The following is a 113,143-nucleotide window of genomic DNA, read 5'->3' as shown; positions in this document are numbered from 1 at the left end:
CGATCAGCGGTAGCGCTGGCGCGCGATCAGTTCCTGGCCGTCAGCCAGGGGCGACACCCCGCAAACATGTCCAGCGACTGCTGGTACACCTCGGTATGCACCTGCAGCAGGCCGAGCATCGAGTGGAACAGGTTGTCCTGGCTCAGCGGCGTGTCACGCATCTTCGACAGGCAGTCGGTATCGACGGCGAAGTCCTGGCGGTAGCTGTCGGAGAACCAGGCCAGCAGCGGGATGTGTTTCTGCTGGTCCGGGGCGAGCATGTACGGGGTGCCATGCAGGAACAGGTTGTATTCGCCCAGCGACTCGCCATGGTCGGAGAGGTAGATCATGGCGGTGTCGACCTTGTCCTGGTGCTTGCGCAGGGTGTCGATCAGCGACGCCAGCACCTCGTCGGTGTAGACCAGCGTGTTGTCGTAGCTGTTGACGATGTCCTGCTGGCTGCACTGGTTCAGGGCGTTGCTGCGGCACACCGGAGTGAAGTGCTCGAAGCCTGCCGGGTAACGCTTGTAGTAGTCAGGGCCATGGCTGCCCATCTGGTGCAGCACCAGCACGGTATCCTTGTCGAGGCTGTCGAGCAGCGCATCGAGGTTCTGCAGCAGGATCTGGTCGTGGCACTCGCCATCGGCGCACAGGACCGGGTCCTTGGCGCTGGTGAGGTTGACGTAGTTGAAACGATCGCAGGTGCCTTTGCAGCCTGACTGGTTATCGCGCCACTGCACCTCGATGCCGGCACGCCCGAGGATATCGAGCAGGCCCTCGCGGCGGCTGGCCAGGCTCGGGTCGTAGTCCTTGCGTGCCATGCCGGAGAACATGCAAGGCACCGACACGGCCGTCTCGGTCCCGCACGAATGCACATCGGTAAAGCCCAGCAGGCCAGCCTCCTTCGACAGGCGTGGCGTGGTATCGCGGCCATAACCCAGCACACCGAAGTTCTCGGCGCGGGCACTTTCACCCACCACCAGCACGGTCAGCGACTTGCGCTCGTGCTTCTGCCAGGCGGCATCGCGATGGGCATCTTCGCCGTATTTCTGGAAGGGTTTGGCAGCGCTGCCGAGCTTTTCGCTGGCATAGCTGAACGACGCCCCGACGATATTGCTCGGGGTGAGCATCAAGTGCAGTTCGTGGTGATTGCGAAACAGCGACGACAGACCCTGGTAATTGACCAGCCCGATCGAGCCCAGGGCTGCGACGCAGGCGCCGCTGACGATGAGCTTGCCCAGCAGTTCGCGGTGCCAGGGGCGGTAGGCAATGCGCGCCTTCCAGAGCAACAACGACGGCACGACGCCCAACCCCAGCATATAAAGTGCGAACTTCAACGACAGCAAGTCACGCACTTCTTCGATGTTGGTTTCGGCGACATTGCGGAACATGCCGGCATCAATAAGTACGCCATATTGATTCATGAAGTAGGCGACACCGGCGCCACTCATGAACAGCACAATCAATACCGGTTTCAATACATACTTGAAGGCCAACAACGTCAATATCAGGTTGAAGGCGAACAACATCAGTACGGCAAACGCCAGGCCTAGCCACAGCCCAACCATGCCGGGGGGCAGGATGGTCTCCAGATGCTCCCAGAGGAACAGATTGAGGCCGATCAACAGGTAAAGGCTGGCCAGCAGCGTGACCCACTCGGTCCGCAGTGATTTGATTTTCAACATGGCGTTCGCAATCAGAGTTTAGAAGCGACCAGGCGTACCCGGGCGGGCACCTTGGGAAGTTGGCCGAACTGTAGAAAGCGTAGCATCAATTTTTTGTGAAAAAGACGCCAACAATCGGTTGTGATGCGTCTTTCATGATTAATTAAAGTTCATTCAGCTGCCATTCAGCAGCGTTGCGACGCTGCCGCCTCATCCGGCGAACCGCTCCCGCTGTCGGCAAAGGCAGCTATCCTGAAGGATCAGGATTCTTACCAACCCCTGAAACAGAGGTGAAGAGATGCCAGTCCCGCACGATCTGCTAGCCGACCTGCACATTACCGAAGACAAGTTCCAGGCCCTGATCGACAAGGATCAGGACCTGCACAAGCTGCACAAGGAATACAACGCCAAGGACAAGGAAGTGCTGGCCGCCGAAGGCAACGGCACCAACGACGAAGCGGTCAACCGCCTGCGCAAGGAACGTCTGCTGATCAAGGACAAGATCGAACGGATCATTCATCCGCCCAAGGGTTGAGGTCGTTCGTTGCAATGCCATCGCGGGACAAGTCGGAACGCCGAACCGCCGCTCCCACAGGAACCTCACGGTTTCAGCTACAACGCAGCACTTGTGGGAGCGGCGGTTCGGCGTTCCGACTTGTCCCGCGATGGCGTCAGCCGCCGTTACGCAGAGGCCGCCGCCTGCAACCCCGCCTCGAGGTCGTCGATCAGGTCGCGGTAATCCTCGATCCCCATCGACAAGCGCACCAGGTTCTCGCTGATGCCCATCACGCCCTTCTGCTGCGGGCTGAGCGAGTTGTGCGACATGGTCCAGGAATGGTTGATCATGCTCTCCACACCGCCCAGCGAGTCGGCCAGGACGAAGATCGACAGCGCCTCGACCAGACGATTGACCGCCGCCCGGTCACCCTTCACACGCAGCGCCACCACCGCCCCGCCAGTGCGCATCTGGCGCTGGCACAGCGCATGCTGCGGATGGCTCGCAAGCCCGGGGTAGAACACTTGCTCGACCTGCGGGTGCTGCTCCAGGTACTGCGCCACGCGCAGGGCGTTGGCGCTCTGGCGCTCCATGCGCACATCGAGGGTCTTCAGGCCGCGCAGGGCCAAGTAGCAGTCGAACGGGCCCTGGATCGCGCCCACTGCCATGCTGATCTTGCGCAGGCGCGCCAGCAGCTCATGATTGCCCGCCACCACCACCCCGCCGGTCAGGTCGGAATGGCCGCCGATGTACTTGCTCGCCGAGTGCATCACCAGGTCCACCCCCAGGTTGATCGGCTGCTGGTTCCACGGCGAGCAGAAGGTATTGTCGATGCAGGTGAGGATGCCGCGCTCGCGGGCCAGGTCGCACAGCAGCTTGATGTCCACCAGGTGCAGCAGCGGGTTGGTCGGCGACTCCAGCCAGATCATCTTCGTATTCGGACGGATCGCTGCGGCGACGGCGTCCAGGTCGTTGAGGTCGACGTAGGTGGTGGTCAGGCCGGAGGTGTGTGCCCGGTAGTCCTCCATCAGGCGGAAGGTGCCGCCATAGACCCCATTCATCACTACCACGTGGGCATCCTTGGGCAGCAGTTCGAGCACCGTGGCGGTGGCACTCACGCCCGACGCGCAGGCAACCGCACCGACACCCTCTTCCAGGGCTGCGACGCAGGTTTCATAGGCGTGGCGGGTAGGGTTGGAAACACGGCTGTAGGCGTATTCGGGATTATCGTCCAGGCCGCGCTTGATGAACGAGCTGGAGGTGACGATGGCCGGGAAGATAGCGTTGTCGGCGACGCTGGACTGCTCGCCGGCGTGAATGGTGCGGGTGGCGAAATTGCGCGGTTTTTCGGCCATGGTCGGATCCGTTGACTGAAGGGGGTCAGGTAGAAAACCGCCACTATCGCATATCCCGGTCCGACCCGCTGCAACGGCGCCGGGCGTAGCAAGCGATTCCCCGATTGGGCTACTCTCGAGAAACTTTTTCTGCAAAGCCGCCCCCTATCGCCATGGACAGTTTCGACCAGCACATCCTCACCCTGCTCCAGCGCGACGCCTCGATCTCCCTCAAGGACCTGGCCGAGGCGGTCAACCTGACCACCACGCCCTGCTGGAAACGGGTCAAGCGCCTGGAAGACGAAGGCTATATCCGCGGCCGCGTCGCCTTGCTCGACCCCGAGCGCATCAACCTCGGCCTGAGCGTGTTCGTCCAGCTCAAGACCCAGCGCCACGACAGCGCCTGGCTCGAACATTTCGCCAGGACCGTGACCAGCTTCGAGGAAGTGATGGAGTTCTATCGCATGTCCGGCGACTGGGACTACATGCTGCGGGTGGTGGTCAGCGACATCGCTGCCTACGACCGCTTCTACAAGAAGCTGATCACCAGCACCGACGGGCTATCGAACATCACCTCCAGCTTTGCCATGGAACAGATCAAGTACACCACGGCGTTTCCGGTGTATCGGTGAGAAGGTCGCAGTAGCGGTCTGATGCGCGCTCACTGATCGCTTGATAGACCAGACCTATCAAACAGTCGGGCAAAGCAATTTGACGCCCGTGCCTGCAGGTTATAGCGTGGACATTACCCCCATCCCACCCTTCCGAGCGCGAACGTGGAACACAGCAGCCAGGCCCTGATCGACGGTTTCAACCGGAAAATCGACTACCTGCGAATGTCGGTGACCGACCGCTGCGACTTCCGCTGCGTCTACTGCATGGCCGAAGACATGCAGTTCCTGCCCCGCCAGCAGATCCTCAGCCTCGAAGAGCTCTACCAGGTCGCCGAACGTTTCGTCGCACTGGGCACCCGCAAGATCCGCCTGACCGGCGGCGAGCCGCTGGTACGCCAGGGCATCGTCGACCTGTGCGGGCGCATCGCCGCCCTGCCCGGCCTGCGCGAGCTGTGCATGACCAGCAATGGCTCGCAGCTTGGCCGCCTGGCCCAGCCGCTGTTCGACGCCGGCGTCACACGCCTTAACATCAGCCTCGACAGCCTCGATGCCCAACGCTTCAAGGCCCTGACCCGCACCGGCGACCTGGCCCAGGTGATCGCCGGCATCGACGCTGCGCGCCAGGCAGGCTTCCGCCGCACCAAGCTCAACTGCGTGGTGCTCAAGGGTCGCAATGACGATGAAATCGTCGACCTGGTGCGCTTTGCCATCGACCGCGAACTGGACATCACCTTCATCGAGGAAATGCCCCTGGGCGTGATCAGCGAGCACGAGCGTGGCGAGTCGTTCTACTCCAGCGACGATGTGCGCGAGCGCCTGGAGCCGCACTTCACCCTGATCGAATCGGCCGAATCCTCCCAAGGCCCGGCCCGCTACTGGCGCCTGGCCGAAGCGCCGCAGACGCGGGTCGGCTTCATCTCGCCGCACAGCCACAACTTCTGCGCCACCTGCAATCGCGTGCGCCTGACCGTCGAAGGCCGCTTGCTGCTGTGCCTGGGCAACGAGCACTCGATGGACCTCAAGCAGGTCCTGCGCAGCCATCCCGGTGACAGCGAGCGCCTGGAGCAAGCGATTCGCGAGGCCGTGCACCTCAAGCCCTACCGCCATCACTTCGAGGTGGGTGGCGAGGTGCAGATCCTGCGTTTCATGAACATGACCGGCGGCTGATCGGCCGTCTCTGGAACCGCCTTGATCGTCCATTCCAACACCGACATGCTGCGCATGCTGTTCACCCTGCGCGGCTCGATCGTCAAGCGCATCGCCCTGCGCTGCCTGATGGTGACCTTGCTGGCAGCCCTGATCGTGCTGGTCGAGCGACGTTACCCGGCGCTGTTCTACCCGGTCAGCGCCACGCCCTTCACCCTGCTCGGGTTGTCGCTGTCGATCTTCATGAGCTTTCGCAACAACGCCTGCTACGACCGCTGGTGGGAGGGGCGCAAGGCCTGGGGACGGATGATCATCGAGACCCGCTCGTTCATCCGCGAAAGCGTGGTGATCGCAGATCCGGCCCTGCGACGTGAGCTGCTGCGCAGCCTGTGCGGCTTTGCCCATGCGCTGAACGCGCGCCTGCGCAACGAGGACGAATTGCACGCCGCAAGGCCCTGGCTAGCCGAGGGCGCAGTCGTCACCGAGCACAATGTCTGCGACGGCATCCTGCGCGTAATCGGCGCGCACTGTGCGCGACTGGCCGAACAGCAGCACATCAGCGAATTCCGCTACACCCTGCTCGAGCAACGTCTGCTGGGGCTATCCGAGGTGCAGGCGACCTGCGAGCGGATCAAGGGCACGCCGCTACCGTTCCCCTATACCCTGCTGCTGCACCGCACCATCTACATCTTCTGCCTGCTGCTGCCGTTCGCCCTGGCCCAACCGCTGGGCTGGCTGGCGCCGCTGTTCACCACCATCGTCAGCTACACCTTCCTTGGCCTGGATGCGATCGGCAACGAGCTGGAGGATCCGTTCGGCCGCGACGAGAACGACCTGCCCACCGACGCCATGGTGCGCACGCTGGAGCGCGATGTGCTGTCGGCGCTGGGCGAGCCGCTGCCACCGGTGCTGGAGCCGGTGAAGCATGTGTTGAGCTGAAGCAAGCCCTCTCCTGTAGGAGCGGGCTTGCCCGCGAAGAGGCCCGCCAGACCAACACACCGCTAACGATCAACCCCGACTCTCACACGCCCCCACCGCCTTCAGGTGCGGCACGAAGTTGCACGGCCGATGCCGCGCATCCAGTTGCTCCACCAGAATGCCCTCCCACGCGGTGCGGCAGGCGCCGGTCGAACCCGGCAAAAGTACGGGTATCGCTGACCGTCAGCACGGCGATATTGAGCGGTACGAATACCGCATCCGGTTTGACACTCACGGGGTTTGTCTCCAAGGGGGATTTTGCGTCACGCTAGAACCCTGGGGCGCATGCGTCCAATCGATACGACGTACCGTCCGATCAACACCCTCTATCGCCAGGCCGAACCATGGACATCAAGCAGCTCAAGTTCCTCATCGCCCTCGACCAGACCCGCCACTTCGGCCAGGCCGCCGCGCTGTGCCACATCACCCAGCCGACCCTGTCGATGCGCCTGCGCAACCTGGAGGACGAGCTCGACCTGGTGCTGGTCAAGCGCGGTCAACGTTTCGAGGGCTTCACCGAAGCCGGCGAGCGCATCCTGGCCTGGGCCAAGACCCTGCTCGCCGCCCACGACGGCCTGCAGGCCGAGGCCGCCAGTTGCCGCGGCCAGGTGGTCGGCAGCCTGCGCCTGGGCACCGTGCCGCTGGCCAGCTTCAACCCCATGGAACTGCTGCTGCCGCTGCGCGAGAAATACCCCGAACTGCACTTCCAGCTGAGCTCGTTGAGTTCAGAGCAGATCATCGACGGCCTGAGCCGCAACCAGCTCGACCTGGGCATCTGCTACCTGGACCAGGTCAATGTCAGCTTCTTCGACGTGATCGAGCTGGGCACCACCACCATGGGCCTGCTGCACGATACCCGGCACTTCCAGTTCGACACCGAGCAACTGCGCTGGGAAGACCTCGACGGCCTGCCGCTGGGCCTGCTGAGCAAAGGCATGCACTACCGCCAGTCGCTGGACCTGAGCTTTCGCAGCCGCGGCCTGGAGCCCCAGGCCGTGCTGGAAAGCGACTCGACCTTCCAACTGATCCAGGCACTGAACGCCGGCATCTGCTGCGCGGTGATGCCGCTGGACTGCGGCCTGGAAGATCTGAGCGAACACCTGCGCATCATCCCGGTGGCCGACGCCAGCATTCACAGCCCGGTGGGCCTTTTGCTGCGCCGCAGCGAACCGCGTTCGGCCATCGCCGAACAGTGCTTCGACGAAGCGCGGGCACTGTTCAGCGCAGGCTGAGGCTGCTCAGCGCTTGGCCAGGAAATCCAGCATCACCTTGTTGAACACCTCAGGCTTCTGCAGGAACGCAAAGTGGCTGGTGCCCTCGATGAACTGCAGCTTGGCGCCGGGAATGCTCTTGGAGATATAGCGGGTGTGATCGGGTTTGATCGCCTCGTCGTGATCGCCGTCGACGATCAGGGTCGGCGCCTTGATGGTCGCCAGTTGCGCCGGCGTCCAGTTCGGTTGCTGCTGGTACATCTGGGCCAGCGCGGCATTGAGCTTTTCGAAACCGTCCGGCGTTGGCGACAACTGCTTGTACTCGTCGGCGGCACGGGTGATGAAGGTGCCGAAGGCAGGCTTCTTGTCGGCATCCGGGAAGGCACCGGTCGGGTCGGTGTTGGCGCCGAAGGCGATGATCCGACCAACCTTGTCCGGGTAACGCATGGCCAGGTCCAGCGCGGTGATGCCACCGTCGCTCCAGCCCACCACATCGACCTTGTTCAGGCCCAGCTGTTTCATCAGCCCGACCACGTCATCGGCCATGGCGTCGTAGCTCAGCGGCAGGCCATTGGCATTGCTGCGACCATGGCCACGGGTGTCCACCGAAATGACCTGGTAATGCGCCGACAGCACCTTGGCCTGGCCGGCCAGGTAGTCGGCATTGGCCGGGCCGCCATGCAGCAGGAACACCGGCGTGCCCTTGCCTTCGATGTGGTAGGCGAGCTGCACGCCATTGACCTCGGCGGTCTTGAACGGCCCTGCAAGGTGTGGCGTGGGCGGCAGGACCTCCCAGGTTTCGGCAGCCTGGGCGGTAGCACCGAGCATGGCCAGGCCAAGGGTGCCGAGAAGCAGAGTGCCGCGGGCAAGGGTACGCAGGTGGGGCATGGTGACGACTCCGGTCGTTGGGGTTTCAGCTCGTAAACGCGCGCCACGCCGGTTTATTCCCTCAGCACCCGTCACCCGGTCAGCGACCTTGCCCCAACTGCGCCGCCAACCACTGCGAAAACACCCGCACCCGCGCCGACAGTTGTCGACTCTGTGGGTACACCACCGACACCGGCATCGGCGGTGGCGGGCAGTCCGGCAACAATTCGCGCAGGCTGCCGGCCGCCAGTTCATGGACAATCCGGTAGCGTGGTACCTGAACGATTCCCAGCCCCGAGAGCGCCGCGCCGGTGTACAGGTCAGCGCCGGTCACCGAAACCCTCGCAGGCAACAAACGCTCCACCACCTCACGACCGACCCTGAACTCCAGGGGCACCGCCCGCCCGGTGGCGCTGGACAGGTAATCCACCGCGAAATGCTGCTGCAAGTCGTCCAGCGTCGTGGGCGTGCCGTGCTGCGCGAGGTACTCGGGGCTTGCCACGGTCACCTGTTCAAGGCTGGCGACCTGTCGGCCGATCAATGACGAATCCTGCAGCAGGCCCGCCCGCAGCACGCAATCCACCCCTTCGCGCACCAGATCGACCAGTCGGTCGTCCTCACCGATGTGCAGGGTGATGTCCGGGTACTGCGCCAGGAACCCACCCAGCGCCGGCATGACGAAATGCTTGGCCAGGGTGCCCTGCAGGTTGACCCGCAGCAGGCCCTTGGGCGGGGCGTTGCGAAAGGCGCTTTCGGTCTCCTCGAGGTCCAGCAACAGGCGCACGCATCGGTGGAAGTAGGCCTCGCCATCGTGGGTCATGCGCACGTGCCGGGTGGTGCGCTCGAGCAGGCGCACGCCGAGGCGCTGCTCCAGGCGCTTGATCAGGTTGGTGACGGTGGCCCGCGGGATCTGCAGGTCCTCGGCAGCCTGGGAAAAACTGCCGCGCTCGGCGATACGCACGAACACCTGCATTTCCTGGAAGCGATCCATGGACGGGTTCTCCTGGAGGGTGGCGGCTACCCTTGCTTCGCAAGGGAAAGACGCCAAGTCGATAATTAAAGCAAATGGAACACTGATCGCACTTGCCGCGCAATTATCTTTTTTCGCCAACAGTCCACACTCCTTCCCACACCCACTCAGAAGGATGCCCAGCATGACCTCTTCCGTAGCCCTGATCACCGGTGCCTCGCGCGGCATCGGTGCCGCCATCGCCCGCCGCCTCAGCCGTGACGGCTTCGCCGTGGCGATCAACTACGCCAGCAACGATGCCGAAGCCGATGCACTGGTGGCCGAGATCCGCCAGGCCGGCGGCAAGGCCATCGCCCTCAAGGCCGATGTGTCCAGTGCAGGCCAGGTACAGACCCTGTTCGACACCATCGAGCGGCAACTGGGTCGCATCGATGTGCTGGTCAACAACGCCGGCATCCTCAAGGTCGCGCCCCTGGCGCAGACCAGCGACGAGCTGTACGCCCGCAACTTCGCGATCAACACCCAAGGCGTGTTCAACACCCTGCGCGCTGCCGCGACACGGCTGAACGACGGCGGGCGCATCATCAACCTGACCAGCACCACGCTGGCCCTGAAAATGCCAGGCTACGCCATCTACAACGGCACCAAGGCCGCGGTAGAGGCCTTCACCCAGGTGTTCGCCAAGGAACTGCGCGGTCGCAACATCACCGTCAATGCCGTGGCCCCGGGCCCGGTGGAAACCGAACTGTTCCTGGCCGACAAGACGCCCGAGCAGATCCAGGCCGCCACCCAGGCACCACCCCTGGGCCGCTTGGGCCAGCCAGAGGATATCGCCGGTGTCGTCGCCTTCCTCGCCGGCCCTGACAGCGGCTGGGTCAACGGCCAGATCCTGCGCGCCAACGGTGGCGTGGCCTGAACAGCCGATAACGCCGCCCCACGCCCCTGATCTTCCCGCCTTTTCTGCACCCCGGCCCCCGGGGTGCTGTCATGCGTGGCGGTTTATCGCCACGGCCTGTTGTGGTGCAAAAAAATGATGGCCCGCGCAATGTTTTCGAGCAATTACTCGAAACTTCCGAACTTTCCCAATAAAAACAGTCGATAACAAATTTCGTGCGCGTGACTGTATACGAAAGGCGACCGCAAACCCTACCGCAAACCCGCCATTTGTTTCATGACAAAGATGACAACTGCGAATGTGTTCACAAACTTCGCGATGGCGGATTACCGCCAACTAATAAACGACACAAAAGGATGTTCTAAATAGTCTCCACAGGAGGGTCAGTTTATCCCCACCCAACAATGAATCGCGCCGCGGCCGTGCATAGAGCACACACTTAATGTCCCTTGCCAGGTATGGCGGGGAACCGCCAGGCGCTGTTCGTTTTTTCTCAGCACACACCGTCATGAACCGTACAGCCCGCGATTTACAAAGCCTCCATGCGCCGTCTTCGTCCTGCAAAGCACGTCCACGGCCTCGCTCATTCGGCAACCCGAACGTCATACGAATGAAACATTCGGAATCCCGAATAAAACAACGACCGACCCCGGCAATGCGCATCGTTTCGCGAAAGTTCAAGGACGCCCGTTACCAGATGATCATTGGATCCATGGCACGGTACTTGCCAGAATTTGATCCGCTGCGGAGTCCTTCCGCGACGTGCCTTGCGAAAGATGAGCGAACAATGACAAGCGAATGGCCATTGGCTGTCGAAGTTCGCCCGTGCCACCGAGACAGACCTTACGTCGGATCGTGCTGTTTATCCTGAACATGTGAAACAACAAAGGCGCCCTTCAAGACCGCCAATAACTAACTCATTCATAAAGGTTTAATCATGCCCCTGACCAAGACCAAGCCCGGAAAGATTGTCGCCCTGGACGCTCTGGATACCCCTGATCCGGAAAACGCCCTGTGCTTTGGGTCCTTCGTGCTCTACCCCCAGCAGCATCTGCTGTTCAAGGACGGGGAACTGGTGCAGTTGGGCAGCCGTGCGCTGCAACTGCTGGTCACGCTGGCGAGCCGAACCGGCGAGCTGTTGGAGAAGAACGAGCTGCTGGCGCTGGTCTGGCCCAAGGTCATCGTCGAGGAATGCAACCTGCGCGCGCAAATGACCACCCTGCGCCGAGTGCTTGGCGAAGAAGGAGACTTCACCTACATCGTCACCGTACCGGGCCGCGGGTACCGCTTCGTGGCTCCGGTGACCATCCGTGAAATGGCGCCGCAACCTTTGCTTGCGACCAAACCCGGCAACGACCTGCCGAGCCTTGGCAGCAGCGTCATCGGCCGCGACGACATTTGCCAGACCCTGGCCGAAACCCTGCGCAGCCGCCGCCTGCTCACCCTCACCGGCACCGGCGGCATCGGCAAGACCACCCTGGCGCTGACACTCGCCCACGCCATGGCCGAAGACTTCAGCGAGGGGCGCACCTTCGTCGACCTCACGGAGGCTGACCAGCCTGCCTGCGTCGCCGACCTGGTGGCGGCGGCGCTGGGCATCGACAGCACCGCACAAGACGCCGTGGCGCTGATCGCCGCCCTGTTCGACGAAGCCCGCCACCTGCTGATCCTGGACAACTGCGACCACGTGCTCGAAGCCACCGCGACCCTGGTCGAAGCCCTGCTGCAACAGGCGCCGGGCTGCCATATCCTGGTCACCAGCCGCGAAGCCCTGCACGCCGAAGGCGAATGCGTGCACGAGGTCGCGCCGCTGCCCTGCCCCGCAAACGATCACGTACTGTGCGCCGCCCAGGCCCTGCTCAGCCCGGCCGTCCAGTTGTTCGCCGAGCGCGCCGCTGCGCACGACACGGACTTTGCCTTCAGCGATACCGACGTGCCGGCGGCGCTCGCACTGTGCCGTACCCTCGACGGCAATCCCCTGGCCATCGAGATCGCCGCCAGCCACGTACGCGCCTTTGGCCTGGCCTATCTGGTCGAGCTGCTCGATGGCGACTTCCGCCTGCAGATGGCCGGCCGGCGTACCGCCCTGCCCCGCCACCGCACCCTGCAAGCCTCGCTGGAGTGGAGCCACGCGCTGCTGTGCACGCAGGAGCAGGCGATGTTCCGTCAGCTGTCGGTGTTCACCGGCAGCTTCACCCTCGCCGCCGCCAAGGCGGTGGTCGAGGTCCAGCCAGGCCCTTTCCAGGACGCTGCCTGGCTGGTGGAAAGCCTGATGGACAAGTCGCTGCTGGTGGCCGCCGGGGCGCAACCGATCAAGCGCTACCGCCTGCACCACACGGCCCGCGTGTATGCGGCGCAGCAGCTGGCCCTGCATGACGAGACCGCCGCTATCGCCCAGCGCCACGCGCAGTACACCCTCCAGGAACAACGCCGCGCGGTGCAAGACCTTGAGCGCCTGGACAGCGACAGCTGGCTGGCCCTGCACAGCCCCGGCAGCGACAGCGTACGCAGCGCCTTGAGCTGGTGTTTCAGCGAACAGGGCGACGCCTGTCTCGGCGTCGAACTCACGCTGATGAGCGTGCCGCTGTGGCTGCGCCTGTCGCGGGTCGACGAATGCCACGCCTGGGTCGACCGCGGCCTGCGCTTCGAGGCCATCACACCCCGCCAGCGCATGCTCTTGCTGACCCTCTCGGCCAGCGTCATGGCCCTGACCCGCGGTGCCGGGCAGTCGATCCGTGACGCCTGGCAGCAGGTGATCGAAGACGCCCGCACCCTCGGCGACACCGAGCATGAACTACGCGGCCTGTGGGGCCTCTGGCACGACCACTGCTGCAGCAACCAGCACGCCGAGGCGCTGGACCTGGCCAACCAGTACATCCAGCTCAGCGAACGCACCGGCATCCTCGAACGGCGCATGCTCGGCCGGCGCATGCGGGCAACGCCGCTGTTCCAGATGGCCGACTTCGATGGCGCCCGCCAGGCGATCAGCGAAGCCCTGAGTTTCCCGATGATGCCCCGCGCCCACGTCATCGACAGCCACTTCGACCAAGGTATCGCCGCGCGCTCGCTCAAGGCCCAGGTGCAGTTGCTGCAAGGCCAGGTGGGTCAGGCCCTGCTGACCATCGAGGCCAACGTCGAAGCGGCGTTGACCCAGCACCACCCGGCCAGCCTCTGGTACACCCTGAGCCTGAGCGCCATCCCCATCACCCTGCTGGTCGGCCACGAAAAGCGCAGCCGCGAGTTTCTTGCCCGTCTCAAAGAGAGTCTGGGGGGCCACGAGATGCCGGTATGGCGCCTGTTCGTCCGGTGCTTCGAGCACATTCTGCTGATCCGCCAGGGCAGTGCCGAAGACGGCGTGCGCGGCCTGGGCGAAGCGCTTGACCAGCTCCATGCGATCGGCGACAGCCCGCTGTACAACCTGGTGCGCAGCGAGTACGCCCAAGGTCTGGCGCAGTTGGGGTTGGAACAGTTGGCCATCGAGATCCTCGACCAGACCCTGGCCGTGACCGCCGCTCGCCAGGAACGCTGGTTCCGCCCCGAGCTGTTGCGCATCAAGGCCCAACTGCTGGCCAGGCCCGATTCGCCCGAACGCCAGGCGCAAGCCCAGGAGCTGCTCAACCAGGCCATGCAGGAGGCCCAGGAACAGGGCGCGCGCTTCTGGGCCGGACGCATCACCGCCACCCTTTCGCAGTTGACCAGCCAACCGGAGGAAGCCCCCAGGCGCACCAGCCAGGCCTGGGATCAGCGTCGTCAGGAGCGCCAGTTCAACACCCAGTTTTCACACACGTGAAACCTTGCTGTAACTTGCCAAGGTTGTGCGTTTCAAAGGTCGAGGTCGCCTAGGATCAGACTTCCATGAACCTTTGATGTCGGTCGCGCAACCTGGTCGCCCAGCAACGGAATCGTCTCGGGCTGCGGGGCTGCGCTTGCCGCCGTCCTCGCCCCGGACCGTGCAATGATCAACAGACCCGAAGCCCCCTCCAGCAGCAGCCCTTCCTCCCCCTCCGACACCGCCGGCCTTTTCGACAGCGTCCTCGACAAGGCCCGCCTGCTGCTCAGCGATCCGGGCGCGGACAAGACCTTCAAGCCCAAGGTCCTGGCGGCCAACGACGGCGGCGGCAGCGTGCCGCACGACAAGCCCGCCGATGCCGACAGCTACAAGGACATCACCGAGCTGTCGGAAACCCTCGATATCGGCAAGCTGAAGATCGTCGCCCAGGACAAGGACAACGGCGTCATCTACTTCGAGCACGGCGGCAACAAGTACCAGATCAGCGAGAAGGCCGCGCAGGACAGCCAGCCAGGCTACGAGACCTTCGAGAACCTGCGCTTCGGCCATGCCGTGCCGACCCGTGAAGACCGCGGCCCCGACCACGGCACCCAGCTCTACAACCTGCTCGACACCTTGGCCGACACCCAGGGCACACCAGCCCACGACCTGATCGTCGCCGGCCTCACCGACCCGGGCCAGTCGCTGCTGCGCAAGGACGACAGCGGCTTCCTGCTGGACAACATCCAGTCGGTGGAGCAGGCCACCGACGGCGTGCTCAAGGTCAAGCTCACCAACGGCCGCGAAGTCATCATCGCCGAGGGCATCACGCCCGAGGCCTATGCTGCCTACAGCGGCGCCGGCAAGACCCGTGTCGCACTGGACGACGCCAAGGCCGCCGGCTACGAGCAGGTCACCGGCCTGCCCGCCGGCCTGGACGTGGACAAGCTCAAGGTGGTTTCCGAAGACAAGGACGCCCACGTCATCCTGTTCGAGCACGACGGCCACAAGTACGCGATCAGCCGCGACGACGCCAAGGCCCACGACCGCGGCTACGACTCGCTCGACAGCGTCCCCTCCGCCGCCGCCAACCAGCCCGCCCCGGAGAACCGCGGCAGCCAGCTGTACGACTTCCTGCACGCGCTGGACACGACCAAAGGCACGCCCGCCTTCGACTACATCGAGAACGCCCACAAGCTGCCCGACCAGCACCTGCAGACCCGTGCCGAGGGCACGCTGGGGATGAACGACATCAGCAAGGTCGATGCGCCCACCGACGGCATCCTGGTGGTCACCAAGGCCGACGGCAAACTGGTGGTGGTATCGCGCGACGTCTCCCCCGAAGCCTTCCTCGACTACAGCACCAAGGGCCAGACCCTCGCCGGTCTGGAAAAGGCCAAGGGCGACGGCTACACCAAGGCTGGCCCGGACGACTACCTGGCCTCGACCGAGGACATCATGAGCGTCGGCGGCATCGGCGACTACGGCCCGGGCCTGATCGCCTTCACCCAGCGCAAGCCCGGCGGCGAAGAGCAGAAGATCATCGTCTCGCAGTTCGACAACCCGCAAATGTTCGAACAGATCGCCGACTACCGCAGCAGCATCGCCGAGCAGGTCACCGACGTCGACAAGCTGCGCGCCGACCATGGCCTGCCGCCGCTCAAGGAAGTCTCGGTGGATGAGCTCGCCACCACCGAAAAGGACGAGGACGGCCAGCCGTTGTCGGTACGCGACCTGGCCATCCGCGACCTGGTCGATGGCTACCGCGCCGGGATCAAGGACGGCAGCATTGCCAAGGACGACCCACGGGCCAAGCTGGTTCGGGCGCTGGAAGCCAAGAGCATGGCCGACCATGGCATGTCGATCATCCCTGAGCATGGCTTTGGCAACCATGGCAACGCCAGCGACCCGATCACCGTGACCTCGCGCGATGTGCGCGACGAGATCTTCGATGCCAAGGCCATCGATGCCCAGCTCGGCGAACTGCTCGGCGACCCGACCATCGTCGCCGACCTCAAGAGCAAGCACGACGCGGCCCTGGGCAAGGTCGAAGGCGGCTCGGCGAAAGTCGACGAAACCCGCCAGAAGCTGCTCGACAGCACCTCGTCGGAGAACTTCGTCAAGTACATCAACGACCTGCAGGCCAACGGCCAGACCGAGCTTGCCACCCGTGAAATCCGCAGCGCCTACGCAGGGCTAGCCGACATCGATCCGGCCAAGGCCGACCAGTTCCTGCAGAACCTGCAGATCGACGGCTACACCCTGGAGCTGGACAAGCTGATCGCCGACCCCAGCAAGATCTCCGACGACAACACCGCGCTGGCCACCACCGACCAGACCCTGATCATCCTCCAGGCCCTCAAGGCCAGCGGCGACGGCATCCCGCGCAGGTCGCTGGCGACCTACGAGAAGTTCGTCGAGATGCTGCTCAAGGACAAGGACATGGCCACCGATTTCGGCAAGGTCATGAGCAACCTGGGCGACACCTGGCAGGCCAACGGCAAGATCACCCTCGACGACATCAACAAGGCGGTCAGCACCGAGTTGATGCCGAACCTGAGCGCGGAAAACCGCGGCGCCTTCGTCAAGACCTTGTCCTTCCTCAGCGACAATGGCGTGCTCGGCTCGATGGGCGGTGCGATCTCTCTGGGGCGGGCCATCTATCAGCTGGCCGGCAAGGGCGGCACGCTGGCCGACACCCCACGCGAGCGGGCCGGCATCGCCAACGACTTCATCGGCTTCCTCAGCACCGGTTCGCACTTCGCCACCCTCGGCACCAAGGCCTTCGACAAGGCGTTCGGCACCAACGCCTACAAGCTGATGGGCCTGGACCGCTCGGTGCCGACCATCTGGAGCAAGCCAGGCACTGCGGGGCCCGAGATCCCGCGCAGCGTGCAGGATGTGCAGAACCAGTACTACAACATCATCGACGACGCCATGGCCGACGGTAAGGATGTCGGCAAGGCGCTCAACGGCCAGCCGTTCGACGAAGCCACGATGAACAAGCTGCACCAGGGCATCGAGAGTGGTATCGAAAAGCGTGGCGGCGTGGTCGGCGCAGGCAAGATCGCACGCTTCGCCGGCAGTGCGATCAAGGTCATCGGCGCCGGTGCCGACGTGGTCGGTGGGGTGATCGGCGTGGTCATGGGTGGCCTGACCATCCGCGACGGCGTGCGTGAGAAAGACCCGATCAAGATCGCTTCCGGTTCCTTGTCGGTCGCAGGTGGCGTCAGCAGCCTGTTCGGTGCAGCCGGCAGCGTCGCCGGGGTGTTCGGTATCACCGGGCGCCTGGTGCCCCTGCTCGGGCCGGTGGGGTTCCTGTTCTCCGGAGTGTTCTCCTTCGTCGGTGCGATCCTCAACGACGTCAAGTCGCACAAGCTGCACAAGATCTCGCTGCAGAACTGGGACCAGATCCAGGACTTCAAGCAGGACGGCCTGCTCAAGCCCAACGGCGACGCGGCTTATGTGTGGCTGCAGACCTACCTTTCCGATTGGGGCCAGCGCGACGCGCCGGGCGATCGCAGCATCTTCGATTTCCGCAAGGAAGAGTGGGATGCACGCTCGAGCATCCGCGGCGACCATCGCGTCGATCATCCGGATTACATCGGCGACGGCAACAACCGTCGTTCGGAAGACTACAAGTACTCGCTCAAGCCCTCGGACTGGATCGACGACAACGGCAACATCATCTCGATGGTCGGTGATGGTTATGGCGGGCCGTACAAGCCGGTGGACAACGGCTGATCAACCCTTGCCTTGTGGAGCGGCGGTTCGCCGCTCCACAAGGGCCACACTGCCTCTGTAGGAGCGGGCTTGCCCGCGAACACCGGCATAGCCGGTGCCATGCATCGCGGTGTTCCTTTCGCGGGCAAGCCCGCTCCCACAGGGTGGCATGGCCTCGGCGGCTCCGGTGTTCGCGGTGACAATAGCCGAGCTATCTCTGCCGGGGCTTAGATCAACCGCGCAGCCACCAGCAGATCCGCTACCGCCTGGAAGGTGCTGTCCGGCACCGGATCCCCCGCCACGGTGCGCCGGGCAAGCTCGGCTGCCAGGCGGGCATCCATGGCATGGGCGATCCCCAGTTGCGCAGCTTCGCCAAGCATCCGCGCGCTCTCCTCAGGCTCGGCCTGGCACACCACCACCGGCACCGGCGTCTCCCCGCGCACATAACGCAAACCCACCACCCAGTCACCGGCCACACCCACCATCAACGACGCCCGGCCCAACCCCAGCTTGGTCGCCATGGCCTGCATCTCCTGGCGCTGGCGGCGCAGCTCGCGCTTGATCAACGGATCGCCATCGATATCCTTGCGCTCGCGCTTCTGCTCGCTGCGGGTCATGCGCATGTCGCGGCCGAACAGCCAGCGCTGCATCAGCACATCCGCCGCCCCCAGCACCAGAAACGCCGCCAGCACCGTGAACACCAGCGGCTTGAGCACCAGCAGGAAGGTCGACTGCAGGCACTCGGGCCCGCACCGCGACGACTCCATCAGCGCCTGCAGCGCATGGCGCCCGACCACGTAGAACGCCAGCCCCAGCAAGTGCACCTTGACCAGGCCCTTGAGGAACTCCACCACGTTGCGCATGGCGAAGATGCGCTTGAAACCCTCGGCCGGGTTGATGCGTTTGAAATCCGGCTTGAGCGGTTCGACCGAGAACACCACCCCGCGCATGGTCACCAGGTTGGTCAGCACCACCGCCGTCACCGTCACCGCCATCACCGGCAGGGTGATGCCGATCACCAGTTGCTCGGCCGTATCGAGCAGGCGCGGCCACACCGTGGCGAAGGGTTCGATGTAGATCTGCGCGGTCAGGTCCACCAGCGCCGTGACCTGGGCCTTGGCTCGTGGCGCCAGGATGGCGATGCACAGGGTGCAGAGCAGGATCACCACCCCCGACACCAGGTCCTGGCTCTTGGCGACCTGCCCCTTCTTGCGTGCGTCCTTGAGTTTCTTGTCCGTTGCCGGCTGCGACTTCTCTTCGCTGGTGTCAGCCATTACCCCCCTCCACCAGGCTCTGCAGCACCCCGACCGTACCGCGGAACTCCGCAAGCTGATCGAGCATCAGCGGTACCAGGAAGCCGATGTAGACCACCATCAGAATGGTGAAGAACAGGTTCTTCACCGGCAGCGACAGGTCGAAGATGTGCAGGCTCGGCGCCATGCGCGAGAGGTAGGCCAGCATCAGGTCGGTGATCAGCAACGAAATCAGCAACGGCGACACCATGAGTACCCCGATGCGCATCACCTGGTCGAGGATCGCCAGCACCGCCGTCAGCGCAGAGCTGGCGAACAGCGGGGTGAACTGGGTCACCGGCCATAGCTGGTAGCTGTGCAGGTAACCATCGACCATGAGGATGAAGCCACCCGACATGAAGTACAGCGCGATCAGCATCACCGTGAGCAAGGTCGCCATCACCCCGGACTCCCCCGACGACAGCGGATCCACCAGTTGCGCCATGGTCGAGCCCCGCTGCAGGTCGATCAGCTCCCCCGCCACTTCCGCGGCCCAGAACGGGATGCCGAACAACAAACCGACCACCAGCCCGACCAGAAACTCCTTGATCAACAAGCCCGCCAGCCAGAACCCGCCAAGCTCGGGGGTAGTGGTGAAGGCCGAGAACACCGGCAGGAACATCGGCACCGAGATCGCCACCGCGGCGCAGGTGCGGATCATCCCGGTCAGGCCCAGACGGTTGAAGGCCGGGGTGATCACCACCACGCCCATGGCACGGGCCGTGGAGAGCGCGGCCGAACTGATCACCGGGTAGGCGATCTCCAGGAAGGCATTGACGAAACCTGCGTCCATGCCCGGTCAGCGCGTCCACAGCGCGAAGTTGTCCAGCACCTGGTTGCCCAGCCCCATCACCTGCCCGGCCAGCAGCGGGCCGACGAAGACGATCAGCAGCAGCACCGCCACCAGCTTGACCACCTGCGGCAGGGTCTGGTCCTGGATCTGCGTCAGCGCCTGCAACAGGCCAACGCTCAGGCCGACGATGATCGCCACCCCCAGCGCTGGCGCCGACAGCAGCAACACCGTCATCAGCGCCTGCTTCATCAACGAAAGGAACACGTCCTGGCCCATCGGCTCAGCTCCCGTAGCTCAGAATCAGACCATGCATCAAGCGCGACCAGCCGCTCAGCGCAACGAAGAGGAACAGCTTCAGCGGTATCGATATCAAGGTCGGCGAGACCATCGACATGCCCATCGCCATCAGCACGTTGGACACCAGCAGGTCGACCACCAGGAAGGGGATGTACAGCAGGAATCCGATCTCGAACGCCCGCGTCAGCTCGGAGCTGACGAACGCCGGGATCAGCACCACCAGATCGTCGTCGCGCAGCTCGGCGCGGGCCTCTTCGGACCACACGTTCTGCGTGGCCTGCACGAAGAAACCGCGCTCGCTCTCGTTGGCGAAGCGCGACAGGTGCGCCTGCAACGGCGGCCTGATCGCCTCGCCCAACTCCTTCAACTGCTCGGCGTTCTCCAGTTGCAGGCCATGACTCTGCGCCGCGCGGTACATGTCGCCGATCACCGGCGTGGTGACGTACACCGACAGGATCAGGGCGATGCCATAGAGCACCAGGTTCGGCGGCGTCTGCTGCACACCCAGGGCGTTGCGGATCAGAAACAGCACCACGGAGATCTTCAGGAACCCGGTCAGGGTCACCACCGCCAGCGGAATCAAGCCGATGGAGGCGACGACCAGGATGATCTCGATCAGGTTTGGCTGGTAGCCACTCATGATGCGGCAAAGCTCAGCAGGCGCACGCCCAGGCCGTCGCCGATCTTCACCAGTTGGCCCTGGCCGACGCGGCGGCCGTTGATCATCAGGTCGACGCCTTCGTGCATGCGCGGCGCCAGCTCCAGCACGCTGCCCACGCCCAGCTCGCGCAGTTGCGCGAGGCTCAACTCGACGCTGCCGACCTGGCAGACCAGTTTCAATTGCAGCTCGTCAAGGCTGCTGTCCAGGCTCGGCCCGGTGCCCTGTTCGCTCATGTGTCGCTCCTTCAAGGCAAGCGCGGTGATAGGGGGTTCGATTAGCTGCAGGCGTTGTCCGTCGCGCTGCACACGGGCTTGCCACTGGTCGTCCAGGTGCAGGCGCAGATGATCGTCCGGCCAGGGATCGAGCATGACCACATCGCCCGGCAGCAGGCTGCGCAACTCGACCAGGCTGAGCCAGGCCTCGCCGCCGTCGACGCCCAGCGTCAGCGCCAGGCCACCGAGGTCGTGGGGCATGGGCGCGGCATGCTGCTCCAGCAACACGGCAATCTCGGCCCAGGTCGCGGCATCGCAGCGCAATTGCACCGCCAGCGCGCTGTCACCCAGGCGTACCTCCAGGCCAAGGCTCAGTGGCGCCAATTCGACGCACTGCGTGAGCGCGCGATCGAGCACGTGGATCGGCTGTGAGAACAGGTGCTCCAGCGGCGCGATCAGCGTCAGCAGCGCCTGCTCCAGCAACAGCGCCGCGGGCAGGCTCGGCAATAACAGCCCCTCGGGCAAGCCGAGCAGGTCGAGGGCACGGGCTGGCACGCGCAATTGCACGGGCGAGTCGCCCAGCGACAGCCACAACTCAAGCTGATGTTCATCCATCGCCGCACCACTCGACGCCCAGGCGACACTCAGCGGCGCCCCGCCCAACTGTCCCTGCCAGGGCTGGCGCGGCCGATGCAGGCGCTGGTGCAGGGCCTGCCACTGCGGATCAAGGCGCTCCAGGCTGTGCTCGAAGGCCAGCGCGTCGGCGGGCACCTCGGTGGTCTGGAGGGTCAAGGCGTGAGATCCAGCAAGGGGGCAAACAGGTCTTCGCCCTCATCCTGCGCTTCCCCGATACGGCGCTCGCCCAAGGCGTGGTCTTCGACCAGGGAGTCCCAGGCATCGGCCTGGCGCTGACGAGCGACATGGGCCTGACGCAGGCTCTCCTGGGTCTGCTCCTGCTGCTGGTGGTAGTCGTGGGCCTCGTCCAGGTTGCCCAGCAGCGTCTCCTGTTCGTCCTCCAGCTCCGACAGGTGCACCTGCGCAGCGAGCCAGGCCTTGACCGACAGCCCCTCGCTGAAGCGACCGTAGAGTTTTTCTGCCTCGAGCGCGGAGGTTTCCCGCGCCAGGCACAGCCGCTGGCGGGCATCGTCGAGGGCAGCATGGGTTTCGCGGCAGAGCTGGCGCTGCGCGGCCAGTTGCGCGGAGGCCCGTTGTTCACGCAATTGGCGCAGGGTCTGCAGGCTTTTCAATTCATGACTTTTCATGGGCGCTCCTCTCTCATGCCAGCACCTTGCGCATGTGTTCCAGGGTTTGTCGGGCGCCGCTCGGCTCCGCCGCCGACTGGCGCAGGAAAGCTTCGATAGCGGCGTGGCGGGCGATCGCTTCGTCCGCGAGTGGGTCGCTGCCGGCGGCGTATTCACCGATGCGGATCAGCATTTCGATATCGTTGCGCCGCGCCATCAGCTCGCGCATGCGCATGGCCAGCTGGCGTTGCTCAGGGCTGGCGACCTGCTCCATCAGGCGGCTGCGGCTGCGCAGCACATCGATGGCGGGAAAATGGTTGCGCTGGGCCAGCTCGGCGCTGAGCACCACATGGCCGTCGAGAATCGAGCGCGCCTCCTCGGCCACCGGATCGGTCGCGGCGTCACCTTCGGTGAGCACCGTGTACAGCGCGGTGATGCTGCCCCGGGCTGCGGGGCCGGCACGCTCCAGCAGGCGCGGCAGGGCCGAGAAGAACGACGGCGGGTAACCACGGCGGGTCGGCGGTTCGCCCACCGCCAGGCCGATCTCGCGCTGGGCGCGGGCAAAGCGGGTCAGGCTGTCCATCAGCAGCAGTACGTTGCGGCCCTGGTCGCGGTGATACTCGGCCAGCACCGTTGCCACGTAGGCAGCCCGGGCACGCTCGGCGGCCGGGCGATCGGAAGTGGCGACCACCGCCACGGTGCGCGCGCGGGCCTGGGCATCGAGCTGCACATCGAGCAACTCGCGCACCTCGCGGCCACGCTCGCCGATCAGGCCGATCACCACCACGTCGGCATCGGTGTTGCGCACCATGCTGGCGAGCAGCGACGACTTGCCCACCCCCGGCTCGCCGAACAGGCCCATGCGCTGGCCGCGGCCCAGGGTCAGCAGCCCGTCGATGGCGCGAACCCCCACCGACAGCGGATCGACGATCACTTGTCGGGCGAAGGGTTCGGGGGGCTCGGCCTGCAGCGGATAGCGGCGCATCGGCCCCAGCGGCGGCTGGCGATCACCGTCGAGGTAATCGCCCATGGGGCTGATGACCCGCCCCAACTGGCCATCACCCACACTCACCCCCAGCGCCTCGCCGGTAGCGGTGATTTCGGTGCGGGTCGACAAGCCTTCGAGCGAGCCGATCGGCGAGAGGATCGCCTCGTCGCCATCGAAACCGATGACCTCTGCCGCCAGGGCGCGACCACTGGAGGGGTCGTGCAGGCGGCACAGCTCGCCGATGCGCACGCCGGCGACGCTGGCGCGCAACAGCACACCACGAATGCTGCGAATGGTGCCCTTCATCGGCCGTGGCCGGGCATCGCCCAGGCGCGCGTGCAGGCGCGGCAACAACGCTTGCAGGCTCACGGTGTCACCTCGGCGAACGGCAACAGGCTGCGGCGCAGCGCCTGCAACTGGGCGTCCAGCCCCAGTTCCACCGAACCGACCGGGCTGCTCAGGCGAGCCTGACCAGGCTGCAATTGATCATCGGACTCCACGGCAATCGCCGCCAGGCCATCCGTTTCGCCGTGCATGCGGCGGCGCACGGCCTCCACTTCCAGGCGCGGCACGAACAGCGTCAGCGCCTGGTCCTGGCGAAACGCAACCAGCGCCTTGCGCGTGCACAGCACGATACGCTCGGCGTCACCCAAGCTCTCCAGCACTTCGCGGGCGATGCCCAGGGCCAGGTCAGCCAGGCTGTTTTCCAACCCTGCCAGATAGGCCTCGACCTTGGCGGCAGTGTCGGCCAGCAACTCGCTGACCGCCTCGGCGCCCTTGGCACGGCCGAGCTCGAAACCGTCGGCACGGGCCTGTTCCAGCCAGCGTGCGCTGTCTTCCCGGATACGTTCGGCCTCATCGCGGGCGGCCTGCAGGTAATCGCGTCCATCGGTCCAGGCCTGGACCTCGGCGGCACGCAGGATGCGCGATGCCGGACGGCTGGGCAGCTGACTCATTGCACGCTCTCCCGGTTCTCGGACAACGGCATCAGCAAGGCGGCGACCCGACGCACAATGCCAGGGTCGGCCAACGATGCCGAACCTTCCGCCACAGGCAGCGGCAGGCGCAGTTGCAGCCAATCGCGCAGGTCGGCGGGCTGCTCGTCGAGCCAGGCCTGCACGCAGCGCGCACCGTCGTGGTCGATGGCGGCCAGCAGATCGTCAGGCTGGCGCAACAGGTCCATTGCCCCGCCCCACTGGCGGTGAGCAATGGCCAGGCCGAAGACCTCATGCCCAAGCCCCTGGCGCAGGTGCTCGACCACCTCGCGACGGATTTCCCGGCCCAAGGTCGCACCGTGCCAGATGGCCCCACACAGGCGCGGCAAACGGGCGAAATCCTGCGGAGCCAGCAGCAACACCGGCAGGTCCTGTTCGGTCGGTTGCGACACCTGATCCAACGGCTGCAACTGGAAATGCGCCAGCATCAACGCCTGCAGGCGCGCCTGGAAACGCGGCGACTCGATCAATGCCTGGATCTGCGCACCGGCGACGTTCTCGGCGAAACAGCGGCGCAGGTGGCGCCGGTCGACAAAGGCCAGAGGCTGCCCCAGCAGGGCCTGCCATTGGGGCATCAGGCTCATGGCGCCTCCGACAGGCTGTACAGCGCACGACCACGACGCTGCTGCCAGTGCCGCCAGCCCAACAGCCCGGCCAGGGCCAGCACCACCAGCAGGCTGCCACCGAGCAGCAGACGCGCGCGGGACGCATCTTGTTCGAGCATCCAGATACCCATCACGCTGACCAGGCGCGGCTGCCCCTCGTCTTCGCTCCTGGGGGCTGCGGCCTTGATCGCGGTCACCGACACACCGTCATAGCTGAGCCCGGAAATGCCGTTGGCGACCAGGGTCTTGATCTGCGGGATCAGCGGATTGATGTCGGTGTTGGCGTCATAGCGCACCAGCACCGAGGCCGACGACGGGGAGATCACCCGCTTGAGCAAGTCGTTGTCCGGCAGCACCACATGTACCCGCGCCGACACGATGCCGTCGATCTGCGAGACGCTGTGCGACAGCTCTTCGCTCAGGGCGTAGACCATCTGCGCACGTTCCTGCACCGGCGAGGACACCAGGCCGTTGCTCTTGAACACTTCGCCCAGGTTGGAGAACGACTGCCCCGGCAACCCGGCCTCGTCGAGCCGAGCCATCGCGTCGGCGAAGCGACGCTCGTCCACCACGATCTTCATCTGGCCGTTGTCCTGGACCTTGCGCGAGGCCGGGATGCCGTCGCGCAGCAACACCGCGAGCATGGCATTGGCCTCGCGCTCGCTGAGGTTGCTGTACAAGTCCATGTCACAGGCCTGCAACAGACTGGCCAGGGCGACGACGATCAGCACACGCAGGGCTCGCCAACGACGGGTCATCGATTCATTGTCCTTTGAGCAGGGTGTTGGCGGAGCCGGAAACCTGGGTCGCGCCACGTACCACCATCTGGGTTTCGATGGAGTAGTCGAACATCCGCCCAAGCGACTGGACGATGTTCGCGACCTGGGTATCACCGACCTTGGGCGCGCCCTCGGCGCCGGTGGCCACGAACGGTGACGGGCCTGCGGCCGGGGTCGACGATGGCATCGCCGGGCTGCCGTGACTGAGTGACTCGGCCCGAGCGCTGAAGGTGCGCGAGCGGTCGATGAAGCCGTCCAGGCGCTGCATCAGGCTTTCACCGATCTGGTGAGGGCTGGCACCTTCAGGCATGCCCTTGGCACTGTTGGCCATGTTTTCGAAGAGGTTCTGGGAGGCACCGAGCCCCCCTTGTCCTCCTGACGGCGGCAGTGCCGCCGTGGTCGCGAGACTGGCTGTCATGGCCGTTTACTCGTCGTCGTCCGAAGACTGGGCTTCGTTCAGCATTTCCTGGGCCTTGGGCATGATGATGAACTGCCCGCCGATCAGCACGGCCTGGTTCACCAGCGCCTCCTGGAAGCTTGGATCGTCGGAGGCGTCCTGGGACTTGTCGAGCGCCGCATCGAAGCGCGCTTCGGCGCTGCTCGGGGTGCTGCCGGGGGTATCGATCGGGGTAACGGCCATGGGGCTTCTCCTGGGTGGTTTTTCAGTGATCGCTGACGCTGGCGCCGCGGAACACCCGGATACTCCGGGAGGCTGCGGACGTCGCGACGGGCTGGGGTCGGTTGTCGAGGTGCTGCTGGATCATGCTCAGGTAGGCGGGCGGTCCGGAAACCAGCAGTTCATCGCGCTCGGCGCCAGGGCGCAGCGACAACTGGCGGCCGTACACATCGAGGCTTTGCAGGTAGTCGCGCAACTGCTCCAGGTCCAACCCGGGCTGGCGACGGAACAGGCGCGTGGCCACTTCATCGTTGCTATTGATGTAGAGCACGTTGCCGTCGTAGTACCAACCCAGCGCGTTGCTGTCGCACAGCTGGGTGAGGAAGTCGCCGGCAGTGCTGCTGCGCAACGGGCTGCGGGCCTTGCCGCGGACCTTGTCGGACACCACCACGACCAGCTCCAGGTTCTGCCCGAACTCGCTCAGCGCGCCGCGCAGGTCCTGGTCGACCAGGGCATAGGCGTAGGGTTGGGCGAACCAGTCGGGCTCGTCCTTGCCCTCGTCGCTGCGCACCGGCAACGACAGCAGAACCAGCAGCAGGGTGGTGAGCCAGAGCAGGTTACGCATGGGCGATTACCTCCCTGGCGCGGCTCACAGCTGTGAAATCGTATGAAGCGCAGTCGAAATCACACATCAAGTCGCTAGAATGGCCACTCAGTCGTCCGCTCGAGTCCTGCCCATGCCCAAGCGTTTGCCGTCCACCCTGCTTCTGATCGCCAGCACCTTGCTCGGCGCCTGTACCAGCCAGCCGAACCGTAGCGATGATGGCTACGACCGCCTCATGCACCTGGCCGGCGATCTGCAGCAGCGCGGCGATGCCGCCTCGGCCGCTGCGCTCTACCAGAATGCCGCGCAGCAACCTGGGCGCCATCCCGAAGCCTGGCAGAAGCTGGGCGACACCACGCTGGCCGCAGGCGACGCGCGCGCGGCCGAGCGAGCCTACCAGCAGGCACTTGAACTGCAGCCGGACAACCTCGACGCCCTGCTGGGGCTGGGCAGCGCCCAACTGCGCCAGGGCAAGCTGGAGCGTGCGGTCACGTCCCTGACCCAGGCGGCCGAGCGTGGCAACAGCGCCGATGCCTGGAACCGCCTGGGTATCGCGCAGATCCTGCGCGGCCAGGCAGCGGCCGCCCAAGGGGCCTTCAGCAAGGGGTTGGCGCTGGCACCGGACAACCTCGACAGCCGCTGCAACCTGGCCCTGGCCTACGCCCTCGGCGGTCAGGCGCAACGGGCCCTGGACACCGTGCGCGTGGTCGGCCAGTCGCCGCGTGCCCTGCCCCGGCACCAGCGCAACGAACTGCTGGTCACCGTACTGGCCGGCCGCGAGCAGGATGTCGCCGGCCTGCCCCTGGACGATCTCTCCGCCAGCGAACGCCAGACGCTGCTGAACGAAGCCCGGCGCATCAAGGCGATCCCGGATGCCCAGGCCCAGGCCCGCGAGCTGGGCCTGGTGGACGGTCGCTAGCACCTGCACATGCGCGCGTTTCATTGCTTCTCCTGGCGATCGGCGCGCGCTTGCTGCTCATCCTGGCGTCGACGCAGCTCGGCGCGATCGTAACCCTCGATGTAGACCTGTGCGGCACGCCCCACGGGCGCCGCCATGGTCGGCCCGGTCGGCCGCCCCTGAGCCAGGTCGTCCGGCTGCTCGACCATGCGCATCAGCGTGAGGTTGTTGGCGCAGCCTGGCGGCAGCAGTGGCACGAAGTCCTCGTCCAGGCCGAAGTCATCCTTGCTCGCCGGTTTCAGGCATTCCACCGGCAGGATCTCGGTGCTGCCATTGGCCAGTGTCTTGTGCTGAAAATCAGGTGAGTAGGAGACCGGCTCCAGGTGTGTCTGGCAGCCAGCCAGCAGTGCCAATGGCAACAGCCAGCAGCGCCCGGCGGGGGCGCTGATCATCGACATGGAAAAGATCGATTTCATGGTCGCTCCCGGTCAGTTCATGTAGAAGCCGAACTTGCCGCCACTGCGTGGCCCCGCCGAAGCGGTCGCAGGGCCCGGCAGGGCATCGAGGGGCGTGGCCAGGTCGCGCTCGCGGGTCGGCTGCACCAGGTACGGGGTGATCAGGATCACCAGTTCAGTCTCGTTGCGCTGGAAACGCTTGGAGCGGAACAGGTTGCCCAGGATCGGCATGTCGCCGAGCATCGGCACCTTGTCCATGTCCTGGCTGCTTTCGCGCTGGAACAGGCCGGCAATGGCGAAGGTCTGGCCGCTGCCGACCTCGACCCGGGTATCGGCGCGTCGCACGCGGAACGACGGCACCCGGTAACCGTTGACGTCGGTGGTGTCCGAGCCCATCAGGCTGCTGACCTCGGGCCGCACCTGCAAGGCGATATGGCCGTTGGGCAGCAGCGTCGGGCTGAACAGCAGCGAGACACCGAAAGGCTTGTACTCGATGCCCACCAGGTCACGGTTGACCGGCACCGGCACGGGGATCTCGCCGCCCGCCAGGAAGCTTGCGGTCTGCCCGGTCATGGCGGTGATGTTCGGCTCGGCGAGGATCTGCAGCACGCCATTGCTCTGCAGGGCTTCAAGCATCGAGTCGATGTTGACGTTGCCCGAGCTGAGGCCGGCGCTGATGACATTCGATGCACCGCTGGCGGCGTCGGCGGCGAGGCGACCACCGGTGATCAAGCCAAAGGAAAAGGTGCCGTTGTTGAACAGTGCGTTCCAGCTCACCCCGTAGCGCAGCAGCTCGGAACGCGAGACTTCGGCAAAGCGCACACGGATGTTGACCTGGGCAGAACCGGCATAGGTCGCGGCGTTGACCGCTGGTACCGGGCTCTGGTTGTCGAGCAATGCATTGAGGTCACTGGCTTCGCCGACATCCCTGACCAAGCCCTTGGCCACCAGCTGGTTACCCACCGCGCTGACCTGCGCACCACTGGCCGGATGCAGGTCTTGCAGCGGACGGCTGACGCTCTGGGTCGCGTTGTTCACCGACAGGTTCAAGGCCGCCAATTGCTTGCCCGCATCGTCCAGGGCGATCAGGCTGGTCTGCCCCGGCGCCTTGCCGAACACGTAGATCACCCCGTCGGACACCACTTGCAGGTCGGCGATGCCCGGCTCGGCAACCAGCACCGAGGCCACCGGCGCCTTGAAATGCAGCACCCTGCCCTCGCCCGATGCCAGGTCGAGGCGACCGTGGCTGCCCACTGCGATCTCGTCGGCGCAGGCCAGCAACGACAGCAGCATGCCGGCCAGACCCAGCCACAAACGGTAATGAAACACAGCGCCGATGCGTGATGAACCGATCATGAAGCACTCGCCAGAGAAGTGACCGAAGCGCCGCTGGTGGAGCGGCGTTGAGAGGTGTCGCCAAGTTCGAGGGTGCCCACGGCCTGCAGGTTGTATTCACCGGCCAGCTCGCGGAACGACAGCACGGCCAGCTCCATGTCGCCACGCAGCACCAGGCGGCGCAGGTGGCGGCGCAGTTCCGGGTGCACCAGCAGCACGCTGGTGCGGTCTTCGGGCAGGCGCTCGCAGGCCTGGCGCAGTTGCAGCATCAAGGCGCGGCTGACCTGCTCGGGAATCGCCTCGCGGCCACCGTCCTGACGGCGCATGCCCGTGCGCAACTGCTGCTCCAAAGCCGGCGCCAGCACCAGGGCGCTGATCACCCGGTTGCGGTCGGCATATTGGTGGCTGATCTGTCGGGCCAGGGCGGCGCGCAGGTGCTCGGCCAGGTGCGCGGCGTCGGCATCGCGTCCACCCCAGTCGACCATGGCCTCAAGCAAGGCGCGCTGGTTGCGGATCGACACCCCCTCTGCAACCAGGTAGCGCAGGGCTTCGGCCATGCGCTGCAACGACAGGTTGCGCAGCACTTCCTTGATCAGTTCGCCATAGCTGCCCTCGATGCTTTCCAGCAGCGCACGGGTCTCCTGGATGCCGAGAAAATCGGCCGCGTAGCGGCGCAGGGTGCGCTCGACCGTCGCCCGTAGCACTTCCTCGGGGAGCATGAAGCCGATGCCCGCCTGTTCCAGACGCTCCTGGTACTCACGAGCGATCCAGTGGGCGCTGCGCGCAGCCAGGGGCGAGTCGGCTTCGATCATCGGGATGTCGAGCAACTGCACATTGACCGGGTCGTCCCTGAGCAGCAGGCAATCGGCGGGCAGTTCACCTTCGCTCACCGGCACGCCTTCAAGTTCGATGACGAAGCGCTGGGCGGCGCTCTTCGCGTCCACATGCACGGCGGCCAAGGGCACATCGATGCCGAGCTCGCCACGGATCTCGTGGCACAGCGCCTCGAAGCGCTGGCGCAACGGCTGCTCCGGCGCACTGGCCGCAAGGCCCGGCCCCATGACCAGGAGGATGCGACAGTTGAGCGGCTTGCTCGCCGACACGCTGGTCTCCACCGCTGGCACCTGGGGTTCATCCTCGGCCTCCTGTGCCTGCACCGGCTCAGCCTGCTCGGCCGCCTGGCGACGCTTGAGGTAGAACGCCGAGCCAGCCAGCACTGCGGCAAGCACGAAGAACACCGCCGCCGGGAAGCCCGGCAGCAGGCCGATGCCCAGCAGGATCAATGCCGTGAGGAACAAGGCACGGTGGCTGGCGCCCAACTGGCGAATGATCTCCGTCCCCAGGTCACCGCTGGCGCCGTCGCTGTTGACGCGGGTGACCACGGTGCCGGCCGCCACCGAAATCAGCAGCGCCGGAATCTGTGCGATCAGGCCATCACCGACGGTCAGCAGCGAATAGGTGTGCACTGCGGTGCCGAACGGCATGTCGCGCTCGACCATGCCGATCAGCATGCCGCCAAGAAGGTTCACCGCGAGGATCACCAGGCCGGCGATGGCGTCGCCCTTGACGAACTTCATCGCACCGTCCATGGCGCCGAACATCTGGCTTTCACGCTCCAGGCGCGAACGACGGCGACGGGCTTCAGCCTGGTCGATGTCGCCATTGCGCAGGTCGTTGTCGATGCTCATCTGCTTGCCGGGCATGGCATCGAGGGTGAAGCGCGCGGCCACCTCGGCAACCCGCTCGGCACCTTTGGTGATGACCACGAACTGCGCCACGGTGATGATCAGGAACACCACCAGGCCGACCACCACCTGGCCTGCGATGACGAAGTCACCGAACGCCTGGACGATATGGCCAGCATCGCCGTGCAGCAGGATCAACCGCGTGGTGGTGATCGACAGCGACAGGCGGAACAGGGTGCTCAGCAGGATCAGCGGCGGCAGCGCCGAGAACTCCACCGAGTGGTTGATATAGAAGGCGACGATCAGGATCAGCATGCTCAGGGCGATGTTCAGGCCGATCAGGCCGTCGACCAGGTAGGTCGGCAGCGGGATGATCATCATCGCGATGGCCATCAGCATGAACGACACGATGATCACGTCGGTGCGCTGGGACGCCGCACGCGCCAGGCCGTTGAGGCGATCGAGCGGGCTCATCGGGCGGCCCTGCGTGCACTGAGGTAGCGCTTGAAGCACTGGCGCGCCTCGTCCTTGCGCCCACCGCGCCACAGCGCATGGCTGCGCAGCAGCAACAGGCCGGGTGACTCGCCTTCCTGCTCGGTGAGGCGGTCGAGTGCGTTCAGGGCGCGACTGGCGTTGCCGCTGTCGGTGAAAGCCATGGCCAGGTAGCGCAGCAGCGTGCCGTCCTGGGGGGCCATCTGCGCGGCGATCAACAGCATCACCAGCGCGCGCTGGGGCTGACCGCTGCGGCGGTAAAGGTCGCCCAGGCCCTTGAGCAGTTCGATGCTGTCGTGTCGTTCGCGGGACATCATGGTTCCTGCACCTCGGCGCGTTGCTGCTCCAGGGACTGGCGCAGGTGGATCTCTTCACGAAGCAGGTCTTCGGCCAGCTCGCGGATCTCCGGTTCGGCATCCAGCGACGGCATGACTTCGTCCAGCAGGTACTGCAACAGGTCCAGCGCACGGGTGCCGCTGAACAGGTCCGGGTTGATCTCCTCGCCGGCACAGGCTTGCTCGAGCTCTGCGCGCAGCGAACGGCGGCCAGCCACTTCCCGCTTGCCCAGCAGCGCATCGAAGCGGGCGTTGGGGCGCGCCTGCAGCGGGCGTACGGCCTCGACGGAGGCGGTCTTTTCGGTGGAAGACGGCAACAATGGCCGCGGCTCGATCCTCATGCTCGGTCCTATAAGGTCAGGGTGAAGCGTTCTTCACCCCTGGCCAGGATCACCTGGTCGCTGTCGATACGTTCCAGCATCCAGCCGTCGGCCAAGGCCGCGCCGGGATAGAGGCGCTTGCCGCTTTCGCTGATCACATAGGGGTTGTTGCCGAACCACACCGCCTGGAAGCGCACCCGTGGACGGGCGACATCGGCCTGGGCGGTGACCGTGCTGTGCAGCATCACCTGCTGGCCGTAGCGCTGGTCGTAGTCCTGGCGTACGGCGAGCCAGCGCGCCTTCTGCGTCAGGTCCAGGCGCCCCTCGGCCACCAGTTGCCCGCCTGCTTCGCTGAGCCGTACGCCTTCCAGGCCGTTGGCCAGCAACTGCTGCCCCAGCCATTGATGGGCCTGCGCCAGCGAAGGCATCTGCGGCGCGCGCGGTACGGGGGTCACGCTGGCGGCCAGGGGCTTGGGTGGCTCGCCACGCATGGCGTAGGCGAAGGCGCAGATCAGCATCAGGCCCAGCGCCAGCGCAACGTGGGTGCGGGTGAATGCCGAGGCGTGCTGGGGCTGTGCGATTGCGGCAGCGGCGCGCGCGGGCTGTTCGTGCTCCAGGCTCAACTGCGCCTCGCCCAAGGCGATACGCAGCGGCAACTGAGCGCGATAACCGCTGCCGAGCGGAACGATGATCGCCCGCCCCTGCTGGTCTTCGACCCGCACTTCGCCGCCCACGGCCTCGACTGCGACCTTGCCGTCTGCCAGGCGCAATACCAGATGGCGGGGCTCGACGCCCGGGTCATTGAGAATGAAGTCGGCATCAGGTGTGCTGCCGAAGGTGTACTGGGTGCCGTCCAGACTGATCCGGCCACCCTGGTGCAGACCCTGGGTGACGCTGAGTACCGGCTTGGAGGCTGTCGCGCCACCGGTGACGGCGGCCAGAGCGGTAAGGGCTGTCATGGGCGGGGCACCACCGTGAATACCACGGGCAACGGCCATTCAGACCCTTGCCGAAAAATGCGTCGTTGCAAGACATGCGGGCGGAGCAACCCCCGCCCGCAAGGCACAACGTCAGTTCTGCGGACGCTGTTTGGTGGCGTCGAGCTCAGCCTTCTTGGCAGTGGTCAGCTCGGTGATCTGGGCCGACTTCTCGATAGCCATGTTGAAAGTGGCTTCCATCTTGGCGATTGCTGCATCTGCGCCGCCACCGCTGCTTGCTGGAGGTACGTTGCTCATGGTGATACTCCTTCAGGATAGGGATTCGTAAGAAGCCGCTTTGAGGCGGGTAGAAGTCCGTGCAAGACAGCGACCGAAGGGGATGTAGGCAGTCGCTCTCTAACACGGGGCCCATGTTAGGCAATGAATATTCGCCACTGCTGTGAAACGTTGTGAAAGGTTGGGAAAACTCTTGATACAAATCACCATGCAGCGTCTTTACACAGGCTACAAGCCAGGCACAGCAAGGCCTTCAGCTGGAAGGCCGAATACCTTTGATTGTCTCGGATTGGGTAAAACGCGCTGTTTTTCTGGTCGAAACAGCCGGCAGTGAAGTTCAGTTACCGAACAAACGTAGTCACCCAGGAGGCACTACAGGGCAAATATTACAAGGCGGCAGGATGAACGGATAAATAATGAATTCTGTGAACTCAATCAACTTTGCGCCTGCAGAAACAGCGAGAACAACTCGGACTGTGACTTGATGCCCAATTTGCTGTACATGTGCTTGCGGTGCACTTTCACGGTCTCGGCGGATATCGCCAGCTTGCGCGCTATTTCCTTGCTCGAACAACCACTGAGCATCAAGCGCCCGACTTCCAGTTCCCGTGCAGTCAGAGGTGTCTGCAGCGCCTCGACGGTTTCCTCCAGGCGACTCTGCCAGCGTGGCGCCGGTGGCGTAGCCTGCTCCAGTAATTCACGCTCGAACGTCATGCGCTGGCGCATCAGCCCGGCCACCCAGGGGCGCAGCAGGTCGAGCAGGGTGATCTGCTCGGCGCTGAAACGCCCCTTGGTCCCCAGCGACAGGCACAAGGTGCGCTCCTTCTCGAGCTGGACATTGAACTGCACCTCGTCGGCCACCACATTCAGGCGAAAGTAGCGCTGGTAGTAGTCGGTCTGCTCGAAGCACTCCGGCGCCACGTCCGCCAGCTGGAACAGGCCGCTGCCCGGCGCCTCGCGGCTGGCGATGTAGAACGGGTCGAGCAGGTACAGGCCCTTGAGGTAGTCCTGGAACAGCGGGTCGGGCCCGCCATCCTCGCCTGGACATTCGGCGAACACTTGCGGTCTACCATTGCTGAAGAGCAAGGCCACCCAGCTGTCGAACGGCACATACTGATCGAGCAGGCGCACCAGGGCGAGCCAGAAGCCGGGCTTGTCGAGCGTCTCGACCAGGTGACCGACCGAGCGGTGCCAGGCCAGGTCCTGCAGCGTAAGGTTCATGCCTCTACCCCTGTTGGGTTACCACGTGGGCGTAATTACCCCTGATACGGTGCCCGACGCATACTCGGGCAAGCCTTGCCTCGGTCCGATGCGCATTCTGACCGTTTTTCACCGGGCGGTCATGTCACCGCCATGGCTCGGGCATTTCAATAAAAGATTGGGTCTATGAGAACAGCAATGAAGGTCGAACTCGTGCAACTGGTGGGCCGCGACGGTGACACCGCCTACAACCTGAGCCGCACCCTGGAGGCGATCCACGCCTGCCCTGCCGGCACCGACCTGGTGGTATTCCCTGAAACCCAGCTGATGGGGTTCCCCAGCGAAGACAACATCGCAACCCTCGCCGAACCCCTTGACGGCCCAAGCGTACGCGCCGTGCAACAGGCAGCGCGCGAACGTGACGTCGGCGTGGTGGTCGGCATGGCCGAAGCGGGTGAAGACGGCCGCTTCTACAACACCACCCTGCTGATCACCGCTGAAGGCATCGCCCTGAAATACCGCAAGACCCACCTGTGGGCGTCGGACCGCGGCATCTTCACTCCGGGCGACCGCTACGCCACCACGCTGTTCAAGGGGGTGCGGGTCGGCTTGCTGATCTGTTTCGACATCGAGTTCCCCGAAAGCGCCCGCGCCCTCGGCCAACTGGGCGTCGAGCTGATCCTGGTGACCAACGGCAACATGGACCCCTACGGGCCGACCCACCGCACCGCGATCAGTGGCCGCGCCATGGAAAACCAGGCATTCGCGGTGATGGTCAACCGCGTCGGCGAGGGTGATGGCGCCCTGGTGTTCGCCGGCGGCAGCGCGGTGGTCGACCCGTACGGGCAGTTGCTCTGCGAAGCCGGGCGCGAGGAGTGCCGCATCGGGCTGGAACTGGACCTGGCGCAACTGGATGTTGCCCGTCGCGACTACAGCTACCTGGCCGAGCGCCGCTTTGTCCTGCCGGGTGAAGTGCGCGAGCACGATAACGGCCTGCGCGAGCTGATCATCGATAACCGCTGACACCACCGCATCTATAGGGAACTCAACAATCCTGAGGGTCACGCAGACTGCAAAGCGCTGACCCGCGACGGGCAAGGGATGCCATTTTTTGCGTCGATTTCGACTCTGCATAACAAACATAATCTGGAGTAAGCAGTAATGGCCCGACTCAAGCGAACCCTTTCGCTCAGTGCGGTGGTGCTGTTCGGCATCGCCTACATGACCCCGATCATCGTCCTCGGCACCTTCGGCATCCTCGCCGACACCACTGGCGGCGTGGTCCCCTCGGCGTACCTCGCTGCCTCCGTCGCCATGCTGTTCACCGCCCTGAGCTACGGGCGCATGGCCGCCGCTTTCCCGGTGGCGGGCTCGGCGTACACCTATGTGCGCAAGTCGATCAGCCCGAAACTGGGCTTCCTGGCCGGCTGGGGCGTGCTGCTCGACTACCTGTTCCTGCCCATGGCCATCTGGCTGATCGGCGCAGCCTACCTGCACTCGGCCTTCCCCGCCGTGCCACAGGCGCTGTGGGTGCTGGCGTTCATCGGCGTGACCACGGCGATCAACGTGGTCGGCCTGCGCCTGGCGAAGAACATCAACGGCGCCCTGATGCTGGTGCAGTTCCTGGTGCTGGCGGCCTTCGTGGTGTTGGCGATCCACTATGTGCTGGGGGACGCGAGCAAACCGCTGTGGTCGCTTGAGCCGTTCTTCAAGGAAGGCGTGCAACTGCCGCTGATCATGAGCGGTGCAGCGATTGCCTGCTATTCGTTCCTGGGCTTCGATGCCGTGAGTACCCTGACCGAGGAAACCCACGAGCCGCGCAAGAACATCCCGCGGGCAATCCTGCTGATTACCCTGATCGGTGGCTTCCTGTTCATCGCCGCCAGCTACTTCGTGCAGCTTGCCCACCCCTCCACCCAGTTCGAAAACGCCGACTCGGCGGCCTACGAGATCGCCCGCAACATCGGTGGCGACCTGTTCGTCAGCCTGTTCCTGGTCGGCTTGATCGTCGGTCAGTTCACCTCGGGGCTATCCGCCCAGGCCAGCGCCTCGCGCTTGCTGTTCGCCATGGGGCGTGACGGTGTACTGCCCAAGGCATTCTTCGGGCGCCTGAGCGAGCGCTTCGGCACCCCGGTCGGCAGCATCGTGCTGTGCGGCGTGGTGGCGCTGCTGGCGTTGCACATGGATGTCACGACCTCCACCTCGTTCATCAACTTCGGCGCCTTCCTGGCCTTCAGCCTGGTCAACCTGTCGGTGGTGTTCCACTACTGGATCGGCCGTGGCGAACGCGGGCCACGCGCGGTGCTGCTGTTCCTGGTGTTCCCGCTGATCGGCCTGCTGGCAGACCTGTGGCTGATGGTAAGCCTGGATCACCTGGCGATCTACCTCGGCCTGGCCTGGCTGGCGGCGGGCATCCTGTATCTGGCCGTGCTGACGGGAGGGTTCAGCAAGCAGCCGCCAGAGATGCATTTCGAAGAAGCGTGATCGGATCGCATCGGCCTGTGGGGCGGGCTTGCCCGCTCCCACAGGCCTTTCACTGCCGTAAAACGTTGTGAATTCCCGTGCACTGAAACCTTTGCTTACATCTTGTTCTGCTACCGTCGAGCCGCCTCGAGGGTCGCCGAGCGTCCAGCAACTGACACGCCTTGCGCCCTTTCTGCCCCGACGAAAGGAGTTTCACGGCATGTCGACCAGCCCCCTCACCCGCAGCGCCGACATCAAACTGTCAGAGCTACGCGACCACAAGCCCGCCGCCACCTTCCGCGTGCTGCTCGCCAACAGCGAGCGCAACGCCGACAGCTACCGCAGCGCCAAGCCCGACGAGCAGATGCCCGCATTGGGCGAGCTGGCCTCGATCGAAGCCCCCGGCGCCCAGGGGGCCGACACCGTGCGCTACGTGACGACCGCAGGCGACGCCGTGCTGGTCAGCAAGGCCACCAACCCCAAGCTCTACCAACAGATCGTCGAGGCCCGCCCGGCACTGGAGGCCATCGCCAAGAGCAAGCAGGACGGCTACGAACTGCTCGGCAAGGACGCCCAGGCCCCCGCTACCCTCGCTGACTACAAGGCCATCGGTGCCGCTGACGAAGTCGGCCCCGGGCTGATCCGCTACCAGACCGCCGACGGCAAGGCCTACATCGTCGCCGAGCAGGACGACCCTGACCTGTTCAAACAGGTCTCGCAGGACTACAAGGCACTCTCGGGCATCAACAGCAGTATCGCCGATGGCTACCAATGGGCCGGCGCCGACCAGCAGGTACCCGGCGCGCTTGGCGATTTCCGCGCCGTGGGCCCGGCCGAGGAAGTCGGGCCGGGCGTGATCCGCTATGAGACTCAGGATGGCAGCAAATACGTGGTGTCCGAGCGCGACAATCCCGAGCTGTACAAGGCCGCCGCCAGCGCCTATGACAGCCTCTCGGGCCTGCAGGCCAGCGAAGCCGACGGCTACCGGCGCGCCACCGACAATGAAGTCTGGCCGCCCTTCGACGGCACGGCCATCGGTGCCCGCGACGAGGTCGGCCCGGACCTTATCCGCTACGAACACAATGGCGAGAAAGTGGTGGTCGCCCGCGACGACAACCCCAAGCTGTTCGATTACCTGGCCGGCCTGCACGAGGTCTACAGCGACCCGGCCAAGGCTGGCGACATCCGCACCGCACTGGACAACGGTGCCGTGCTGGCCGATGCCAACACCCAGGCCCCGGGCCTGAACGACTACAAGGGCTTCGGCTGGACCACCGGCCAGGAAGACAATGTCCTCACCTACGAAACCCACGACGGCACCAAGGTCGTGGTCTCGCGCGACATCTCGCCGGAGCTGTTCAAGCAGGTGGCGACCGCCAACGACACCTGGGGCAAGATCCACGACAGCGAGAAGGAGGGCTACAAGCTCGCCGGCCCCAACGATTTTCTCAAGAACAAGGACATGTCCTTCGGCTCGCCGGACGAGCTGGGCGATGGCCTGATCCGCTTCGAGACCGACGAGGGCAAGTTCATCGTCTCCAAGGAGCTGAGCCCACAGCTGTACGACGAAGTGGTCGGCAAGTGGGAAGGCTGGACCAAGGGCGAGGTCGATGAGACCCGCAGCAAGTACAACCTGCCACCGCGCGAGGAACTCGATGCGCTCAATCTCAAGACCGGGGTCAAGGCCGATGAGAAGGATGCGTCCTCGCCCGAACTGACCGTGGGCGAGTTGGCTACCAAGGAGTTGCTCGACAGCTACCGCAAAGGCGTGCAGGACGGCTCGATCGCCAAGGACGACCCGCGCGCCAAGCTGGTCCGCGCCCTCGAAGCGCAGGCTGCCTACCAGAACGGCCGCGGCATCACCGGCTACGAGGAAGAGCCCGGCGCCTTCGGCGGCACATGGCGGGTGTTCGACAAGGAGCAGACCGAGCTCACCTCTGCCGACATGCACGACATCATCGACGGCGGCAAGCTCAAGGAGCAGATCAGCACCCTGTTCGCCGACGAGACCATCCAGAAGGACTACAAGTCGAAGATGGACGATGCGCTCAACCGCATCCCCAACAAGGACGAGGTCAAGCAGAAGCTGCTCGACCTGACCAACAACCCCGACTACATCGCCTACCTCAAGGACCTGCAGAAGCAGGGCAAGGACCACGAGGCCAAGGAAGACCTCAACAATACGCTCTCGGCCCTGTCGTTGTTCGATCCGGAGGCGGCGACCAAGGCGGCCCAGTCGATCCAGGCCGACGGCCTGACCAGCGACCTCAATGACCTGGTCGGCGACCCGAGCAAGATTTCCGACGAGAACAAGGAGCTGGCCACCAAGGACCTGTTCGGCCTGCTCAAGAGTGTGCTCAAGGGCTCGCTGCTGGACATGCCGCGGCGCACCCAGGAGGTCATCGAGAAGTTTCTCGAAGAGGGGCTGCAGGGCAAGCAGAAGTCCTCGGTGGTCACCAAGGTGCTCGAAGAGCTGTCGCAGATCGACATGGCCAAGGGCAGCATCAGCGAGGCCGACCTGAAGACCGTGCTGTCCAAGCCCTATGTGCCGATTGCCGACCGCGGCACCCTCGGCGAGGTGTTCAGCGCCCTCAACAGCAAGGGCATCCTCGGCACGCTGGGTGCCGGGGTGAACCTGTTCTCGGGCATCTATCAACTGGTCGGCCAGGGCGGCAAGCTGGGCGAGACCTGGCAGCAACGCCTGTCGATCGCCAAGGACTTCGTCAGTTTTGCCGGCGCTGGCAGCCACTTCGCCAAAGTCGGCGATGCCATCGGCGGGCTGGTCGGCAAGAGCGGGTTGGTCGATTTCCTCGGCCTGGACAAGACCCTGCCGGAGATCTGGGGCAAGGGCGGGATCCAGGAGCCGAAGTTCGAATTCAAGCTCAGCGAGCTGCCGGCGAGCACCAAGGCCAAGATCGCCGAAGCGCTCGATACCCTGCCCGGCAGCAAGCTCGGGGACTTTTCCGACGTGCTCGGTGACGGCGCGGGCAACGCCAACGCCGCCAAGAACGCCTATGGCGGCATTACCCAGCGCCTGGAGGACGCCGTATCAGCCTCCGGCACGGTCAAGCTGCCACCGGGCAAGGCGGCGAAGATTGCGGGGTCGGTCATCAAGGTACTGGGTCCGGCCACCGACCTTGCCGGTGGTTTCGCCGACATCGTCCTGGGGGCCTTCACCATCAAGAACGCGATCAAGGATGGCGATCCGCTGGCCAAGGCCTCCGGAGGCCTGCAGATCGCCGGCGGTGCCTTCGGTGCCTCGGCCGGTGTACTCGGTGCCGCCAGCCTCTTCGGTGCAGGCACGGCCGCAGCACTGACCGGGCCATTCTTCCTGGTGGGCGTGGTGCTGGGGGTGATCGGCGGGATCATCGGTTACTTCGTCGATCACAACAAACGGCAGAAGGCCAGCGAGAAGGAAAACGACTGGTACCGGGACCTGGCGGCCGATGGATTGTTGCAGGGCGACTGGGCGGACAAGGTCGAGTATGCCCACTACTCGATCCACCATTACGGCGACCGCGAGGCGCCGGAGGATGACAGCCTGTTCCGCTTCCAGGAGGCCGAATGGAAGCATTTCGACGAGACCCCGCAGAAGAATGGCTCGTCGAGCAACCGCCTGGACGACAAGTTGCACGTGGATCATTGAGCCACTGATTGCAATCCATCCCTGTGGGAGCGGGCTTGCCCGCGAAAAGAACGCCGCGGTGGATGGCACCGGCTTCGCCGGTGTTCGCGGGCAAGCCCCGCTCCCACAGGGACTCGCTGCCACAAAACACTGTAACCAGGCACAAAAAAGCCACGAGCCCGCCTGCGGCGATCCTCGTGGCTTTTCAGGCAACGGCCTGTCGGACGACAGGCCATCTCCTCAGGCAGCTTACAGCGCCATGTCGTTGGCAGCCTTGCTCTCGGCAGGTGCGGTCGACTCGACACCGGTGCTGGTCCCGACGCTCTGGTCGATGACCGGCGGCTTCTCCAGTTGCAGCACTTCAGCGGTGTAGTTCCACTCTTTCTGCACGGCAGCAGCGGAATCGTTCAGCTTGGTACCGTAGCTCGGCACGATTTCGCGGATGCGGGCCTGCCACTCAGGCGTGGCGACCTTCTCCTTGAACACGGTTTCCAGTACGTTGAGCATGATCGGCGCAGCGGTCGAGGCGCCTGGCGAAGCACCCAGCAGACCGGCGATGGTACGGTCCTGGGACGCCACGACTTCGGTGCCCAGCTTCAGCACACCGCCCTTCTCTTCGTCACGCTTGATGATCTGCACGCGCTGACCGGCCTGCCACAGGCGCCAGTCTTCTTTCTTGGCGTTCGGGAAGTAAGTGCGCAGGGCTTCGAAGCGGTCGTCATCCGACAGCATCACCTGGCCGGCGAGGTACTCGACCAGCGGGTACTGCTCGATGCCCACTTTGGTCATCGGCCAGACGTTGTGCAGGGTGGTGCTGCTCAGCAGGTCCAGGTACGAGCCGTTCTTCAGGAACTTGGTCGAGAAGGTGGCGAATGGCCCGAACAGGATCACGCGCTTGCCGTCCAGCACGCGGGTGTCCAGGTGCGGAACCGACATGGGTGGCGCGCCGGTCGAGGCGATGCCGTAGGCCTTGGCCATGTGCTGCATGGCAACGGTCGGGTTCTCGGTCACCAGGAACGAGCCGCCAACCGGGAAGCCTGCGTATTCCTTGGCTTCAGGAATGCCCGACTTCTGCAGCAGCTTCAGGGCGCCGCCGCCGGCACCGATGAACAGGAACTTGGCGTCGGTGGCAGAGGTGCTGCCATCCTTCAGGTTCTTGTACTCGACGTGCCAGGAGCCGTCCTTGTTGCGGGTGATGTCCTGCACTTCGCTGGACAGCTTCAGCTTGAAGTTGTCGCGGGTCTGCAGGTGGCCGACGAACTGGCGGGTGATCTCGCCGAAGTTGACGTCGGTGCCGATCGGCGTCCAGGTCACGGCCAGCTTCTGGTTCGGGTCACGCCCTTCCATCATCAGCGGGACCCACTTGGCGATCTGGGCGTGGTCTTCGGAGAACTGCATCGGGCGGAACAGCGGGCTCGCCTGCAGTGCTTCGTAACGCTTCTTCAGGAAGGCGATGTTGTCGTCGCCCCAGACGAAGCTCATGTGCGGGGTGGTGTTGATGAACGATTTCGGGTTCTTCAGCACGCCCTGGCGAACCTGCCAGGACCAGAACTGGCGCGACACCTGGAAGGCTTCGTTGATCTCGATCGCCTTGGAGATGTTGACCTTGCCGTCCTTGTCCATCGGGGTGTAGTTCAGCTCAGCCAGCGCGGAGTGGCCGGTACCGGCGTTGTTCCAGCCGTTGGAGCTTTCCTCGGCGACGCCATCCAGGCGCTCGACCATTTCCATCGACCAGCTCGGCTCCAGTTCGCTGAGCCATACGCCCAGGGTCGAACTCATGATGCCGCCGCCAATCAGGAGCACATCGACTTTCTTGGCTTCGTCGGCGTGCGCTTGCATGAAGCTCGCCGCGACAGCCAGACCCAGCAAGGTCTTGCCAGCTTTTTTGAACATTGATCACTTCCAGTCAGTAGAACGGAGGGGGGCCTGTGGCTGGCCCAGGTGTTTCTTGTTCTTCAGCGCAGGCTTTTTGTGATCATTGTTCAGCAGCCAGAGAACCCTTACACGCTTCAGCCATTGGTCTGATTGACCTGGGTCGGCTGAAACGATTGCGGATTGTAACCGAAACGCCAGCACAAACAAATTGGCGGCGGGAACGTCAAGGTGGCGGGTTGTCCCAGGGGCTCGCCCGGCACGTGGGCCGGGCGATTGAGAGGTTCAAAGCTCGGGATCGATATCCCCGGCGTACATATCCGACTCTTTATACAGGTCATGCACATGGCGCAGCAGCACCATGATCACCGCCGCCACCGGCAGCGCCAGCAGCACGCCGGTGAAGCCGAACAGCTCGCCGCCGGCCAGGATGGCGAAGATCACCGCCACCGGGTGCAGGCCAATGCGGTCGCCCACCAGCAGCGGGGTCAGCACCATGCCCTCGAGGGCCTGGCCGACCATGAACACCGCGACGATGCCCAGCATCGGGTACAGGTCGCCGCCGAACTGGAACAACCCGGCGATCAGCGCTGCACCGATGCCGACGATGAAGCCCATGTACGGCACGATGGCCGCCAACCCCGCCAGCAGGCCGATCAGCAGCCCCAGCTCGAGGCCGATCAGCGACAGCCCGACCGCGTAGATCACGCCCAGCGCCAGCATTACCAGCAGTTGGCCGCGCACGAACGCCCCCAGCACCTCATGGCACTCACCCGCCAGCCCCACCACCTGGTCTTCACGCTGGCGCGGCAGCAGGCTGCGCAGCTTGGCCATCATCAGGTCCCAGTCACGTAGCAGGTAGAAGCCCACCACCGGGATCAGCACCAGGTTGGCCAGCCAGGCGATCAGCGCCAGGCTCGAGGCGGTGGCCTGGGACAGGACGATGCCGACGATGTCGGTGGTCTGGCCCATGTGCGCGCCGATGGCAGCCTTGATCTTGTCGAACTTCCAGAAGCCATCGGCCAGGCCCAGGCGGCTCTGCACCCACGGCAGGGCCACATGCTGCAGCCAGTCGAGCATCTGCGGCGCCAGCTCGTACAGGCGCAGCAACTGCTTGGCCAGCATCGGCACCAGTACCAGCAGCAAGGCGAGGAACACCAGGGTGAACAGGCTGAACACCACCACCACGCCCCAGGTGCGCGACAGGCCCAGGCGCTCCAGGCGATCGACCAGCGGGTCGGCCAGGTACGCCAGCAGGATGCCCACCAGGAACGGCGAGAGGATGTTGTGCAGCAGGTACAGCAGGACGGCGATCAGCAGGGCTATGCCCAACCATACCCAACGGCGTACATCAGTCATGTTCGCGGCTCCTTACCAGCGAAAACGCAGGCCATCGAACGGCTTTGGCGCAGCCGCCTGCGGGGCGACCGCCTGGCCAGGCGCTGCCTCGGCTACGGGAGCGGGAGCGGCGGCAGGCGCCGGATCGACGGGCACCTCCTGCAGATGCGCCAGCCCCAGTTGCGCGCGCAGTTGTTCGCGATTGCCGGTGACCGTATAGGTCAGGGTGTCGCCGTCGGCCATCTGCAGCCGCGGGCCATAGGGCTCGAGCACACGCAGCAGTTCGGCGTAGCGCTGCAGGTTCATGCCCTGCACCTGGACCTGCAGGTCGCTGCTCGCGCCCGGGCGGGTGACGTAACGGGGTGCCAGGCGTGTACTGATCGCCAGCATCACCGCGTCGGCCAGCGCGGCCTGGTCGGCCCCCTCTGCCGTGCCCTGCTCGCGCTGCTCGCCCAGCCACAGTTGCCATTTGCCTTGCCACTTGCCGTCGGCTTCGTGGGCGTGCACAGCCAGCAGGGCATCGGCGCCATAGCGCTCGGACGCCTCACGCAGCGGCGCCGGGTCGTTGCCTTCGAGCTGCTTGGCATTGGCCACCAGTTGTTCCTGCAGGTCGGCCAGCGGCAGGCGCAGCGGCAGGCCACGGTGCTGGGCTGCGCGACGCAGCGGCTCGGCGCTGCTCTGGCCATCTCCGACCAGGCTGCTGCCCTCGACACTGTCGTACAGCCACCAGCCAAGAATCGACGGCCGGTTGCTGCCCCACAGGGCCAGGCCGCCCTGGCGCAGGGCGCGCTCGGTGCTGCCGGGGTCGAATTCCACCACCACCGATTCAGGTGGGCCGGCGTCGCTTCCAACCTGATTGACGATCTGTTGCGGATCCTTGCGCAGGGCGACCACCGCCGGGTTCTGCGTCGCCTTGGCATCGCCGGTCAGGCGCAGCACCAGGGTGTCGAGTGCCTTGGCGGTGGCCTGGGTCCGCGCCTCGCTGCCCTGCCCATCGACAGGCTCGCGGACCTGGTAAAGCCCCGATACGGTCTCGGCCTGTGCCGTTGCACCGATCAGCCCTATGCAAACCACTGCCAGGTAATTGAGAAAACGCATGAAGGATTCCTGTCCAGATGACTTTCAGGGCAGAAGCTACAAGCTGCACGCTGTCAGCGGCAAGCAAAAGCGCGCGCCGGTGCTGTCTGTCTTCTCTTATAGCCTACCGCTCGCCACTTGCCGTTCAATGGAGGATGGCCGCTGCCGGGCAACCCTGATAAAATCGCGCGCCTTCGCAGACCAGTCACGTACAGGCAGCCGCCGCCTCCCGAGCCGGCCTTGGCCGCGCTGGTCGTTTTCCTGAATCCCTCCCCCTTAAAGGCCTGGATCAATGAGCAAGCAACCCTCCCTGAGCTACAAAGACGCCGGTGTAGACATCGACGCCGGCGAAGCACTGGTCGAACGCATCAAGGGCGTCGCCAAGCGCACCGCACGCCCTGAAGTCATGGGTGGCCTGGGCGGCTTCGGCGCCCTCTGCGAGATCCCGGCCGGCTACAAGCAGCCGGTGCTGGTCTCCGGCACCGACGGCGTCGGCACCAAGCTGCGCCTGGCGCTGAACCTGAACAAGCACGACAGCATCGGCCAGGACCTGGTCGCCATGTGCGTCAACGACCTGGTGGTCTGCGGCGCCGAGCCTCTGTTCTTCCTCGACTACTACGCCACCGGCAAGCTGAATGTCGACGTGGCCGCCACCGTGGTCACCGGCATCGGCGCCGGTTGCGAACTGGCCGGTTGCTCGCTGGTCGGTGGTGAGACCGCCGAGATGCCAGGCATGTACGAAGGCGAAGACTACGACCTGGCCGGTTTCTGCGTCGGCGTGGTGGAGAAGTCGGAAATCATCGACGGCTCGAAAGTGGTCACCGGCGACGCCCTGATCGCCCTGCCTTCCTCCGGCCCGCACTCCAACGGCTACTCGCTGATCCGCAAGATCCTCGAAGTGTCCGGCACCGACATCGACAACACCCAGCTCGACGGCCAGCCGCTGACCGACCTGCTGATGGCGCCGACCCGCATCTACGTCAAGCCACTGCTGGAGCTGATCAAGAAGACCGGCGCAGTCAAGGCCATGGCCCACATCACCGGTGGCGGCCTGCTGGACAACATCCCGCGCGTCCTGCCAAAAGGCGCCCAGGCCGTGGTCGACGTGGCTAGCTGGCAGCGCCCGGCGGTGTTCGACTTCCTGCAACAGAAAGGCAACGTCGACGAGCACGAGATGCACCGCGTACTGAACTGCGGCGTGGGCATGGTCATCTGCGTGGCCCAGGATCAGGTCGACAACGCCCTGAACGTCCTGCGCCAGGCCGGTGAGCAGCCTTGGGTGATCGGCCGCATCGACGTGGCCGCCGAAGGCGCTGCCCAAGTCGAGCTGCAGAACCTCAAGGCACACTGATGCCGAGCAAGACCTGCAATGTCGTAGTACTGCTGTCGGGCTCCGGCAGCAACCTGCAAGCCCTGATCGACAGCATCCACGCCGAACACGGTAGCGCGCGGATCCGCGCGGTGATTTCCAACCGCCCCGACGCTTTTGGCCTGCAACGGGCCAAAGCCGCCGGGATCGACACCGCCGTGCTCGAGCACGGCGGTTTCGACGGGCGCGAAGCATTCGACGCGGCGCTGGTGCAACTGATCGATGGCTTCGCCCCCGACCTGGTGGTGCTGGCCGGCTTCATGCGCATCCTCAGTGGCGACTTCGTGCGCCACTACCAGGGTCGCCTGCTCAACATCCACCCGTCGCTGCTGCCCAAGTACAAAGGGCTGCACACTCACCAGCGGGCCCTGGATGCCGGTGACGCCGAGCACGGCTGCAGTGTTCATTTCGTCACCGAGGAACTCGACGGCGGGCCCTTGGTCGTACAGGCTGTGGTAGCGGTCGCGCCAGGCGACGATGCGCAGAGCCTGGCACAACGGGTCCACCGACAGGAACACCAGATCTACCCGCTGGCGGTGCGCTGGTTCGCCGAAGGACGCTTGCGCCTGGGCGAACAAGGTGCATTACTGGATGGCCAGCCGCTGGCGGCCAGCGGTCACTTGATTCGACCCTAGGAGAATATATGCGTCGCGCCCTGCTATTGGCTCTCGCCGTGCTCGCCCTGCCCCTCCAGGCAGCTGATCTGAAGCCTTTCTCGGCCAGCTACACCGCCGACTGGAAACAGCTGCCCATGAGCGGCACCGCAGAACGCAGCCTGGTCAAGAACGCCAACGGTACCTGGGACCTCAACTTCAAAGCCTCCATGATGATCGCCAGCCTGACCGAACAGAGCACGGTGCGCATGGACAACGACACCCTGCTGCCGCAGAAGTATCACTTCGAGCGCGGTGGCCTGGGCAAGGCGAAGAAGGTCGACCTGGACTTCGACTGGAACAGCAAGAAAGTCACCGGTAGCGACCGTGGCGATGCGATCAGCCTGCCGCTCAACCGTGGGGTGCTGGACAAGTCGTCCTATCAACTGGCCCTGCAACATGACGTGGCGGCGGGCAAGAAGAGCATGACGTACCAGGTGGTCGACGGTGACGAGATCGACACCTACGACTTCCGCGTGCTGGGCACCGAGAAGGTTGCCACCAAGACCGGCCAGGTCGATGCGGTCAAGGTCGAGCGCGTGCGCGACCCAAGCCAGAGCAAGCGCATCACCGAGCTGTGGTTCGCCAAGGACTGGGACTACCTGCTGGTGCAGCTGCGCCAGGTCGAGACCGATGGCAAGGAATACGTGATCGTGCTGCAGGATGGTACGGTCGATGGCAGGACGGTGAAGGGCAACTGATCTCTTCCCTGCGCTGTAACCTGCTGTAGCCGGAGCCCCGCCTAGTGCGGGGCTTTGTTTTGGCTTGCAGAAGCAAGCGCAGCGCGTTTCATGAACATAGTTTCATCGTCGTTTTATTTACTTAGCCTGCTAACAAACTCTATAAAGAAGGTGTGCGACACAGTGTCGCAGACCAACAGAAGTGGAGTTTACCGATGACTGTCCAAGTAACCGAACGCGACGAATCGAGAATGTCCCACGAAGGCCTGGCCGCTGGCGTGCGGATCTGGGACGTACACCAGCAGGGCCAACTGGTCGGCATGTTCCACAACGAGCATGAAGCCCACCAGTACCGCCAGGAGCTCGAGACCCTCGAGAGCCAACGCGGCACACAATAAGATCTCCCCCACGAAAAACCCCGCCTGAGCGGGGTTTTCGTCATTTACCACATCAGATCGTCAGGGATCTTGTAGGCCGCATATGGATCGTCTTCATCGGCCTCCTCGACATGGGTGTTGAGCAGCAGGATGCGCTTGGGATCGCGTTCCTGGATCTTCACCGCCGCCTCGCGCGGGATCACTTCGTAGCCGCCGCCATGGGCGACGATCGCCAGCGAACCGTTGCTCAGCTTGCTGCGCATCAGGGCGTTGACGGCGATGCGCTTGACCTTCTTGTCGTCGACGAAGTTGTAGTAGTCCTCGGTAGTCAGCTTGGGCAGGCGGGTCGCCTCGATCAATTGCTTGACCTGTGCGGCACGGGCCTTCTGCTCGGCCTTCTCCTGCACCTGGCGGTTCAGTTCCTGGTCCTTTTTGGCCTTGTCGGCCATGGCTTCCTTGGCCAGGCGCTGCTGGCTGTCGTCCACCTCGACCTGGCCCTTGTGTTCCAGGCGTTTCTGTTTCTTCTCGGCCTTGTTGGTCTGGGAGACCTGCTTCTGGTTGACCAGACCGGCCTTGAGCAATTGATCGCGAAGGGAAAGGCTCATCGGTGTTCACTCACTTATGCATCGGCTCAGCCGCAGCTGGGCAGGTTCTTTTCCTGACGTTTGGCTTCGCCCCAGAGGGCATCCAACTCGTCAAGGTTACAATCTTCGATCGGTCGGCCAGTGTCGCGCAATGCCTGCTCGATGAAGCGGAAACGTCGTTCGAATTTACGGTTGGCGCGGCGCAGGGCGTTTTCCGGATCCTGCTTGAGATGACGGGCCAGGTTCACAGCGGCGAACAGCAGGTCGCCGACTTCGTCTTCCAGTGCCTGGTCATCGCCATCGGCCATGGCCTGCAATACCTCGTCGAGCTCCTCGCGGACCTTGTCCAGCACCGGCAACGCCTCGGGCCAGTCGAAACCGACGGTGGCCGCGCGCTTCTGCAGTTTGGTCGCACGCGACAGCGCCGGCAAGGCGCCGGGAACATCGTCGAGCAGCGAGAGCTGTTCGGGGGTGCTCTTCTCGGCGCGCTCCTCGGCCTTGATCTCTTCCCAGCGCGACTTGACCTGCGCCTCGCTCAAGCGCGGGATGTCGGGTGCGGCGTAGAGGTCACCGGTGGGGAACACGTGCGGATGGCGGCGGATCAGCTTGCGGGTGATCGAATCAACCACGCCGGCAAACTCGAAACGCCCCTCCTCCCGCGCCAGCTGGCTGTAGTAGACCACCTGGAACAGCAGGTCGCCGAGTTCGCCCTGCAACTGCGCGAAATCGCCCTGTTCGATGGCGTCGGCTACCTCGTAGGCTTCCTCGATGGTGTGCTTGACGATGCTGGTGTAGTCCTGCTCGAGATCCCAGGGGCAGCCGTATTGCGGATCGCGCAGGCGGGCCATGAGGTGGAGCAGGTCGTTGAGGGTGTAGGTCATGCTCTGGCAGGTCCTTAGGTGGCGCCCTCATCGCGGGACAAGCCCGCTCCTACAGGCATCACGCTGCACCTGCAGGAGCGGGCTTGCCCGCGATGGGGCGACGCAGTCTCAAGGCGTACGATTACGCCGCGTCTCGATGATGTTCGGCAACTGCGAGATCCGTCCGAGCAAGCGCCCCAGCGCATCCAGGCCTGGAATCTCGATGGTCAGCGACATCAGCGCGGTGTTGTCTTCCTTGTTCGAGCGGGTATTGACCGCCAGCACGTTGATCTTCTCGTTGAGCAGCACCTGCGAAACGTCGCGCAGCAAGCCCGGGCGGTCGTAGGCGCGGATGACGATGTCGACCGGGTAGGTCTGCACCGGAATCGGCCCCCAGCTCACCTGGATCATGCGCTCCGGCTCCTTGCCCGCCAACTGCAGCACCGAGGCGCAGTCCTGGCGGTGAATGCTCACGCCGCGGCCCTGGGTGATGTAGCCGACGATGGCGTCGCCCGGCAGCGGCTGACAGCAACCGGCCATCTGCGTGAGCAGGTTGCCTACGCCCTGGATCTGGATGTCGTTGCGCTTGCCCGATCGGGTCCCGCGCGCCGGGCGCGGCACCAGCTCGACCGGCTCGATACGCTCCGGCTCGAGCAACTGCTGGGCGGCGTTGACCATGTGCGCCAGGCGCAGATCACCGGCCCCCAGCGCAGCGAACATGTCCTCGGCGGTCTTGACGTTGGCCTTTTCCGCCAGGCGCTCGAAGTCCACCTGCGGCAGGCCCAGGCGGCTGAGTTCGCGCTCGATGAGGGTCTTGCCGGCAGCAACGTTCTGGTCGCGCGCCTGCAGCTTGAACCAGTGGACGATCTTGGCCCGCGCACGCGAGGTGGTGACGTAGCCGAGGTTGGAGTTCAGCCAGTCGCGGCTCGGGTTGCCCTGCTTGCTGGTGATGATCTCCACCTGCTCGCCGGTCTGCAGGCTGTAGTTCAGCGGTACGATGCGCCCGTTGATCTTGGCGCCACGGCAGTTGTGGCCGATCTCGGTGTGCACGCGGTAGGCGAAGTCCAGCGGCGTGGCGCCCTTGGGCAGGTCGATGGCGTGGCCATCAGGGGTGAACACGTAGACCCGGTCCGGCTCGATGTCGACCCGCAGCTGTTCGGCCAGGCCGCCGATGTCGCCCAGTTCCTCGTGCCACTCCAGCACCTGGCGCAGCCAGGAAATCTTCTCTTCGTAGTGGTTGGAGCTGGACTTGACGTCGGTGCCCTTGTACTTCCAGTGCGCGCAGACACCCAGCTCGGCCTCCTCGTGCATGCCGTGGGTACGGATCTGCACCTCGAGCACCTTGCCCTCGGGGCCGATCACCGCGGTGTGCAGCGAGCGGTAGCCGTTTTCCTTGGGGTTGGCGACGTAGTCGTCGAACTCCTTGGGAATGTGGCGCCACAAGGTGTGGACGATACCCAGCGCGGTATAGCAGTCGCGAATTTCCGGCACCAGCACGCGCACCGCACGCACGTCGTAGATCTGGCTGAATTCCAGGCCCTTGCGCTGCATCTTGCGCCAGATCGAATAGATGTGTTTCGCCCGGCCGCTGATGTCGGCCTTGACCCCGGTGGCCAGCAGCTCGTTCTGCAACTGGTTCATCACATCGCTGATGAAGCGCTCGCGGTCCAGCCGCCGCTCGTGCAAAAGCTTGGCGATCTGCTTGTACTGGTCGGGCTCCAGGTAGCGGAAGGACAGGTCTTCCAGCTCCCACTTGATATGGCCGATGCCCAGGCGGTGAGCGAGCGGAGCGTAGATGTCGAACACTTCGCGCGCCACACGCAGGCGTTTTTCGTCATCGGCGGCCTTCACCGCGCGGATCGCGCAGGTCCGCTCGGCCAGCTTGATCAGGGCGACACGTACGTCGTCGACCATGGCCACGAGCATCTTGCGCAGGTTCTCGACCTGCGCCTGCGAGCCCAGCACCAGCGACTGGCGCGGGCTGAGGCTGGCGCTGATGGCGGCCATGCGCAGCACGCCGTCGATCAGCTTGGAGACCACCGGGCCGAAACGCTGGCCGACCTCGGCCAGGGTGACCTTGCCTTCGCGGACCGAGCGATAGATCACGGCAGCGACCAGCGAGTCCTGGTCGAGCTTGAGGTCTGCGAGAATTTCAGCGATCTCGAGCCCCGCCTGGAAGCTCGACGTCCCGTCGGCCCAGGAATGCTTGGCCGGGTTGCCCTTCTTCTCGACTTCCTGGGCGAAATCGCAGGCCTCCTTGAGCGCCGTGCGATCCAGCGCCGAATCGACGCTCACCACATGATCCAGCCATGCTTCGAGATTGATACTGCCGTCGGTGTTGACCGGCTGGTGCACTCTCACCTGTACCATGTTTCGTTTACCTTTCCATACAGCGCACCTCGCGGGTGCACTGGCAATCAACCGTGCCGCTTCCCGTCCGTGGAAGCCGCACCAAGGGGCCAGCCGTTACTGGCCCACTTCGAATAACGCCATGGCCTCGACATGCGCCGTCTGAGGAAACATGTCGAGAATCCCGGCCCTTTTTAACCGGTACCCCTGGCCGACCAGCACCTGCGCGTCTCGCGCCAGCGTGGCGGGGTTGCACGATACATAGACCAACCGCCTGGCCTTCAAGCGTGCGATGCTTTGCACCACCTCGTAGGCACCGTCGCGCGGTGGGTCCAAGAGTACCGCAGAAAAGCCCTCGGCGGCCCATTCGGCACCTGCCAAAGACTGCGATAAATCGGCCTGAAAAAACCGTGCGTTATGCACATTGTTGCTCGCGGCGTTGGCGGCAGCCCGATCGACCATCGCCTGCACACCTTCCACCGCCACCACTTCACGGGCCTGGCGAGCCAGCGGCAGGGCAAAATTGCCCAGGCCACAGAACAGGTCCAGTACCCGTTCGTCCGGTTGCGGCGCAAGCCACGCCAGCGCCTGTTGGATCATCAAGGTGTTGACCTGGGCATTGACCTGCACGAAGTCGCCCGGTCGCCACGCCAGCTCCAGCCCCCAAGGGGCCAGGTCAAACCCAAGTGTCGCGGCGCCATCATGTGGCGCCGGCTCACCCTCGCCCTGCAGCCACAGTTGCGCACCCGCCTGCTCGCAGAACGCCTGCAGGCGCGCCAGGTCGTCGTCGGCCAGCGGCGCTACATGGCGCACCAGCACTGCCTCGGCGGTGCCGCTGAACAATTCCACATGCCCCAGCGCCTGAGGCCTGCTCAAGCTGCGCAGCACGGTCGGCAAATGTCGCAGGATGGTTTGCAAGGGTTGTACCAGCACCGGGCAATCGTCGATGGCGATGATGTCCTGGCTGGCTTCGGCGCGAAAACCGACCTGCAGCTCGCGCGCCTTCACATCCCAACGCACGGCGATGCGCGCGCGACGGCGGTAGCCGAATTCCGGTCCGGCCAGCGGCGCGGCCCACTCATCAGGCTGCACACCGGCTACGCGCTGCAACTGCTCGGCGAGCAGGCGCTGCTTGAGCGCCAGCTGGCCCTCGTGGGGCAGGTGCTGAAGGTTGCAACCGCCGCAGCGGGCGTAATGCCGGCACGGCGCCTCGCGCCGCTCGGGGCTGGCCTGCAGCACGCGCTCAAGACGTGCTTCGACGATCTTGCCGCGGGCATTGAGCACCCGCGCCTCGACCGCCTCGCCCGCCAGGGCACCACTGACGAACCAGGTGCGCCCCTCGACAAAGGCGATGCCGCGTCCGTCACCGGCCAGGCGTTCGATGTCCAGGCGTTGTTTCTTGCCCACCGGCACCTGTGGGGTGCGGTCGCCGCCGGCTGGCTGGAAGCGCAGGCCGCTGCTGTTGCTTTTCTTTCTGGACATCAGGTCGCGTCGAACAGGCCGGTGGAGAGATAACGGTCGCCGCGGTCGCAGATGATCGCGACCATCACGGCATTTTCCACTTCACGGGACAGACGCAGCATGGCCGCGACCGCACCGCCGGAGGACACACCGCAGAAAATGCCCTCTTCGCGTGCAAGGCGACGGGTGGTGTCTTCGGCTTCCTGCTGGGACATGTCCACCACGCGATCGACGCGGGTGGCGTCGAAGATCTTCGGCAGGTATTCCTCCGGCCAGCGGCGGATACCGGGAATGGCCGAGCCTTCCATCGGTTGCAGGCCGACGATCTGCACCGCCGGGTTCTGTTCCTTGAGGTACTGCGAGCAGCCCATGATGGTGCCGGTGGTGCCCATGGAACTGACGAAGTGGGTGATGCTGCCCTGGGTCTGCTGCCAGATCTCGGGACCTGTGCTGGTGTAGTGGGCAATCGGGTTGTCGCCGTTGGCGAACTGGTCGAGCACCAGGCCGCGACCTTCGGCCTGCAGCTTTTCGGCCAGATCGCGCGCCCCTTCCATGCCTTCTTCCTTGGTCACCAGGATCAGCTCGGCGCCATAGGCGGTCATCGCCGCCTTGCGCTCGGCCGTGGAGTTGTCGGGCATGATCAGGATCATCTTGTAACCCTTGATCGCCGCCGCCATGGCCAGGGCGATGCCGGTGTTGCCGGAGGTCGCCTCGATGAGGGTGTCGCCAGGCTTGATCTGGTTGCGCAGTTCGGCGCGGGTGATCATCGACAACGCCGGACGGTCCTTGACCGAGCCGGCCGGGTTGTTGCCTTCGAGCTTGAGCAGAAGGGTATTGCTGGTCTGCCCGGCGATACGCTGCAGGCGGACCAGAGGGGTGTTGCCGACGCAATCGGCGATGGTTGGGTACTGCAAGGTCATGGGCGTGTTTCGCAATCAGGACGGCAGGGGCGCCTATCATACCGGCAAAGGACGCGCCGCCATATCACGCAATTGCTGGGAGATATAGCAGGTAGTTATATGGGAGACGAACCCTGCGCGGGCAAACTCGCGCTCGCAAGAACGGTGAAAGCCTTTTCAGCAGCAGGCTTACCCGCCAAGCCCTCGGTGTCGACACAAGGCAGGCGCATGCACAGCCGCAATCCCCGTTGCCCATTCTCGGCCCACAGCCTGCCGCCCTGACGCTGGATCGCACTGCGGGCGATACTCAGCCCCAGCCCAAAGCCTCCATCCCCGGGGCGCGAGCCGTCGAGCCGGGAAAACGGCGCGAAGATCCTTTCCAGATCGTCGTCATCCACCCCGCCGCCTTCATCTTCCAGGAACAACTGCCAGTGATTGCCCTCGCGCAGACCACTCAGGCGCACCACCCCGTCGTGCGGCGAGTGGCGGATGGCATTGCGCAGCATGTTCTCCAGCGCCTGGGCCAGGTGGTTGAGATTACCCTCCACCCAACAGCTGGCCGGCAACGTGCACTGCAACCGCTGCGCTGCCCAGCCGCTTTCGTAGCAGGCATTCTCCACCAGCAGGTCCCACAGGGCCTGAAGCTGGATGGGCTCAAGGTTCATCGGCGCACGCTCGGCATCCTGCCAGGCCAGTTGCAGGGTGTCCTCGACCAGTTGCTGCATGCAATCGAGTTCCCGTTCGAGGCGTTCGCGCAGACGCGCGACGTCGGTCTCGCCCTCGCAGGCCACACGCAGGCGGCTCAGTGGCGTGCGCATCTCGTGGGACAAGTCGCGCAACAGTTGCTGCTGCAGGGTTACCGTGCCCTGCAGGCGCTCGGCCATCTGGTCGAAGGCACGCGCCAGCTCGCCCAACTCGTCGTCACGACCGATCGTGCGCGAATCGAGCCGCGCCGAAAGCTGGTCGGCACGCCAGGCATTGGCCTGCTCGCGCAACTGGTTCAGCGGCACGATCAGCATCCGGTAGAGGCCCACGCACAGCAGCAGGGTGAACAGCCCCGGCATCACACCATTGGTGATGATCCGCCAGAACAACCGGTACTGGCCGGGGGTCAGGCGCTGGGGCAACTCGATCACCAGCATGCCCTGCTCGGGAGCCTGGGGGAACGGCACGCGCAGCCAGGGCTGATCGACGCTGCGCCTGCTCATCGGCCAGTCGACGCCGCGCAGGCGGGTCAGGCGCTGGATTTCCTCCGTGGACAAGCGAGCCCCGGCGAGCGGTCGCAAGCTGCCATCGAGCACCGCGATCCAGCCCGATTCACGCTGGCGCATGTCCAGCAACCAGCGCTCGAGGCCTTCCCGGCCGCCCTGGTTCCAGGCCTGCTCGGCCTCGGCGGCATAACCGCGCAACAGCTGCCGGGCAGGCTCGGACAAGAAGGCGTTCTGGGTTTCCATATGCCGGCCCCAGGTGTAGCTCAGGCCGATCATCAGCAGGCAGAAGCCCACCAGCAGCACCGCCAGCTTCCAGAACAGCGATCGACGATCGAGCATGCTCAGTCTGCCTCGCCGGCACAGAACACGTAGCCCTTGCCCCATACCGTGCGCACCTGGCGCTCGTGATAACCGATACCCTTGAGCTTGCGACGGATCTGGCTGACATGCATGTCCAGGCTGCGGTCATGGCGTGAATAGCCACGTTGCAGGACCTGCTGGTAAAGGAAGGGCTTGCTCAGCACCTCCTCCTGGCTGCGATTGAGGGTGTCGAGCAGGCGGTATTCGCTGGGCGTGAGCCCCGCAGCCTGCCCGTCGAGCGTCACGTCGCAGGCCTGGTCGTCGAAATGCAGTTGCCCCGGCAAGACGTCACGCGGCGCTTGATGCCGGCGCTCCAGGGCGACCCGGCGCAGGATCGCCTCGATGCGCACGCGCAGCTCGGCCATGCTGAAGGGCTTGGGCAGGTAGTCGTCGGCACCGCGCTGGAAACCGCTGATACGGTCCGCCTCGGCCCCCAGCGCCGACATCAGGATGACCGGCGTGGCGCTGCGCCGGCGCAGTTGCGCCAGGGCGTCCAGACCATTGAGCCCTGGCAGCAGGATGTCCAGCAACACCACATCGAAGGCCTCGCGGCCAGCAGTTTCCAAGCCTTCCAGGCCATTACGGCACCAGGTCACGCGGAAACCGCCGCGCTGCAGCTCCTCGTGCAGGTAGGCGCCGAGCACCGGATCGTCCTCGATGGCGAGGATGCTTGAGTCGTGAATGGATACGGTATGCATTGGCATCTGCCATGAATTCTCAGTTGCGCGATTATTGGCGAGGGACGCCGTTCTGGCAACCGAGTGTCGACCAATGCCGTTGCCAGCGCCGCGCGCCATAAAAAACCCGCACAAACAAAGTGCATTACCGGTGCGTGCGGAGTAACGTTCTGCGGGATCCCGTCCACTCGCGACGGCCCGCACGCACATGACAGGAGACAGGTGTGCTCGATCGTTTGGGAATCAGAAGCCGCGTCCTGCTGCTGGCCCTACTGCCCGCCGGGCTGATGGCGCTGGTGCTGGGCATTTATTTCACCTGGTTGCAGCAGAACGAACTGCGCACCCAACTGTTGCAACGCGGCAAGATGATCGCCGAGCAACTGGCACCGCTCGCAGCCCCCGCCCTGGCCCAGGAAGCGCCAGCGCAGCTCGAGCGCATCGCCGCCGAGGCTTTGGAGCAGACCGATGTGCGTGCCGTGGCTTTCCTGGCCCCGGACCGTTCGCGCCTGGCCCATGCCGGCCCCAGCATGCTCAACCAGCCGCCCAGTGGCGGCACCGGTACGCAACTGCTGCAACGCACCGGCAACGACGCCACGCGCTACCTGATGCCGGTTTTCGGCCATCACCGCGACCTGGCCACCGAAGCCGTGCCCAACGAATCCGAGCGCTTGCTTGGCTGGGTCGAAATCGAACTGTCCCACGACGGCACGCTCCTGCGCGGCTATCGCAACCTGTTCACCAGCCTGCTGCTGATCTTTGCCTGCCTGAGCCTCACGGTGCTGCTGGCATTGCGCATGAGCCGGGCGATCAACGGCCCGATCGGGCGCATCAAGCACGCGGTCACCCAGCTCAAGGAGGGCAATCTCGAAGAACGCCTGCCGCCCATGGGCAGCGTCGAGCTGGACGAGCTGGCGGCCGGGATCAACCGCATGGCCGAAACCCTGCACAACGCCCACGAAGAACTGCAGCACAGCATCGACCAGGCCACCGAGGACGTGCGCCAGAACCTGGAGACCATCGAGATCCAGAACATCGAGCTGGACATGGCGCGCAAGGAGGCCCTGGAGGCCAGCCGGATCAAATCCGAATTCCTCGCCAACATGAGTCACGAGATCCGCACCCCGCTCAATGGCATCCTCGGCTTCACCCACCTGCTGCAAAAGAGCGAGCTCACGCCTCGCCAGCTCGACTATCTGGGCACCATCGAAAAGTCCGCCGACAACCTGCTGGGGATCATCAACGAGATTCTCGACTTCTCCAAGATCGAAGCCGGCAAGCTGGTGCTCGACAGCATCCCCTTCAACCTGCGCGACCTGATCCAGGACACCCTGACCATCCTCGCCCCGGCGGCCCACGCCAAGCAGCTGGAGCTGGTCAGCCTGGTGTACCGCGACACGCCTCTGTCGCTGGTTGGCGATCCGCTGCGGCTCAAGCAGATCCTCACCAACCTGGTAAGCAACGCCATCAAGTTCACCCGCGAAGGCACGATCGTCGTGCGCGCCATGGTCGAAGACGAGCACGAAGACACCGCGCAACTGCGCATCAGCGTGCAGGACACCGGCATCGGCCTGTCACCGGCGGACGTGCGCACCCTGTTCCAGGCCTTCAGCCAGGCCGACAACTCGCTGTCGCGCCAACCTGGCGGCACCGGCCTTGGCCTGGTGATCTCCAAGCGCCTGATCGAACAGATGGGTGGCGAGATCGGCGTCGACAGCACGCCGGGCGAAGGCTCGCAGTTCTGGATCAACCTGAGCCTGCCCAAGGCCCACGACGACGCCGAGGAAATGCCCCTGCAAGCGTTGCTGGGCCGTCGCGCAGCGATCGTCGACGGCCACGAACTGGCCCGTCAGGCCCTGGAACACCAGCTTGAAGACTGTGGCTTGAGCGTCAGCCTGTTCTCGTCGTTCGAGCAGTTGCTGCAAGGCGTACAGGCCGCCAGCCAGGCCGGCCAACCCTTCGAATTCGCCGTGCTTGGCGCCAACCTGGGCAACCTCTCGCCCGACCAGCTCGGCCAGTATCACCAACAACTCGAACGCCTGGGCTGCCAGTGCGTGGTGCTGTGCCCGACCACCGAGCAGGCGCTGTATCACCCGTTCCTGCCCAATGCCCATGGCCAATTGCTGTCCAAGCCCACCTGCACCCGCAAGTTGCGCCGCCTGCTGCTGGAACTGGTGCAACCGACCCGCCCCAGCAGCGAACCGCGGCACACTGCCGGCTCGCGGGTGCCAAGGATCCTCTGTGTCGACGATAACCCGGCCAACCTGCTGCTGGTGCAGACCCTGCTCGAAGGCATGGGCGCCGCAGTCGTGGCGGTAGACAGCGGCTTCGCGGCAGTCCAGGCCGTGCAGGACGAACCCTTCGACCTGGTGCTGATGGATGTGCAGATGCCCGGCATGGACGGCTGCGCCTGCACCGAGCAGATCCGTCGCTGGGAAGCCAGCCAGAGTGGCCCGCCCCTGCCTATCGTCGCCCTGACAGCCCACGCCATGGCCAACGAAAAGCGCGCCCTGCTGCACAGTGGCATGGATGACTACCTGACCAAGCCGATCAGCGAGCGCCAGCTGGCCCAAGTGGTGATGAAATGGACCGGCCTGAGCCTCGGTACGCCCTCACTGGACCGCGCCACTGAACGCTTGCCCGATAGCAACGAGCTCAAGGTGCTCGACCACGAAGAAGGTTTGCGCCTGGCGGCCGGCAAAGCGGACCTGGCCGCCGACATGCTGGCGATGCTGCTGGCCTCGTTGGAAGGTGATCGCCAGGCCATCCGCAGCGCCCGCGAACAAGGCGATCGTTCGGCGATGATCGAGCGCGTTCACCGCCTCAACGGCGCTTCGCGCTATTGCGGCGTCCCACAATTGCGGGCCGCCTGTCAGCGCAGCGAGACGCTGCTCAAGCAGGACAGCCCGCAGGCATTGCAGGCGCTGGATGACCTGGAGCGCGCCATCCACCGACTGGCGGAGCAGGCGCACCTGCGTGCCTGATCGTCGACGACACACCGAAGGAATCCCCACCATGCGCGTCCTGTTGTTCAGCAGCCAGCACTACGACCAGGAAAGCTTCACCCAGGCCGCCGCCAGCCGCGCGCTGGAGCTGCATTTCCAGTCCGCTCGCCTCACCCCGGACACCGCCCCACTGGCCCAGGGCTTCGAGGTAGTCTGCGCCTTCATCAACGACGATCTGGGCGCCGAAGTCCTGCAACGCCTGGCCAGCGGTGGTACACGGCTGATCGCCCTGCGTTCGGCGGGCTACAACCATGTCGACCTGGCGGCTGCTGCACACCTTGGGCTGACGGTGGTGCGCGTCCCAGCTTATTCGCCGCACGCCGTGGCCGAGCACGCGGTAGCGCTGATCCTGGCCCTCAACCGCCGCCTGCACCGCGCCTACAACCGCACCCGCGAAGGCGATTTCACCTTGCATGGCCTGACCGGCTTCGACCTGCACGGCAAGACCGTGGGCGTGGTCGGCACCGGGCAGATCGGTGCTGCGTTCGCCCGCATCATGGCCGGCTTCGGCTGCCAGTTGCTAGCCTACGACCCCTACCCCAACCCCGAGCTGCTGGCCCTCGGTGCCCGCTATCTGGAACTGCCCGAACTGCTTGGCCAGGCACGGATCATCAGCCTGCATTGCCCGCTCACCGAGCACACCCGTCATCTGATCAACGCCGAGAGCCTCGCGCGCCTGCAGCCCGGTGCCATGCTGATCAACACCGGGCGCGGTGCGCTGGTCGATACCCCGGCGCTGATCGACGCGCTCAAGAGCGGCCAGCTCGGCTACCTGGGCCTGGATGTCTATGAAGAAGAGGCGCAACTGTTCTTCGAGGACCGCTCCGACCTACCACTGCAGGACGATGTGCTGGCCCGGCTGCTGACCTTCCCCAACGTGATCGTCACCGCGCACCAGGCGTTTCTGACCCGCGAAGCGCTGGAAGCGATTGCCGCGACCACCCTGGACAACATCGCCCGCTGGGCAGCAGGCGATGCGCAAAACACGGTCACAGGGTAGGATACGCGGCATTTCTGGAGGACCCATGGTCGAGCACGATTTCCGCTACACCCTTTTCAACCCGCAACACACCCTGATCGAATGCCGCGCGCTGGTGCCAGGCCGCTACCAGGTAACCGGCAACGGCGGATCGATGCACAAAGGCGACGTCCTGCTGGTGACGCTCAAAGGCAGCAAGGACCTGTCCATGCGCCTGACCGTCGAGAGCGTCCGTCACCTGATCAACCCGCGCGGCCAGTGGGTTGCCGTGGCCAGCGGCCCGGAGTTCAACGAACTGGAAATCCTCACCTGGCAGGTCAAGTGCGACAGCTGCGAGGCCGTGCTCGACTTCGAATTCGCCGTCGATGCAAAGCTCGGCAAGAAGGCCCGCCAGCCCGCCGCCAATGCACGCATCGCGGAGCTGGGCTGGAGCAGCCAGGGCGAGCGTCACCTGTGCCGCAACTGCCAGGGAAGCGCCCAGTGAAACACCTGTTGATCTGCGCCGCGCTGCTCGGCGGTCTGTTCGGCTGCGCGGCGCAGCCTTCCAAACTGCAGCAGGAGCAGAGCTATGTGCTGGAGTGGATCGGCGAACGCCCGCTGATCGACTACAGCCACCTGACCCTCACCCTGGCCGATGATGGCCGCGCCTATGGCAATGCGGGCTGCAACCATTGGTTCGCCAGCTATACCCTGGACGGCGACCAATTGAGCTTCGGCAAGGTCGGCAAGACCCGCAAGCTGTGTGCACCGGCATTGATGGAGCAGGAGCAGCGCTTCCTCCAGGCCCTGGAAACGGTGCAGCGCTGGGATGTGTCGGCGATCGAGCAGATCCGCTTCTGGCCGGCCGAAGGCAAGCCGCTGCGCTTCTGGCCTGAGGAAGGCTGAAGTGCATCGGGGCCGCTGCGCGGCCCATTCGCGGCACGAGGCCGCTCCCACAAGTAACACCGCAGTATTCAGAAGTTGCGGAGCTCTTGTAGGAGCGGCCTCGTGCCGCGAATGGGCTGCGAAGCAGCCCCGACAACAGGTCAGGCGCCGCCTTTGAGCGCCTTGATCTTGGCCTGCAGCCCTTCGAGCGTCTGCTCACCGAGCAACTGCTCACGCACCTTGCCCTTGTCGTCGATGATGTAGGTCACCGGCAGTGCTTCGCTGCGAGGCAGCTCGTAACGCTCGGCCGGGTCCTGGGCCAGCACGGTGAAGTCGATGCCCAGCGCCTGCACGGCCTGCTTGAGGTCGTCGCCCTGCAGCCCGTCGAAGTTCACCCCTACCACCTTGATGCCCTGGGCAGACCATTGCTTGGCCGCCGTGTTCAGTTCGGGGATCTCGGTGCGGCAAGGTCCGCACCACTCGGCCCAGTAGTTGAGCACCAGCCAGTGCCCGTCGATCTGCTCGGCCTTCACCATATTGCCGTGCTGGTCCACGCCGTAGTCCGCACCGCAGCCGCCGAGCAAAAGGCTCGCGGTGATGGCCAGTGCAGCTGCCAAACGCCTTGCCATGGGTCAATCCTTCTCGAAGTTTTAAGGCATGAAATGTCGATCGCTGCGGTTAGAATAGCCGCCACACCCAGCTGGATGCGACCCGTCATGACCGATTTGACCCTCTATCATAACCCGCGCTGCTCCAAATCCCGCGGTGCCCTTGAACTGCTGGAAGAACGCGGCCTGGCCCCGACCGTGGTGCGCTACCTCGAAACCCCGCCCGACGCCGCCACGCTCAAGGCGCTGCTTGGCAAGCTCGGCATCGGCGCGCGCCAGTTGTTGCGCAGCGGCGAAGACGAATACAAGGCCCTGGACCTGGCCAACCCCGCGCTCACCGATGCGCAGCTGATCGACGCCATGGTCCAGCATCCGAAACTGATCGAACGCCCGATCCTGGTCGCCGGCGACAAGGCCGTGATCGGTCGGCCCCCCGAGAAAGTCCTGGAGATCCTGCCGTGAACGATCCATTCATCCTGGTCCTGTACTACAGCCGACACGGCTCCACCAGCGAGATGGCCCGGCACATCGCCCGCGGTGTCGAGATGGCGGGCCTGGAAGCGCGCCTGCGCACGGTGCCGGCGATTTCCACCGAGTGCGAAGCCGTGGCGCCGGACATCCCCGCCAGCGGCGCGCTCTACGCCACGCTGGACGACCTGCGCCACTGCGCGGGGCTTGCCTTGGGCAGCCCGACCCGCTTCGGCAACATGGCCGCGCCGCTCAAGTACTTCCTCGACGGCACCAGCAGCCTGTGGCTAGGCGGTGAACTGGTCGGCAAGCCTGCGGCGGTGTTCACCTCCACTGCCAGCCTGCATGGCGGCCAGGAAACCACCCTGCTGTCGATGCTGCTGCCGCTGATGCACCACGGCATGCTGGTCACTGGCCTGCCCTATAGCGAATCGGCCCTGCTCGAAACCCGTGGCGGCGGCACGCCCTACGGCGCCAGCCATCATGCCGGTGCCGATGGCAAGCGCGAGCTGGACCAACACGAGATCGCCCTGTGCAGGGCGCTCGGCCAACGGCTGGCCAACACGGCCAAGGCCCTGGGTGGCGAGCGTGGCTAGAAAGCCCAAGGTCCTGCCTGCACTCGACTGGCTGGCCCCGCGCCTGCGCCTGACCCGGGCGCTGAGCCTGGCCTGCTTCTTCGGCCTGATCGCCTTGCTGGTGGTGAACAACCTGTGGTTCGCCGACCTGCATGGGGCGCGGGTCGAAGTGATCCTGGCCATCGAGCTGATTCCGCTACTGCTGTTACTGCCAGGCATGCTCAGTGGCAGCGCCCGGGCGCATGCCTGGACCTGCTTTGTGGTGAACATCTATTTCATCAAGGGCGTGCTGGCAGCGTTCGACCCGGCTCGGGCGCTGTTTGGCTGGATCGAGGTGCTGGTGAGCCTGGGGTTGTTCGTCAGCGGGTTGCTGTACGTGCGCTGGAAGTTTCAGTTCGAGCGGCGGATGGCCGGGGAAGGTAGCTGAGCTCAGTGTTGAAGCCATCGCGGGGCAAGCCCGTGATGGCTTCAGCGAGGACTCAATGATTGACGGTATGCGCCAGCATCACCGACAACTGGCACAGCGGCCGGCCACTCTCTTCATGCCACTGGTTGAACGCCTGCTGCACCAGCGCCAGGTCGCGCTGGCTGGTGGGCTGCTTGTCGATCACCTTCTGCGCGATCAAGGCTGCTGCCATGTCCTCGGTGGGGATGAAGGTATCCTTGCCGACCATGCGCAGGAAGCGCGGCGCCGACAGGCCACCGAGCTGGTTGCCATGCTTGGCCAGGTACTTCCACAAGCCGACGATATCGGTCTCGGGCCAGTCGGCGATAAAGGCACCGAAACTGCCCTTCTCCTTCGTCACGTCGAGGATCATCTGCGCATTGCGCGGCACGCTCTTGAGCTTGCCCAGGTGGCGGATGATGCGCTCGTCCTGCATCAGGCGCTCCAGATGCTCGGCGCCCATCAGTACAACCTTCTCCGGGTCGAAACCGAAGAACACCTGCTCGAACGCCGGCCACTTGGCGTCCACCAGGCTGTGCTTGAGCCCGGCGCGGAACACCCGCAGGGCCAGGGTCGACAGGTAGCGGTCGTCAGTGATGTCGCGCAACTGCGCCGGCGTGCGCGGTTGCGGCAGGAACGCTTCGAGCGCCTTGGCCGAGCCGAAGCGATTGATGCAGTACTCATGCAGCCACTGATAGTCGCGCATGAGGTCAGATGTTCAGTACGTCGAGGAAGCGCGGGGTGGCGCTCTCGTCGATCTTCAGGCTGGTGAAGTCGAACAGGTCGCGGTCGGCCAGTTGCGAAGGCGCGACGTTCTGCAGGGCGCGGAAGATGCTCTCGGTACGGCCCGGGTGCTTGCGCTCCCACTCCACCAGCATGTCCTTGACCACCTGGCGCTGCAGGTTCTCCTGCGAACCGCACAGGTTGCACGGGATGATCGGGAATTCCTTCATATCCGAGTAAGCCTGGATATCCTTCTCGCTGCAGTAGGCCAGCGGACGGATCACCACGTTGCGGCCATCGTCGGCGCGCAGCTTGGGCGGCATGCCCTTGAGCGCGCCGTTGAAGAACATGTTGAGGAAGAAGGTCTCGACGATGTCGTCGCGGTGGTGGCCGAGCGCCATCTTGGTCGCACCGATCTCGTCGGCGAAGGTGTACAGCGTGCCACGGCGCAGGCGAGAACACAGCGAGCAGGTGGTCTTGCCTTCGGGGATCAGTTCCTTGACCACCGAGTAAGTGTCCTTCTCGACGATGTGGTACTCGACGCCGAGGGTCTTGAGGTAGGCCGGCAGCACATGCTCGGGGAAGCCTGGCTGCTTCTGGTCCATGTTCACCGCGACGATCTGGAACGAAATCGGCGCCACCTTCTGCAGGTGCAGCAGAACATCGAGCATGGTGTAGCTGTCCTTGCCGCCGGACAGGCAGACCATGACCTTGTCGCCATCCTCGATCATGTTGTAGTCGGTGATGGCTTCGCCGGCGAGACGACGCAGGCGTTTTTGCAGTTTGTTCTGGTTGACCGAGAGGGTGCCCATAGCGCTTGGATCCGCGAGGTGTGACAAAAGCCGGCTATTTTACGCACAAACCGAGCACAGGCGTAGGCCATTCCGATAAAGAATCAACAGCGCCGCCAACAGCGCGATTTGCTCTAAAAAGCCGGGTTTGTGCCGGGTTCTGCTTCCTATACTGCGACATAAGGCCATATTACCGCTTGATCGGTTGCCTGGCCTCGGCCACAGGCGCTCCGCTTGGGGGGCGTTTGGCGACGACGATAGGAGTGACCGGCATGATCCATCACGTTCTGGGGCTGTTTACCCATCCCGACCAGGAATGGCGGGAGATTCGCGGTGAAGAAGAAAGCATCAGCCACATGTACCTGACCCACACCCTGATCCTGGCAGCGATTCCGGCGGTGTCCGCCTTTATCGGCACCACCCAGGTCGGCTGGGTGATCGGTGATCGACCACCGGTGATGCTGACCATGGAAAGCGCGCTGTGGATGAGCGTCATGTCCTACCTGGCGATGCTTGCCGGGGTGGCGGTGATGGGGGCCTTCATCCACTGGATGGCGCGCACCTATGATGCCAACCCTTCTATGGCACAGTGCATCGCCTTTGCAACCTACACCGCCACGCCACTGTTCCTCGGCGGCCTGGCGGCGCTCTACCCTCACCTGTGGCTGGGCATGCTGCTGGGCACAGCGGCCATCTGCTACACGGTCTACCTACTGTATGTCGGGCTGCCGACCTTCATGAACATCCCCACCGACGAAGGCTTCCTGTTCTCCAGCTCCGTGCTGGCGGTGGGCCTGGTGGTGCTGGTGGCGATCATGGCCGCCACCGTGATCATCTGGGGGCTTGGCGTGGGGCCGGTCTACACCAATTAGAAACACCAACACTGGGGCGTCGGGCCAGAGGCCGCCGTTTTGGCGGCCTCTGGCTTCGTGCTGACCGGCGGCTCGGCAAGCGTGCAGGGCTTGCGGCATAATGGCGCGTCAGGAGAATCATCCCGCCATGCCCGAGCTACTCAAGCAACGCGTCGAAACCTGTTACCAGCAAGCCGAAACCTTCTTCAAACGCCCCTTCCCGCGCCCGGAAGTCAGCTTCAAGCTGCGCGGCCAGAAGGCCGGTGTCGCTCATCTGCACGAGAACCTGCTGCGCTTCAACCTGCAGCTGTACCGCGAGAACCAGGATGACTTCCTGCGCCAGACCGTGGCCCATGAAGTCGCCCACCTGATCGCCCATCAACTGTTCGGTGACCGCATCCAGGCCCATGGCGAGGAGTGGCAATTGATCATGCGCGGGGTCTACGAACTGCCGCCCAACCGCTGCCACAACTATGAGGTGCAGCGCCGCGTGGCAACTCGCTATATCTACCGCTGCCCCTGCGCAGACAGCGACTTTGCGTTCAGCGCCCAGCGGCACAAGCTGGTGCGCCAGGGGCGACGCTATCTGTGCCGGCGCTGCCGGGAGATCCTGGTGTACAGCGGCGAGACACGCGTCGAATAGACACTACTACCACCTGTGACCTCGATAGACGAGGATGTCAGAGGATCAGATACGCGGTCGTGAAGTGTTCAACACCAATCAGTTCGATTTCGAAATCTGGCGCGAGACCGCCGCGGACATTACCCGACAGCAGCCCGTGCTCGAAACGCAGTTGGCCTTTTTCGGTAAAAGGAGCATCACCAATAAAGGTGAAGCCGACAAGGCCAGAGGACGCTGCCAATCCACGCAGATCAATGCGATCCCCCATTGCACCATTGAAGTCGGTGATGATATCCCGTCGATTGCCGAGGCCCATGTCAGCCAACTTTGAAAACACGAAGAGATCGGCACCTCGACCACCGCTCAGCACATCGGCACCTGGCCCACCCTCGAGCAGGTCATTCCCCTCACCTGCGAGCAGGGCGTCATTACCACTGTCGCCGATAAGCACATCGGCGCCGTCACCTCCGAACAGTAGGTCACCGCCCTCGCCCCCATTCAGCACGTCACTACCTGGACCACCGAACAGGATGTCATCTCCATTGCCTCCTTCCAGTACATCGTGACCGCCACGGCCCCTGATCACATCATCGCTGTATAGGCCAACCAGATGATCACTGTGGTCATCACCTTCGAGCCGCAACCCGTTACTTGCTTTTCCATCACTGGGCTTGAGCATTACCTGAACTCCCTGAACCGTATGAAATGAATGCATCGCGACAAGGTCGTGCTTTTGCAATACCCTCGCGGCACACTCGAATCTATCGATAGTCAGCTATCAGCGTCAGGTAATTATCTAGATACACGTGGTAACAAGTGTCCGCTCAAGGGTTGAGCGAAAGCATGAAAAAAGGCGACCCGAAGGTCGCCTCTTTCACCTCACTACAACCGCTATCAGCGAGTAGCCGGGCCTTCAGCAACGCCCAGGTCGTCGGTCGGACGGGTTTCAACCAGCGGTGCACCGCCGGAAGCCAGTTCCGATTGCAGCTTGTCGGTGTCCAGCTCCTTCACCCACTTGGCCACGACCACGGTGGCAACGGCGTTGCCGATCAGGTTGGTCAGGGCACGGGCTTCGGACATGAAGCGGTCGATACCCAGGATCAGCGCCAGGCCGGCAACCGGCAGGTGGCCAACGGCGGACAGGGTGGCGGCCAGGACGATGAAGCCCGAACCGGTAACGCCAGCAGCACCCTTGGACGCAACCAGCAGCACCAGCAGCAGGGTGATCTGGTGAGTGATGTCCATGGTGGTGTCGGTGGCTTGGGCGATGAACACCGCAGCCATGGTCAGGTAGATCGAGGTGCCGTCCAGGTTGAACGAGTAGCCGGTCGGAATCACCAGGCCAACCACGGATTTCTTCGCGCCCAGGCGCTCCATCTTGGTCAGCATGCGTGGCAGGGCCGATTCCGAGGAGGAAGTACCCAGTACGATCAGCAGTTCTTCACGGATGTAGCGGATCAGCTTGAGGACGCTGAAGCCGTGGGCGCGGCAGATACCGCCGAGGACGATCAGGATGAACGCCAGGCAGGTGATGTAGAAGCAGGCCATCAGGTAGCCCAGCTGCACCAGCGAACCCACGCCGTACTGGCCGATGGTGAAGGCCATGGCACCGAAGGCACCGACCGGCGCCAGCTTCATGATCATGTTGATGATGTTGAACATGACATGGGCGAAGCGGTCGATCAGCTCGAGCACTGGCTTGCCGTAGCTGCCCAGGCGGTGCAGGGCGAAGCCGAACAGCACCGAGAACATCAGCACCTGGAGGATGTCGCCGTTGGCGAAGGCGCCGACCACGGTGTTAGGGATGACGTTGAGCAGGAAGCCGACGGTGGTCTGCTGTGCACCGGCGGCGGCGTAGGCTGCGACGCTGCTGGCGTTCAGGGTGCTGACGTCGACGTGCATGCCAGCGCCAGGCTGAACCACGTTGACGACGACCAGACCGATGATCAGGGCGATGGTGGAGACGATCTCGAAGTACAGGAGTGCATAGCCGCCGGTCTTGCCGACCGACTTCATGCTCTGCATGCCGGCGATGCCGCTGACCACAGTACAGAAGATGATCGGGGCGATGACCATCTTGATCAGTTTGACGAAGCCGTCACCCAGGGGTTTGAGGGCGACACCGGTTTCGGGGTAGTAGTGGCCGAGCAGAATGCCGATGGTGATTGCAACGATCACCTGGACATACAGGGACTTGTACAGCGGCTGACGTTTCGTCATGGCTTAATTATCCTCAAGTGTGCCGTTTCACCCTTCCCAGGGCGAGGCACCTAAAGCGCGAACCCTCCTGCACCTGGAGGGATTTGTCGTTGTGTTCGAGCTGCCTGAGCAGGCCTCTGCCAGATCTGTAGCAAGGGTGATGCCAAAATGCCCGAATCAGGTGCAAGGCCCGTGTTTTCGGGAAATTTCTGCCCAAGGACAGGGCGAATCGACAGGGATGGATTGGCGGATTTCCGCCCGGTGGCGAGATTCGTACAAGGACGATGGCGGGAATCCGCCCGATACGAGCAAATGCTTGGGGCTTCGCGGGCAAGCCCCCAAGGGTTGGATTCATCGGCTATCCAGGAGCGGGCTTGCCCGCGATGAGGCCCCCGCCCGCAAGATCACTCCAGGTTGAACACGATCCTGAATGCCGCCCCGCCCAGGGGCGAATCATCCAGCGTAAGCCGGGCATCGAAGCTGTCGATGATGTCCTTGACCACCGCAAGCCCGATCCCCTGCCCCGGATGCTGCCTGTCCAGGCGCTCGCCGCGCTGCAGAATGCGCATGCGCTGGCCGGGCGGCACACCGGGGCCGTCATCTTCGACACACAAGACCTGCTGCCCAGGCAACTGCTCCAGGCTTATCCGCACCTGCCCCAGGCATAGGCGGTAGGCGTTCTCCAGCAAGTTGCCGAGCAATTCGAGCAGGGCGCCCTCCTCGATCGGTACCCACGCCTGTTCGGGAATGCTCAAGGTCACGGTCACACGCTTGTCGCGATAGACCTTGTCCAGCGTGTTGCACAGGCTGTCGAGCACCGGCGCAAGGCGCACCTTGTGCCGCACCAGGCCACTCTTGCGCAGGCTGGCACGTTGCAGCTGGTAGTCGATCTGCTGGCTCATGCGCTCGATCTGGCTTTGCAGTACCCGCGCCTGTTCGCGCTCGTCGCTGCGCTGGCCCATGCTTTCGCCAACCCCCTGCAGTACTGCCAGCGGAGTCTTGAGGCTGTGCGCCAGGTCATCCAGCGAGTCGCGATAACGCTGACGTTGCTCGCGCTCGCTGTGCAGCAGGCGGTTCAACGAGCCGGTCAAACGCAGCAGCTCGCGTGGATGCTCACGGCTCAGCCCTTCACGGGCGCCGCTTTCCACCTCGTCCAGCTCTCGACTCAGGCGACGCAACGACCGCAGCCCCCAGGTCAGGCCGGCCCAGAGCAGCACCATCAATGCCAGCAAGGCCGCACCAAAGCCCAAGTAGAGCTTCTCGCGCAGGCCATCGAGGGTGTGCTGGTACTCGCGCACAGGTTGCAGCGCGACGATGCTGAACGCCGCACTCTTGCCGCCGAGCAGCTTGACCTCGACGTCATAGACGAAGAACTCGTCGCCGTCGTCCTGGCGGATTCGCGCGAATTCGTTGCCGCGCCCGTCATAGCGGGGTTGATAGTTGATGTGCTTGTCGGCGGTGGCGCGTGAACGCCAGACCAACCGGCCGTCACGGTCGAAGATGTAGCCGAGCAACCCCATGCTGGGCAGGTTGTAGCGCTCGTCGGGCAGCAGCTCGGGCATCTGCAGATGCCCATGCTCGATGCGCGCCGCCGAGATCATGGTGGTGACATCCGAGGCCAGGCGCTGCTCGATCGACTCCTGCAGGGCCAGGCTGAAGGCCTTCTGCAGCGCCGGCAACAGCGCCAGCATGAACAGCAGGGCCAGCAGCGCTGCGGCCAGCATCAGGCGCAGGCGCAGCGAGCGGATCATCGGCAGCGCTCGGTGAACAGGTAGCCCAGGCCGCGCACGGTGTCGATGGGTTTGAAGCCGTTGTCGCCCTCGAGCTTGCGGCGCAGGCGGCCGACCAATACTTCGATGACGTTGGGATCGCGCTCCTCGTCGTCCGGGTAGAGCTGCTCCATCAGACGGTCCTTGGCCACCACCTGCTGGTGATGACGCATGAGGTATTCGAGAATCCGGTATTCATAGGCGGTGAGCGCCAGGGGCTGCTCGTCCAGCGTTGCCTGTTTGCGATTGAGGTCCAGCACCAGCGGGCCTGCAGCGATGGTCGACTGGGTAAAGCCGCTGGAACGACGCAGCAACGCGTTCAGGCGCGCCTCCAGCTCTTCGAACTGGAAAGGCTTGACCACATAGTCGTCGGCACCGGCGGCCAGGCCTTCGACCTTATCCTGCCAGTTGCCGCGGGCGGTGAGAATCAGAATGGGGAAGGTCTTGTCCTGGCTGCGCAGCTGGCGGATCAGGTCCAGCCCGCTCATGCCCGGCAAGCCCAGGTCGATCACGGCGAGGTCATGGTTGTACTGCTCGGCCTGGTAAAGCGCCTCTTCGGCATCGCCCACCGCCTGCACCACATGCCCGGTCTCGCCAAGACGCGTATACAGGTGATGGCGCAGCAGCGCCTCGTCCTCGACCACCAGCAATTTCATGCCGCATCTCCTTTGTCTATATCTCCCGGACCGCCGAGCGATCAGGGCCGGCACAGCATAACAGCGAACCGGCACGGGAAACCCCTGCCGGTTCGATGAGCCTCGACCTTAGAACTTGTAGCTGGCGGCGAGGTAGGTCTGGGCGCTGCTCTTCAGGCGCAGGGTGCCATCCTTCGGGCCACCGTGCGAAGACAGTTCGGTGGCGGCATTGCTGGTCAGGTAACGGTAGCCCAGTTCCACCGAGGTATTGTCGGTGACCTGTTGCAGAACACCGGCCTGCAGGCCGAGTGCGTAGCCATAGTCGGTGTCGCGGCTATAACCGGAGGAAGTCTGGGTCAGCTTGGTGACGCCCACGCTGCCACCGCCGAACAGCTTGGTGGTGTCGGTGATCGGCAGGAACACATCGTAGCTGCCAAGCAGATTTTCCTGACGCAGCTTGACGCCGCTGTGATCGCCGGAAACGTTGTCGTAGGTCAGGTAGTAGCGGCCTTGATCGTTGATCTGGCCGACACGCAGGCCCCAGGTGCTGTCCTTGCCGATGATGCCGTCGGCGTTGAAGTTGTCGGTGTTGCGTTGCAGCAGGCCGGACTTGCGGACCTTGTCGCTGGTCTGGCCGTAGGTCAGGCTGGCGAAGGTGTCGTCGGCCTGGGCGGTGGCGGTAACGCCAGCTGCGCAAACAGCCATGGCGACCATCAGGGTGTTGAGTGCTTTCATGCTTTGTTACTCCAGTAGGTGCGCTGTTTCGGTCTGGGGGCTAGAGTAAGCAGGGCGCCCTGAACCGCTCCTGAACCCCGGCTGAACCTTGGCTGAACGAACCCGATACGGCTGCATCTTTCCTGGAGACCCCCTCATGCGTTCACTGCTTGCCCTGGCCCTGATGTGCAGCGCCGCCTTCGCCCAGGCGGCGGTACAGACCCGCGAGATCCGCTACCAGGACGCCGACGGCACTGCGCTGATCGGCTACTACGCCTACGACGACGCCATCGAGGGCAAGCGCCCCGGTGTGGTCGTGGTGCATGAATGGTGGGGGCTGAACGACTACGCCAAGCGCCGCGCCCGCGACCTCGCGGCGCTGGGCTACAACGCGCTGGCCATCGACATGTATGGCGACGGCAAGCACACCGAGCACCCGCAGGACGCCCAGGCGTTCATGGCGGCAGCGCTCAAGGATCCAGCAGCAGCGGCGCGACGCTTCGACGCCGGGCTCGAACTGCTCAAGCTGCAACCCAACACCAACAAGCACCAGTTGGGCGCCGTCGGCTACTGCTTCGGCGGCAAGGTAGTGCTCGACGCTGCACGCCGGGGCGAGAAGCTCGATGGCGTGGTGAGCTTCCACGGCGCGCTGGTCACCCAGACACCGGCCAAACCGGACGTGGTCAGGGCGAAGATCCTGGTCGAGCATGGCGAGGCCGACAGCATGGTCACGGCCGAACAGGTCGAAGCCTTCAAGAAAGAAATGAAGGATGCCGGAGCAGACATGCAGTTCGTTGGCATTCCCGGGGCCAAGCATGGCTTTACCAACCCGGATGCGGACCGCTTGAGCCATGGCGCGCATGGCGGGCCGGACATCGGCTATGACAAGGCGGCAGATGAAAGCTCCTGGAAGGACATGCAGGCGTTCTTCAAGCAGGCGTTCAAGTAGGGGCCCAAGCCCCTACGAATTCTTTGCGCACCTGCAGGAGCGGGCTTGCCCGCGAAAGGGCCGGAACTGGCACAATACCGCCCATGGACAGACTCCCCACCTGCTGCACCCCACTCCAGCACCACTGGCCTCTACCCCAGCCCCTCCCCGGCGCGGTGCTGGTCAGTTGCGCCTTCGACCCCAAGCGCCTGGCCGCCGACGACTTCCAGCGCGCCGGCATCGCGCAGAGCCCCAGCCTGCAGCGCTCGGTGGCCAAGCGTCAGGCCGAGTACCTGGCCGGCCGAGTCTGTGCCCGCGCGGCACTGCAACGCCTGGATGGCCGCGACTATGTTCCGGACAGCCACGAAGACCGCTCACCGGTCTGGCCCGCCGGCATCCGAGGTTCGATCACCCATGGCCAGGGCTGGGCCGCTGCCGTGGTCGCCCATGAAGGCGCCTGCCAGGGCATCGGCCTGGATCAGGAAAGCCTGCTCGACGACGAGCGCGCCGAGCGCCTGGCGGGCGAGATTCTCACCGCCGACGAGTTGCAGCGCCTGGACCGTTCAAGGATTGGCCTCGGTGTGACGCTGACCTTCTCGCTCAAGGAAAGCCTGTTCAAGGCCCTCTACCCCCTGACCCTCAAGCGCTTCTACTTCGAACACGCTGAAGTGCTGGAGTGGGACGCCGCGGGCCACGCACGCCTGCGCCTGCTCACCGACCTGTCGAGCGAGTGGCACCACGGCCGCGAACTGGATGGCCAGTTCTGCCTGCAGGACGGCCACCTGCTCAGCCTGATCAGCGCCTGAGCCTCACCCCGGCGCCTGCTGTCGTGGCCAGTTCAGACTGAAGCAGGCGCCACCCAGCGCCTCGCTGCGCCCCACCTGCGCCCGTCCACCGTGCCAATAGATGATCCGCCGCACGATCGACAGGCCCAGGCCATGCCCTCCCGAGGCGCGGGTACGGCTGTCGTCCAGGCGCGTGAAGGGCGTGAAGATGCGGTCCCAGACGCCTTCGGGAATCCCCGGACCGTCGTCCTCGACCTCGATGCGGCAACGTTGCTGGCCGAGCTGAAAGCTCAGGCGCACCTCGGACTCGGCGTGGCGCATGGCATTGCTCACCAGGTTCTGCAGTGCTCGATGCAGGTAGCGCGGTTCGGCCTCGACCCAGGCCAACTGGTCTTCGCCCAGCTCACACGCCCCGCGAGTCACCCGCACATCCGCGCGTAGCGGCGCCAGTTCATCGATCACCCGATCGAGCAGGCTGTCCAGGTCGATCCGCTGGAACTTCAGGGCCGGCGCGCCCTGCTCCAGGCGCGCGTAGGTGAGCATCTCGTCGACCAGCCGGTCCAGGTCCTGGATATCGCTGTCCATGCCCGCCAGGTGTTTGCTCCGCGCCTGCTCGGTGCTGGCGCTCTCGATCATCTCCAGGCCGAAGCGCAGGCGCGCCACCGGCGTGCGCAATTCGTGGGACACCGCCCGCACCAGCTCACGCTGCATGCTCAGCGAACGCTGCAAATGCTCGGCCATGCCATTGAACGCCGCCGCCAGACGCCCGACCGAGTCTGCATCGCCCGCCGGCACGCGGGTTTCCAGGCTGCCCTGGGCGATGCGCGAGGCCGCCATCTCCAACCCCGAGACACGGCGCTCGAGCTGGCGCACCAGCAGGTACACCACCAACCCGATCAGGCACAGGCCGAGAAAGGCGATCAGGATCAACAATTGCGGTGGATAAGGGTTGAGCTGGTACAGCGGGCCGATTTCCAGCACCCATGGCGAGCCGGACAAACCGGCGAATACGCGGATCGAATCACCATCGCGCCCCAGCGCCATCACCGTGTCGCCTTCCTCTACCCGGCGCCGCTGATCGTCGTCCAGCCCTACCCGCTCGATCCGCTGCAGGGCGATGTCGAAGCCGAACCCCTTGCTCTGCCTGATCTGTGCCAACCGCTGCTGCTGCTCGGTCACCGGGTAGCGCACCAGTTCGTCAGCCAACAGATAAAGCGTGGCACGGGCCAACTGCTCGCTGACCTGCTTGACCTGCGCGACCAGCACAACATCCTCGTGCGCCACCTGGCGCAAGACCTTGGCCGCATGCGGGCCGGTCTTCTCCACCACCACCAGGCCACGCGCCAGGCGGCTGCGCTGCCCGGCATCGAGGGTCTGCATCGACAGCGGCGCCAGGTCCAGCGGCACCCCGAGCAAGCGTTCCCAGATCACCAGCGACCGCTTGCGCTCCACCTCGTTCTGCATCGCCAGGTTGTCTGCCATCAGGCTGAAGGTGCCTTGCGCCAGGCCCTCGCGGTGCTGGCCTGCGCGCACCTCGTTGACCAGGTGCAGGCTCAGCACGCCAAGCACCGCGACCAGCACCAGCACCGCGAGCATGCCGCCATAGATGCGCAGGAAGATCGAATTCATGGGGTAGCATCGCCGACGAACAGGTAACCCTTGCTGCGAAGGGTCTTGATCAGGCGCGGGTGGATGGGATCGTCACCGATCTTGGGGCGAATCTTGGAGATGCGCACATCGATGGAGCGATCCTGGCCGTCATAGCCCACCCCGCGCAGCGAGGTGGAGATCTGCTCGCGCGACAGCACCCGCCCGGCGTTGCTGGCCAGCAGCCAGAGCAGGTCGAACTCGGCACCGGTCAGGTCGATCGGCTGCTCGCCCAGCCAGGCCTCGCGCAGGCGGTTGTCGATGCGCAGCCCTCCAAAACTAAGGTCGTGCCCCTTGCCCTGCGGCGCATCGCTGCGGCGCAACAGCGCGTTGATGCGTGCCAGCAGCAGGCGCGGGCGCACCGGTTTGCAGATATAGTCGTCAGCCCCCAGGTCCAGCCCCTGGATCTGGTCGAGTTCATCGCTGCGCGCGGTGAGCATGAGGATGGGGTTGGGGAACTGCCCGCGCACCCGCCGGCAGATGCTCAGGCCATCCTCTCCGGGGAGCATCAGGTCGAGGATCACCAGATCAGGCTGGCTGTCGATGATGCGCCGCACCGCCCGCCCGCCATCGCCCTCCACCGCCACCTCGAAGCCATTGGCCTGCAGGTATTCGGCTGTGAGTTCGGCCAGGCGCTGGTCATCCTCGACGATCAGGATGCGGTTGTTGGGCTGGTCCATCGCCGGTCACCTCTTGTTCATGATTTTGGTGTCGGTGCGCTACGGTGGGTGCAGGCTTGCCCCACGATGGGGCTGCTGCCGCCCTTCACCAAAGGGCAACATATCCCCCGGATACTACGTCCCGCCCCAGGCACTGCCAACCACGCGAAAAATTCTGTCACAGGCCTGAAACCGGCAAAAACCTCTTGCGACAAGGCCTACAGCGAATACCCACCTTTCACACACAAAGTACTCACAAGTTATCCACAGCGGCTCGCCTTGCAAAGACCCCAATACCGCATTATCTTGTATCCCCATTGCAGCGAACCACTACATGTTGTGGCTTCGCCCCAAATCACAAACACAAGTCCAGGCAGAAACTCAAGCGTTTTTTCAGCCGGAACTTACGGTGATTTCAGCAGCCAAACCGCTCCTGCGGAGGCGCGACCGAGGCAAGCCCGTCAGGGCCTTGTTCGGGTATGGGTGTTGCAGGCATCGCCTGGCACCCGACAGCAACAGTTTTTGGGCGTGACCCAGAATCTTTGACTTCGGCCAGGGAGCGGCAAGTGATTGCCCCTTATTCCTGAGTCTGTCCCGAAGTCGGTGAGCCCGAGCGGGCGGATGCACGTGCGCGTGGCATCCCCCGCCTGGGCCGGTCGAACTGATGGATGGAACGGTGGGCGCCCACAAGGCGCCTGAACAATATAGAAACTGTGGAGACACCCATGCAAACCGACACAACTCGCGAGAACCCGCAGGCCAAGGCGCCGCAGGCCGCTGATTCGAACCAGGATCTGGCTGCGACCGCTCCGGGCCAACTGCGTGTGATCAAGCGCAACGGCACTGTCGTCCCCTACACCGACGACAAGATCACCGTTGCCATCACCAAGGCGTTCCTTGCAGTTGAAGGTGGCACCGCCGCCGCCTCGTCGCGCATCCACGACACCGTCGCGCGCCTGACCGAGCAGGTCACTGCCACGTTCAAGCGCCGCATGCCATCGGGTGGCACCATCCACATCGAAGAAATCCAGGACCAGGTCGAACTGGCCCTGATGCGCGCCGGCGAGCAGAAAGTCGCCCGTGACTACGTGATCTACCGCGACCAGCGCGCAAAAGAGCGCGCCACCCGCGCCCACACCGACGCCGTGGTCGAGCCGCACCCAAGCATCCGCATCACCCTGGCCGACGGCAGCCTGGCGCCGCTGGACATGGCACGCCTGAACACCATCATCAGCGAAGCCTGCGAAGGCCTGGCCGAAGTCGATGGCGACCTGATCCAGCGCGACACCCTGAAGAACCTCTACGACGGCGTGGCCATCAAGGACGTCAACACCGCCCTGGTGATGACCGCCCGTACCCTGGTCGAGCGCGAGCCGAACTACTCGTTCGTCACCGCCCGCCTGCTGATGGACACCCTGCGCGCCGAAGGCCTGGGCTTCCTGGGCGTGGCCGACAGCGCCACCCACCACGAAATGGCCGAGCTGTACGCCAAGGCCCTGCCGGCCTACGTCGAGAAAGGCGTCGAGTTCGAGCTGCTCGACCCAGCACTGAAGGGCTACGACCTGGAGCGCCTGGGCAAGGCCATCAATCACGAGCGTGACCAGCAGTTCACCTACCTGGGCCTGCAGACCCTCTACGACCGCTACTTCATTCACAAGGATGGCGTGCGCTTCGAGCTGCCGCAGGTGTTCTTCATGCGCGTCGCCATGGGCCTGGCGCTGCAGGAGAAAGACCGCGAAGCCCGTGCGATCGAGTTCTACAACCTGTTGTCGTCGTTCGACTACATGGCCTCGACCCCGACCCTGTTCAACGCCGGCACCCTGCGTCCGCAGCTGTCCAGCTGCTACCTGACCACCGTTCCGGACGACCTGTCGGGCATCTACAAGGCCATCCACGACAACGCCATGCTGTCCAAATTCGCTGGCGGCCTGGGCAACGACTGGACCCCGGTACGCGCCCTGGGCTCGTACATCAAGGGCACCAACGGCAAGTCGCAAGGCGTCGTGCCGTTCCTGAAAGTGGTCAACGACACCGCCGTTGCGGTCAACCAGGGCGGCAAGCGCAAGGGCGCGGTCTGCGCCTACCTGGAAACCTGGCACCTGGACATCGAGGAATTCCTCGAGCTGCGCAAGAACACCGGTGACGACCGTCGCCGTACCCACGACATGAACACCGCCAACTGGATCCCGGACCTGTTCATGAAGCGCGTCTTCGACGACGGCAAGTGGACCCTGTTCTCGCCAAGCGAAGTTCCTGATCTGCACGACCTGACCGGCAAGGCCTTCGAAGAGCGCTACGAGTACTACGAAGCCCTGACCGAGTACAACAAGATCAAGGTGTTCAAGACCATCCAGGCCAAAGACCTGTGGCGCAAGATGCTGTCGATGCTGTTCGAGACCGGCCACCCATGGCTGACCTTCAAGGACCCGTGCAACCTGCGTTCGCCGCAGCAGCACGTGGGCGTGGTCCACAGCTCGAACCTGTGCACCGAGATCACCCTGAACACCAACGCCGATGAAATCGCCGTGTGCAACCTGGGTTCGATCAACCTGCCGAACCACATCGTCGATGGCAAGCTGGACACCGCGAAACTGGCGCGTACCGTCAAGACCGCCGTGCGCATGCTCGACAACGTGATCGACATCAACTACTACTCGGTGCCGCAGGCACAGAACTCGAACTTCAAGCACCGCCCGGTCGGCCTGGGGATCATGGGCTTCCAGGACGCGCTGTACCTGCAGCACATCCCGTACGGCTCGGACGCTGCCGTCGAGTTCGCCGACAAGTCGATGGAAGCGGTCAGCTACTACGCCATCCAGGCCTCGTGCGACCTGGCCGATGAGCGCGGCTCCTACGAGACCTTCCAGGGTTCGCTGTGGTCCAAGGGCATCCTGCCGCTGGACTCGCAACAGATCCTGATCGAAGCCCGTGGCGCCAAGTACATCGACGTCAACCTGGAAGAGTCGCTGGACTGGGCTCCGGTCCGTGAGCGCGTACAGAAAGGCATCCGCAACTCGAACATCATGGCCATCGCGCCGACCGCAACCATCGCCAACATCACCGGCGTGTCGCAGTCGATCGAGCCGACGTACCAGAACCTGTACGTCAAATCGAACCTGTCGGGCGAGTTCACCGTGATCAACCCGTACCTGGTCCGCGACCTGAAGGCCCGTGGCCTGTGGGACTCGGTCATGATCAACGACCTGAAGTACTACGACGGTTCGGTGCAGCAGATCGAGCGTATCCCGCAAGAGCTGAAGGACCTGTACGCCACCGCGTTCGAAGTCGACACCAAGTGGATCGTCGATGCCGCCTCGCGTCGCCAGAAGTGGATCGACCAGGCCCAGTCGCTGAACCTGTACATCGCCGGCGCTTCGGGCAAGAAGCTGGACGTCACCTACCGCATGGCCTGGTACCGTGGTCTGAAGACCACCTACTACCTCCGTGCCCTGGCCGCGACCAGCACCGAGAAGTCGACCATCAACACCGGCAAGCTCAACGCCGTTTCCAGCGGCGGCGACAGCGCCCCGGTCCAGGCCGCGGGCCCAGCCCCGGTACCGAAGGCCTGCGCCATCGACGAGCCGGATTGCGAAGCCTGCCAGTAAGGCTTGGCTGAGGCTTCCCCCGGGAAGCCTCAACTTTCTGTGCCACAGCACAGCACCCTGTAGGAGCGGGTTTACCCGCGAAGAGGCTACCACCTCTCCTGCAGACAGACATAAAAGCCGCTGCCCAGTGCAGCGGCCAGCCCTCAAAGGGCGCTTCCGATTTGCGTGCACCGCACCGCAACCAAGATCCACCGGCCATACTCCATAGATGGCCCTCAAGCAGGAGAACCTCACCATGCTGAGCTGGGACGAATTCGATAAGGAAGACGGCGAAGTCGCCGCCAAAGGCAACACCCCTGCGCAGGCCAATGCCAGCGCCACCCTCGACAAGCTCGACAGCGCCGGCGGTGCCGCCGCCCTGGAAGCCCGCGCCGCCACCGCGACCGACTCCGACGCGGTCAAGCGCGCCAAGGCTGCCCTCGACGCTCTCGACGTCGCCGAAGGCCTGGCCGAGCTCGAAGGCTCCTCGGCCCGCGTCGCGGTCGACGAGAAGCGCATGATCAACTGCCGCGCCGACCTCAACCAGCTCGTGCCTTTCAAGTACGACTGGGCCTGGCAGAAGTACCTCGACGGCTGCGCCAACCACTGGATGCCGCAAGAGGTCAACATGACCGCCGACATCGCCCTGTGGAAGAGCATGGACGGCCTGACCGAAGACGAGCGCCGCATCGTGATGCGCAACCTCGGCTTCTTCTCCACTGCCGACTCGCTGGTTGCCAACAACCTGGCCCTGGCCGTGTACCGCCTGATCACCAACCCCGAGTGCCGCCAGTACATCCTGCGCCAGGCCTTCGAAGAGGCGATCCACACCCACGCCTACCAGTACTGCATCGAGTCGCTGGGCATGGATGAAGGCGAGATCTTCAACATGTACCACGAGATCCCATCGGTCGCGAAGAAAGCCGCCTGGGGCCTCAAGTACACCCGCGCCATCTCGGATCCGGAGTTCAACACCGGCACCGTCGAAACTGACAAAGAGCTGCTGCGCAACCTGATCGCCTACTACTGCGTACTGGAAGGCATCTTCTTCTACTGCGGCTTCACCCAGATCCTGTCGATGGGCCGCCGCAACAAGATGACCGGCGTTGCCGAGCAGTTCCAGTACATCCTGCGCGACGAGTCGATGCACCTGAACTTCGGTATCGACGTGATCAACCAGATCAAGATCGAGAACCCGCACCTGTGGGATGCGGCGATGAAGGAAGAAGCGACCCAGATGATCCTGCAAGGGACCCAGCTGGAGATCGAATACGCCCGCGACACCATGCCTCGCGGCGTGCTGGGGATGAACGCGGCGATGATGGAGGATTACCTCAAGTTCATCGCTAACCGTCGCCTGACCCAGATTGGTCTGAAGGAAGAGTATCCAGGGACGACCAACCCGTTCCCTTGGATGAGCGAGATCATGGACTTGAAGAAAGAGAAGAACTTCTTTGAGACGCGCGTGATCGAGTATCAGACTGGTGGGGCGTTGAGCTGGGATTGATCGCCTGGCGATTCGGAAAGGCTGCCTTCGGGCAGCCTTTTTTATTGCCCGAATTTCAGGTCAGGACATCTCCTACACGCATCTCGCTAATTGCCCAACGGCAATCCAAGTAGTTTGTCGGAGCGCTAAGAACGCTCACATGGCGGAATCCCGTTCCCGTTAGAAACGGCTTTTCCTGGTCTGGATAGCCATCATGACTTACTGCTCCCCCACCCTCTTCACCCGCCACAACCGTCACCTCCACACCCTCTGGCTCGAATCCCAAGCCTGGTTCTGCGCCCACGAACTCGGTCGGATGACCGGGCGTTTCTTCGACGAACACGGCATCCGCAAGCTCGACCCGGACCAGCATCGCACCGTGCAACTGCTGCGCTACGGCAAGTATCAGAAAACCGCCATGGTCAGCGAGTCCGGGGCCTACACCCTACTGGCCCATCATCACATTCCGGAGAACCGTCACTTGCGGCACTGGCTGACCCACGAGGTGGTGGCAGTGCTGCGCGATGGGCAGATGAATGGGGATGAAGCGCCGCGACTGGGTCAGATGTGCTGGCCTGGAGGGCGGACGGCGACATTGCTCTATTGGCAGAGCGAGCCCTGGATGAAGATGCGGGATATGCCGGTGATGCTAGCTGGGGATGAGGCTGAGGTGACGGTGAAGCGCAGGATGAGCTGGATGGAATGCGCCCAGCGGGCTTTGCGACTGCATGGGGTTTAGCTGAGCTTGCAGTATTTCGCAGATGCCGGAAAGTTCGCAGCCCCCCCCCTGCTGGAGCGGTTTTATCCGGGCTCGGAACTACCGCGAACACCGGCCAACCGGGTGTCATCCTGAGCAGCACGGATACGCTGTCAACCACGCTTTCACCTTGTCGGTCTTGAGTATCGCGTAGTTGTCCATTACCAGGTGAACAGGCATGTCCTCTGGTACGTTGGCGTCTACCTCTTTGAGGAAAGCGAGAAACTCCGTACTTCTATGGCGACGCTTCAGTCAACTACCACAGCGCCGACAATGGAACGTTCAAAGCCAACTACAGCTAGGCCGCGCGCTGCATCACGAAACGCACGAAGGCGTCGAGTTTGGACAACGCGCTGCGCTGGCGCAGGTAGACCAGATTGACCGGCCGAGTCGCCGGCAGGAAGGGTTCGAGCAACGAGACCAACCGCCCCTCGCGCAGGTCATCGGCCACCAGGAATTCCGGCTGCATGAGGATGCCGTTGCCACTGATCGCAGCCAGGCGCAGCGCCTGGCCGTCGTTGCTCTTGAGCGTCCAGTGTTCCGGCCAGGAGTATTCACGCCCGGCGTCCTGCAGCGGCCAGCTAAAGCGATGGGTCCAACTGGAGTGAACAAGCAAGCGGTGCTTGCCGAGATCGGCCGGCACCGTGGGCCAACCCTGTTCGTTCAGATAGGCCGGGGCCGCACAGATCACCATGCGATAGGGGCGCAGCGGCTTGGCGACCAGATCGACATCTCCCAGCTCGCCGATACGAAACGCCAGGTCGAAACCCTCGGCCATGAGGTCGACTACAGTGTTGCTCAGGACCAGATCGACGCGCATCTGCGGATGCTCACGCAGAAACTGCGCCACGATCGGCGCCACCAGCGCCGAGCCCAAGGTCATCGGTGCACTGATTCGCAGCAGGCCGCTGGGTGCCTTCTGCAAGCTCTCGACTTGCTCGTAGGCCCGGCGCACCTGCTCCAGCGCCTGCCGGGACTCCTCATGGAACACCCTTCCCGCCTCGGTGACACGCATGCGCCGGGTACTGCGCTGGATCAACTCCACCTGCAGCGTTTCTTCCAGCCCACGGATGTATTTGCTGACCATCACGGTCGACAGCCGCAGATGCTCGGCAGCCGCGCTGAAGCTGCCTTGCTCCACCACGGTGACGAAGACTTCCATTGCGCGCAGACGATCCATATTTAACTCTCAGTTAAAATTAATTGAACAATACCTTTATTTATTAACAAATAATTTTCCAATAACGTGTCGTCGTCAACTCACAACCACGGTGCTTCATCATGAGGACGCTCACCTCCCTGCTCGAACAGTTCCCACGCAAGTGCTTGATCGAACAGGCCACGCCCATTCAACGCCTCGTCGCGCTGGAACAGGTCTTGGGGCTTGAGGTGCGTGGTATTCGTCTGTTCGCCAAGCGGGACGACTTCATGGCGCTCGGTGGCGGTGGCAACAAGCTGAGGAAGCTCGAATTTCTGCTGGGCGCAGCCCTGCATGACGGCATCGAGCATGTCATCACCGTCGGAGGCCTGCAGTCCAACCACGCGAGATTGACCGCGGCCGCCTGCGCATCACTGGGCCTGCCCTGCGAACTGGTGTTGTCGCGGGCAGTCGCCAAGGAGGGTGAAGAATACGAGCACAGCGGCAACGTGCTGCTGGACGAGCTCTTTGGCGCCAAGGTGCATATCAGCCCCGACGGGATCAGCGCGCTGCATTGGGCCGAACTGCGTGCAGCGCAGTTGGAGAAGGCGGGCCACAAGGTCAAGGTGATCCCTACCGGCGGCTCTACCGCCCTGGGCTGCCTGGGGTATGTCAGGGCCGCACAGGAAATCGCCGAGCAGGAGCAGGCCCTGGCCCTGCAGTTCACGCGGGTGTTCACGGCCAACGGAAGCTCCGGCACCCATGCCGGCCTCAGTGCAGGATTCGCCGCTCTCGGACGTGGCGCCAACCTGGTGAAGTCCTACGCGGTACTGGCAGACGCGAGCACTGCACAACGCCAGACCTTGGATTTGTCACACCATGTCCAAACCCTGCTCGGCCTGCCAGCCGACATCGAAGCGCACGACATCGAGGTGGATGGCAATTACCTTGGCAAAGGCTATGGGCTACCGACTCCCGAGATGCTCAATGCCCTGCGCCTGATGGCCCGACACCAAGGCCTGCTGCTGGACCCGGTGTATTCCGGCAAGGCATTCGCCGGCCTGATCGCCGACCTGCAGAGCGACCGCTATGTGCGCGGCGACAACCTGCTGTTCGTCATGACCGGCGGAACACCTGGGTTGTTCGCCTATCGCGATGCCCTGCAAGACGCCTGATCGACTCGCTGACTACCTAACCGCACGCCCCCCATTCCAACAAGACATCTCACTCCCCGGCATCGCCGGGGGCGTGCTGATACCTCCCTCTGCACGCAACACGACGCCGGGCGATGATACGCGTCAGTCGCTGGCAAAACGGCGCCTGCGCCCCACCTCGCGCACGGCATCGACCAGCGCGCGGGTCATCGGCGTGGGCTTGCCGGTGAAGGCGTGGAAACGTGCCATCGCCAGCGGCGGCAAGCCTTCGCTTTCGTCCACCGCACGCAGCCCGTGGCGCAACTGGCTCTGCGCCACGGGGCTGACGGCGAAGCCTGCCTGCGCCGCAGCCAGGCAACCGGCCATGCTGCGGCTCTCGAACGCCAGGCGCCAGTCGATATCCGCCGCCGCCAGGGCATTGATCGCCGACTCGCGGTACACGCACGGCTCGGGAAACACCGACAGCGGCACGGGCTCATCGGACGGCAAGGCGGTGTGTTCGGCGAAGGCCCACACCAGAGGCTCTTCCCACAGCAGTTCACTGTCGTCTTCGATGCGTGCGCAGCGCTTGCCGAACACCACATCCAGTTCACCCTCCGCCTGTTGGCGCAGCAGTTCGGTAGTGATGCCCACCCGCAGCTCGATGGCGATGCCCGGATGCCCCCGGCGAAACACCTGTAGCACCTGCGCAAGCCAGGTGCCGGCGAAGTCTTCGGAAGCACCGATCACCAAACGCCCGGCGGACGACTCACCTCGCAGGCGCGCCCGCACCTCCTGCTCCAGGTCGAGGATATTGCGGGCGTAGGTGTAGAGCGTCTCTCCGGCTGGCGTCATGTCCAGCTGGCGGGTGGTGCGCTGCAACAGGCGCGTCCCCAGGCTCTCCTCCAGGCGCTTGATGTGGCCGCTGACCGCTGACGGCGTCAGCGCCAGACGATCGGCCGCAGCGGCGAAACCGCGCAGGTCGACCACCGCAAGGAAGGTACGCAACAGCACGATATCCAGCGCAAGTGCCGACGACGAAGGATACGAAGACATGGGGATCTCAACTCATCACGAAATATGATCAGTAAACATCAATTACTCACGAATCACAATGATCGCCAGCCGTAGCATTGAACGGTCATCAATACATTGGCCAGGACTCATCATGAACACCCCATCCAGATCTTTGATAAAGACCGCAGTATCGGCTGTCCGTCGACTGGCGATCGCACTGTCGCTGGTGTGCATCGGGATGCTTCGAAGCGGCACAGGCGCGGGGTTGACGCAGAGCATGCGCACAACGAGCACCCGAGGCTGAGCCGTTCGAAGTGATTGGGCCGCGCCCTGTGCGGCCACGGCGTGAAGTGCGAATTTCACGCCGTTTTTTTACCTAGGCACTTGGCACCCGGACCAACGGCCTTGTAGCGTGAAAGCACCGTTACGCGTCCCGGAGCCGACAAGCACCCATGGAAATCCGCCATTTCCGCTACTTCCTGAGCGTTGCCCAGCACGGTCACTTCACCCGTGCCGCAGAGCAGTTGGGCATCGCTCCGCCAACGCTGAGCCGGCAGATCCAGGACATGGAGAACGAACTGGGTGTGCGTCTGTTCCAGCGCAGCCAGCGGGCCGTGCGTCTCACCGCGGCGGGTGAAGCGCTGCGGGTCGAGGCGTTGCAGGCGGTGCGCCAGTTCGATGCTGCGCAACTTGGCGCGCAGCGGGCCGGGCGGGGTGATGTGGGGCGTATCGAGCTGGGTTATGTGGCTTCTGCGGCGTACTCGGGGCTTTTGCAGCAGCAGGTGACGCACTTCAGTCAATCCTGCCCCGGCGTCCAGCTCAATATTCGCGAGGTGGGCATGATGGCCTCGCCCGAGCTGGTTCGTGACGGGCTGCTTGACCTCGCCTATGTACGAATGCCCATGGAGCTGCCAGAAGAACTGAACGCCATCACGCTGCTGGAAGAAGGCTTCGTCCTCGCCCTGCCCTCCAGCTCCCGCCTCAACGAACTGCCGCAGATCAATGCCGCACGGCTGGCCGGGGAAACCTTCATCCTGCCCGAGCAGATCTCCGGCACCTTGGCGGTCGCCGCGCAGGGCGGCTTCACCCCCCATCTGGGACCGCAACCCGGCAGCCTGGTGGCGGTGGTCGCCCTGGTGTCGCTGGGCCAGGGCATCGCGGTGGTGCCGGAGTCGATGGTGCGCCGGGTCAGCCTGCCGCAGGTCAACTACCGGCCGATCGAAGATTGCCAACCGCGCTCGTGCCTGGCCCTGCTGCATCGCCGCTTCGAAAAGGCGCCGGCGGTGCAGCGCTACATCGAGATGCTGCGGGCGGACCAGTATCGAGGCCTGGATCAGATCCCGCTGAACCAGTTGTACCCCTGATCTTCCCAATACCCGCCAGGATTATCGTTGCTGACGTAGATCTCGACGATGTGCTTGGGGTTCTTGAACCCCAGCTTGGTCGGTACCCGCAGCCGCAGCGGATAGCCATACTCCGGCGGCAGTGCGACTTCGCCATAATCCAGCGCCAGCAGGGTCTGGGGATGCAGCGCGGTGGCCATGTCCAGGCTGGAGTAATAGCGATCGGCACATTTGAAGCCGACGTACTTGGCCGTGGTGTCTGCCCCGATATGTTCGAGAAAAATCCGCAGCGGCACGCCGCCCCACTGCCCGATCGCGCTCCAGCCCTCCACGCAGACCAGCCGGGTGATGTCGGTGCGTTGGGGCAGCTTGCGCAGGCCGTCGAGGGTCCAGGGCGACTTGTCGCGCACGCGGCCCGAAACGCTCAGGGCGTAGTCGGACAGGTCCACTTCGGGAATGTCGTCCTGTCCGTAATAGGCGTTGAAAGGGAAAGGCTGGGTCATCTGCGCCTTGCTGAACGTCGGGGCGAGCCGCTGGCCGCTGAACAGCCAGGCCTGGACCCGATCGTTCCAGCGCGACATGGCCCACAGCACACGGTCGACCTGATCGCCATCCTGCAGGTTGCAGCCACTGAGCATCGCCATTGCGCCGACCGTGAGCCCGCCACGCAGGAAGTTGCGCCGCTGGATGTTCTCCAGTTGCAGGCGTTGGGCGGGCTCGAGCTGGATGCGCGGGCCTTTTTTCGAAGCGCTCATGCCTGGCGGTCTCCTATTCGAATCGGCCGCGTGCCGCCAGTGATCATCGGCAACAGGGTCTTGGGCACCAGCAACACCAGCACCAGATGCACCACGACGAAGGCACCGATGGCCGCCATCGCGGCGAAGTGAACGTAGCGCGCGGCATCGTAGCCGCCGAACAAGGCGGTCAGTTGCTGGAGCTGAATCGGCTTCCAGATCGCCAGCCCCGAAAGCACGATCAACACACCGGCCGCCAGCACCAACCAGTACATCAGGCGCTGCACCGCGTTGTAGACGCCCTTTTCGTGTACCAGCTTCAGGCGCAACGCAGCGCTCATGTCACGCGCCACGGCACGGGGCGAAACCGGTAGCAGGTCGCGCTGGAAGTGCCGGCTGAGCAGGCCATGGAGCACATAGGCCAGGCCGTTGATCGCCAGCAGCCACATGAATGCGAAATGCCAGGCGAGCGAGCCGCCGAGCCAGCCGCCGACGGTCAGTTCGGCGGGAAACCTGAAACCGAACAGCGGCGAGGCGTTGTAGATCGCCCAGCCGCTCATGAACATGCACACCATGCACAGGGCATTGAGCCAGTGCATCAGGCGGATCGGCCAGGAATGAATGCGGGTGTTCTTCATACTGCCCCCTTCGCGAAGGCCACGGCAGCCGCCCAGCGACAGCGGTCGTGGCGCTGCCTCTGGGCGGCCGAGGTGGTTACATCGGCGGCTGGAAGCCGTCCTTGCCGACGGCGATGCCGCGTGCGTTCTTGCCGTCTTCAGCCGGGAACACCACGACCTTGGCGCCCTTGACCAGCTCGGCAGCGCTGCCTGGCTCGACGAAGGCGATCGGCACGTCATCCGGCACCACCAGCTGTTTCTCGCCGCCCTTGTAGTTGACGGTCAGCGTGCGGCCATTGGCGCTGGAGAGCTTGCCCACGGTGCCGTTGGTCATGGTGCCGGTGCTGCCGTCGGCGTTCTCCCAGCCGTAATGGCCTTCGCCGCTGCCCTTGAGCCTGGCGTCGAAGACTGTCACTTCCAGGGCCTTGAGGGTGCCGTTGGCCTGGGGAATGGCGGCAGAACCGACAAAGCTGTCGGTCTTGATCGAGGCGAGGTCGGCCTTGGAGGCGCGGACTACGCCGGTCTTGTCGGTCAGGCCGATGGTCTGCTGCGCGCCGGTGCGGGTCTTGAAGGTCAGGGTGTTGCTGCTGACATCTTCGATCACGCCACGCAGTGGCTTGATCACAGGCATGTCGGCGGCGCTGGCAAGCACGGTGGCGCCGGCCATCAACAGGCCGAACGCGGTGGACAGGGCAGTCTTGGTCTTCATTGCGACACATCCTCAGCGGTTTGAAGTGCCGCTATCTTTGGTGTCGCCTCGGGACCTCCGAATGACCGGCCGATTACATTTCTGTCATTCGTCCTCGGCACCGCCAAATGACAGAAATGTAACCGACAGCAGCTTGCCGTGCTGGTTACACTGCCTCTTCGCCTGCCCGCCACCCGAGGCCCGAGCCCTGCCCCCATGCATATCCTGTTGATCGAAGACGACACCAAGACCGGCGAGTACCTGAAAAAGGGCCTCGGCGAATCCGGCTTCAACGTCGACTGGACCCAGCACGGCGCCGATGGCCTGCACCAGGCGCTGGAGACGCCCTACGACCTGATCGTGCTGGATGTGATGCTGCCGGGCATCGACGGTTTCCAGATCATCGAGCTGCTGCGCGCAAGGCAGGACGTGCCGGTGCTGTTTCTCACTGCGCGCGACCAGTTGCAGGACCGCATCCGTGGCCTGGAGCTCGGCGCCGACGACTACCTGGTCAAGCCGTTCTCCTTCACCGAACTGCTGCTGCGCATCCGCACCATCCTGCGCCGGGGCGTGGTGCGCGAGGCCGATCATTTCCACCTCGCCGACCTGGAACTGGATCTGATCCGCCGACGGGTCACGCGCCAGCAGCAGGTGATCGCGCTGACCAACAAGGAATTCGCCCTGCTGCACCTGTTCCTGCGTCGCGAAGGCGATGTGCTGTCGCGGGCGCAGATCGCCTCGGAGGTCTGGGACATGAATTTCGACAGCGACACCAATGTGGTCGACGTGGCGGTGAAGCGGCTGCGCAACAAGATCGACCTGCCCTATCCGCTGAAGCTGATCCATACCGTGCGCGGCATCGGCTATGTCTGCGAGGTACGGCCATGCGCCGACGACGCGCCCCGTCCCTGACCCTGCGCTCGACCCTGGCGTTTGCGCTGGTGGCAATGCTGGTAGTGGCCGGGGCCGGCCTGTACCTGTACGACTCGATGCGCGTCTCGGTGATGAAGAGCACCGACTACTCGGTGCTCGGGCGCCTGGATCATTTTCGCAAGCTGCTGCGCTATGACCTGGAGCTGGACAGGTTGCGGGTCAACCCGCAGATCCTGGAGAACATGCTCAACAATGAAGAGGACATCTTCATCATCGAAGAGCCTGGGCAGGTACCGCTGATCAAGGTCAATCCGCTGAAGGCCGTGCTGCCGCAACTGGACGAGGTCGGCCCCGACACGCCATTGAAGGTGAACGACCTGCGCGACGGCGCCACCGCCGCTGGCGTGCCGTTGCGTGCAGCCAGCGTGATGACGATCTCCGGCGGTCGTGAGGTAAGGCTTACGGCGGCGCACATCATGACCAAGGAAATGGCCATGCTCGAAGCCTTCCGCCAGCGCATCTACCTGGCCGCAGGCCTGGCGTTCCTGTTGACGGCAGTGCTGGGCTACCTGTCGCTGTACCGTGGCCTGCGCCCGTTGCGCAAGATGGCCGCGCACGCGGCAAGGATCACCCCACAGCGGCTGGACAGCCGCATGGACAGCGACGACACGCCGGTCGAACTGCTGCGCCTGAGCCACGCATACAACGCCATGCTCGACCGCCTCGCCGCCGGCTACCAGCGCCTGAACCAGTTCTCCGCCGACCTTGCCCACGAGATTCGCACCCCCGTGGGCTCGCTGATGGGGCATTGCCAGGTGGCCTTGCGCCAATCACGCAGTGAAGATGAATACCAGGCCCTGCTGGCATCCAACCTCGAGGAGCTGGAGCGTATCTCGCGGATGGTCGAGAGCATCCTGTTCCTCGCCCGCGCCGACGAAGCGCAGGCCGTGCTGGAGCGCCAGCAGCTGTCGCTGCACGATGAACTGCAGCGCGTGGCGGGGTATTTCGAAGGGCTCGCCGAAGAGCGGCAACTGTCGATGCAGACCTCGGGCAACGGTACGGTGCTGGCCGACCCTCTGCTGCTGCGCCGGGCGTTGAGCAACCTGGTGGCCAACGCGATCCGCTATGCCGATGAGGGCAGCACCGTCCTGATGCAGGTGCGTGCCGTCGAGAACGGTATGCGCATCGAGGTGCAGAACCAGGGCCCGACGCTGGGCGAAGCCACCTTGGGCAAGCTGTTCGACCGTTTCTACCGCGGCGATGCCTCGCGCCATGAGCGTTCCGACTCCAATGGGCTGGGGCTGGCGATCGTCACCGCGATCATGCAGTTGCACGGAGGAACGGCTAGCGTGGAGCAGCCCCAGCCGGGCACCGTCTGCTTCATATTGTTTTTCCCGACGCGAGGCTGAGCGCACCTGTGCGTTAGCCTCGCTATGAATTGACCAGCCTACCATCTGGAAGGTAGTCTTTTTTGGCGCTGTCGCAATCTCTCTGTCCAAGACAAGGTGAACACATGCAAGAAAGGATCTGGCCAGACCTGCACGAGCTGCCCGAGAACACTGTCACCCCGGCGCAATACAGCTACCGTCAATTGGCGCGCAGCGATGTCGAGCGGCTGAGCCAATTGGTCAGGCGCTGGCACCCGGATGTGGGCGTGGGGATCGGTCGGGTCTTCAGCGACCCGCAGTACTACTTGCAGAACGTGTCGCTCGCCGGCGAAGCCGACAAGGACACCATCGTCTACGTCGGGGTCTACGAGGGCGAGATGATCTGCGTCATGTGCCTGGAGATCAATCTGGTCAACCGCACCCTGTTCAACAAGTTCGGTGCGTGTGCACCGCAACACAGGGGCACCGGCGCCACGCTGTTCGCAGGCTACGCCATCGATGCGCTGGCAGCGAAGCTGGACATCGCGATGGCCTGGGGTTACGTCACCACGAAGACCCGCGGCATGCAGCAGATGGTCGAGCGGGCCGGATTCAATCCGGTTGGCGTGGTGAAATTCTCGGATATCGAGCTCAACGCCGAGGGTGAGCAGAGGCCTGTGACTGAAGCCATCTACGCCAAGTACTACAAACAGCACGACGCTCTCGAGCCGATCCGGGAAGCCAACCTGACCCCAAAGTTACGTGCCCTGTGCCAGGCACTGGATGTTCAAGTGCTCGAATGATCACGACGCGGTGCTTTGCACACCCGTCGTGGAAAGGTCCCACAGCCGCATCACCTGGGTGATCGCACGCTCCATCGCTTCGATGCCGATGTTGTCCCGCGCCAGGGTCGAGAGCCCGACCAGAAAGCTGTCGAACATCACGCTGAGCCCCTGGGCATCAACGTCCTGGCGCAGCTCACCCGTTGCGAGCGCACGGCTGATGCAGCCGGCGATACCGGCGCGGGTGCGTGCCCGGGAGCGGTTCAAGGGTGCGGTGACCTGCGCCAGTTCCGCAGAGGGTGCGCTCATCACTGCCAAGCCGACCATGCAGCCCTTCGGGTGACCGTCCTCGCACTGCATGCGGGCGGATTGGCGCAATGCCTGCTCCAGCGCCTGACGCGGTGGCAGGTCCAGGTTCCACAGGCATTCGGTGACTTGCGCATAGGTTGCCAGGTAGCGCTGGGCACATTCCTGGAACAGCGCCTCCTTCGAACCAAAGGCTGCGTAGAAGCTGGGCGCGGAAATGCCTGGGCCAATCGCCGCCTTCAATTGCGCCAGCGATGTGGATTCGTAGCCGTGCTCCCAGAACAGGTGCATGGCCTGGTCGATCGCGTTATCGCGGTCGAAGGTTCTGGGTCTGCCCATCCGCGCCATCAACTACTCCTCCAAATGACATAGATACTATTCGATACATAAGTCATTGACAACGACACGCGAGCGCTCCTAATTTATATACCGATCGATATTTAAGTCTAGGGCGGCTCGATGCCGTCGGGTGAGTGCTGCCTCACTTATGTATCGATCGATATATTTTAACCAGCAATCACAGGAGCTCTCGTGACCTCTTCTACCGCCACCACGCTCGACACGGCCGAGCCCTTGCCGGTCTCTGCCTTGCTGGCCCTGGCGATGACAGGCTTCATCTGCATCGTCACCGAAACCCTGCCCGCAGGCCTGCTGCCACAGATCAGCGACGGCCTGTCGATCACCTCGGCAATGGCTGGCCAGACCGTCACCGCCTATGCAGTGGGCTCGCTGGTCGCCGCCATCCCGCTGACCATCCTGACCCGAAGCTGGAAGCGTCGCAGCGTGCTGCTGTCCACGATCATCGGCTTCCTGGTGTTCAATTCGCTCACCGCCCTTTCACCCGACATCTGGCTGACGCTGGTCGCCCGATTCTTTGCCGGAGCTTCGGCGGGGTTGGCCTGGAGCCTGCTGGCGGGCTATGCCCGGCGGATGGTTCTGCCGCACCAGCAGGGCAAGGCCATGGCGATTGCCATGGTCGGCACGCCGATTGCGCTCTCGCTGGGAGTGCCGCTGGGCACCTGGCTCGGCAGTGCAGTGGGTTGGCGCAGTGCCTTTGCCATCATGTCGGCCCTCACCCTGGTGCTGATCGTCTGGGTGCTGGCGAAAGTGCCGGACTACCCAGGCCAGACCGATCGCCAGGCCATGCCGCTGCGTCGCGTGCTGAGCACGCCGGGCGTACGACCGGTCCTGGCCACGGTAATCACCTGGATGCTGGCGCACAACATCCTCTACACCTACGTCGCGCCATTCGCCGCCCAGGCCGGCCTGCTCGAGCGCGTCGACCTGGTGCTGCTGGTGTTCGGGGTTGCGGCGCTTGTCGGCATCGCCATCACCGGGCGCCTGGTCGATCGGCATCTGCGCAGCGCCGTGCTGGGCAGCCTTGGCGCATTTGCGCTGGTCGCACTGATGTTCGTCTGGCTGTCGAGCGCGCCCTTCGCCGTGCTCGTCGGCATCGCGGTCTGGGGCGTGTCGTTCGGCGGCGCCGCGACGCTGCTGCAGACCGCCCTTGCCGATAGCGCAGGCGACGGCGCGGATGTGGCGCTGTCGATGAACGTCGTCGCCTGGAATGGCGCCATCGCCGGCGCCGGGCTGCTGGGCGGCGCGCTGCTCGACGGCTGGGGCGCACGCGCCTTCGCACCTGCCGTACTCATCTTGCTGCTGATCGCCTTCGCCATTGCCTGGACTGCCCGCTCACACGGATTTCGCCCCGGCGCGCGCGCTGCCGGCGCCAGCCTGGCCAGCGGCCACTGAACGATCAAGCCACGATTTCCAACCACCCAGAGGTTCATCACCATGCTTCGCCAATTACTGCGCTCCCTGGCCTTGACTGCCGCCACCACGCTTGCCGTCGGCGCCCACGCCGCCGACGAGTTCCCAGTCCCCAAAGGCTTCACCAGCCACTACCAGACCGTCGATGGCGTGAAGCTGCACTACGTCAAGGGCGGCTCGGGGCCCCTGGTGTACCTGGTCCACGGCTTCGGCCAGACCTGGTACGAATGGCACCAACTGATGCCGGAACTCGCCAGGCACTTCACCGTTGTCGCGCCAGACCTGCCTGGCCTTGGCCAGTCGCAGACACCGCCGTCGTATCGCGCAACGGATGTGGCGCCGCTGCTGTACAAGCTCGCCGCACAGATGAGCAATGGCCAGAAGTTCGACCTGGTGGCCCACGACATCGGTATCTGGAACACCTTCCCGATGCTGGTACAAAACCAGGCGAACATCCGTCGGGTGATCTACATGGAAGCGCCAATTCCCGACGACAGTCTCTACCAGTTCCCCGCCTTCACGCCGCAGGGTGAGTCGCTGGTCTGGCATTTCAGCTTCTTCGCCGCCGAGCCCAACCTGGCCGAGACGCTGATCGCTGGCAAGGAGCGGGTGTTCTTCGAGCATTTCATCAAGCAGCACGCAACCAATACTTCAGTGTTCACACCGCAGTTGCTCGATCTCTATGCCAAGTCGTACGCCAAGCCGCATAGCCTCAACGCAGCGTTCGAGTACTACCGCGTGCTCAACCAGAATGCCCGCGACAACAAGCAACTGAGCAAGACCCGCATCAGCATTCCGGCGTTGGCCATCGGTGGTGGCGGCAACGGTGGCCTGGGTGAGTTCCAGGCCGAGCAGATGCGCCGCTACGGCACCGATGTGACCGGGAAAGTGTTGGAAGGCTGCGGGCACTGGCTACCGGAGGAATGCAGAGGCGCCCTCAATGCCGAGGTGACAGGCTTCCTGTTGGCGCCATGACAGGGATTGATCGGCAGTAGGGCAATTGTGCTTTTCGCGGGTAAACCCGCTCCATAGGGATGGGGCCAGCTTGTACCGGGGGTGCAGGTGTTTACCCGCGAAAAAAGCAATGGGACTTCGGAAGACAAATCATAGTTATAGGATCTCTTTGCCGTAACCGATCTAGAGCCCTTCCTTTGCAATTTGGCAAAAAAAACCTCTGAAACACTCGGTATAGCCCATCAATTCCTTTGCGCAAAAGCGTTGACAGCGTTTTCATCGGTTGTTAATAATCGCCGCAGTTGTACGACAACACACAACAAAAACAACAATCAGTGAAGCCCATCATGTCGACATCCTACCCACGCTATTCGCCTCCCTCTCTTTCCAACATTCGCCGCCGCGCCACATCGCTGGCAGCGACGGGTACCTGAGCGCCCGATCCGCGCGCTGCACCTTGGCCCACGACGGGCCATCAACCCCACCGCCCCTGTCATCGGTCGCTTGCGCGCGCCTGGCAGGCGGCTGCCTCACTGCTGGGAGCACAACAATAATGAAAATCCGCCAGACCCTGCCCTTCGCCCTGTTCGGCGCCACCGCCCTGGGATCACTGCCCGACGCTGCACTGGCCGCCGGCTTCATCGAAGATTCCAAGGCGACCCTGAACCTGCGCAACTTCTACATCAACCGCAACTTCGTCGACCCGAGCAACCCGCAAAGCAAGGCCGAGGAATGGACCCAAAGCTTCATCCTCGACGCCCGCTCGGGATTCACCGAGGGGCCGATCGGCTTCGGCGTGGATGTGCTGGGGTTGTGGTCGGTCAAGCTCGACGGTGGTGGCGGCACTTATGGCACGGCCCTGCTGCCACGCCATGACGACGGCCGCCCGGCAGACGATTTCGGACGCCTGGCCGTGGCAGGTAAAGCGCGCATCTCCAAGACCGAGCTGAAGATCGGCGAGTGGATGCCGGTACTGCCGATCCTGCGCTCCGACGATGGCCGCTCGCTGCCGCAGACCTTCCGTGGGGGTCAGGTGACGTCCAGCGAGATCGCCGGTCTGACGCTCTACGGCGGGCAGTTCCGCGGCAACAGCCCACGCAACGATGCGAGCATGGAAGACATGAGTTTCGGCGGTGGGGTGTCCGACCGCTTCAACTTCGTCGGCGGCGAGTACAGCTTCAACGACAAGCGCACCCTGGTCGGGCTGTGGAATGCCCAACTCAAGGATGTCTACCAGCAGCAGTACCTGCAACTGAGCCACAGCCAGCCACTGGGCGACTGGACCCTGGGCGCCAACCTCGGCTACTTCCAGGGCGAGGACGACGGCGCCGAACGCGCCGGCAAACTGGACAACAAGACCTACTCGGGCATGTTCTCGGCGCGCTATGCCGGCCATACCTTCTGGGTCGGCCTGCAGAAGGTCAGCGGCGATACCTGGATGCGGGTCAACGGCACCAGCGGCGGCACCCTGGCCAACGACAGCTACAACGCCAGCTTCGACAACGCCAACGAACGCTCCTGGCAGGTGCGCCACGACTTCAACTTCGTCACCGTCGGCATCCCAGGCCTGAGCATGATGAACCGCTACATCAGCGGCCGCGATGTGCACAGCGGCGCGGTGAGCGATGGCAAGGAGTGGGTGCGTGAATCGGAACTGGCCTACGTGATCCAGAGCGGCCCGTTCAAGGATCTCAGCGTGAAGTGGCGCAACTCCAACATCCGCCGCAGCTTCAGCAACAACGAGTTCGACGAGAACCGGCTGATCTTCAACTATCCGCTGTCGATCCTGTAGACCGATGCCATCCATGCATTGACAAGCCGCGAATTCGCTGTCGATAATCGACCTATGTCGTACGACAACCTACAACAATCAACGACAAGAGCTGGCCATGACCACTACTCCCTTCAAACGCCTGCTGCTCACCGGAGCGGCAGGCGGCCTGGGCAAGGTGCTTCGCGAACGCCTCAAAGGCAGCGCCGAAGTCCTGCGCCTTTCCGATATCGCTCCAATGGCACCTGCTGCCGGTCCGCATGAAGAAGTGATCACCTGCGACCTGGCCGACAAGGCTGCGGTACACGCGCTGGTCGAAGGCGTCGATGCCATCCTGCATTTTGGCGGGGTGTCCACCGAGCACAGTTTCGAGGATATCCTCGGCCCCAATATCTGCGGGGTGTTCCACATCTACGAAGCGGCGCGCAAGCACGGGGTAAAACGCGTGGTCTTCGCCAGTTCCAACCACGTGATCGGGTTCTATCGCCAGGACGAGCGGCTCGATGCCCACTCTCCTCGCCGCCCCGATGGCTACTACGGCTTGTCCAAGAGCTACGGCGAGGACCTGGCCAGCTTCTACTTCGACCGCTACGGCATCGAGACCGTCAGCATCCGTATCGGCTCGTCCTTCCCGCAACCGCAGAACCCACGAATGCTCTGCACCTGGCTGAGCTACGACGACCTGCTGCAACTCATCGAACGCAGCCTGCGCACCCCTGACGTCGGCCACACCGTGGTCTATGGCGCCTCCGACAACCGCACCGTCTGGTGGGACAACCGCCACGCCGAACACCTGGGCTACCAGCCCAAGGACAGTTCGGAGGTGTTCCGCGCCGACGTCGAATCAAGGCCCGCGCCTCCCGCCGACGATCCAAGCATGGTCTACCAGGGCGGCGCCTTCGTCGCTGCCGGCCCCTTCGACTGACCGCCACTGCGTGCAAGGAGCAGCACCATGCAGCACTGTGAACTGATCGTCGACGCGCGCAACGCCACCGGGGAAAGCCCGGTGTGGCATGCCGGCGAGCAGGCCCTGTACTGGGTCGATATTCCCGCCCGCCAACTGCACCGCTGGCGCCTGGCCGATGGCAACCACGACGTCTGGCAGGGCGATGAAATGCTGGCCTGCATCGCCCATGGCGCACAGGGCTGGGTCGGGGCGATGGAGAGCGGCCTGTTCACCCTCGACCCGACCGAGGATGGGCGCCTGCTCGGCACCCGCCTGGCCAGCGTCGAGCACGCCCGCGACGGGATGCGCTTCAACGACGGGCGCTGCGACCGCCAGGGCCGTTTCTGGGCCGGCACCATGCTGATGGACATGCAGCAGGGCGCCCAGGTAGGCGCGCTGTACCGATACGACGGCCAGCGTCTGCACCGTCAACTCGAGGGCATGATCGTGCCCAACGGCCTGGCCTTCAGCCCGGACGGCACGCGCATGTACTTGTCCGACTCGCACCCGACGGTGCAGACGATCTGGTCGTTCGACTACGACATCGACAGTGGTACGCCCCATAACCGGCAGCTGTTCGTCGATATGCGCGAGCATCCCGGCCGCCCCGATGGTGCGGCTGTCGATCAGGACGGCTGCTACTGGATCTGCGGCAATGACGAGGGGGTGATCCACCGCTTTACCCCCGATGGCCGCCTGGACCGCTCGCTGCGCGTGCCGGTGAAGAAGCCGGCGATGTGCGCCTTCGGTGGCACCCACCTCGATACCTTGTTCGTCACCTCGATCCGCCCCGGCGGCATCGACCTCGCCGACCAGCCCCTGGCCGGCGGCGTGTTCGCCCTGAACCCCGGCGTCAAAGGCCTGGAGGAAACACCCTGGCAGGGCTGAGCGCCCACCTCACCAACACCTGCACGACCGAAACCAGATAATAAAAACCACGGAGTTTCATCATGACCTTCAAACGCACGTTGCTTCTTGCCGCCCTCCCCTTGGCCCTCGGTCTGTCCAGTGCCGCCAGCGCACTGGACATCAAGTTCGCCGAGATCCACCCAGCCGGCTACCCGACCGTGGTCGCCGAGCAGAACATGGGCAAGAAACTCGAACAGGCCAGCAATGGCGATATCACCTTCAAGATGTTCGCCGGCGGGGTGCTCGGCTCGGAAAAGGAAGTCATCGAGCAGGCGCAGATCGGCGCGGTGCAGATGACCCGCGTGAGCCTGGGCATCGTCGGCCCGGTGGTGCCGGATGTGAACGTGTTCAACATGCCATTCGTGTTCCGCGACCAGGCGCACATGCGCAAGATCATCGATGGCGAGATCGGCCAGGAGATTCTCGACAAGATCACCAACTCCGAATTCAACCTGGTGGCCCTGGCCTGGATGGATGGCGGCTCGCGCAGCATCTACACCAAGAAGCCGGTGCGCAGCATCGATGACCTCAAGGGCATGAAGATCCGCGTGCAGGGCAACCCGCTGTTCATCGACATGATCAACGCCATGGGCGGCAACGGCATCGCCATGGACACCGGCGAGATCTTCAGCGCCCTGCAGACCGGGGTGATCGACGGCGCCGAAAACAACCCGCCGACCCTGCTCGAGCACAACCACTACCAGAGCGCCAAGTACTTCACCCTGACCAACCACTTGATCCTGCCGGAGCCGGTGGTGATGTCCAAGACCACCTGGAACAAGCTCACGGCCGACCAGCAGGCGCTGGTGAAGAAAGTCGCACGTGAAGCTCAGATGGAAGAGCGCGAACTGTGGGACGCCAAGTCTGCCGCCAGCGAACAGAAGCTCAAGGCCGCGGGTGTCGAGTTCATCGCAGTGGACACCAAGCCGTTCTATGACGCCACCGCCCCGGTACGCGAAAAATACGGTGCGCAGTACGCCGACCTGATGAAGCGTATCGACGCGGTCGAGTAAGCCACTTCTTCCAGACGACCCCGGCAGCACGGTGCCCGCCGTGCCGCCGCCTTGGTGATGCCCATGAAAACGTTTTTCCTGCGCCTGAACGACAGGCTCTACAGCAGCTGCATCTGGATCGCTGGCCTGTCGATCCTGACCATGTCGCTGATCATTCCCTGGGGCATCTTCGCCCGTTACGTACTCGGCACCGGCTCCAGTTGGCCGGAGCCGGTCGCAATCCTGCTGATGGTGGTGTTCACCTTCGTCGGCGCCGCCGCCAGCTACCGCGCCGGCGCACACATGGCGGTGGCGATGCTTACCGATCGCATGCCCGCCCCACTGCGCCAGCTGGTTGGCGTGCTGGTGCAGGTGCTGATGATCGTGGTGTGCCTGTTCATGACCTGGTACGGCACCAAGCTGTGCATCACGACGTGGAACCAGTTTCTGGCCTCGCTGCCGGGTGTGCGGGTGGGCATGACCTATGCGCCGATCCCGGTGGGCGGCGTGCTGACCTTGATCTTCGTGCTGGAAAAACTCGTGCTGGGCGATCAGAGCAACCGCAAGGTGGTGCGCTTCGACCTGGTGGAAGAAAGCGAAGGAGCGGCATAAATGGATGCGTTCATTCTGTTGGGCAGTTTCATCGCGCTCATCCTGCTGGGCATGCCGGTGGCTTATGCCCTGGGGCTCTCTGCACTGATCGGTGCCTGGTGGATCGACATTCCGCTGCAGGCGATGATGATCCAGGTGGCAAGCGGGGTTAACAAGTTCTCGCTGCTGGCCATTCCGTTCTTCGTGCTGGCCGGTGCGATCATGGCCGAGGGCGGCATGTCGCGGCGCCTGGTGGCCTTCGCCGGGGTGCTGGTGGGCTTCGTGCGTGGCGGGCTGTCGCTGGTCAATATCATGGCCTCGACCTTCTTCGGCGCGATTTCCGGCTCCTCGGTGGCCGACACGGCCTCGGTCGGTTCGGTGCTGATCCCGGAGATGGAGCGCAAGGGCTATCCGCGTGAATTCTCCACGGCGGTGACCGTCAGCGGCTCGGTGCAGGCATTGCTCACCCCACCAAGCCACAACTCGGTGCTCTATTCGCTGGCCGCAGGCGGCACGGTATCGATCGCCTCGCTGTTCATGGCCGGGGTGATGCCTGGCCTGCTGCTCAGTGCGGTGATGATGGGCCTGTGCCTGTTGTTCGCCAAGAAGCGCAACTACCCCAAGGGCGAGGTGATCCCGATGCGCCAGGCGCTGAAGATCGCCGGTGAAGCGCTTTGGGGCCTGATGGCCATGGTGATCATCCTCGGCGGCATTCTCTCGGGCGTGTTCACCGCCACCGAGTCGGCGGCCGTGGCGGTGGTATGGTCGTTCTTCGTGACCATGTTCATCTACCGCGACTACAAGTGGCGCGACCTGCCCAAGCTGATGCATCGCACGGTGCGGACCATCTCCATCGTGATGATCCTGATCGGCTTCGCAGCCAGCTTCGGCTATGTGATGACGCTGATGCAGATCCCGTCGAAGATCACCACCGCGTTCCTGACCCTATCGGACAACCGCTACGTGATCCTGATGTGCATCAACTTCATGCTCCTGCTGCTGGGCACGGTGATGGACATGGCGCCGCTGATCCTGATCCTCACCCCGATCCTGCTGCCGGTGATCACCGGCATCGGCGTGGACCCTGTGCACTTCGGCATGATCATGCTGGTCAACCTCGGTATCGGCCTGATCACCCCGCCGGTGGGGGCGGTGCTGTTCGTCGGCTCGGCGATCGGCAAGGTCAGTATCGAGGCGACGGTCAAGGCGCTGCTGCCGTTCTACCTGGCGCTGTTCATGGTACTGATGGCGGTGACCTACATCCCTGCCATCTCGCTGTGGCTGCCAAGCGTGGTTCTGTAAGTTCGCGGACAGCCTGCTCTATCCCGGTGGGAGCGGCGGTTCGACGCCCCGACTTGTCCCGCGATCACCGGCAGAGCGGGTGCCATGCAGTGCGGTGTCCTTGGCGTAGGCCCCGCCTCTGCAAGCCCCACTGTCGACCTCTTTTGCAAATGGATCCTGCACATGGCTGTTCCCGTCTCACCGTCCCTCTTCCCGCGCAAGCTGGCCATCGCCCTCCTGGCGCTGCTGGCCTGCTCGTTCGCCGGCAACCACATCGCCGCACGCATCGCCTTCGATGACGGCACCGGCGTGCTGCTGGCGATTCTCTGCCGCTCGGGCATCACCTTCCTGGCCCTGGCCAGCCTGGTGCTCTGGCAGCGCCAGGCCGTCGGGCTGCCCAGCGGCACCCGGCGCTGGCAATTGCTGCTGGGGCTGCTGATCGCCACCCAGAGCCTGTGCCTGTACTCGGCGGTGGCGCGCATCCCGGTGGCGTTGGCACTGCTGGTGGGCAACACCTTCCCGATTCTGCTGGCGCTGCTCAACTGGGCGCTCAACGGCATACGTCCAACCGGGCGCACAGTGATGTTCATGGCCCTGATCCTCTGCGGCCTGGTGCTGGCCCTGGATGTGCCGGGGCGCCTGGCCGACAGTGGCGCGAGCAATCCGCACTGGACCCTCGGGGTCAGCCTGGCCTTCTGTGCCGCCTGCGTGTTCGCCTGTGCGTTGTGGATCACCGACAACAAGCTGGCCGCTGTGCATGGCCCGGTCCGCAGCCTGCTGACCTTGCTGATCGTGTTCACCAGCATGCTGGTGGCAGGCGCTGGTGGTTGGGTGCCGGCGGGCCTGTCGTTGCCGGGCAGCGCAGGTGGATGGATGGCCCTGGCCAGCCTGGTGGTGCTGTACGGGGTGGCATTCACCCTGCTGTTCGTTTGCGTGCCACGGCTGAACATGGCGCAGAACGCGCCAGTGATGAACATCGAACCGATCGCCACCCTGCTGCTGGGATGGGCCCTGCTCGACCAACAGTTGAGCGGCCTGCAACTGCTCGGGGGGGCGGTGGTGGTCAGTGGCATCGTGCTGCTGACGTACCGCCGTCAGCCCGCGGCGAAATGATCACGGCCCTGCCGGAGAACAGCGCAATGACCGAACTGCACCTGCAGGACCGCCTGACCCGCCTCACCCTGGCCCCCGCGCTGGGCGCCAGCCTGGTCAACTGGCAGGTCAAGGCCACCGGCCAGGCGTTGTTGCGCCACAGCGACGCCGCAGCACGCGCCAGCGGCTCACCCCGGCGCCTGGCCTGCTATCCGCTGGTGCCCTGGTCCAATCGCATCGCCGCAGGCGGCTTCACCCGCCCGGACGGCTGGCAGGCCCTGGCCGCGAACACCGACCACGATCCCTACCCGATCCACGGCAGCGCCTGGCAGCAACCGTGGCGCGTGGAGCACCACAGCCAGCGGCGAGCACGTCTGATCCTCGACAGCCAGCAGCCCTTTGCCTACCAGGCAATGCTGGATGTGCACCTGCACGAGGGGCGTCTTGACCTGGAGCTGCACGTCACTCACCTTGCCGCTCAGGCGACCTGGCACGGGCTGGGCCTGCACCCGTACTTTCCGCGGTATCCGGACACCCGCCTGCAGGCGTCCGCCAGCCAGGTGTGGCTTGGCGAGACCGGTGAGCTGCCATCACGGCTGGCACCCATCCCGCAGGCCTGGCGCTTCGACAGCGCCAGCCACCTGCCACCGACCCAGATCGATCACGCCTTCGCAGGCTGGACAGGCACGTGCACCATCGAACAACCCGACGCGGGTTATCGCCTGGAATGCCAGGCCACCGGCGCCGAGCACTTTCTGTTGTTCTGTCCGCAGGATCGCGACTTCTTCTGCTTCGAGCCGGTCAGCCACCCGATCAACGCCCATCACCTGCCCGGGCGACCGGGGCTGCGCTTGCTGCAACAGGGCGAGCAGGCCAGCCTGGGTTTGCGCCTGCGTTATCTGCCAGGCTGACGGACAGTCAGTCCAGGCCCTTGGCGCGCACGTCGGCGGCAAGCATGTCGATGAACGCGCGCACCTTGGCCGAGCCGTACTTGCTCTCGCGGTGCAGGATATGGATGGGCCAGGGCGCCTCCTCGAAATCGGCGAGCACCACCTGCAGGCGACCGCTGGCGATCTCCTCGACCACTTGGTAAGACAGCAGCCGGGCGATACCCAGGCCTGCGCATGCTGCGGCAATGGCACCGTCGTTGCTGGTCACGGTCAGGCGAGGCTTCATGCGCACCATGGTCGGCTCGTCGGTCAGCCCGAAGCGCCAGCCTGCACGTGGCGACAGGTTGGTGGTGGCGATCACCACATGCTCATGCAGTTCGGAGGGGTGAGTCGGTACGCCGTGCCTGGCAAGGTAATCGGGCGAGGCGCAGAGCATGCGCCTGACCTTGCCCACACGCAGGGCCTTGAGCCCGGAGTCGGGCAACTGGCCGATGCGCACTGCCACATCCATGCCCTCCTCGACCATGTTCACCACCCGATCGAGGAAGTAGGCCGACACGTCAACCTCAGGGTACTGCTGCAGGTAACGCACGATGCTCGGCATGACGAACTTCTTGCCGAACAGGATCGGCGCGGTCACCGCCAGTTCGCCCTTGGGCGTGGCATTGACCCCGGCAGCCGCCTCGTTGGCCTCGGCGATACTGGCGAGGATGCTGCGGCAGTCTTCCAGATAACGGCCACCGGCCTCGGTAAGGCGCACGCTGCGGGTGGTACGCAGCAGCAGCTTGACCCCCAGGCGTTCTTCGAGGGCGCTGACCGCACGGGTCACCGCAGCGGGCGACATGTCCAGCCGCCGTGCCGCGCCAGCGAAGCTTTCCAGCTCGCCGACGGCGACGAATACCTTCATCAGGTGGATGTGGTCCATGCCCTGCCCTTCTGCCTGGAAACGATGTGCGATTATTTCAGCAGCCGGGGCGAATGAGTAGGTCGGGATGAGTGATGACCTGCGGCAGCAGGTAACTGGCCTCACACTCTGCAGCACAGGGCAGCGCCGGGACATCGAGCGTGTCGATATCAGGGCAGCTGTCCCCAGGCCACGCGGCATACGGCTCGAGCGGTTCGACGACGTTCATCACTCATCTCCTCTCGCGTGGATCAGGCCTCGGCCTGCAGCCCTACTGCAGTGCGCGGCATCGCCACGAAACCGTCCAGTGCCTCGATCCGCGCCAGCCACGCTCGCACATTCGGGTAGGCCTCCAGCGACACGTTGCCTTCCGGCGCATGGGCGATATAGGAGTAGTTGGCGACGTCGGCGATGCTCGGCTCGCTGCCGGTGAGGAACGGCGTCTTGCCCAGCTCAGCGTCCAGCACCTTGAGCAGGTTGTGGGCACGACCGATGACTTCGTCGGCATTGAAGCCTGCACCGAACACGGTGATCAGCCGGGCAGCGGCAGGTCCGAAGGCGACGGGGCCGGCGGCGATGGACAGCCAGCGTTGTACACGGGCTTCGCCGGCAGCGTCCTGGGGCAACCAGCGGCCCTGGCCATAGGTCTTGGCCAAGTAGACGAGGATGGCGTTGGAGTCGCCGATGACGGTGCCGTTGTCGTCGATCACAGGCACCTGCCCGAACGGGTTGAGGGCCAGGAACTCAGGCTTTTTCTGCTCGCCCTTGGCCAGGTCGACGAAGATGACTTCCGGCTGCAGCTTGAGCAGCGACAGCATCAGCAGGGCGCGATGAGCGTGGCCGGACTTGGGGAAGTGATAGAGCTTGATAGGGTTGGACATGGTCTGGACTCCGGTTCAAAGGGTTGAGGTCTGAGCGCCGGTATCCAAGAGTGGCGCTGCTGGAGTGAATCCTGCACCTGTTCGCCGTTCAACAGAATCCGTGTGGCCAGCAATCCATAATTTCGCTGATCGGAATAATACAAGCTCTGCGCTGCCTAAAACCCGGTGGGAGCGGGCTTGCCCGCGAAGCAGCCGCGGCAATACATGTCAGCGGTAGCAGGTCGATGGCCACCGGTTGCTCTGAGTCTCGACTTCGCCATGAAGCGCCAGTGATCAGTTGCGTACCAGCTTCTGATAGCGATACAGACCGCGGGCCGCCTCGATCACGCCTGGCACGCAGGCCTGATGTTCGTCGAAGCTCATCGCATCGAGCAGCTCGAAATTGTCTTCCAGGCCATGCAGGGAAATAGCCTTGAGCAGGGCGTCCTGCTGCGCTGGCAACTCGCTCCACTCGGCAACCTGGGTGCCGCGCATGTAGCCGAAACACCACTCTTCGAGAATGATCGCTGGCCCTTCCTCACCCTCGCTTTCCTCGAACAGCGGCTCGAAGCCGTCGAGGTTCTCGGCCAACTGCTCGGCGACCTGGTCGGCGTAGCGCAGCATCAGCGCAGTGTAGGCTTCCTCGTGGGCGGGCTTCTTGAACTTGGGCACCTTGCCGCCGGCAACGGCTGGCAGCCATTGCTCGGGATTTACGCTGACAGGGGAGCTGGCCAGCGCAGTGAAGAAACCGTTGAGCTCGGCGAGGTTGAGTACCGAGTAATCGTTGCCGTAGGTGATCAGGAGGTCTTCGAGGCGGTGGAGTTCTTTTTCGCTGAGCGGCGGGAGCATGGTGCAGGTGTCCTGAAAAGCGGATGTGCGTGCACCCTAGCACAGGGAAAAATAAGGTGAAGCGTTTGTTGCCCGCCACAATGCAATCGCGGGCAAGCCCGCTTCCCCAACCTGCCGGGAAGCCGACTTGCCCGCGAAGACACCTCAGGCCTTACACCGCCAGCGCGCGCTCACGCAGCTCGCTGTTGAGGATGCGGTCGTTCTCGCTGTAGTCGACCGGGCAGTCGATCACATGCACGCCTGGGGTCTTGATGCAGTGCTCGAGCAGCGGCAGCAGGCCTTCGGCGCTTTCCACGCGGTGGCCATTGGCGCCGTAGGCTTCGGCGTACTTGACGAAGTCCGGGTTGCCGTAGTCCAGGCCGAAGTCGGTGAAGCCCATGTTGGCCTGCTTCCAGCGGATCATGCCGTAGCCGTCATCACGCAGGATCACCACGGTGATGTGCATGCCCAGACGTACGGCGGTTTCCAGCTCCTGGCTGTTCATCATGAAACCACCGTCGCCGCACACCGAGATCACCGGGCGGTCCGGGTACACCAGGTGCGAAGCCATCGCCGACGGCAGACCGGCGCCCATGGTCGCCAGGGCGTTGTCCAGCAGCACGGTGTTGGGCTTGTGCGCCTTGTAGTTGCGGGCGAACCAGATCTTGTAGATGCCGTTGTCCAGCGCGACGATGCCTTCGGAGGGCAGCACGCGACGGATGTCGGCAACCAGGCGCTGCGGGTAGACCGGGAAGCGGTCGTCGTCGGCACCTTCGGCGATCTGCGCCTCGTTGGCTTCACGGATCGCCATCAGGCGGGTGAAGTCCCAGTGCGAGGTGTCGGTCAGCGCTTCACTGATCTGCCACACGGCGTTGGCAATGTCGCCGATCACTTCGACCTGGGGGAAGTACACGGCATCGACTTCGGCGGAGCGGAAGCTGATGTGAATGACCTCGGTGCCGCCACGGACCATGAAGAATGGCGGCTTCTCGATCACGTCGTGGCCGATGTTGATGATCAGGTCAGCTGCTTCGACAGCGCGGTGTACGAAGTCACCGGACGACAGCGCCGCGTTGCCCAGGAAGCGCGGGTGGCGCTCGTCGACCACGCCTTTACCCATCTGCGTGGTGATGAACGGGATGCCGGTCTTGTCGATCAGCTGCTTGAGGACCTTGGCGGTCATCTTGCGGTTGGCACCGGCACCGATCACCAGGATCGGGTTGCGGGCGTTCTGCAGTTTCTGCACGGCGGCTTCGATGGCCACGTGCTCGGCCAATGGGCGGCGGTGCAGGCTGCGCGGGATCGGCAGTGCGTCGGTCTGCTCGGCAGCGATGTCTTCAGGCAGTTCCAGGTGCACGGCACCGGGCTTTTCTTCTTCGGCCAGGCGGAAGGCCTCGCGCATGCGCGCCGGGATGTTGTCGGCCGAGGCGAACTGGTGGGTGTACTTGGTGATGGGGTCCATCATGCCGCACACGTCGATGATCTGGAAGCGGCCCTGCTTGGACTTCTTGATCGGCTTCTGGCCGGTGATCATCATCATCGGCATGCCGCCCAGATACGCGTAGGCACTGGCGGTCACCAGGTTGGTCGCACCAGGGCCCAGGGTCGACAGGCTGACGCCGGTCTTGCCGGTCAGGCGACCATAGGTGGCGGCCATGAAGCCTGCGGATTGCTCGTGGCGGGTCAGTACCAGCTTGATCTTCGACTTGCGCAGGGATTCGAGCAGGTCGAGGTTCTCCTCGCCGGGAATGCCGAACACATACTCGACACCTTCGTTTTCCAGGCATTGCACAACGACATCGGCGGCCTTGGCCATCTTGCTTGTTACCTCAATTGATTGGACGTGGGTGGAGTCCAGGGACGGTCAGCGCGGTGCGCTGACATCGGTCTGCCCGGTGGCCAGCAAAGCCCCCCGAACAAAGCCTTGACGCAGGCAACGCTCGACAAAGTCACGTACGAATGCAGCCGAATTGTCGCAGCCCCTCGGAACAGCCATGGCCTGACGGATCGCGGTGAACGCACCGTCGAGCACACGGTAGCGTGGATCAGTGTCGGCGACCTTCTGCAAAGGCTGGCGCACACCTGCGGCGGCGTCGAGGTTTTCTTCGACAAACAGATCGACGGCTGCGGCGGAGGTGTCGGCGCGGCACAGTTCGGCATGCTGCAATGTGCGGCTGAGGTAGAGGTCGTAGGCCGCGCCTTTGCCGACGGCCAGGCGCAAGCCGGTTTGGTCGAGTTCGTCGACGTGCTGGAAGGGAGCGTCTTTCCTGACCAGGTAGGTGCCCTCGATCAGCACGTAGGGCTCGCTGAAGGCGATCTGCGCCTCGCGCACCGGTTCGATGGCGAGGAAAGCCAAGGTCCAGGCGCCCTCCTCCAGCGCGGCGAACACCTTGCCCGCAGCGTCGAAGGTACGCATCTCAAGGCGCACGCCCAGTTCTGCGGCCAACTGCCTGGCCAGGGCGACCGAGACGCCCTGGGGCTCGCCATCAGGGCCGCGTTGGGCGAGGACCGGGTTGCCGTAGTTGATGGCAGCACGCAGGACGCCATCGGGGGCGAGTTCTTCGAGGACGGTCTTGGGGATAGTGAGAGTCATTGGAACTCCGCTGGGCTATGAGTGGGATTGATGATTACAGCTACTGGCTGTGGGACCGGGCTTGCCCGCGAAAAGGCCCTCACCGATCCGAGCATCAGCTCAGGCAGAAAAGACCATGCACACCGGGCTGCCGGTGGACACCGAGAAACCGGTCTGGCGCAGCCTCCCCTGCTCGGGATCGACGGCGAAAGCCACGATGCTGTCACTGTCTTCGTTGAGCGCGAAGAGGAAACGCTGATTGGGGGTGAGGGCGAAGAAGCGTGGGGTCTTGCCGTCGCTGGGCTGCACTTCGACCAGGCTCAGCAGGCCGCTGGCGACATCGACCGCATACACGGCAAGGCTGTCATAGCCGCGGTTGGAGGCGTAGACGAAGCGCCCGCTGCGGTCGATCTCGATCTCCGAGGCACGGCTGTTGCCGGTGTAGCTCGAGGGTAGCGAGGAGAGTATCTGCAACGGCTGCAGCGCACCGCTGCGGGGGTCGAAGCGGTAGGTGGTGACGGTCGAATCCAACTCATTGATCACATAGGCGAACGGCGCCTTCGGGTGCAGCGCGACATGACGCGGGCCGGCACCTTCGCGGGTAGTGACGAAAGGCTGCTCGGCGGGATGCAGTCTGCCGTTGTCGAAGCGAAAGGTGAATATCCGGTCCAGCCCCTTGTCCGGCACCAGGACAAACTGGCCCGAGGCATCGAAGAGGTTGAAGTGCGGCTTGGCAAAGGTCTGCTCGATGCGGTGCGGGCCGATTGGCCCCTCGAGCTCGAGTAACTGGTTGAGGGTGCCGAGGCGGCCGTCCTGTTCGACATCGAGCACGGCAAGCGTGCCGGTGATGTGGTTCGAGACCACCAGGAAGCGCTCGCTCGGGTCCAGTGCCAGGTGCACCGGATTCTTGCCTTCGCAGCGCTGTCGGTTGAGGAACGCGAGCCGACCAGTGACCTTGTCGACGGTGAAGGCGCTGACCTCGTCGAGGTCGCCATGCACCGTGTAGAGACGATCACCAGCTCGATTCAGCGCCAGGAAGGACGGGTTGACCAGATCGCCGACGACCTGGACCTGCTCCAGGCTGCCGTTGGCCTGATCGAGGCGGTACACGGTGATGCCATCGCCGCGGGCGTTGCGCTCCCGGGTGGTGCGCGAACCGACATAGGCGTACATAGGGGTCGTTCTCCCAGTTGCGGATAGGTGGATCACCTGGCTGGCTGCCCATGGTCAGTGACGCGGAGCTGCCAGGCAAGTCCGCGCCCTGTTCAACCGTTCGTACCGGGGGCCTCAGCCGCGGGTGCGTTGCACCACCTTGCGGATGACGTAGGGCAGCACACCGCCATTGCTGAGGTAGCGGATCTCCTGCTGCGAGTCGAACCGTGCGATGAGCTCGGCCTCATCGACACCGCCATCGACGCGGCGCACCTGCAGGCGGATACGGTTGTCACCGACCCTCAGTTCGTCGAGGCCGATGAAGTCGAACTGCTCGCTGCCGTCGAGCTGCAGGTCTTCGACGCCCTGCCCTGTCGGGAACAGCAACGGCAGCACGCCCATGCCGATCAAGTTGCTGCGGTGGATACGCTCGATGCTGCGCGCCACCACGGCTCGCACGCCGAGCAATGCCTGGGCCTTGGCCGCCCAATCGCGACTGGAGCCCGCGCCGTAATTGATACCGGCGAACACCACCATGGGGGTACCGGCATAGCTCTGCGCGGCTTCGTAAAGCGGCAGGCACTGACTGTGGTCGGCATTCCAGGCCCAGGCGCCGACGCCTGGGTGGGTGTCACCGAGCAGACGGTTTTTCACCGACTTGTTGGTGAAGGCACCGCGCAGCATGACTTCGTGGTTGCTGCGCCGGGTCGAATACTGATTGAGGTCCTGTGGTTGTTCGCCGCGAGCCAGCAGCCACTGGCCAGCCAGGCTATTGGCGGGAATCGCGCCGGCCGGAGAGATATGGTCGGTGGTGACGTTGTCCCCCAACACCATCAACGAGCGAGCATTCTCGATGGCCAGGCTCGCCTTGGGTTCGGCCTGGATATCGGCCAGGTACTGCGGGCGGCGCAGGTAGGTCGAGCGCGCATCCCAGGGGAACTGCACGCTGCCCTCGGCCGAAAGGGCCTGCCAATGATGGGTGCCGTCCCACACCGTGGCCAGGCGCTGCTGGAAGAACTCGGGCTTGACCACCTGGGCCACCAGCGCCTGCACTTCGTCATCGGGGGGCATCAGGTCGTGCAGGTGAACTGGGTTACCGGCGCTATCCTGACCGAGCGGTTCGCGGGTCAGGTCGATATCGATGCGCCCAGCAATGGCGAAGGCGATGCACAGTGCAGGCGACGCCAGGTAGCCTGCAGGTACCTTGGGGTTTACCCGACCTTCGAAGTTGCGGTTGCCCGAAAGCACCACCACCCCCTTCAGGCCTTGATCGGCAAAGGCCTCGACATGCGTCTCGAGCTTGCCGGAGTTGCCGATGCAGGTCATGCAGCCGAACCCGGCCAGGTCGAAGCCCAGGGCGGAGAAGTCCTGCAGCAAGTCGGCTTCGCTCAGGTAGTCAGCCACCACCCGCGAACCAGGCGACAGCGAGGTCTTCACCCAAGGCTTGCGCTTGAGCCCCAAGTGCCGCGCGCGACGGGCCAGCAGACCGGCCTGGATCATCTGCGCGGGGTTGGCGGTGTTGGTGCAACTGGTGATGGCCGAGAGCACTACGGCGCCATGGTCGATGGCCTCGCCGAAGCTGGGCTCGAGGTAGCGATTACCGATCAGCTCGCTACCGCCCAGCACCTGTTCACGGAACGACTCACCGGCGCGCGACAGCGGCTGACGCTGGTGCGGCTGGTAGGGGCCTGCGACGCTGGGCTCGATGCTGGCAAGGTCGAGATCGATCAGTTCGTCGAACTCAGGCTCCGGCAGGTCGTCGCGGCGATAGAGCCCCTGCACCTGCAGGTAGGTGGCGGCCTGCAGGCACAGCTCGGCGGAGCGACCGCTGAGCTTGAGGTAATCGAGGGTCTGGTCATCGAAGGGGAAGAACACGACGGTGGCGCCATACTCGGGCGCCATGTTCGATACGGTGCCACGCGCAGCCCAGCCGAGGTTCGATAGACCCGGGCCTGTGAACTCGACGAACTTGCCCACCACCGAGCGCTGACGCAGGATCTCGGCCACGTGCAGCGACAGGTCGGTGGCGGTCACCCCAGGGCGTAGGGCGTTGCTGACGCGAATACCGATAACCTGGGGGAAGTTGATCGGCACCGGCTCCCCCACCATCGCCGCCTGCCCTTCCAGGCCACCGACACCCCAGCCAAGCACGCCGATGGCGTTGATCATCGGCGTGTGGCTGTCGGTGGCGACCATGTCGTCAGGGTGCAGCAAACGCTGACCCTCGGCGGTGCGGGTTTCCCACACCACCTTGGCCAGGGCCTCCATGTTCATCTGGTGGATGATGCCTGTACCCGGTGGAATGACAGCGAAATTGTCCAGGCTCTTCTGCGCCCATTTGATGAAGCGATAGCGCTCGCTGTTGCGACGAAAATCGATCTCGAGGTTCTGCTCCACCGCATCGGCTTCTGCGTAGTGTTCGACGATCACCGAATGGTCGATGGTCAGCACCGCAGGAATCAGCGGGTTCATCGCCGCCGGGTCACCGCCCTGTTCAGCGACCACATCACGCATTCCAGCAAAATCGGCCAGGGCCGGCAGGCACGTGGTGTCGTGGAACATCAGGCGGTTGGGCTGGAATGGCACCTCGCAGTCCGGTCCATCGCCGATGGCGCGGGCAAGCACGGCATCCAGCGCCTCGGGAGCGCAGCGCGCCACGTTCTCCAGAAGGATGCGGATGGCGTAAGGCAGGCGTTGCAGTTGGGTGGGAGCCAGCAGTTTCTTGAGATCGAGGTAGGTGAAGCGATCCTGGTCGATCTGCAGGGGGCTCATCAGGTGGGCATTGTCGATCATGCGCGTGTCGCTCGGCTTCTTGTCGTTGTCATGTCGTCGTCCAGGCGACGACGCTGCAGGTCGGCCAATGCTAGGCGCTGGAGCGCGGAGTGAAAATTGATCGATTACCACGTCAGCGTTCTCCATCGGAGAACGCTCGAAAGGGGTGTTATGGCTGGGAGGGAGCGCACAGGTGATCGATGAAGGTCTTGAGCGTCGGCGAGGCGATCTCGTACTTCTTGAATACCAGCAGCAATGAGCGATGGGCCCAGGGCTCCGACAAGGTCACACACTTGAGGCGATGGCTGCGCACGTAGGGCTCCACCGCGCTACGCGGCAGAACGGTAATACCTAGGCCATTGGCGACCATGCGACACATGCAGTCGAAGCTGCTGATACGGAGGCGTAGCTTGAGCGGTTGCCCCATCGTCTTGGCCTGTTCGGTGAGCAGGCCGTACAGGGTACTGTCCAGGTGCGGGCCAACGAACTCATACGCCAGCACCTCGCTGAACTGCACGGTGCGGCGCTTGGCCAGATCGTGCTCGGTTGGCACCACCAACACCAATTCATCGTGCCGGTAAGGCAAGGTTTCAAGCCCCAGAGGGGCGGTGTGCGAGGAGATGATACCGAGGTCGGCGTGATCGTCGGCGACAGCCCGGACGACCGCCGAGCCAATACCTTCCTCGATATCGAACTTGATCTGTGGGTAAAGCTGGGCGAAGCCAGCCATGTCCTGGGGCAGGAACTGCGACAGCGCCGAAGTGATGGCGTGGATGCGGATATGACCCTTGACCCCTGCGGCGAACTCGCTGAGTTCGTTGTCCAGCTGTGCCATGGTCTGCTTGAGCTGACGGGCGTAATAGAGCAGGGACTGGCCAGCAGGCGTCAACTCGACACCGCGCGCGTTGCGAATCAGAAGCGGCGACCCGATCTGCGCCTCAAGTTCGCTGATGCGCTTGCTGATCGCCGAGACTGCCAGGTGCTTGATACCGGCAGCGCGCGTCAGATTGCGTTCCTGGGCGACAGTGATGAACAGGTCCAGGCTGGTGAGGTCGTAGCGCATGCGGGCCGGGTCAGGGAGGAATAGAGGTGCACCATACCCTGTAGAGGCAGGCTTGTCCCGTGGCGTGCGCGGTGTCGGCGTGGGGGGGAGCGATGCTACCTGGCGAACGCCAGAAAGACAAAACCCCTACCTGCTCGCGCAGATAGGGGTTTTGCGAAATGAATCTTGACGATGACCTACTCTCACATG

The 113,143-nt window shown here is 64.2% G+C and carries 105 protein-coding genes and 2 pseudogenes; 45 read left to right on the top strand and 62 right to left on the bottom strand.

Annotated elements, in window-relative coordinates; all coding sequences use genetic code 11:
• Positions 1 to 26: 26 nt before the first annotated feature.
• Positions 27 to 1,664 (bottom strand): phosphoethanolamine transferase, encoded by a 1,638-nt coding sequence (locus tag F6X62_RS19030; RefSeq protein ID WP_153774402.1) that lies wholly within the window; start codon positions 1,662 to 1,664, stop codon positions 27 to 29.
• A 277-nt stretch (positions 1,665 to 1,941) separates the two neighbouring features.
• On the opposite strand from F6X62_RS19030, the gene F6X62_RS19025 reads away from it, so the two are divergent.
• Complete coding sequence (locus F6X62_RS19025; protein WP_054895041.1) at positions 1,942 to 2,178, top strand: YdcH family protein; 237 nt, start codon at positions 1,942 to 1,944, stop codon at positions 2,176 to 2,178.
• A 146-nt stretch (positions 2,179 to 2,324) separates the two neighbouring features.
• Here the strand turns inward: F6X62_RS19025 and F6X62_RS19020 are convergent, their stop codons facing one another.
• On the bottom strand, positions 2,325 to 3,494 hold the full coding sequence (locus F6X62_RS19020) for a PLP-dependent aspartate aminotransferase family protein (protein WP_153774401.1): 1,170 nt from the start codon (positions 3,492 to 3,494) through the stop codon (positions 2,325 to 2,327).
• Positions 3,495 to 3,646: 152 nt separating this feature from the next.
• Here F6X62_RS19020 and F6X62_RS19015 point away from each other — a divergent pair, with 152 nt between their 5' ends.
• From F6X62_RS19015 to F6X62_RS19005, 3 genes are all read left to right on the top strand, one after another.
• On the top strand, positions 3,647 to 4,105 hold the full coding sequence (locus tag F6X62_RS19015; RefSeq protein WP_054895043.1) for an Lrp/AsnC family transcriptional regulator: 459 nt from the start codon (positions 3,647 to 3,649) through the stop codon (positions 4,103 to 4,105).
• Positions 4,106 to 4,249: 144 nt separating this feature from the next.
• On the top strand, positions 4,250 to 5,254 hold the full coding sequence (gene moaA / locus F6X62_RS19010; RefSeq protein WP_151924238.1) for a GTP 3',8-cyclase MoaA: 1,005 nt from the start codon (positions 4,250 to 4,252) through the stop codon (positions 5,252 to 5,254).
• Between the two features lie 21 nt (positions 5,255 to 5,275).
• Entirely contained in the window at positions 5,276 to 6,172 is an 897-nt protein-coding gene (locus F6X62_RS19005) for a bestrophin family protein (protein ID WP_153774400.1), read from the top strand.
• Between the two features lie 69 nt (positions 6,173 to 6,241).
• Here F6X62_RS19005 and F6X62_RS19000 read toward each other — a convergent pair.
• Positions 6,242 to 6,373: pseudogene (locus F6X62_RS19000) on the bottom strand (molybdenum cofactor biosynthesis protein); the annotation flags it as partial.
• A 182-nt stretch (positions 6,374 to 6,555) separates the two neighbouring features.
• On the opposite strand from F6X62_RS19000, the gene F6X62_RS18995 reads away from it, so the two are divergent.
• Positions 6,556 to 7,443, top strand: a complete 888-nt coding sequence (locus F6X62_RS18995) for a LysR family transcriptional regulator (RefSeq protein ID WP_054895046.1) — start codon at positions 6,556 to 6,558, stop codon at positions 7,441 to 7,443.
• Positions 7,444 to 7,449: 6 nt separating this feature from the next.
• Here F6X62_RS18995 and F6X62_RS18990 read toward each other — a convergent pair whose 3' ends face one another.
• Together F6X62_RS18990 and F6X62_RS18985 are read right to left on the bottom strand one after the other, a co-directional pair.
• Positions 7,450 to 8,310 carry an alpha/beta fold hydrolase gene (locus F6X62_RS18990; RefSeq protein ID WP_256674051.1) on the bottom strand — a complete coding sequence of 287 codons (861 nt, stop codon included), beginning with the start codon at positions 8,308 to 8,310 and terminating at the stop codon, positions 7,450 to 7,452.
• 79 nt (positions 8,311 to 8,389) lie between these two features.
• A complete protein-coding gene (locus tag F6X62_RS18985) occupies positions 8,390 to 9,280 on the bottom strand; it encodes a LysR family transcriptional regulator (RefSeq protein ID WP_153774399.1) in 891 nt (296 codons plus the stop codon).
• A gap of 154 nt (positions 9,281 to 9,434) precedes the next feature.
• Between F6X62_RS18985 and F6X62_RS18980 the strand changes: the two genes are divergently transcribed.
• The 3 genes from F6X62_RS18980 (at position 9,435) to F6X62_RS18970 (ending at position 17,667) form a co-directional block, all read left to right on the top strand.
• Positions 9,435 to 10,175, top strand: a complete 741-nt coding sequence (locus tag F6X62_RS18980) for an SDR family oxidoreductase (RefSeq protein WP_054895048.1) — start codon at positions 9,435 to 9,437, stop codon at positions 10,173 to 10,175.
• A gap of 916 nt (positions 10,176 to 11,091) precedes the next feature.
• Positions 11,092 to 13,944 carry a winged helix-turn-helix domain-containing protein gene (locus tag F6X62_RS18975; protein ID WP_153774398.1) on the top strand — a complete coding sequence of 951 codons (2,853 nt, stop codon included), beginning with the start codon at positions 11,092 to 11,094 and terminating at the stop codon, positions 13,942 to 13,944.
• 165 nt (positions 13,945 to 14,109) lie between these two features.
• Positions 14,110 to 17,667, top strand: a complete 3,558-nt coding sequence (locus F6X62_RS18970; protein WP_153774397.1) for a hypothetical protein — start codon at positions 14,110 to 14,112, stop codon at positions 17,665 to 17,667.
• A 206-nt stretch (positions 17,668 to 17,873) separates the two neighbouring features.
• Here the strand turns inward: F6X62_RS18970 and F6X62_RS18965 are convergent, their stop codons facing one another.
• From F6X62_RS18965 to F6X62_RS18905, 13 genes are all read right to left on the bottom strand, one after another.
• On the bottom strand, positions 17,874 to 18,920 hold the full coding sequence (locus F6X62_RS18965) for an EscU/YscU/HrcU family type III secretion system export apparatus switch protein (protein ID WP_153774396.1): 1,047 nt from the start codon (positions 18,918 to 18,920) through the stop codon (positions 17,874 to 17,876).
• Complete coding sequence (sctT, locus tag F6X62_RS18960; protein ID WP_153774395.1) at positions 18,913 to 19,731, bottom strand: type III secretion system export apparatus subunit SctT; 819 nt, start codon at positions 19,729 to 19,731, stop codon at positions 18,913 to 18,915. Before sctT ends, F6X62_RS18965 begins: the two co-directional genes overlap by 8 nt.
• Before the next feature lie 6 nt (positions 19,732 to 19,737).
• Positions 19,738 to 20,007, bottom strand: a complete 270-nt coding sequence (locus tag F6X62_RS18955; RefSeq protein WP_054892864.1) for an EscS/YscS/HrcS family type III secretion system export apparatus protein — start codon at positions 20,005 to 20,007, stop codon at positions 19,738 to 19,740.
• A 4-nt stretch (positions 20,008 to 20,011) separates the two neighbouring features.
• On the bottom strand, positions 20,012 to 20,668 hold the full coding sequence (gene sctR / locus F6X62_RS18950; RefSeq protein ID WP_063543624.1) for a type III secretion system export apparatus subunit SctR: 657 nt from the start codon (positions 20,666 to 20,668) through the stop codon (positions 20,012 to 20,014).
• A complete protein-coding gene (locus F6X62_RS18945; RefSeq protein WP_153774394.1) occupies positions 20,665 to 21,693 on the bottom strand; it encodes a FliM/FliN family flagellar motor switch protein in 1,029 nt (342 codons plus the stop codon). Before F6X62_RS18945 ends, sctR begins: the two co-directional genes overlap by 4 nt.
• Positions 21,690 to 22,163: a YscO family type III secretion system apparatus protein gene (locus F6X62_RS18940; protein ID WP_063543622.1), complete on the bottom strand. Its 474-nt coding sequence runs from the start codon at positions 22,161 to 22,163 to the stop codon at positions 21,690 to 21,692. The genes F6X62_RS18945 and F6X62_RS18940 overlap by 4 nt, the downstream gene beginning before the upstream one ends.
• Before the next feature lie 13 nt (positions 22,164 to 22,176).
• On the bottom strand, positions 22,177 to 23,499 hold the full coding sequence (locus F6X62_RS18935) for a FliI/YscN family ATPase (RefSeq protein WP_063543620.1): 1,323 nt from the start codon (positions 23,497 to 23,499) through the stop codon (positions 22,177 to 22,179).
• Positions 23,496 to 24,086 carry a FliH/SctL family protein gene (locus F6X62_RS18930; RefSeq protein WP_054892869.1) on the bottom strand — a complete coding sequence of 197 codons (591 nt, stop codon included), beginning with the start codon at positions 24,084 to 24,086 and terminating at the stop codon, positions 23,496 to 23,498. The genes F6X62_RS18935 and F6X62_RS18930 overlap by 4 nt, the downstream gene beginning before the upstream one ends.
• Positions 24,083 to 24,709 (bottom strand): type III secretion protein, encoded by a 627-nt coding sequence (locus F6X62_RS18925; RefSeq protein ID WP_153774393.1) that lies wholly within the window; start codon positions 24,707 to 24,709, stop codon positions 24,083 to 24,085. The genes F6X62_RS18930 and F6X62_RS18925 overlap by 4 nt, the downstream gene beginning before the upstream one ends.
• Entirely contained in the window at positions 24,706 to 25,488 is a 783-nt protein-coding gene (sctJ, locus tag F6X62_RS18920) for a type III secretion system inner membrane ring lipoprotein SctJ (protein WP_054892871.1), read from the bottom strand. The genes F6X62_RS18925 and sctJ overlap by 4 nt, the downstream gene beginning before the upstream one ends.
• A gap of 4 nt (positions 25,489 to 25,492) precedes the next feature.
• Positions 25,493 to 25,840 (bottom strand): hypothetical protein, encoded by a 348-nt coding sequence (locus F6X62_RS18915; protein ID WP_371105664.1) that lies wholly within the window; start codon positions 25,838 to 25,840, stop codon positions 25,493 to 25,495.
• A 93-nt stretch (positions 25,841 to 25,933) separates the two neighbouring features.
• Positions 25,934 to 26,149 (bottom strand): hypothetical protein, encoded by a 216-nt coding sequence (locus F6X62_RS18910; RefSeq protein WP_054892873.1) that lies wholly within the window; start codon positions 26,147 to 26,149, stop codon positions 25,934 to 25,936.
• A 22-nt stretch (positions 26,150 to 26,171) separates the two neighbouring features.
• Positions 26,172 to 26,750, bottom strand: coding sequence for a type III secretion protein (locus F6X62_RS18905; RefSeq protein ID WP_178117570.1), 579 nt, complete (start codon positions 26,748 to 26,750; stop codon positions 26,172 to 26,174).
• 112 nt (positions 26,751 to 26,862) lie between these two features.
• Here F6X62_RS18905 and F6X62_RS18900 point away from each other — a divergent pair, with 112 nt between their 5' ends.
• Positions 26,863 to 27,648, top strand: coding sequence for a tetratricopeptide repeat protein (locus F6X62_RS18900; protein ID WP_153774392.1), 786 nt, complete (start codon positions 26,863 to 26,865; stop codon positions 27,646 to 27,648).
• 20 nt (positions 27,649 to 27,668) lie between these two features.
• Here F6X62_RS18900 and F6X62_RS18895 read toward each other — a convergent pair whose 3' ends face one another.
• From F6X62_RS18895 to F6X62_RS18865, 8 genes are all read right to left on the bottom strand, one after another.
• Positions 27,669 to 28,085 (bottom strand): hypothetical protein, encoded by a 417-nt coding sequence (locus tag F6X62_RS18895; RefSeq protein WP_063546675.1) that lies wholly within the window; start codon positions 28,083 to 28,085, stop codon positions 27,669 to 27,671.
• Between the two features lie 30 nt (positions 28,086 to 28,115).
• A complete protein-coding gene (locus tag F6X62_RS18890; protein WP_370671064.1) occupies positions 28,116 to 29,375 on the bottom strand; it encodes a type II and III secretion system protein family protein in 1,260 nt (419 codons plus the stop codon).
• Between the two features lie 59 nt (positions 29,376 to 29,434).
• The gene (gene sctV / locus F6X62_RS18885; RefSeq protein WP_153774391.1) at positions 29,435 to 31,576 is read right to left on the bottom strand and encodes a type III secretion system export apparatus subunit SctV; all 2,142 of its coding nucleotides are present in this window, start codon (positions 31,574 to 31,576) and stop codon (positions 29,435 to 29,437) included.
• Positions 31,573 to 31,908: a tetratricopeptide repeat protein gene (locus F6X62_RS18880; protein ID WP_371105658.1), complete on the bottom strand. Its 336-nt coding sequence runs from the start codon at positions 31,906 to 31,908 to the stop codon at positions 31,573 to 31,575. The genes sctV and F6X62_RS18880 overlap by 4 nt, the downstream gene beginning before the upstream one ends.
• On the bottom strand, positions 31,908 to 32,270 hold the full coding sequence (locus F6X62_RS18875) for a hypothetical protein (RefSeq protein WP_054892879.1): 363 nt from the start codon (positions 32,268 to 32,270) through the stop codon (positions 31,908 to 31,910). Before F6X62_RS18875 ends, F6X62_RS18880 begins: the two co-directional genes overlap by 1 nt.
• Positions 32,271 to 32,278: 8 nt before the next feature.
• A complete protein-coding gene (locus F6X62_RS18870; RefSeq protein ID WP_153774390.1) occupies positions 32,279 to 33,208 on the bottom strand; it encodes an FHA domain-containing protein in 930 nt (309 codons plus the stop codon).
• A 111-nt stretch (positions 33,209 to 33,319) separates the two neighbouring features.
• Complete coding sequence (locus tag F6X62_RS25230) at positions 33,320 to 33,484, bottom strand: hypothetical protein (RefSeq protein ID WP_172964786.1); 165 nt, start codon at positions 33,482 to 33,484, stop codon at positions 33,320 to 33,322.
• 414 nt (positions 33,485 to 33,898) lie between these two features.
• Entirely contained in the window at positions 33,899 to 34,684 is a 786-nt protein-coding gene (locus tag F6X62_RS18865) for a helix-turn-helix transcriptional regulator (protein ID WP_054892881.1), read from the bottom strand.
• Between the two features lie 177 nt (positions 34,685 to 34,861).
• Here F6X62_RS18865 and F6X62_RS18860 point away from each other — a divergent pair, with 177 nt between their 5' ends.
• The 3 genes from F6X62_RS18860 to F6X62_RS18850 all read left to right on the top strand — a co-directional run bounded on the left by F6X62_RS18860 (position 34,862) and on the right by F6X62_RS18850 (position 40,772).
• Complete coding sequence (locus F6X62_RS18860) at positions 34,862 to 35,686, top strand: carbon-nitrogen hydrolase family protein (protein WP_063543604.1); 825 nt, start codon at positions 34,862 to 34,864, stop codon at positions 35,684 to 35,686.
• Positions 35,687 to 35,824: 138 nt separating this feature from the next.
• A complete protein-coding gene (locus tag F6X62_RS18855; protein ID WP_125930513.1) occupies positions 35,825 to 37,147 on the top strand; it encodes an APC family permease in 1,323 nt (440 codons plus the stop codon).
• 199 nt (positions 37,148 to 37,346) lie between these two features.
• A complete protein-coding gene (locus F6X62_RS18850) occupies positions 37,347 to 40,772 on the top strand; it encodes a hypothetical protein (RefSeq protein WP_153774389.1) in 3,426 nt (1,141 codons plus the stop codon).
• 228 nt (positions 40,773 to 41,000) lie between these two features.
• Here F6X62_RS18850 and mqo read toward each other — a convergent pair whose 3' ends face one another.
• The 3 genes from mqo to F6X62_RS18835 all read right to left on the bottom strand — a co-directional run bounded on the left by mqo (position 41,001) and on the right by F6X62_RS18835 (position 45,059).
• A complete protein-coding gene (mqo, locus tag F6X62_RS18845; RefSeq protein WP_065861399.1) occupies positions 41,001 to 42,644 on the bottom strand; it encodes a malate dehydrogenase (quinone) in 1,644 nt (547 codons plus the stop codon).
• Between the two features lie 264 nt (positions 42,645 to 42,908).
• A complete protein-coding gene (locus F6X62_RS18840) occupies positions 42,909 to 43,982 on the bottom strand; it encodes an AI-2E family transporter (protein WP_054892889.1) in 1,074 nt (357 codons plus the stop codon).
• A 12-nt stretch (positions 43,983 to 43,994) separates the two neighbouring features.
• The gene (locus F6X62_RS18835; RefSeq protein WP_125930519.1) at positions 43,995 to 45,059 is read right to left on the bottom strand and encodes a DUF2066 domain-containing protein; all 1,065 of its coding nucleotides are present in this window, start codon (positions 45,057 to 45,059) and stop codon (positions 43,995 to 43,997) included.
• Between the two features lie 271 nt (positions 45,060 to 45,330).
• Between F6X62_RS18835 and purM the strand changes: the two genes are divergently transcribed.
• The 4 genes from purM (at position 45,331) to F6X62_RS18815 (ending at position 48,138) form a co-directional block, all read left to right on the top strand.
• Entirely contained in the window at positions 45,331 to 46,389 is a 1,059-nt protein-coding gene (gene purM / locus F6X62_RS18830) for a phosphoribosylformylglycinamidine cyclo-ligase (RefSeq protein ID WP_153774388.1), read from the top strand.
• Positions 46,389 to 47,042, top strand: coding sequence for a phosphoribosylglycinamide formyltransferase (purN, locus tag F6X62_RS18825; protein ID WP_153774387.1), 654 nt, complete (start codon positions 46,389 to 46,391; stop codon positions 47,040 to 47,042). The genes purM and purN overlap by 1 nt, the downstream gene beginning before the upstream one ends.
• Before the next feature lie 8 nt (positions 47,043 to 47,050).
• Positions 47,051 to 47,761, top strand: a complete 711-nt coding sequence (locus F6X62_RS18820; RefSeq protein WP_054892893.1) for a DUF3108 domain-containing protein — start codon at positions 47,051 to 47,053, stop codon at positions 47,759 to 47,761.
• A 194-nt stretch (positions 47,762 to 47,955) separates the two neighbouring features.
• On the top strand, positions 47,956 to 48,138 hold the full coding sequence (locus F6X62_RS18815) for a hypothetical protein (protein ID WP_054892894.1): 183 nt from the start codon (positions 47,956 to 47,958) through the stop codon (positions 48,136 to 48,138).
• Positions 48,139 to 48,182: 44 nt separating this feature from the next.
• Here the strand turns inward: F6X62_RS18815 and F6X62_RS18810 are convergent, their stop codons facing one another.
• From F6X62_RS18810 to F6X62_RS18780, 7 genes are all read right to left on the bottom strand, one after another.
• Positions 48,183 to 48,722, bottom strand: coding sequence for a DUF2058 domain-containing protein (locus F6X62_RS18810; protein WP_054892895.1), 540 nt, complete (start codon positions 48,720 to 48,722; stop codon positions 48,183 to 48,185).
• A 26-nt stretch (positions 48,723 to 48,748) separates the two neighbouring features.
• The gene (gene mazG / locus F6X62_RS18805; RefSeq protein ID WP_153774386.1) at positions 48,749 to 49,582 is read right to left on the bottom strand and encodes a nucleoside triphosphate pyrophosphohydrolase; all 834 of its coding nucleotides are present in this window, start codon (positions 49,580 to 49,582) and stop codon (positions 48,749 to 48,751) included.
• A gap of 108 nt (positions 49,583 to 49,690) precedes the next feature.
• Complete coding sequence (gene relA, locus F6X62_RS18800) at positions 49,691 to 51,931, bottom strand: GTP diphosphokinase (protein WP_054892897.1); 2,241 nt, start codon at positions 51,929 to 51,931, stop codon at positions 49,691 to 49,693.
• 96 nt (positions 51,932 to 52,027) lie between these two features.
• Positions 52,028 to 53,392 (bottom strand): 23S rRNA (uracil(1939)-C(5))-methyltransferase RlmD, encoded by a 1,365-nt coding sequence (gene rlmD, locus F6X62_RS18795; protein WP_153774385.1) that lies wholly within the window; start codon positions 53,390 to 53,392, stop codon positions 52,028 to 52,030.
• Positions 53,392 to 54,291 (bottom strand): cysteine synthase CysM, encoded by a 900-nt coding sequence (cysM, locus tag F6X62_RS18790; protein ID WP_054892899.1) that lies wholly within the window; start codon positions 54,289 to 54,291, stop codon positions 53,392 to 53,394. The genes rlmD and cysM overlap by 1 nt, the downstream gene beginning before the upstream one ends.
• A gap of 95 nt (positions 54,292 to 54,386) precedes the next feature.
• A complete protein-coding gene (locus F6X62_RS18785) occupies positions 54,387 to 55,820 on the bottom strand; it encodes a sensor histidine kinase (protein ID WP_153774384.1) in 1,434 nt (477 codons plus the stop codon).
• A gap of 2 nt (positions 55,821 to 55,822) precedes the next feature.
• The gene (locus F6X62_RS18780) at positions 55,823 to 56,539 is read right to left on the bottom strand and encodes a response regulator transcription factor (RefSeq protein WP_054892900.1); all 717 of its coding nucleotides are present in this window, start codon (positions 56,537 to 56,539) and stop codon (positions 55,823 to 55,825) included.
• A gap of 203 nt (positions 56,540 to 56,742) precedes the next feature.
• Here F6X62_RS18780 and F6X62_RS18775 point away from each other — a divergent pair, with 203 nt between their 5' ends.
• From F6X62_RS18775 to F6X62_RS18760, 4 genes are read left to right on the top strand one after another with little or no spacing between them, the layout of a single operon-like run.
• Complete coding sequence (locus F6X62_RS18775) at positions 56,743 to 59,499, top strand: response regulator (protein ID WP_153774383.1); 2,757 nt, start codon at positions 56,743 to 56,745, stop codon at positions 59,497 to 59,499.
• A gap of 31 nt (positions 59,500 to 59,530) precedes the next feature.
• Positions 59,531 to 60,520 (top strand): 2-hydroxyacid dehydrogenase, encoded by a 990-nt coding sequence (locus tag F6X62_RS18770; RefSeq protein ID WP_054892902.1) that lies wholly within the window; start codon positions 59,531 to 59,533, stop codon positions 60,518 to 60,520.
• Positions 60,521 to 60,545: 25 nt separating this feature from the next.
• Positions 60,546 to 60,983, top strand: coding sequence for a hypothetical protein (locus F6X62_RS18765; RefSeq protein ID WP_153774382.1), 438 nt, complete (start codon positions 60,546 to 60,548; stop codon positions 60,981 to 60,983).
• The gene (locus tag F6X62_RS18760) at positions 60,980 to 61,384 is read left to right on the top strand and encodes an META domain-containing protein (RefSeq protein WP_153774381.1); all 405 of its coding nucleotides are present in this window, start codon (positions 60,980 to 60,982) and stop codon (positions 61,382 to 61,384) included. The genes F6X62_RS18765 and F6X62_RS18760 overlap by 4 nt, the downstream gene beginning before the upstream one ends.
• Positions 61,385 to 61,524: 140 nt before the next feature.
• Here the strand turns inward: F6X62_RS18760 and F6X62_RS18755 are convergent, their stop codons facing one another.
• Entirely contained in the window at positions 61,525 to 61,992 is a 468-nt protein-coding gene (locus F6X62_RS18755) for a TlpA disulfide reductase family protein (protein WP_063543573.1), read from the bottom strand.
• A gap of 87 nt (positions 61,993 to 62,079) precedes the next feature.
• Here F6X62_RS18755 and arsC point away from each other — a divergent pair, with 87 nt between their 5' ends.
• The 3 genes from arsC to F6X62_RS18740 are packed head-to-tail and all read left to right on the top strand — an operon-like array spanning position 62,080 to position 63,441.
• The gene (gene arsC, locus F6X62_RS18750) at positions 62,080 to 62,433 is read left to right on the top strand and encodes an arsenate reductase (glutaredoxin) (protein ID WP_054892906.1); all 354 of its coding nucleotides are present in this window, start codon (positions 62,080 to 62,082) and stop codon (positions 62,431 to 62,433) included.
• Entirely contained in the window at positions 62,430 to 63,035 is a 606-nt protein-coding gene (gene wrbA, locus F6X62_RS18745) for an NAD(P)H:quinone oxidoreductase (RefSeq protein WP_054892907.1), read from the top strand. The genes arsC and wrbA overlap by 4 nt, the downstream gene beginning before the upstream one ends.
• Complete coding sequence (locus F6X62_RS18740) at positions 63,028 to 63,441, top strand: DUF2069 domain-containing protein (protein ID WP_065861389.1); 414 nt, start codon at positions 63,028 to 63,030, stop codon at positions 63,439 to 63,441. The genes wrbA and F6X62_RS18740 overlap by 8 nt, the downstream gene beginning before the upstream one ends.
• A gap of 52 nt (positions 63,442 to 63,493) precedes the next feature.
• Here F6X62_RS18740 and F6X62_RS18735 read toward each other — a convergent pair whose 3' ends face one another.
• Together F6X62_RS18735 and ttcA are read right to left on the bottom strand one after the other, a co-directional pair.
• Positions 63,494 to 64,165: a DNA-3-methyladenine glycosylase I gene (locus F6X62_RS18735; protein ID WP_054892908.1), complete on the bottom strand. Its 672-nt coding sequence runs from the start codon at positions 64,163 to 64,165 to the stop codon at positions 63,494 to 63,496.
• Positions 64,166 to 64,169: 4 nt separating this feature from the next.
• The gene (gene ttcA, locus F6X62_RS18730; RefSeq protein WP_054892909.1) at positions 64,170 to 64,994 is read right to left on the bottom strand and encodes a tRNA 2-thiocytidine(32) synthetase TtcA; all 825 of its coding nucleotides are present in this window, start codon (positions 64,992 to 64,994) and stop codon (positions 64,170 to 64,172) included.
• Positions 64,995 to 65,245: 251 nt separating this feature from the next.
• On the opposite strand from ttcA, the gene F6X62_RS18725 reads away from it, so the two are divergent.
• On the top strand, positions 65,246 to 65,845 hold the full coding sequence (locus tag F6X62_RS18725) for a Yip1 family protein (RefSeq protein WP_054892910.1): 600 nt from the start codon (positions 65,246 to 65,248) through the stop codon (positions 65,843 to 65,845).
• A 127-nt stretch (positions 65,846 to 65,972) separates the two neighbouring features.
• A complete protein-coding gene (locus tag F6X62_RS18720; RefSeq protein WP_054892911.1) occupies positions 65,973 to 66,467 on the top strand; it encodes a SprT family zinc-dependent metalloprotease in 495 nt (164 codons plus the stop codon).
• Between the two features lie 37 nt (positions 66,468 to 66,504).
• Here the strand turns inward: F6X62_RS18720 and F6X62_RS18715 are convergent, their stop codons facing one another.
• From F6X62_RS18715 to F6X62_RS18695, 5 genes are all read right to left on the bottom strand, one after another.
• On the bottom strand, positions 66,505 to 67,125 hold the full coding sequence (locus F6X62_RS18715) for a calcium-binding protein (protein WP_178117569.1): 621 nt from the start codon (positions 67,123 to 67,125) through the stop codon (positions 66,505 to 66,507).
• 215 nt (positions 67,126 to 67,340) lie between these two features.
• Entirely contained in the window at positions 67,341 to 68,666 is a 1,326-nt protein-coding gene (locus F6X62_RS18710) for a dicarboxylate/amino acid:cation symporter (protein ID WP_054892912.1), read from the bottom strand.
• A 383-nt stretch (positions 68,667 to 69,049) separates the two neighbouring features.
• Positions 69,050 to 70,396, bottom strand: coding sequence for an ATP-binding protein (locus F6X62_RS18705; protein ID WP_153774379.1), 1,347 nt, complete (start codon positions 70,394 to 70,396; stop codon positions 69,050 to 69,052).
• The gene (locus F6X62_RS18700) at positions 70,393 to 71,070 is read right to left on the bottom strand and encodes a response regulator (RefSeq protein WP_054892914.1); all 678 of its coding nucleotides are present in this window, start codon (positions 71,068 to 71,070) and stop codon (positions 70,393 to 70,395) included. The genes F6X62_RS18705 and F6X62_RS18700 overlap by 4 nt, the downstream gene beginning before the upstream one ends.
• Before the next feature lie 108 nt (positions 71,071 to 71,178).
• On the bottom strand, positions 71,179 to 71,784 hold the full coding sequence (locus tag F6X62_RS18695) for an outer membrane protein (protein ID WP_153774378.1): 606 nt from the start codon (positions 71,782 to 71,784) through the stop codon (positions 71,179 to 71,181).
• 136 nt (positions 71,785 to 71,920) lie between these two features.
• On the opposite strand from F6X62_RS18695, the gene F6X62_RS18690 reads away from it, so the two are divergent.
• Together F6X62_RS18690 and F6X62_RS18685 are read left to right on the top strand one after the other, a co-directional pair.
• The gene (locus F6X62_RS18690; protein WP_153774377.1) at positions 71,921 to 72,712 is read left to right on the top strand and encodes a dienelactone hydrolase family protein; all 792 of its coding nucleotides are present in this window, start codon (positions 71,921 to 71,923) and stop codon (positions 72,710 to 72,712) included.
• 83 nt (positions 72,713 to 72,795) lie between these two features.
• Positions 72,796 to 73,497, top strand: coding sequence for a 4'-phosphopantetheinyl transferase (locus F6X62_RS18685; protein WP_153774376.1), 702 nt, complete (start codon positions 72,796 to 72,798; stop codon positions 73,495 to 73,497).
• 3 nt (positions 73,498 to 73,500) lie between these two features.
• On the opposite strand, the gene F6X62_RS18680 is transcribed toward F6X62_RS18685, so the two are convergent.
• Complete coding sequence (locus F6X62_RS18680) at positions 73,501 to 75,105, bottom strand: ATP-binding protein (RefSeq protein WP_063543563.1); 1,605 nt, start codon at positions 75,103 to 75,105, stop codon at positions 73,501 to 73,503.
• On the bottom strand, positions 75,102 to 75,803 hold the full coding sequence (locus F6X62_RS18675) for a response regulator transcription factor (RefSeq protein WP_054892919.1): 702 nt from the start codon (positions 75,801 to 75,803) through the stop codon (positions 75,102 to 75,104). The genes F6X62_RS18680 and F6X62_RS18675 overlap by 4 nt, the downstream gene beginning before the upstream one ends.
• Before the next feature lie 704 nt (positions 75,804 to 76,507).
• Here F6X62_RS18675 and F6X62_RS18670 point away from each other — a divergent pair.
• The 3 genes from F6X62_RS18670 (at position 76,508) to F6X62_RS18660 (ending at position 81,591) form a co-directional block, all read left to right on the top strand.
• Positions 76,508 to 79,387, top strand: a complete 2,880-nt coding sequence (locus F6X62_RS18670) for a ribonucleoside-diphosphate reductase subunit alpha (RefSeq protein ID WP_054892920.1) — start codon at positions 76,508 to 76,510, stop codon at positions 79,385 to 79,387.
• A gap of 235 nt (positions 79,388 to 79,622) precedes the next feature.
• The gene (locus F6X62_RS18665; protein ID WP_054892954.1) at positions 79,623 to 80,873 is read left to right on the top strand and encodes a ribonucleotide-diphosphate reductase subunit beta; all 1,251 of its coding nucleotides are present in this window, start codon (positions 79,623 to 79,625) and stop codon (positions 80,871 to 80,873) included.
• Between the two features lie 193 nt (positions 80,874 to 81,066).
• Positions 81,067 to 81,591 carry a Bro-N domain-containing protein gene (locus tag F6X62_RS18660; RefSeq protein WP_178117568.1) on the top strand — a complete coding sequence of 175 codons (525 nt, stop codon included), beginning with the start codon at positions 81,067 to 81,069 and terminating at the stop codon, positions 81,589 to 81,591.
• A 120-nt stretch (positions 81,592 to 81,711) separates the two neighbouring features.
• On the opposite strand, the pseudogene F6X62_RS18655 reads toward F6X62_RS18660, so the two are convergent.
• Positions 81,712 to 81,861 (bottom strand): annotated as a pseudogene (locus tag F6X62_RS18655) (IS630 family transposase); the annotation flags it as partial.
• A 46-nt stretch (positions 81,862 to 81,907) separates the two neighbouring features.
• Entirely contained in the window at positions 81,908 to 82,789 is an 882-nt protein-coding gene (locus F6X62_RS18650; protein WP_153774374.1) for a LysR family transcriptional regulator, read from the bottom strand.
• Positions 82,790 to 82,890: 101 nt separating this feature from the next.
• On the opposite strand from F6X62_RS18650, the gene F6X62_RS18645 reads away from it, so the two are divergent.
• Complete coding sequence (locus F6X62_RS18645; RefSeq protein ID WP_153774373.1) at positions 82,891 to 83,922, top strand: D-cysteine desulfhydrase family protein; 1,032 nt, start codon at positions 82,891 to 82,893, stop codon at positions 83,920 to 83,922.
• A gap of 123 nt (positions 83,923 to 84,045) precedes the next feature.
• Here F6X62_RS18645 and F6X62_RS18640 read toward each other — a convergent pair whose 3' ends face one another.
• Positions 84,046 to 84,936, bottom strand: a complete 891-nt coding sequence (locus F6X62_RS18640) for a LysR substrate-binding domain-containing protein (protein WP_153774372.1) — start codon at positions 84,934 to 84,936, stop codon at positions 84,046 to 84,048.
• Positions 84,937 to 85,349: 413 nt separating this feature from the next.
• Between F6X62_RS18640 and F6X62_RS18635 the strand changes: the two genes are divergently transcribed.
• The gene (locus F6X62_RS18635; protein ID WP_153774371.1) at positions 85,350 to 86,261 is read left to right on the top strand and encodes a LysR family transcriptional regulator; all 912 of its coding nucleotides are present in this window, start codon (positions 85,350 to 85,352) and stop codon (positions 86,259 to 86,261) included.
• Here the strand turns inward: F6X62_RS18635 and F6X62_RS18630 are convergent.
• The 3 genes from F6X62_RS18630 to F6X62_RS18620 all read right to left on the bottom strand — a co-directional run bounded on the left by F6X62_RS18630 (position 86,231) and on the right by F6X62_RS18620 (position 88,300).
• Complete coding sequence (locus F6X62_RS18630) at positions 86,231 to 86,995, bottom strand: molybdopterin-dependent oxidoreductase (RefSeq protein ID WP_063543553.1); 765 nt, start codon at positions 86,993 to 86,995, stop codon at positions 86,231 to 86,233. The genes F6X62_RS18635 and F6X62_RS18630 overlap by 31 nt on opposite strands.
• Positions 86,992 to 87,612, bottom strand: coding sequence for a cytochrome b/b6 domain-containing protein (locus tag F6X62_RS18625; protein WP_065861378.1), 621 nt, complete (start codon positions 87,610 to 87,612; stop codon positions 86,992 to 86,994). Before F6X62_RS18625 ends, F6X62_RS18630 begins: the two co-directional genes overlap by 4 nt.
• Positions 87,613 to 87,688: 76 nt before the next feature.
• Positions 87,689 to 88,300 (bottom strand): hypothetical protein, encoded by a 612-nt coding sequence (locus F6X62_RS18620; protein ID WP_112897657.1) that lies wholly within the window; start codon positions 88,298 to 88,300, stop codon positions 87,689 to 87,691.
• Positions 88,301 to 88,495: 195 nt separating this feature from the next.
• Between F6X62_RS18620 and F6X62_RS18615 the strand changes: the two genes are divergently transcribed.
• From F6X62_RS18615 to F6X62_RS18605, 3 genes are all read left to right on the top strand, one after another.
• Positions 88,496 to 89,191, top strand: a complete 696-nt coding sequence (locus F6X62_RS18615; protein ID WP_054892930.1) for a heavy metal response regulator transcription factor — start codon at positions 88,496 to 88,498, stop codon at positions 89,189 to 89,191.
• A complete protein-coding gene (locus F6X62_RS18610; RefSeq protein WP_153774370.1) occupies positions 89,164 to 90,561 on the top strand; it encodes a heavy metal sensor histidine kinase in 1,398 nt (465 codons plus the stop codon). Before F6X62_RS18615 ends, F6X62_RS18610 begins: the two co-directional genes overlap by 28 nt.
• Positions 90,562 to 90,665: 104 nt before the next feature.
• Positions 90,666 to 91,322 (top strand): hypothetical protein, encoded by a 657-nt coding sequence (locus F6X62_RS18605; RefSeq protein WP_065861374.1) that lies wholly within the window; start codon positions 90,666 to 90,668, stop codon positions 91,320 to 91,322.
• Here F6X62_RS18605 and F6X62_RS18600 read toward each other — a convergent pair whose 3' ends face one another.
• Positions 91,323 to 91,955, bottom strand: coding sequence for a TetR/AcrR family transcriptional regulator (locus tag F6X62_RS18600; RefSeq protein WP_153774369.1), 633 nt, complete (start codon positions 91,953 to 91,955; stop codon positions 91,323 to 91,325). It abuts the gene before it with no gap.
• A 183-nt stretch (positions 91,956 to 92,138) separates the two neighbouring features.
• Here F6X62_RS18600 and F6X62_RS18595 point away from each other — a divergent pair, with 183 nt between their 5' ends.
• The 10 genes from F6X62_RS18595 to F6X62_RS18550 all read left to right on the top strand — a co-directional run bounded on the left by F6X62_RS18595 (position 92,139) and on the right by F6X62_RS18550 (position 102,824).
• Positions 92,139 to 93,359, top strand: coding sequence for an MFS transporter (locus F6X62_RS18595; RefSeq protein WP_371926322.1), 1,221 nt, complete (start codon positions 92,139 to 92,141; stop codon positions 93,357 to 93,359).
• Between the two features lie 42 nt (positions 93,360 to 93,401).
• The gene (locus F6X62_RS18590; RefSeq protein WP_153774368.1) at positions 93,402 to 94,352 is read left to right on the top strand and encodes an alpha/beta fold hydrolase; all 951 of its coding nucleotides are present in this window, start codon (positions 93,402 to 93,404) and stop codon (positions 94,350 to 94,352) included.
• A 532-nt stretch (positions 94,353 to 94,884) separates the two neighbouring features.
• Positions 94,885 to 96,123 (top strand): OprD family porin, encoded by a 1,239-nt coding sequence (locus F6X62_RS18585; protein WP_153774367.1) that lies wholly within the window; start codon positions 94,885 to 94,887, stop codon positions 96,121 to 96,123.
• Between the two features lie 97 nt (positions 96,124 to 96,220).
• A complete protein-coding gene (locus F6X62_RS18580) occupies positions 96,221 to 97,027 on the top strand; it encodes an NAD(P)-dependent oxidoreductase (RefSeq protein WP_054892937.1) in 807 nt (268 codons plus the stop codon).
• Between the two features lie 27 nt (positions 97,028 to 97,054).
• Positions 97,055 to 97,936: an SMP-30/gluconolactonase/LRE family protein gene (locus F6X62_RS18575; RefSeq protein WP_153774366.1), complete on the top strand. Its 882-nt coding sequence runs from the start codon at positions 97,055 to 97,057 to the stop codon at positions 97,934 to 97,936.
• Positions 97,937 to 97,998: 62 nt separating this feature from the next.
• Complete coding sequence (locus F6X62_RS18570) at positions 97,999 to 98,970, top strand: TRAP transporter substrate-binding protein (RefSeq protein WP_054892939.1); 972 nt, start codon at positions 97,999 to 98,001, stop codon at positions 98,968 to 98,970.
• A gap of 63 nt (positions 98,971 to 99,033) precedes the next feature.
• A complete protein-coding gene (locus F6X62_RS18565; RefSeq protein WP_054892940.1) occupies positions 99,034 to 99,561 on the top strand; it encodes a TRAP transporter small permease in 528 nt (175 codons plus the stop codon).
• Complete coding sequence (locus F6X62_RS18560; protein ID WP_065861368.1) at positions 99,562 to 100,842, top strand: TRAP transporter large permease; 1,281 nt, start codon at positions 99,562 to 99,564, stop codon at positions 100,840 to 100,842. It begins immediately after the preceding gene.
• Between the two features lie 162 nt (positions 100,843 to 101,004).
• Complete coding sequence (locus F6X62_RS18555; protein ID WP_153774365.1) at positions 101,005 to 101,934, top strand: DMT family transporter; 930 nt, start codon at positions 101,005 to 101,007, stop codon at positions 101,932 to 101,934.
• A gap of 26 nt (positions 101,935 to 101,960) precedes the next feature.
• Positions 101,961 to 102,824 carry an aldose 1-epimerase gene (locus F6X62_RS18550; RefSeq protein WP_256674050.1) on the top strand — a complete coding sequence of 288 codons (864 nt, stop codon included), beginning with the start codon at positions 101,961 to 101,963 and terminating at the stop codon, positions 102,822 to 102,824.
• A gap of 7 nt (positions 102,825 to 102,831) precedes the next feature.
• On the opposite strand, the gene F6X62_RS18545 is transcribed toward F6X62_RS18550, so the two are convergent.
• The 9 genes from F6X62_RS18545 to F6X62_RS18505 form a co-directional block, all read right to left on the bottom strand.
• Positions 102,832 to 103,728, bottom strand: a complete 897-nt coding sequence (locus F6X62_RS18545; RefSeq protein WP_065861366.1) for a LysR family transcriptional regulator — start codon at positions 103,726 to 103,728, stop codon at positions 102,832 to 102,834.
• A 37-nt stretch (positions 103,729 to 103,765) separates the two neighbouring features.
• Complete coding sequence (locus F6X62_RS18540; RefSeq protein ID WP_153774363.1) at positions 103,766 to 103,936, bottom strand: hypothetical protein; 171 nt, start codon at positions 103,934 to 103,936, stop codon at positions 103,766 to 103,768.
• A gap of 22 nt (positions 103,937 to 103,958) precedes the next feature.
• A complete protein-coding gene (locus tag F6X62_RS18535; protein ID WP_054892945.1) occupies positions 103,959 to 104,588 on the bottom strand; it encodes a glutathione S-transferase family protein in 630 nt (209 codons plus the stop codon).
• Positions 104,589 to 104,861: 273 nt separating this feature from the next.
• Positions 104,862 to 105,416, bottom strand: coding sequence for a UPF0149 family protein (locus F6X62_RS18530; RefSeq protein ID WP_153774362.1), 555 nt, complete (start codon positions 105,414 to 105,416; stop codon positions 104,862 to 104,864).
• Between the two features lie 151 nt (positions 105,417 to 105,567).
• Positions 105,568 to 107,211: an acetolactate synthase large subunit gene (locus F6X62_RS18525; RefSeq protein ID WP_065861364.1), complete on the bottom strand. Its 1,644-nt coding sequence runs from the start codon at positions 107,209 to 107,211 to the stop codon at positions 105,568 to 105,570.
• Positions 107,212 to 107,259: 48 nt separating this feature from the next.
• Positions 107,260 to 107,988 (bottom strand): transporter substrate-binding domain-containing protein, encoded by a 729-nt coding sequence (locus F6X62_RS18520; protein WP_153774361.1) that lies wholly within the window; start codon positions 107,986 to 107,988, stop codon positions 107,260 to 107,262.
• 99 nt (positions 107,989 to 108,087) lie between these two features.
• Positions 108,088 to 109,140, bottom strand: a complete 1,053-nt coding sequence (locus F6X62_RS18515; protein ID WP_153774360.1) for a lactonase family protein — start codon at positions 109,138 to 109,140, stop codon at positions 108,088 to 108,090.
• Positions 109,141 to 109,254: 114 nt separating this feature from the next.
• Positions 109,255 to 111,912 (bottom strand): aconitate hydratase AcnA, encoded by a 2,658-nt coding sequence (acnA, locus tag F6X62_RS18510; protein ID WP_153774359.1) that lies wholly within the window; start codon positions 111,910 to 111,912, stop codon positions 109,255 to 109,257.
• A gap of 148 nt (positions 111,913 to 112,060) precedes the next feature.
• A complete protein-coding gene (locus tag F6X62_RS18505) occupies positions 112,061 to 112,954 on the bottom strand; it encodes a LysR family transcriptional regulator (RefSeq protein ID WP_153774358.1) in 894 nt (297 codons plus the stop codon).
• Between the last annotated feature and the right edge of the window lie 189 nt (positions 112,955 to 113,143).

The sequence above is a fragment of the Pseudomonas sp. MNR3A genome (assembly GCF_009650575.1).
Classification (GTDB): Bacteria; Pseudomonadota; Gammaproteobacteria; order Pseudomonadales; family Pseudomonadaceae; genus Aquipseudomonas; species Aquipseudomonas machongensis.
Note: the sequence above shows the minus strand (reverse complement) of the source record. Positions and strands in the feature narration are given on the sequence as shown.

Bases quoted from the DNA above. Each gene is read 5' to 3' on its own strand.
- F6X62_RS19030 (WP_153774402.1), bottom strand. From the start codon at position 1,664: ATGTTGAAAATCAAATCACTGCGGACCGAGTGGGTCACGCTGCTGGCC.
- F6X62_RS19025 (WP_054895041.1), top strand. From the start codon at position 1,942: ATGCCAGTCCCGCACGATCTGCTAGCCGACCTGCACATTACCGAAGAC.
- F6X62_RS19020 (WP_153774401.1), bottom strand. From the start codon at position 3,494: ATGGCCGAAAAACCGCGCAATTTCGCCACCCGCACCATTCACGCCGGC.
- F6X62_RS19015 (WP_054895043.1), top strand. From the start codon at position 3,647: ATGGACAGTTTCGACCAGCACATCCTCACCCTGCTCCAGCGCGACGCC.
- F6X62_RS18995 (WP_054895046.1), top strand. From the start codon at position 6,556: ATGGACATCAAGCAGCTCAAGTTCCTCATCGCCCTCGACCAGACCCGC.
- F6X62_RS18990 (WP_256674051.1), bottom strand. From the start codon at position 8,310: ATGCCCCACCTGCGTACCCTTGCCCGCGGCACTCTGCTTCTCGGCACC.
- F6X62_RS18985 (WP_153774399.1), bottom strand. From the start codon at position 9,280: ATGGATCGCTTCCAGGAAATGCAGGTGTTCGTGCGTATCGCCGAGCGC.
- F6X62_RS18980 (WP_054895048.1), top strand. From the start codon at position 9,435: ATGCCCAGCATGACCTCTTCCGTAGCCCTGATCACCGGTGCCTCGCGC.
- F6X62_RS18975 (WP_153774398.1), top strand. From the start codon at position 11,092: ATGCCCCTGACCAAGACCAAGCCCGGAAAGATTGTCGCCCTGGACGCT.
- F6X62_RS18970 (WP_153774397.1), top strand. From the start codon at position 14,110: ATGATCAACAGACCCGAAGCCCCCTCCAGCAGCAGCCCTTCCTCCCCC.
- F6X62_RS18965 (WP_153774396.1), bottom strand. From the start codon at position 18,920: ATGGCTGACACCAGCGAAGAGAAGTCGCAGCCGGCAACGGACAAGAAA.
- sctT (WP_153774395.1), bottom strand. From the start codon at position 19,731: ATGGACGCAGGTTTCGTCAATGCCTTCCTGGAGATCGCCTACCCGGTG.
- F6X62_RS18955 (WP_054892864.1), bottom strand. From the start codon at position 20,007: ATGGGCCAGGACGTGTTCCTTTCGTTGATGAAGCAGGCGCTGATGACG.
- sctR (WP_063543624.1), bottom strand. From the start codon at position 20,668: ATGAGTGGCTACCAGCCAAACCTGATCGAGATCATCCTGGTCGTCGCC.
- F6X62_RS18940 (WP_063543622.1), bottom strand. From the start codon at position 22,163: ATGAAAAGTCATGAATTGAAAAGCCTGCAGACCCTGCGCCAATTGCGT.
- F6X62_RS18930 (WP_054892869.1), bottom strand. From the start codon at position 24,086: ATGAGTCAGCTGCCCAGCCGTCCGGCATCGCGCATCCTGCGTGCCGCC.
- F6X62_RS18925 (WP_153774393.1), bottom strand. From the start codon at position 24,709: ATGAGCCTGATGCCCCAATGGCAGGCCCTGCTGGGGCAGCCTCTGGCC.
- sctJ (WP_054892871.1), bottom strand. From the start codon at position 25,488: ATGACCCGTCGTTGGCGAGCCCTGCGTGTGCTGATCGTCGTCGCCCTG.
- F6X62_RS18915 (WP_371105664.1), bottom strand. From the start codon at position 25,840: ATGGCCAACAGTGCCAAGGGCATGCCTGAAGGTGCCAGCCCTCACCAG.
- F6X62_RS18910 (WP_054892873.1), bottom strand. From the start codon at position 26,149: ATGGCCGTTACCCCGATCGATACCCCCGGCAGCACCCCGAGCAGCGCC.
- F6X62_RS18905 (WP_178117570.1), bottom strand. From the start codon at position 26,750: ATGCGTAACCTGCTCTGGCTCACCACCCTGCTGCTGGTTCTGCTGTCG.
- F6X62_RS18900 (WP_153774392.1), top strand. From the start codon at position 26,863: ATGCCCAAGCGTTTGCCGTCCACCCTGCTTCTGATCGCCAGCACCTTG.
- F6X62_RS18895 (WP_063546675.1), bottom strand. From the start codon at position 28,085: ATGTCGATGATCAGCGCCCCCGCCGGGCGCTGCTGGCTGTTGCCATTG.
- F6X62_RS18890 (WP_370671064.1), bottom strand. From the start codon at position 29,375: ATGCTGCTGTCGTTGCTGGCCTGCGCCGACGAGATCGCAGTGGGCAGC.
- sctV (WP_153774391.1), bottom strand. From the start codon at position 31,576: ATGAGCCCGCTCGATCGCCTCAACGGCCTGGCGCGTGCGGCGTCCCAG.
- F6X62_RS18880 (WP_371105658.1), bottom strand. From the start codon at position 31,908: ATGTCCCGCGAACGACACGACAGCATCGAACTGCTCAAGGGCCTGGGC.
- F6X62_RS18875 (WP_054892879.1), bottom strand. From the start codon at position 32,270: ATGAGGATCGAGCCGCGGCCATTGTTGCCGTCTTCCACCGAAAAGACC.
- F6X62_RS18870 (WP_153774390.1), bottom strand. From the start codon at position 33,208: ATGACAGCCCTTACCGCTCTGGCCGCCGTCACCGGTGGCGCGACAGCC.
- F6X62_RS25230 (WP_172964786.1), bottom strand. From the start codon at position 33,484: ATGAGCAACGTACCTCCAGCAAGCAGCGGTGGCGGCGCAGATGCAGCA.
- F6X62_RS18865 (WP_054892881.1), bottom strand. From the start codon at position 34,684: ATGAACCTTACGCTGCAGGACCTGGCCTGGCACCGCTCGGTCGGTCAC.
- F6X62_RS18860 (WP_063543604.1), top strand. From the start codon at position 34,862: ATGAAGGTCGAACTCGTGCAACTGGTGGGCCGCGACGGTGACACCGCC.
- F6X62_RS18855 (WP_125930513.1), top strand. From the start codon at position 35,825: ATGGCCCGACTCAAGCGAACCCTTTCGCTCAGTGCGGTGGTGCTGTTC.
- F6X62_RS18850 (WP_153774389.1), top strand. From the start codon at position 37,347: ATGTCGACCAGCCCCCTCACCCGCAGCGCCGACATCAAACTGTCAGAG.
- mqo (WP_065861399.1), bottom strand. From the start codon at position 42,644: ATGTTCAAAAAAGCTGGCAAGACCTTGCTGGGTCTGGCTGTCGCGGCG.
- F6X62_RS18840 (WP_054892889.1), bottom strand. From the start codon at position 43,982: ATGACTGATGTACGCCGTTGGGTATGGTTGGGCATAGCCCTGCTGATC.
- F6X62_RS18835 (WP_125930519.1), bottom strand. From the start codon at position 45,059: ATGCGTTTTCTCAATTACCTGGCAGTGGTTTGCATAGGGCTGATCGGT.
- purM (WP_153774388.1), top strand. From the start codon at position 45,331: ATGAGCAAGCAACCCTCCCTGAGCTACAAAGACGCCGGTGTAGACATC.
- purN (WP_153774387.1), top strand. From the start codon at position 46,389: ATGCCGAGCAAGACCTGCAATGTCGTAGTACTGCTGTCGGGCTCCGGC.
- F6X62_RS18820 (WP_054892893.1), top strand. From the start codon at position 47,051: ATGCGTCGCGCCCTGCTATTGGCTCTCGCCGTGCTCGCCCTGCCCCTC.
- F6X62_RS18815 (WP_054892894.1), top strand. From the start codon at position 47,956: ATGACTGTCCAAGTAACCGAACGCGACGAATCGAGAATGTCCCACGAA.
- F6X62_RS18810 (WP_054892895.1), bottom strand. From the start codon at position 48,722: ATGAGCCTTTCCCTTCGCGATCAATTGCTCAAGGCCGGTCTGGTCAAC.
- mazG (WP_153774386.1), bottom strand. From the start codon at position 49,582: ATGACCTACACCCTCAACGACCTGCTCCACCTCATGGCCCGCCTGCGC.
- relA (WP_054892897.1), bottom strand. From the start codon at position 51,931: ATGGTACAGGTGAGAGTGCACCAGCCGGTCAACACCGACGGCAGTATC.
- rlmD (WP_153774385.1), bottom strand. From the start codon at position 53,392: ATGTCCAGAAAGAAAAGCAACAGCAGCGGCCTGCGCTTCCAGCCAGCC.
- cysM (WP_054892899.1), bottom strand. From the start codon at position 54,291: ATGACCTTGCAGTACCCAACCATCGCCGATTGCGTCGGCAACACCCCT.
- F6X62_RS18785 (WP_153774384.1), bottom strand. From the start codon at position 55,820: ATGCTCGATCGTCGATCGCTGTTCTGGAAGCTGGCGGTGCTGCTGGTG.
- F6X62_RS18780 (WP_054892900.1), bottom strand. From the start codon at position 56,539: ATGCATACCGTATCCATTCACGACTCAAGCATCCTCGCCATCGAGGAC.
- F6X62_RS18770 (WP_054892902.1), top strand. From the start codon at position 59,531: ATGCGCGTCCTGTTGTTCAGCAGCCAGCACTACGACCAGGAAAGCTTC.
- F6X62_RS18765 (WP_153774382.1), top strand. From the start codon at position 60,546: ATGGTCGAGCACGATTTCCGCTACACCCTTTTCAACCCGCAACACACC.
- F6X62_RS18755 (WP_063543573.1), bottom strand. From the start codon at position 61,992: ATGGCAAGGCGTTTGGCAGCTGCACTGGCCATCACCGCGAGCCTTTTG.
- arsC (WP_054892906.1), top strand. From the start codon at position 62,080: ATGACCGATTTGACCCTCTATCATAACCCGCGCTGCTCCAAATCCCGC.
- F6X62_RS18735 (WP_054892908.1), bottom strand. From the start codon at position 64,165: ATGCGCGACTATCAGTGGCTGCATGAGTACTGCATCAATCGCTTCGGC.
- ttcA (WP_054892909.1), bottom strand. From the start codon at position 64,994: ATGGGCACCCTCTCGGTCAACCAGAACAAACTGCAAAAACGCCTGCGT.
- F6X62_RS18725 (WP_054892910.1), top strand. From the start codon at position 65,246: ATGATCCATCACGTTCTGGGGCTGTTTACCCATCCCGACCAGGAATGG.
- F6X62_RS18720 (WP_054892911.1), top strand. From the start codon at position 65,973: ATGCCCGAGCTACTCAAGCAACGCGTCGAAACCTGTTACCAGCAAGCC.
- F6X62_RS18715 (WP_178117569.1), bottom strand. From the start codon at position 67,125: ATGCTCAAGCCCAGTGATGGAAAAGCAAGTAACGGGTTGCGGCTCGAA.
- F6X62_RS18710 (WP_054892912.1), bottom strand. From the start codon at position 68,666: ATGACGAAACGTCAGCCGCTGTACAAGTCCCTGTATGTCCAGGTGATC.
- F6X62_RS18705 (WP_153774379.1), bottom strand. From the start codon at position 70,396: ATGATCCGCTCGCTGCGCCTGCGCCTGATGCTGGCCGCAGCGCTGCTG.
- F6X62_RS18700 (WP_054892914.1), bottom strand. From the start codon at position 71,070: ATGAAATTGCTGGTGGTCGAGGACGAGGCGCTGCTGCGCCATCACCTG.
- F6X62_RS18695 (WP_153774378.1), bottom strand. From the start codon at position 71,784: ATGAAAGCACTCAACACCCTGATGGTCGCCATGGCTGTTTGCGCAGCT.
- F6X62_RS18690 (WP_153774377.1), top strand. From the start codon at position 71,921: ATGCGTTCACTGCTTGCCCTGGCCCTGATGTGCAGCGCCGCCTTCGCC.
- F6X62_RS18685 (WP_153774376.1), top strand. From the start codon at position 72,796: ATGGACAGACTCCCCACCTGCTGCACCCCACTCCAGCACCACTGGCCT.
- F6X62_RS18680 (WP_063543563.1), bottom strand. From the start codon at position 75,105: ATGAATTCGATCTTCCTGCGCATCTATGGCGGCATGCTCGCGGTGCTG.
- F6X62_RS18675 (WP_054892919.1), bottom strand. From the start codon at position 75,803: ATGGACCAGCCCAACAACCGCATCCTGATCGTCGAGGATGACCAGCGC.
- F6X62_RS18670 (WP_054892920.1), top strand. From the start codon at position 76,508: ATGCAAACCGACACAACTCGCGAGAACCCGCAGGCCAAGGCGCCGCAG.
- F6X62_RS18665 (WP_054892954.1), top strand. From the start codon at position 79,623: ATGCTGAGCTGGGACGAATTCGATAAGGAAGACGGCGAAGTCGCCGCC.
- F6X62_RS18660 (WP_178117568.1), top strand. From the start codon at position 81,067: ATGACTTACTGCTCCCCCACCCTCTTCACCCGCCACAACCGTCACCTC.
- F6X62_RS18650 (WP_153774374.1), bottom strand. From the start codon at position 82,789: ATGGATCGTCTGCGCGCAATGGAAGTCTTCGTCACCGTGGTGGAGCAA.
- F6X62_RS18645 (WP_153774373.1), top strand. From the start codon at position 82,891: ATGAGGACGCTCACCTCCCTGCTCGAACAGTTCCCACGCAAGTGCTTG.
- F6X62_RS18640 (WP_153774372.1), bottom strand. From the start codon at position 84,936: ATGTCTTCGTATCCTTCGTCGTCGGCACTTGCGCTGGATATCGTGCTG.
- F6X62_RS18635 (WP_153774371.1), top strand. From the start codon at position 85,350: ATGGAAATCCGCCATTTCCGCTACTTCCTGAGCGTTGCCCAGCACGGT.
- F6X62_RS18630 (WP_063543553.1), bottom strand. From the start codon at position 86,995: ATGAGCGCTTCGAAAAAAGGCCCGCGCATCCAGCTCGAGCCCGCCCAA.
- F6X62_RS18625 (WP_065861378.1), bottom strand. From the start codon at position 87,612: ATGAAGAACACCCGCATTCATTCCTGGCCGATCCGCCTGATGCACTGG.
- F6X62_RS18620 (WP_112897657.1), bottom strand. From the start codon at position 88,300: ATGAAGACCAAGACTGCCCTGTCCACCGCGTTCGGCCTGTTGATGGCC.
- F6X62_RS18615 (WP_054892930.1), top strand. From the start codon at position 88,496: ATGCATATCCTGTTGATCGAAGACGACACCAAGACCGGCGAGTACCTG.
- F6X62_RS18610 (WP_153774370.1), top strand. From the start codon at position 89,164: ATGCGCCGACGACGCGCCCCGTCCCTGACCCTGCGCTCGACCCTGGCG.
- F6X62_RS18605 (WP_065861374.1), top strand. From the start codon at position 90,666: ATGCAAGAAAGGATCTGGCCAGACCTGCACGAGCTGCCCGAGAACACT.
- F6X62_RS18600 (WP_153774369.1), bottom strand. From the start codon at position 91,955: ATGGCGCGGATGGGCAGACCCAGAACCTTCGACCGCGATAACGCGATC.
- F6X62_RS18590 (WP_153774368.1), top strand. From the start codon at position 93,402: ATGCTTCGCCAATTACTGCGCTCCCTGGCCTTGACTGCCGCCACCACG.
- F6X62_RS18585 (WP_153774367.1), top strand. From the start codon at position 94,885: ATGAAAATCCGCCAGACCCTGCCCTTCGCCCTGTTCGGCGCCACCGCC.
- F6X62_RS18580 (WP_054892937.1), top strand. From the start codon at position 96,221: ATGACCACTACTCCCTTCAAACGCCTGCTGCTCACCGGAGCGGCAGGC.
- F6X62_RS18575 (WP_153774366.1), top strand. From the start codon at position 97,055: ATGCAGCACTGTGAACTGATCGTCGACGCGCGCAACGCCACCGGGGAA.
- F6X62_RS18570 (WP_054892939.1), top strand. From the start codon at position 97,999: ATGACCTTCAAACGCACGTTGCTTCTTGCCGCCCTCCCCTTGGCCCTC.
- F6X62_RS18565 (WP_054892940.1), top strand. From the start codon at position 99,034: ATGAAAACGTTTTTCCTGCGCCTGAACGACAGGCTCTACAGCAGCTGC.
- F6X62_RS18560 (WP_065861368.1), top strand. From the start codon at position 99,562: ATGGATGCGTTCATTCTGTTGGGCAGTTTCATCGCGCTCATCCTGCTG.
- F6X62_RS18555 (WP_153774365.1), top strand. From the start codon at position 101,005: ATGGCTGTTCCCGTCTCACCGTCCCTCTTCCCGCGCAAGCTGGCCATC.
- F6X62_RS18550 (WP_256674050.1), top strand. From the start codon at position 101,961: ATGACCGAACTGCACCTGCAGGACCGCCTGACCCGCCTCACCCTGGCC.
- F6X62_RS18545 (WP_065861366.1), bottom strand. From the start codon at position 103,728: ATGGACCACATCCACCTGATGAAGGTATTCGTCGCCGTCGGCGAGCTG.
- F6X62_RS18540 (WP_153774363.1), bottom strand. From the start codon at position 103,936: ATGAACGTCGTCGAACCGCTCGAGCCGTATGCCGCGTGGCCTGGGGAC.
- F6X62_RS18535 (WP_054892945.1), bottom strand. From the start codon at position 104,588: ATGTCCAACCCTATCAAGCTCTATCACTTCCCCAAGTCCGGCCACGCT.
- F6X62_RS18530 (WP_153774362.1), bottom strand. From the start codon at position 105,416: ATGCTCCCGCCGCTCAGCGAAAAAGAACTCCACCGCCTCGAAGACCTC.
- F6X62_RS18525 (WP_065861364.1), bottom strand. From the start codon at position 107,211: ATGGCCAAGGCCGCCGATGTCGTTGTGCAATGCCTGGAAAACGAAGGT.
- F6X62_RS18520 (WP_153774361.1), bottom strand. From the start codon at position 107,988: ATGACTCTCACTATCCCCAAGACCGTCCTCGAAGAACTCGCCCCCGAT.
- F6X62_RS18515 (WP_153774360.1), bottom strand. From the start codon at position 109,140: ATGTACGCCTATGTCGGTTCGCGCACCACCCGGGAGCGCAACGCCCGC.
- acnA (WP_153774359.1), bottom strand. From the start codon at position 111,912: ATGATCGACAATGCCCACCTGATGAGCCCCCTGCAGATCGACCAGGAT.
- F6X62_RS18505 (WP_153774358.1), bottom strand. From the start codon at position 112,954: ATGCGCTACGACCTCACCAGCCTGGACCTGTTCATCACTGTCGCCCAG.